The organism is Exiguobacterium sp. SH1S1 (assembly GCF_004337245.1).
GTDB classification, from domain to species: Bacteria; Bacillota; Bacilli; order Exiguobacteriales; family Exiguobacteriaceae; genus Exiguobacterium; species Exiguobacterium aurantiacum_A.
Map to the genome: position 1 here is coordinate 1 of NZ_SJUZ01000003.1, position 115,343 is coordinate 115,343.

118 protein-coding genes and 1 pseudogene (1 of these 119 running past the window's edge) are annotated in these 115,343 nt (G+C 52.3%); 8 read left to right on the forward strand and 111 right to left on the reverse strand.

Going from position 1 to position 115,343, the window contains the following annotated elements:
* The coding region (locus tag EVJ23_RS07660) for a zinc ribbon domain-containing protein (protein WP_145963265.1) at window positions 1–142 on the forward strand (142 nt) is incomplete at its 5' end.
* Between the two features lie 310 nt (window positions 143–452).
* Here the strand turns inward: EVJ23_RS07660 and EVJ23_RS07665 are convergent.
* The 13 genes and pseudogenes from EVJ23_RS07665 to EVJ23_RS07725 form a co-directional block, all read right to left on the reverse strand.
* On the reverse strand, window positions 453–809 hold the full coding sequence (locus EVJ23_RS07665; protein WP_070327393.1) for a hypothetical protein: 357 nt from the start codon (window positions 807–809) through the stop codon (window positions 453–455).
* A 199-nt stretch (window positions 810–1,008) separates the two neighbouring features.
* Window positions 1,009–1,584 carry a deoxycytidylate deaminase gene (locus tag EVJ23_RS07670; protein ID WP_131465208.1) on the reverse strand — a complete coding sequence of 192 codons (576 nt, stop codon included), beginning with the start codon at window positions 1,582–1,584 and terminating at the stop codon, window positions 1,009–1,011.
* A gap of 49 nt (window positions 1,585–1,633) precedes the next feature.
* Window positions 1,634–2,863 (reverse strand): toxic anion resistance protein, encoded by a 1,230-nt coding sequence (locus EVJ23_RS07675; protein WP_131465210.1) that lies wholly within the window; start codon window positions 2,861–2,863, stop codon window positions 1,634–1,636.
* Window positions 2,847–3,563, reverse strand: a complete 717-nt coding sequence (locus EVJ23_RS07680; protein WP_016509957.1) for a 5-bromo-4-chloroindolyl phosphate hydrolysis family protein — start codon at window positions 3,561–3,563, stop codon at window positions 2,847–2,849. The genes EVJ23_RS07675 and EVJ23_RS07680 overlap by 17 nt, the downstream gene beginning before the upstream one ends.
* Before the next feature lie 146 nt (window positions 3,564–3,709).
* A complete protein-coding gene (locus EVJ23_RS07685; protein WP_070327396.1) occupies window positions 3,710–5,062 on the reverse strand; it encodes a sodium-dependent transporter in 1,353 nt (450 codons plus the stop codon).
* Between the two features lie 125 nt (window positions 5,063–5,187).
* On the reverse strand, window positions 5,188–6,060 hold the full coding sequence (locus EVJ23_RS07690; protein ID WP_131440138.1) for a diacylglycerol/lipid kinase family protein: 873 nt from the start codon (window positions 6,058–6,060) through the stop codon (window positions 5,188–5,190).
* A complete protein-coding gene (locus EVJ23_RS07695) occupies window positions 6,057–7,562 on the reverse strand; it encodes an ABC transporter permease/substrate-binding protein (protein ID WP_070327398.1) in 1,506 nt (501 codons plus the stop codon). The genes EVJ23_RS07690 and EVJ23_RS07695 overlap by 4 nt, the downstream gene beginning before the upstream one ends.
* A 58-nt stretch (window positions 7,563–7,620) precedes the next feature.
* Window positions 7,621–8,289, reverse strand: a pseudogene (locus EVJ23_RS07700) (ABC transporter ATP-binding protein); the annotation flags it as partial.
* Window positions 8,290–8,396: 107 nt separating this feature from the next.
* Window positions 8,397–9,119, reverse strand: coding sequence for a 3D domain-containing protein (locus EVJ23_RS07705; RefSeq protein WP_131465212.1), 723 nt, complete (start codon window positions 9,117–9,119; stop codon window positions 8,397–8,399).
* 225 nt (window positions 9,120–9,344) lie between these two features.
* Window positions 9,345–9,809 carry a GDYXXLXY domain-containing protein gene (locus EVJ23_RS07710; RefSeq protein ID WP_016509950.1) on the reverse strand — a complete coding sequence of 155 codons (465 nt, stop codon included), beginning with the start codon at window positions 9,807–9,809 and terminating at the stop codon, window positions 9,345–9,347.
* Window positions 9,806–10,990: a DUF2157 domain-containing protein gene (locus EVJ23_RS07715; protein WP_070327402.1), complete on the reverse strand. Its 1,185-nt coding sequence runs from the start codon at window positions 10,988–10,990 to the stop codon at window positions 9,806–9,808. Before EVJ23_RS07715 ends, EVJ23_RS07710 begins: the two co-directional genes overlap by 4 nt.
* Window positions 10,991–11,007: 17 nt before the next feature.
* Complete coding sequence (locus EVJ23_RS07720; RefSeq protein ID WP_035386447.1) at window positions 11,008–11,208, reverse strand: DUF2187 family protein; 201 nt, start codon at window positions 11,206–11,208, stop codon at window positions 11,008–11,010.
* Between the two features lie 41 nt (window positions 11,209–11,249).
* Entirely contained in the window at window positions 11,250–11,876 is a 627-nt protein-coding gene (locus EVJ23_RS07725; protein WP_083274014.1) for an NUDIX hydrolase, read from the reverse strand.
* Window positions 11,877–11,971: 95 nt separating this feature from the next.
* On the opposite strand from EVJ23_RS07725, the gene EVJ23_RS07730 reads away from it, so the two are divergent.
* Window positions 11,972–13,510 (forward strand): FAD-dependent monooxygenase, encoded by a 1,539-nt coding sequence (locus EVJ23_RS07730; protein WP_131465214.1) that lies wholly within the window; start codon window positions 11,972–11,974, stop codon window positions 13,508–13,510.
* A gap of 34 nt (window positions 13,511–13,544) precedes the next feature.
* Here EVJ23_RS07730 and EVJ23_RS07735 read toward each other — a convergent pair whose 3' ends face one another.
* Window positions 13,545–13,796, reverse strand: coding sequence for a hypothetical protein (locus EVJ23_RS07735; protein WP_236633386.1), 252 nt, complete (start codon window positions 13,794–13,796; stop codon window positions 13,545–13,547).
* A gap of 91 nt (window positions 13,797–13,887) precedes the next feature.
* Here EVJ23_RS07735 and EVJ23_RS07740 point away from each other — a divergent pair, with 91 nt between their 5' ends.
* Entirely contained in the window at window positions 13,888–14,178 is a 291-nt protein-coding gene (locus tag EVJ23_RS07740) for a hypothetical protein (protein WP_236633730.1), read from the forward strand.
* A 22-nt stretch (window positions 14,179–14,200) separates the two neighbouring features.
* Here EVJ23_RS07740 and EVJ23_RS07745 read toward each other — a convergent pair whose 3' ends face one another.
* The 8 genes from EVJ23_RS07745 to recU all read right to left on the reverse strand — a co-directional run bounded on the left by EVJ23_RS07745 (window position 14,201) and on the right by recU (window position 22,928).
* The gene (locus EVJ23_RS07745) at window positions 14,201–14,776 is read right to left on the reverse strand and encodes a nuclease-related domain-containing protein (RefSeq protein WP_070327404.1); all 576 of its coding nucleotides are present in this window, start codon (window positions 14,774–14,776) and stop codon (window positions 14,201–14,203) included.
* Between the two features lie 18 nt (window positions 14,777–14,794).
* Window positions 14,795–15,091, reverse strand: coding sequence for a cell division regulator GpsB (gpsB, locus tag EVJ23_RS07750; RefSeq protein WP_051121542.1), 297 nt, complete (start codon window positions 15,089–15,091; stop codon window positions 14,795–14,797).
* 5 nt (window positions 15,092–15,096) lie between these two features.
* Window positions 15,097–15,642: an SLOG family protein gene (locus tag EVJ23_RS07755; protein WP_016509942.1), complete on the reverse strand. Its 546-nt coding sequence runs from the start codon at window positions 15,640–15,642 to the stop codon at window positions 15,097–15,099.
* The gene (locus EVJ23_RS07760; protein WP_070327405.1) at window positions 15,639–16,796 is read right to left on the reverse strand and encodes a ribonuclease H-like domain-containing protein; all 1,158 of its coding nucleotides are present in this window, start codon (window positions 16,794–16,796) and stop codon (window positions 15,639–15,641) included. The genes EVJ23_RS07755 and EVJ23_RS07760 overlap by 4 nt, the downstream gene beginning before the upstream one ends.
* Entirely contained in the window at window positions 16,793–19,042 is a 2,250-nt protein-coding gene (locus EVJ23_RS07765) for a DEAD/DEAH box helicase (protein WP_070327406.1), read from the reverse strand. Before EVJ23_RS07765 ends, EVJ23_RS07760 begins: the two co-directional genes overlap by 4 nt.
* An 18-nt stretch (window positions 19,043–19,060) precedes the next feature.
* Window positions 19,061–19,621: a hypothetical protein gene (locus tag EVJ23_RS07770; RefSeq protein WP_233589592.1), complete on the reverse strand. Its 561-nt coding sequence runs from the start codon at window positions 19,619–19,621 to the stop codon at window positions 19,061–19,063.
* 89 nt (window positions 19,622–19,710) lie between these two features.
* Entirely contained in the window at window positions 19,711–22,311 is a 2,601-nt protein-coding gene (locus tag EVJ23_RS07775) for a transglycosylase domain-containing protein (protein ID WP_131465216.1), read from the reverse strand.
* 20 nt (window positions 22,312–22,331) lie between these two features.
* Window positions 22,332–22,928, reverse strand: coding sequence for a Holliday junction resolvase RecU (recU, locus tag EVJ23_RS07780; protein ID WP_083273961.1), 597 nt, complete (start codon window positions 22,926–22,928; stop codon window positions 22,332–22,334).
* A 351-nt stretch (window positions 22,929–23,279) separates the two neighbouring features.
* On the opposite strand from recU, the gene EVJ23_RS07785 reads away from it, so the two are divergent.
* Window positions 23,280–24,131, forward strand: coding sequence for a DUF3800 domain-containing protein (locus tag EVJ23_RS07785; protein ID WP_083273962.1), 852 nt, complete (start codon window positions 23,280–23,282; stop codon window positions 24,129–24,131).
* 34 nt (window positions 24,132–24,165) lie between these two features.
* Here the strand turns inward: EVJ23_RS07785 and nth are convergent, their stop codons facing one another.
* The 14 genes from nth to bshB1 form a co-directional block, all read right to left on the reverse strand.
* Complete coding sequence (gene nth, locus EVJ23_RS07790; protein WP_131465218.1) at window positions 24,166–24,828, reverse strand: endonuclease III; 663 nt, start codon at window positions 24,826–24,828, stop codon at window positions 24,166–24,168.
* Window positions 24,828–25,415, reverse strand: a complete 588-nt coding sequence (locus tag EVJ23_RS07795) for a DnaD domain-containing protein (protein ID WP_070327409.1) — start codon at window positions 25,413–25,415, stop codon at window positions 24,828–24,830. The genes nth and EVJ23_RS07795 overlap by 1 nt, the downstream gene beginning before the upstream one ends.
* Before the next feature lie 61 nt (window positions 25,416–25,476).
* Window positions 25,477–26,778 (reverse strand): asparagine--tRNA ligase, encoded by a 1,302-nt coding sequence (gene asnS / locus EVJ23_RS07800; RefSeq protein ID WP_070327410.1) that lies wholly within the window; start codon window positions 26,776–26,778, stop codon window positions 25,477–25,479.
* A 20-nt stretch (window positions 26,779–26,798) separates the two neighbouring features.
* The gene (locus EVJ23_RS07805) at window positions 26,799–27,986 is read right to left on the reverse strand and encodes a pyridoxal phosphate-dependent aminotransferase (RefSeq protein ID WP_070327411.1); all 1,188 of its coding nucleotides are present in this window, start codon (window positions 27,984–27,986) and stop codon (window positions 26,799–26,801) included.
* A 22-nt stretch (window positions 27,987–28,008) separates the two neighbouring features.
* A complete protein-coding gene (locus EVJ23_RS07810) occupies window positions 28,009–28,488 on the reverse strand; it encodes a hypothetical protein (RefSeq protein ID WP_070327412.1) in 480 nt (159 codons plus the stop codon).
* On the reverse strand, window positions 28,485–28,670 hold the full coding sequence (locus EVJ23_RS07815; RefSeq protein ID WP_016509977.1) for a YpmA family protein: 186 nt from the start codon (window positions 28,668–28,670) through the stop codon (window positions 28,485–28,487). Before EVJ23_RS07815 ends, EVJ23_RS07810 begins: the two co-directional genes overlap by 4 nt.
* 64 nt (window positions 28,671–28,734) lie before the next feature.
* Entirely contained in the window at window positions 28,735–31,545 is a 2,811-nt protein-coding gene (dinG, locus tag EVJ23_RS07820) for an ATP-dependent DNA helicase DinG (RefSeq protein WP_131465363.1), read from the reverse strand.
* Between the two features lie 116 nt (window positions 31,546–31,661).
* A complete protein-coding gene (gene panD, locus EVJ23_RS07825) occupies window positions 31,662–32,045 on the reverse strand; it encodes an aspartate 1-decarboxylase (RefSeq protein WP_070327414.1) in 384 nt (127 codons plus the stop codon).
* Between the two features lie 5 nt (window positions 32,046–32,050).
* Window positions 32,051–32,881 carry a pantoate--beta-alanine ligase gene (gene panC / locus EVJ23_RS07830; protein ID WP_070327415.1) on the reverse strand — a complete coding sequence of 277 codons (831 nt, stop codon included), beginning with the start codon at window positions 32,879–32,881 and terminating at the stop codon, window positions 32,051–32,053.
* Window positions 32,878–33,714, reverse strand: a complete 837-nt coding sequence (gene panB, locus EVJ23_RS07835; protein WP_070327416.1) for a 3-methyl-2-oxobutanoate hydroxymethyltransferase — start codon at window positions 33,712–33,714, stop codon at window positions 32,878–32,880. Before panB ends, panC begins: the two co-directional genes overlap by 4 nt.
* Before the next feature lie 214 nt (window positions 33,715–33,928).
* Window positions 33,929–34,891, reverse strand: a complete 963-nt coding sequence (locus EVJ23_RS07840; protein ID WP_131465220.1) for a biotin--[acetyl-CoA-carboxylase] ligase — start codon at window positions 34,889–34,891, stop codon at window positions 33,929–33,931.
* On the reverse strand, window positions 34,864–36,003 hold the full coding sequence (locus EVJ23_RS07845) for a CCA tRNA nucleotidyltransferase (protein ID WP_131465222.1): 1,140 nt from the start codon (window positions 36,001–36,003) through the stop codon (window positions 34,864–34,866). Before EVJ23_RS07845 ends, EVJ23_RS07840 begins: the two co-directional genes overlap by 28 nt.
* Window positions 36,000–37,121 carry an N-acetyl-alpha-D-glucosaminyl L-malate synthase BshA gene (gene bshA, locus EVJ23_RS07850; protein WP_131465224.1) on the reverse strand — a complete coding sequence of 374 codons (1,122 nt, stop codon included), beginning with the start codon at window positions 37,119–37,121 and terminating at the stop codon, window positions 36,000–36,002. Before bshA ends, EVJ23_RS07845 begins: the two co-directional genes overlap by 4 nt.
* Window positions 37,118–37,801: a bacillithiol biosynthesis deacetylase BshB1 gene (gene bshB1, locus EVJ23_RS07855; protein ID WP_131465226.1), complete on the reverse strand. Its 684-nt coding sequence runs from the start codon at window positions 37,799–37,801 to the stop codon at window positions 37,118–37,120. The genes bshA and bshB1 overlap by 4 nt, the downstream gene beginning before the upstream one ends.
* Before the next feature lie 113 nt (window positions 37,802–37,914).
* Between bshB1 and EVJ23_RS07860 the strand changes: the two genes are divergently transcribed.
* Window positions 37,915–38,790, forward strand: a complete 876-nt coding sequence (locus EVJ23_RS07860; protein WP_016509982.1) for a YitT family protein — start codon at window positions 37,915–37,917, stop codon at window positions 38,788–38,790.
* A gap of 60 nt (window positions 38,791–38,850) precedes the next feature.
* Here the strand turns inward: EVJ23_RS07860 and EVJ23_RS07865 are convergent, their stop codons facing one another.
* The 27 genes from EVJ23_RS07865 to prsW all read right to left on the reverse strand — a co-directional run bounded on the left by EVJ23_RS07865 (window position 38,851) and on the right by prsW (window position 60,537).
* Window positions 38,851–39,315, reverse strand: a complete 465-nt coding sequence (locus EVJ23_RS07865; RefSeq protein WP_131465228.1) for a GreA/GreB family elongation factor — start codon at window positions 39,313–39,315, stop codon at window positions 38,851–38,853.
* 50 nt (window positions 39,316–39,365) lie between these two features.
* Window positions 39,366–40,049 carry a zinc metallopeptidase gene (locus EVJ23_RS07870; RefSeq protein WP_070327422.1) on the reverse strand — a complete coding sequence of 228 codons (684 nt, stop codon included), beginning with the start codon at window positions 40,047–40,049 and terminating at the stop codon, window positions 39,366–39,368.
* 38 nt (window positions 40,050–40,087) lie between these two features.
* Window positions 40,088–40,705 carry a DUF1405 domain-containing protein gene (locus tag EVJ23_RS07875; RefSeq protein ID WP_131465230.1) on the reverse strand — a complete coding sequence of 206 codons (618 nt, stop codon included), beginning with the start codon at window positions 40,703–40,705 and terminating at the stop codon, window positions 40,088–40,090.
* An 88-nt stretch (window positions 40,706–40,793) separates the two neighbouring features.
* Window positions 40,794–41,588 carry a menaquinol-cytochrome c reductase cytochrome b/c subunit gene (locus EVJ23_RS07880; RefSeq protein WP_070327424.1) on the reverse strand — a complete coding sequence of 265 codons (795 nt, stop codon included), beginning with the start codon at window positions 41,586–41,588 and terminating at the stop codon, window positions 40,794–40,796.
* A 33-nt stretch (window positions 41,589–41,621) separates the two neighbouring features.
* Window positions 41,622–42,293 (reverse strand): menaquinol-cytochrome c reductase cytochrome b subunit, encoded by a 672-nt coding sequence (qcrB, locus tag EVJ23_RS07885; RefSeq protein ID WP_016509980.1) that lies wholly within the window; start codon window positions 42,291–42,293, stop codon window positions 41,622–41,624.
* Between the two features lie 16 nt (window positions 42,294–42,309).
* Entirely contained in the window at window positions 42,310–42,813 is a 504-nt protein-coding gene (locus tag EVJ23_RS07890; protein ID WP_131465232.1) for a QcrA and Rieske domain-containing protein, read from the reverse strand.
* A gap of 110 nt (window positions 42,814–42,923) precedes the next feature.
* Complete coding sequence (locus EVJ23_RS07895) at window positions 42,924–43,364, reverse strand: DUF2487 family protein (protein WP_236633388.1); 441 nt, start codon at window positions 43,362–43,364, stop codon at window positions 42,924–42,926.
* A 166-nt stretch (window positions 43,365–43,530) separates the two neighbouring features.
* Window positions 43,531–44,064, reverse strand: coding sequence for a ReoY family proteolytic degradation factor (locus EVJ23_RS07900; RefSeq protein WP_016509965.1), 534 nt, complete (start codon window positions 44,062–44,064; stop codon window positions 43,531–43,533).
* Between the two features lie 24 nt (window positions 44,065–44,088).
* Complete coding sequence (locus tag EVJ23_RS07905; protein WP_070327427.1) at window positions 44,089–45,360, reverse strand: tetratricopeptide repeat protein; 1,272 nt, start codon at window positions 45,358–45,360, stop codon at window positions 44,089–44,091.
* Window positions 45,361–45,395: 35 nt separating this feature from the next.
* Window positions 45,396–46,646 (reverse strand): 3-phosphoshikimate 1-carboxyvinyltransferase, encoded by a 1,251-nt coding sequence (gene aroA, locus EVJ23_RS07910; RefSeq protein WP_131465234.1) that lies wholly within the window; start codon window positions 46,644–46,646, stop codon window positions 45,396–45,398.
* Window positions 46,646–47,695 (reverse strand): 3-dehydroquinate synthase, encoded by a 1,050-nt coding sequence (locus tag EVJ23_RS07915; RefSeq protein WP_131465236.1) that lies wholly within the window; start codon window positions 47,693–47,695, stop codon window positions 46,646–46,648. The genes aroA and EVJ23_RS07915 overlap by 1 nt, the downstream gene beginning before the upstream one ends.
* Window positions 47,689–48,852: a chorismate synthase gene (gene aroC, locus EVJ23_RS07920; RefSeq protein WP_131465238.1), complete on the reverse strand. Its 1,164-nt coding sequence runs from the start codon at window positions 48,850–48,852 to the stop codon at window positions 47,689–47,691. Before aroC ends, EVJ23_RS07915 begins: the two co-directional genes overlap by 7 nt.
* 10 nt (window positions 48,853–48,862) lie before the next feature.
* Window positions 48,863–49,642: a CheR family methyltransferase gene (locus tag EVJ23_RS07925; protein ID WP_070327943.1), complete on the reverse strand. Its 780-nt coding sequence runs from the start codon at window positions 49,640–49,642 to the stop codon at window positions 48,863–48,865.
* Between the two features lie 116 nt (window positions 49,643–49,758).
* On the reverse strand, window positions 49,759–50,175 hold the full coding sequence (gene ndk, locus EVJ23_RS07930) for a nucleoside-diphosphate kinase (protein WP_070327431.1): 417 nt from the start codon (window positions 50,173–50,175) through the stop codon (window positions 49,759–49,761).
* A gap of 91 nt (window positions 50,176–50,266) precedes the next feature.
* Window positions 50,267–51,202, reverse strand: coding sequence for a polyprenyl synthetase family protein (locus EVJ23_RS07935; protein WP_233589593.1), 936 nt, complete (start codon window positions 51,200–51,202; stop codon window positions 50,267–50,269).
* 30 nt (window positions 51,203–51,232) lie between these two features.
* Window positions 51,233–51,934, reverse strand: a complete 702-nt coding sequence (locus tag EVJ23_RS07940) for a demethylmenaquinone methyltransferase (protein ID WP_035386712.1) — start codon at window positions 51,932–51,934, stop codon at window positions 51,233–51,235.
* Window positions 51,935–51,954: 20 nt separating this feature from the next.
* Window positions 51,955–52,527: a heptaprenyl diphosphate synthase component 1 gene (locus EVJ23_RS07945; protein WP_071399652.1), complete on the reverse strand. Its 573-nt coding sequence runs from the start codon at window positions 52,525–52,527 to the stop codon at window positions 51,955–51,957.
* A 127-nt stretch (window positions 52,528–52,654) separates the two neighbouring features.
* Window positions 52,655–52,930 carry an HU family DNA-binding protein gene (locus EVJ23_RS07950; protein WP_198010937.1) on the reverse strand — a complete coding sequence of 92 codons (276 nt, stop codon included), beginning with the start codon at window positions 52,928–52,930 and terminating at the stop codon, window positions 52,655–52,657.
* 107 nt (window positions 52,931–53,037) lie between these two features.
* A complete protein-coding gene (locus EVJ23_RS07955) occupies window positions 53,038–53,739 on the reverse strand; it encodes a hypothetical protein (RefSeq protein ID WP_131465367.1) in 702 nt (233 codons plus the stop codon).
* Window positions 53,740–53,751: 12 nt separating this feature from the next.
* Window positions 53,752–53,931, reverse strand: a complete 180-nt coding sequence (locus tag EVJ23_RS07960) for a DUF2768 domain-containing protein (protein WP_233589594.1) — start codon at window positions 53,929–53,931, stop codon at window positions 53,752–53,754.
* 116 nt (window positions 53,932–54,047) lie between these two features.
* The gene (locus EVJ23_RS07965) at window positions 54,048–55,076 is read right to left on the reverse strand and encodes an NAD(P)H-dependent glycerol-3-phosphate dehydrogenase (protein ID WP_131465240.1); all 1,029 of its coding nucleotides are present in this window, start codon (window positions 55,074–55,076) and stop codon (window positions 54,048–54,050) included.
* Window positions 55,077–55,093: 17 nt separating this feature from the next.
* Window positions 55,094–56,404 (reverse strand): ribosome biogenesis GTPase Der, encoded by a 1,311-nt coding sequence (gene der, locus EVJ23_RS07970; RefSeq protein WP_035386714.1) that lies wholly within the window; start codon window positions 56,402–56,404, stop codon window positions 55,094–55,096.
* 129 nt (window positions 56,405–56,533) lie between these two features.
* The gene (gene rpsA / locus EVJ23_RS07975) at window positions 56,534–57,682 is read right to left on the reverse strand and encodes a 30S ribosomal protein S1 (protein ID WP_070327437.1); all 1,149 of its coding nucleotides are present in this window, start codon (window positions 57,680–57,682) and stop codon (window positions 56,534–56,536) included.
* Between the two features lie 141 nt (window positions 57,683–57,823).
* A complete protein-coding gene (locus tag EVJ23_RS07980; protein ID WP_131443335.1) occupies window positions 57,824–58,447 on the reverse strand; it encodes a lysophospholipid acyltransferase family protein in 624 nt (207 codons plus the stop codon).
* On the reverse strand, window positions 58,444–59,121 hold the full coding sequence (cmk, locus tag EVJ23_RS07985) for a (d)CMP kinase (protein WP_070327439.1): 678 nt from the start codon (window positions 59,119–59,121) through the stop codon (window positions 58,444–58,446). The genes EVJ23_RS07980 and cmk overlap by 4 nt, the downstream gene beginning before the upstream one ends.
* A gap of 74 nt (window positions 59,122–59,195) precedes the next feature.
* Window positions 59,196–59,861 carry a flagellar brake protein gene (locus EVJ23_RS07990; protein WP_131465242.1) on the reverse strand — a complete coding sequence of 222 codons (666 nt, stop codon included), beginning with the start codon at window positions 59,859–59,861 and terminating at the stop codon, window positions 59,196–59,198.
* Between the two features lie 19 nt (window positions 59,862–59,880).
* Window positions 59,881–60,537 (reverse strand): glutamic-type intramembrane protease PrsW, encoded by a 657-nt coding sequence (gene prsW, locus EVJ23_RS07995; RefSeq protein WP_070327441.1) that lies wholly within the window; start codon window positions 60,535–60,537, stop codon window positions 59,881–59,883.
* A 108-nt stretch (window positions 60,538–60,645) separates the two neighbouring features.
* Between prsW and EVJ23_RS08000 the strand changes: the two genes are divergently transcribed.
* Together EVJ23_RS08000 and EVJ23_RS08005 are read left to right on the forward strand one after the other, a co-directional pair.
* On the forward strand, window positions 60,646–61,617 hold the full coding sequence (locus tag EVJ23_RS08000) for an asparaginase (protein ID WP_070327442.1): 972 nt from the start codon (window positions 60,646–60,648) through the stop codon (window positions 61,615–61,617).
* Between the two features lie 28 nt (window positions 61,618–61,645).
* The gene (locus tag EVJ23_RS08005) at window positions 61,646–62,656 is read left to right on the forward strand and encodes a YpdA family putative bacillithiol disulfide reductase (RefSeq protein WP_131465244.1); all 1,011 of its coding nucleotides are present in this window, start codon (window positions 61,646–61,648) and stop codon (window positions 62,654–62,656) included.
* 76 nt (window positions 62,657–62,732) lie between these two features.
* On the opposite strand, the gene EVJ23_RS08010 is transcribed toward EVJ23_RS08005, so the two are convergent.
* From EVJ23_RS08010 to EVJ23_RS08040, 7 genes are all read right to left on the reverse strand, one after another.
* A complete protein-coding gene (locus tag EVJ23_RS08010) occupies window positions 62,733–64,001 on the reverse strand; it encodes a Glu/Leu/Phe/Val family dehydrogenase (protein ID WP_070327444.1) in 1,269 nt (422 codons plus the stop codon).
* A 147-nt stretch (window positions 64,002–64,148) separates the two neighbouring features.
* Complete coding sequence (locus EVJ23_RS08015) at window positions 64,149–65,066, reverse strand: D-alanine--D-alanine ligase (protein ID WP_070327445.1); 918 nt, start codon at window positions 65,064–65,066, stop codon at window positions 64,149–64,151.
* A gap of 96 nt (window positions 65,067–65,162) precedes the next feature.
* Complete coding sequence (locus EVJ23_RS08020) at window positions 65,163–65,744, reverse strand: adaptor protein MecA (RefSeq protein ID WP_071399645.1); 582 nt, start codon at window positions 65,742–65,744, stop codon at window positions 65,163–65,165.
* A gap of 60 nt (window positions 65,745–65,804) precedes the next feature.
* Window positions 65,805–66,662: a MerR family transcriptional regulator gene (locus EVJ23_RS08025; protein ID WP_071399644.1), complete on the reverse strand. Its 858-nt coding sequence runs from the start codon at window positions 66,660–66,662 to the stop codon at window positions 65,805–65,807.
* A 170-nt stretch (window positions 66,663–66,832) separates the two neighbouring features.
* The gene (locus tag EVJ23_RS08030) at window positions 66,833–67,036 is read right to left on the reverse strand and encodes a hypothetical protein (protein WP_070327448.1); all 204 of its coding nucleotides are present in this window, start codon (window positions 67,034–67,036) and stop codon (window positions 66,833–66,835) included.
* A 41-nt stretch (window positions 67,037–67,077) separates the two neighbouring features.
* Window positions 67,078–68,505, reverse strand: a complete 1,428-nt coding sequence (locus EVJ23_RS08035; protein ID WP_131440210.1) for a RecQ family ATP-dependent DNA helicase — start codon at window positions 68,503–68,505, stop codon at window positions 67,078–67,080.
* Window positions 68,489–69,511 (reverse strand): YpbB family protein, encoded by a 1,023-nt coding sequence (locus tag EVJ23_RS08040; protein ID WP_070327450.1) that lies wholly within the window; start codon window positions 69,509–69,511, stop codon window positions 68,489–68,491. Before EVJ23_RS08040 ends, EVJ23_RS08035 begins: the two co-directional genes overlap by 17 nt.
* 144 nt (window positions 69,512–69,655) lie before the next feature.
* Between EVJ23_RS08040 and EVJ23_RS08045 the strand changes: the two genes are divergently transcribed.
* Window positions 69,656–69,904 carry a ferredoxin gene (locus tag EVJ23_RS08045; protein ID WP_016510114.1) on the forward strand — a complete coding sequence of 83 codons (249 nt, stop codon included), beginning with the start codon at window positions 69,656–69,658 and terminating at the stop codon, window positions 69,902–69,904.
* Between the two features lie 38 nt (window positions 69,905–69,942).
* Here the strand turns inward: EVJ23_RS08045 and EVJ23_RS08050 are convergent, their stop codons facing one another.
* The 41 genes from EVJ23_RS08050 to flhA form a co-directional block, all read right to left on the reverse strand.
* Window positions 69,943–70,752, reverse strand: coding sequence for a thermonuclease family protein (locus tag EVJ23_RS08050; RefSeq protein ID WP_131465246.1), 810 nt, complete (start codon window positions 70,750–70,752; stop codon window positions 69,943–69,945).
* 83 nt (window positions 70,753–70,835) lie between these two features.
* Window positions 70,836–71,795, reverse strand: coding sequence for an ABC transporter permease (locus EVJ23_RS08055; protein WP_071399634.1), 960 nt, complete (start codon window positions 71,793–71,795; stop codon window positions 70,836–70,838).
* The gene (locus tag EVJ23_RS08060) at window positions 71,792–72,856 is read right to left on the reverse strand and encodes an ABC transporter permease (protein ID WP_131465249.1); all 1,065 of its coding nucleotides are present in this window, start codon (window positions 72,854–72,856) and stop codon (window positions 71,792–71,794) included. Before EVJ23_RS08060 ends, EVJ23_RS08055 begins: the two co-directional genes overlap by 4 nt.
* Window positions 72,853–74,379, reverse strand: a complete 1,527-nt coding sequence (locus EVJ23_RS08065) for an ABC transporter ATP-binding protein (RefSeq protein ID WP_131456156.1) — start codon at window positions 74,377–74,379, stop codon at window positions 72,853–72,855. The genes EVJ23_RS08060 and EVJ23_RS08065 overlap by 4 nt, the downstream gene beginning before the upstream one ends.
* Window positions 74,380–74,440: 61 nt before the next feature.
* Window positions 74,441–75,526 carry a BMP family lipoprotein gene (locus tag EVJ23_RS08070; protein WP_131465251.1) on the reverse strand — a complete coding sequence of 362 codons (1,086 nt, stop codon included), beginning with the start codon at window positions 75,524–75,526 and terminating at the stop codon, window positions 74,441–74,443.
* A 131-nt stretch (window positions 75,527–75,657) separates the two neighbouring features.
* Window positions 75,658–76,377, reverse strand: coding sequence for a GntR family transcriptional regulator (locus EVJ23_RS08075; RefSeq protein WP_016510124.1), 720 nt, complete (start codon window positions 76,375–76,377; stop codon window positions 75,658–75,660).
* A 404-nt stretch (window positions 76,378–76,781) separates the two neighbouring features.
* Window positions 76,782–78,971, reverse strand: coding sequence for an FtsK/SpoIIIE family DNA translocase (locus EVJ23_RS08080; protein WP_131465253.1), 2,190 nt, complete (start codon window positions 78,969–78,971; stop codon window positions 76,782–76,784).
* 61 nt (window positions 78,972–79,032) lie between these two features.
* Window positions 79,033–80,700: a ribonuclease J gene (locus tag EVJ23_RS08085; protein WP_070327456.1), complete on the reverse strand. Its 1,668-nt coding sequence runs from the start codon at window positions 80,698–80,700 to the stop codon at window positions 79,033–79,035.
* A gap of 96 nt (window positions 80,701–80,796) precedes the next feature.
* Window positions 80,797–81,450, reverse strand: coding sequence for a M15 family metallopeptidase (locus EVJ23_RS08090; protein WP_071399630.1), 654 nt, complete (start codon window positions 81,448–81,450; stop codon window positions 80,797–80,799).
* A complete protein-coding gene (locus EVJ23_RS08095) occupies window positions 81,447–82,700 on the reverse strand; it encodes a lipid II:glycine glycyltransferase FemX (RefSeq protein WP_131465255.1) in 1,254 nt (417 codons plus the stop codon). Before EVJ23_RS08095 ends, EVJ23_RS08090 begins: the two co-directional genes overlap by 4 nt.
* A 3-nt stretch (window positions 82,701–82,703) precedes the next feature.
* Window positions 82,704–84,182 carry a UDP-N-acetylmuramoyl-L-alanyl-D-glutamate--2,6-diaminopimelate ligase gene (locus EVJ23_RS08100; protein WP_131440226.1) on the reverse strand — a complete coding sequence of 493 codons (1,479 nt, stop codon included), beginning with the start codon at window positions 84,180–84,182 and terminating at the stop codon, window positions 82,704–82,706.
* 66 nt (window positions 84,183–84,248) lie between these two features.
* Window positions 84,249–85,466: a M16 family metallopeptidase gene (locus EVJ23_RS08105; protein WP_131465257.1), complete on the reverse strand. Its 1,218-nt coding sequence runs from the start codon at window positions 85,464–85,466 to the stop codon at window positions 84,249–84,251.
* A 50-nt stretch (window positions 85,467–85,516) separates the two neighbouring features.
* Window positions 85,517–87,733 carry a polyribonucleotide nucleotidyltransferase gene (pnp, locus tag EVJ23_RS08110; RefSeq protein ID WP_131465259.1) on the reverse strand — a complete coding sequence of 739 codons (2,217 nt, stop codon included), beginning with the start codon at window positions 87,731–87,733 and terminating at the stop codon, window positions 85,517–85,519.
* Between the two features lie 132 nt (window positions 87,734–87,865).
* Window positions 87,866–88,135, reverse strand: a complete 270-nt coding sequence (gene rpsO / locus EVJ23_RS08115; protein ID WP_015881433.1) for a 30S ribosomal protein S15 — start codon at window positions 88,133–88,135, stop codon at window positions 87,866–87,868.
* A gap of 124 nt (window positions 88,136–88,259) precedes the next feature.
* Complete coding sequence (locus EVJ23_RS08120) at window positions 88,260–89,186, reverse strand: bifunctional riboflavin kinase/FAD synthetase (RefSeq protein ID WP_131465261.1); 927 nt, start codon at window positions 89,184–89,186, stop codon at window positions 88,260–88,262.
* A 15-nt stretch (window positions 89,187–89,201) separates the two neighbouring features.
* Window positions 89,202–90,116, reverse strand: coding sequence for a tRNA pseudouridine(55) synthase TruB (gene truB / locus EVJ23_RS08125; protein WP_201739229.1), 915 nt, complete (start codon window positions 90,114–90,116; stop codon window positions 89,202–89,204).
* A gap of 46 nt (window positions 90,117–90,162) precedes the next feature.
* Window positions 90,163–90,507: a 30S ribosome-binding factor RbfA gene (gene rbfA, locus EVJ23_RS08130; protein ID WP_016508272.1), complete on the reverse strand. Its 345-nt coding sequence runs from the start codon at window positions 90,505–90,507 to the stop codon at window positions 90,163–90,165.
* Between the two features lie 18 nt (window positions 90,508–90,525).
* A complete protein-coding gene (infB, locus tag EVJ23_RS08135) occupies window positions 90,526–92,745 on the reverse strand; it encodes a translation initiation factor IF-2 (RefSeq protein WP_070327463.1) in 2,220 nt (739 codons plus the stop codon).
* A 21-nt stretch (window positions 92,746–92,766) separates the two neighbouring features.
* The gene (locus EVJ23_RS08140) at window positions 92,767–93,063 is read right to left on the reverse strand and encodes a YlxQ family RNA-binding protein (RefSeq protein ID WP_131465265.1); all 297 of its coding nucleotides are present in this window, start codon (window positions 93,061–93,063) and stop codon (window positions 92,767–92,769) included.
* The gene (rnpM, locus tag EVJ23_RS08145; protein ID WP_233589595.1) at window positions 93,060–93,338 is read right to left on the reverse strand and encodes an RNase P modulator RnpM; all 279 of its coding nucleotides are present in this window, start codon (window positions 93,336–93,338) and stop codon (window positions 93,060–93,062) included. The genes EVJ23_RS08140 and rnpM overlap by 4 nt, the downstream gene beginning before the upstream one ends.
* Entirely contained in the window at window positions 93,335–94,501 is a 1,167-nt protein-coding gene (gene nusA / locus EVJ23_RS08150; RefSeq protein WP_070327466.1) for a transcription termination factor NusA, read from the reverse strand. The genes rnpM and nusA overlap by 4 nt, the downstream gene beginning before the upstream one ends.
* A 12-nt stretch (window positions 94,502–94,513) precedes the next feature.
* Window positions 94,514–94,984 (reverse strand): ribosome maturation factor RimP, encoded by a 471-nt coding sequence (rimP, locus tag EVJ23_RS08155; protein ID WP_070327467.1) that lies wholly within the window; start codon window positions 94,982–94,984, stop codon window positions 94,514–94,516.
* Between the two features lie 119 nt (window positions 94,985–95,103).
* Window positions 95,104–99,396 carry a PolC-type DNA polymerase III gene (locus tag EVJ23_RS08160; RefSeq protein ID WP_131465267.1) on the reverse strand — a complete coding sequence of 1,431 codons (4,293 nt, stop codon included), beginning with the start codon at window positions 99,394–99,396 and terminating at the stop codon, window positions 95,104–95,106.
* 76 nt (window positions 99,397–99,472) lie between these two features.
* Window positions 99,473–101,173, reverse strand: a complete 1,701-nt coding sequence (locus EVJ23_RS08165) for a proline--tRNA ligase (RefSeq protein WP_131465269.1) — start codon at window positions 101,171–101,173, stop codon at window positions 99,473–99,475.
* A gap of 31 nt (window positions 101,174–101,204) precedes the next feature.
* On the reverse strand, window positions 101,205–102,455 hold the full coding sequence (rseP, locus tag EVJ23_RS08170) for an RIP metalloprotease RseP (protein WP_131440240.1): 1,251 nt from the start codon (window positions 102,453–102,455) through the stop codon (window positions 101,205–101,207).
* A gap of 16 nt (window positions 102,456–102,471) precedes the next feature.
* Entirely contained in the window at window positions 102,472–103,617 is a 1,146-nt protein-coding gene (locus EVJ23_RS08175) for a 1-deoxy-D-xylulose-5-phosphate reductoisomerase (RefSeq protein ID WP_131440242.1), read from the reverse strand.
* A gap of 13 nt (window positions 103,618–103,630) precedes the next feature.
* Window positions 103,631–104,428 carry a phosphatidate cytidylyltransferase gene (locus EVJ23_RS08180; RefSeq protein ID WP_070327472.1) on the reverse strand — a complete coding sequence of 266 codons (798 nt, stop codon included), beginning with the start codon at window positions 104,426–104,428 and terminating at the stop codon, window positions 103,631–103,633.
* 1 nt (window position 104,429) lies between these two features.
* Complete coding sequence (locus EVJ23_RS08185; RefSeq protein WP_070327473.1) at window positions 104,430–105,167, reverse strand: undecaprenyl pyrophosphate synthase; 738 nt, start codon at window positions 105,165–105,167, stop codon at window positions 104,430–104,432.
* 83 nt (window positions 105,168–105,250) lie between these two features.
* Complete coding sequence (gene frr / locus EVJ23_RS08190) at window positions 105,251–105,811, reverse strand: ribosome recycling factor (protein WP_035385902.1); 561 nt, start codon at window positions 105,809–105,811, stop codon at window positions 105,251–105,253.
* Complete coding sequence (gene pyrH, locus EVJ23_RS08195; protein WP_071399619.1) at window positions 105,808–106,533, reverse strand: UMP kinase; 726 nt, start codon at window positions 106,531–106,533, stop codon at window positions 105,808–105,810. The genes frr and pyrH overlap by 4 nt, the downstream gene beginning before the upstream one ends.
* A gap of 109 nt (window positions 106,534–106,642) precedes the next feature.
* Window positions 106,643–107,524: a translation elongation factor Ts gene (gene tsf / locus EVJ23_RS08200; protein ID WP_070327475.1), complete on the reverse strand. Its 882-nt coding sequence runs from the start codon at window positions 107,522–107,524 to the stop codon at window positions 106,643–106,645.
* 120 nt (window positions 107,525–107,644) lie between these two features.
* Window positions 107,645–108,385, reverse strand: a complete 741-nt coding sequence (gene rpsB / locus EVJ23_RS08205) for a 30S ribosomal protein S2 (RefSeq protein WP_021067146.1) — start codon at window positions 108,383–108,385, stop codon at window positions 107,645–107,647.
* A 152-nt stretch (window positions 108,386–108,537) separates the two neighbouring features.
* On the reverse strand, window positions 108,538–108,897 hold the full coding sequence (locus EVJ23_RS08210; RefSeq protein ID WP_070327476.1) for a hypothetical protein: 360 nt from the start codon (window positions 108,895–108,897) through the stop codon (window positions 108,538–108,540).
* Between the two features lie 12 nt (window positions 108,898–108,909).
* Window positions 108,910–109,680, reverse strand: a complete 771-nt coding sequence (locus tag EVJ23_RS08215) for a FliA/WhiG family RNA polymerase sigma factor (protein ID WP_035385905.1) — start codon at window positions 109,678–109,680, stop codon at window positions 108,910–108,912.
* 12 nt (window positions 109,681–109,692) lie between these two features.
* The gene (locus tag EVJ23_RS08220; protein WP_131440252.1) at window positions 109,693–110,178 is read right to left on the reverse strand and encodes a chemotaxis protein CheD; all 486 of its coding nucleotides are present in this window, start codon (window positions 110,176–110,178) and stop codon (window positions 109,693–109,695) included.
* On the reverse strand, window positions 110,171–110,770 hold the full coding sequence (locus tag EVJ23_RS08225; RefSeq protein ID WP_131465271.1) for a chemotaxis protein CheC: 600 nt from the start codon (window positions 110,768–110,770) through the stop codon (window positions 110,171–110,173). The genes EVJ23_RS08220 and EVJ23_RS08225 overlap by 8 nt, the downstream gene beginning before the upstream one ends.
* The gene (locus tag EVJ23_RS08230; protein ID WP_016508282.1) at window positions 110,760–111,191 is read right to left on the reverse strand and encodes a chemotaxis protein CheW; all 432 of its coding nucleotides are present in this window, start codon (window positions 111,189–111,191) and stop codon (window positions 110,760–110,762) included. The genes EVJ23_RS08225 and EVJ23_RS08230 overlap by 11 nt, the downstream gene beginning before the upstream one ends.
* 12 nt (window positions 111,192–111,203) lie before the next feature.
* Window positions 111,204–113,180 carry a chemotaxis protein CheA gene (locus tag EVJ23_RS08235; RefSeq protein WP_131465273.1) on the reverse strand — a complete coding sequence of 659 codons (1,977 nt, stop codon included), beginning with the start codon at window positions 113,178–113,180 and terminating at the stop codon, window positions 111,204–111,206.
* A gap of 19 nt (window positions 113,181–113,199) precedes the next feature.
* Window positions 113,200–114,039, reverse strand: coding sequence for a MinD/ParA family protein (locus tag EVJ23_RS08240; protein ID WP_070327481.1), 840 nt, complete (start codon window positions 114,037–114,039; stop codon window positions 113,200–113,202).
* Entirely contained in the window at window positions 114,018–115,088 is a 1,071-nt protein-coding gene (locus EVJ23_RS08245) for a flagellar biosynthesis protein FlhF (RefSeq protein ID WP_131465275.1), read from the reverse strand. The genes EVJ23_RS08240 and EVJ23_RS08245 overlap by 22 nt, the downstream gene beginning before the upstream one ends.
* Window position 115,089: 1 nt before the next feature.
* Window positions 115,090–115,343: the end of a flagellar biosynthesis protein FlhA gene (gene flhA / locus EVJ23_RS08250; RefSeq protein ID WP_070327483.1), read on the reverse strand. It continues 1,765 nt past the right edge of the window; only the last 254 of its 2,019 coding nucleotides appear in the window; its start codon lies beyond the right edge, outside the window; the stop codon is at window positions 115,090–115,092.

A 115,343-nucleotide genomic window follows, 5' to 3' on the forward strand; every position in this document is an offset into this window, starting at 1 on the left:
CTCGACCCAGGTCTGTTCGGCCTGTGGCGAGAACGGCGGCAAGAAGGACCTGCACGTCCGCGAGTGGACATGCGCCGTATGCGGCACGCACCATGACCGCGACGTCAACGCGAGCCTCAACCTGTTGGGTCTCGCCGACTGAAACACTCCAGGGCAGGGACTGCCCGACGAGCTTGGTCCACAACCGTGGCTGGTCAAAGCACGGTCTTCCCAAGAAGCTCCCACTTCAAGTTGCGAAGCAAATAAGTGGTGAGTAGTTCACAAATATGCAAAAAAAAGCCACGTTCCTATGAACGTGGCTCCTTAACAGCGATCTAGCTATCTAGATCCCCATGTTTGGTTTGTCGACAACGATATGGCGTTCCATTTCTTCATCTACTATCTATATTACCACACTCGTCACGAGTTTCAAGACAAAATTAAAAAGGATGACCCGAAAGTCATCCTAACGTTTAAACTGCGATTTCGGCATACATGTCTTTTAACTGTTTCGTCGCGGCTTCATCCATTTGAAGGGCGACGAGCTCGACGAAGCGCAGGGCTGGATCGGTATCACCTGACAAGGCGACGATTTCAGCAGCCGCACCGTCAAGTGCGAGTAGAATTCCTGAAACACCTAGCGTCGGGTAGTAACGGAGCAACGCCCGAACATGCTTCATCTCGGAGACGTCATTCCCATTAATTTTAAGTGATTTTACAGCCAGCTCTTTGTGCGTGCCAATTGCAAATTTATCTTCCCATACCTCTTCAAGTGTGATCAACGCTTCCACATCATAGGCACCATCTGTGAAACGAACTAGTTTTTCCATGTGACATATCCCCTCTCGTTTATCTACTCTTATTATAAAAAAGATTCGGCGGAATAGTTTGTGAAATATTGAACATTATGTGTAAACTTTGTCTCACTTCATGATTTGATAAAAAAAGGCCCTTCCGAGGAAGGGCGAATAATGGAAGAGTAAAACACCATTGGCAGTACATTAATAATATAACATCGAATGTAAACGTTTACAATGTGTTTTTGAAACTTTTTTCAAGCGGCATATGTAAGACGTCAATCCCGCTTTCCCGCATCAAATCAAGGCCATCCCCGTGCTCATAACCGACAGCGTACACGACTCGGGCCACGCGCGCCGCGATGAGCGCGAGCGAACAAGAATGGCATGGTGAATGGGTCACATAAGCCGTAGCACCGAACGCGTTCGTCGAATCAGCGGCCAATTTCCCGATCGCATTGATCTCGGCATGGATCTCATGTTGTTTTGACCAATTGTGATGTTCGAACGGGTCGCTACATTTAACAAATGTCACACCTTGCTCGATGATGCGCACAGACGGCTCGGTCAAGTCGACCGTATCATCCGTCACATATTCGGCTCGTTGGTAAAACCCGTCATCACGTTTTAGAAAGATTTCATTACAGTTCGTATGTCCCGGCGGTGTCCCATTCAATCCGATCGAGATCGGTTTCTCATCTTTGACGATGACACAGGCGACACTCTTCGAGGCACATTTCGAGTGCCGTTCCGCCATCATATCGGCGAACTGCAACCACGTCTCGTCCCACAATCGTTGTTTCTCCATCCTGATCCTCCTCATGGAAAAAGAAAGTCTGAATGCTCAGACTTTCTTTTTAGTATCCAGTCTCTTTTGGCAACTCTTTATTCTTTGAGGCAATTTCGATGACTTTTTCTTTCAGTTCGTGCTCCATCCGATCGAGCTCACGTTCAGCCTCACGACGCTTCTGCTTGCCTTCCTGTTGGATACGCAGCGTTTCGTCGAGCGTTGACAATAGATTCTCGTGCGCGACTTTGAGCGATTCGACCGAAACGATCCCTTTTTCGTTCTCGGTTGCGATCTCGATCGACGAGTCTTTTAACATTTTCGAGTTTTGTTCGAGCAGTTGGTTCGTCGTCTTCGTGACGTCTTGCTGCATCCGGAGTGCCGTTTTCTGGCGCGTCAAGCTGAGAGCGAGGACGACTTGGTTTTTCCAAAGCGGAATCGTGTTGACGACAGCCGACTCGATTTTCTCGGCTAAGATTTGGTTATTTTGTTGGATGACACGGATTTGTGGTGCCATCTGCAGACTGATCGTCCGACTCAACTTCAAATCATGCAACTTCTTCTCGAACCGGTCTGTCAGTTGAATCATATCGTTTAGCTGTTGCAGCTTCACTTGATCTCTCGTCGTTTCGACTTCTTGACGGAGCGGCGTGATCTCGTGATCGCGAACGTGGTCGAGCTTCGTCTCACCGGCTGCGATATAGACGTTCAATTCTTCGAAGTAGCGCTTGTTCTTGTCATACATTTGATCGAGCATCGTAATGTCCTTCATCAGACCGAACTTGGCTCGGTCGAGATTGTGAATGACTTCTTCCAAATAGACGTTCATTTTTTCAAATTGAAGCTTATAATTTTCAGCTTTCTTTTTCGCTCGTCCGATGAGCGGCAAGTTGTCCATAAAACTCTTCTTCTCCGGTTGAAGCATATCCGGGTCCATCTTCCGAACGTTTTGCATCAAATCGGACAGTAACTTACCTGCGTCACCACCGTCTTTCATGCGGACCTCGGTCAAAATCTGGTCAGAGAATTGAGATAGTTCCCGTTGGACGTTCGATCCGAATAACATGACGGAGTCTGTTTTTTTAATATCGATCGACTCGGCGATCCGGGTGATTCGTTCCCGGTGTTGTTGCGGCACGTCGGCTTTCGGTTGGATGGCCGGCACCTCATGTTTTTCTGTCATCGCGGACCAATCCACAGACGGGTCAGAGATTTCCTCTGTCTCGGTCTTTGTTTTTGTCTGTGAAGTGAGCTCTTCTTCTGGCCATGACTGCCAGTTCGTTTCATTCGATGAAGTCATGTTTTTTTCTCCCTTCCGGTTGATCTGCCAATACCCGTTCCATCATGATCAATTCGCGTTCGAAGTCGACAGCGTCGTCTTCGAGCAGACGGCTCCGTTGCTCTTTGAACTTATCGACGATGAGCCGCATATTGGTGATCAGTTGCTCTCGTGTCTCTTCTTGAATGACGACACGTTTTCCTTCTAGTTCTTTAAATTTCAAGACGACGGACACGAGCGAGTCCAAATAAAACGTGAACAGATCTCTGACGTGCTTCGCGTCTTGAGGGTTCTCGAACAATTCGGCAAACAGTTCGTGGGCCTCTCTCGAGACCGCCTTCATTTCACGACGAACTTCGACATCTTTTATTTCAGGCAAGATACGATCGATCTGCTGGAGTTTCTCGTACCCTTGCTCGATCGTCCGTTGTAAAAATTGTAGTTCCAAGTCGTCTGTCGCTTCGAACTGACGGACCGGTGCCACATCTTCCATCGGCTTAAGGATGCGAGAACCGACGAACGGTTCTTCTTCATCGAGCAGCAGTTTTTTCTTCGCCCGTTTCGCTACCGGTGCGGGTGCCCGCTTACGCCGTTTGTTACTCGACCACACCTCGTTCAATACGAGCGCCCCGACGATGATAAACAGCCAGGAGAAATCAAACACACTTATGGCAAAATACAGGATCGCCCCAGTCAGGGCCCATTTCATCCATGTCTTCATCCTTGTCACCTCGTCTCATGATACTTCTATTGTACCTTACGTGAACCGTCAACAAAAGTTTCGTCATCTTTATAAGCTTAGCATAATGACGACGTTCACTCTCTCGGTCGCAAGTACGAAAAAAAGCAAGGGGAAGTTCCCCTTGCTTAGCTGATTACCCATGTCGAGACCATAACGATTGCGACCGTCACCGGGATGACGTAACGAATGAGGAAACGCCATACCGGATACAGTTTAGCGCCTGTCCCGGACGTTTTAATCTCGTCTTGCAAAATACGCTCATCGACGACATGTCCGACAAAGATCGACGTGAGTAACGCACCTGTCGGCATGAGGATGTAACTGACGACATAGTCCATCGAGTCAAAGAACGTACGGCCGTTCAAGAACTGCAACTCACTCATCAGTCCGAACGATAAGGCCGAGGGGATCCCGACAGCGAACACGATGGCCGCCGAGAGGAGTGTGACGTTACGCTTCGACATCGTTTGTTTCTTCTCGTTCAATTTATCCGTCACACCGGCGACGACGACTTCGAGCATCGCGATCGAAGACGTAATCGAGGCGAACGTGAACAATAAGAAGAACAATACCATGAAGAAGCCGCCGAGTGGGACTTGGTTAAATACGGCCGGCAACACGACGAACAGGAGCGCCGGGCCTTCTGCCGGATCGAGCCCCGAGGCGAAGACGGCCGGGAAGATGGCGAGCCCCGCTAAAATTGAAACGGTGACGTTCAACAAGACGATCATATTTGCCGAGCGGTTAAGCGTCCCTTTCGTTTGAATGTACGAGGCGTATGTGAGCATCGCCGCCACCCCGAGCGACAGCGAGAAGAACGCTTGCCCGAGCGCGAACAAGACCGACTCGCCGGTCAGTGCCGAGAAGTCAGGCTGCAAGAAGAAACGGACCCCTTCCATGGCACCGTCAAGTGTCAACGAGCGGATGACGAGCACGATGAAACTGACGAACAGGAGCGGCATTAAAATCTTGCTCATCCGCTCGATTCCGCCTTCTACCCCTTTCAAGACGATGAGTAGCGTGATCAATAAGAACAAAAATTGTCCGAAGACGGCAATCCCAGGAGATGCGACGACGTCCGCGAACACGGTCCCGAACTCGTCAGGTGACCGGCCGCTGAGCGTCCCGCTCAAGCCGAGCCCGACGTAGATCAACACCCATCCACCGATGACACTGTAGAATGATAGCAGTAAGAAGCAAGCGATTACGCCGAGGTAACCGACCAATGTCCAACGGCGATGGCCAAGTTTTTTAAAGGCAAGGAGCGCCGTCTTTTGCGTCGAACGCCCGACGATGAACTCACCAATGAGAAGCGGCAGACCGAGTAAGAATGTGAATGCTAAAAACATGAGTAAAAAGGCGCCGCCCCCACTTGTTCCCGTGACATATGGAAATTTCCAGATGGCACCGAGACCGATTGCGGACCCTGCGGCCGCTAAAATGAATCCAATTTTTGAGGCGAACGAATTTTGCGCCATTACTATCCCTACTTCCTAATTTCATTTCATTTTCATAATAATAGTGAAATACTAACACGGTTCAGAAACGAGAACAACAAAAAACAGAGAAAAGTCTGAATTCTTTCCTCTGCCTTCGTAAACGATTATGGGACGAGAAATGTCAGCTCATTCGGCAACACTTCAATCTGTAAATGATCCGTCTCAAAGTGTTCACCGTCCACATCGATGACTTGTGGCTCACGTAAAAACACATCAAGTTGCTCCATTTGGAGATGGACCCATTCTGGCGACGACTGTTCGAGTCCGAGCTGTTGCGTCAATAGCTGACGAATCATCGGGAAGCCGATGGCCGAGCTATGGACGACTTCGACGAGACCGTCCGTGAACGATTGCGTCGCGAGCTTCGTCGGGACCGTTCCGAGATAGGCACCGTTGCCGACGTATAGAAAACTGACGGCCCCATCGTGGATGACCTCGCCCGCCCGCTCGATACGGACCTTGAACGGATCGAGTTCGCGGAACTGACGGATCGTCGCTAAAAAGTATCCGATCGAGCCGAGCGTTTCTTTTTGGAGCGGATCGATCTGTCGGGAAGCGTCCGCGATCAATCCGACCCCGACAAAGTTGAGACCGAACCGGTCGTTGACACGCATCACATCGACCGATTGCTGCTCGCTCATTTTAAACAGGCGAGCCGCCTCAATCGGTTCGACAGGCAGATCAATCGCCCTCGCGAAGTCGTTGCACGTCCCCGCCGGTACGAGACCGACGCTCGGACGTTCGTCACGAGGCAACGCCATCAATCCGTTGACGACTTCATGAAGCGTCCCATCCCCACCGATGACGATCAAATGATCGAACCCACTGCTCGTTCGAGCAAGGTGCGCTGCATCCCCTTCAGCTAGCGTCTTTCGGATGAGAATCTCTTGATACATCGACTCGATTGTCCCGACCACTTCGCCGAGCATCGTCTCGCTCGCACCTGACTTCGGGTTCGAAATGATCATCGCCTTCATAGTAGACCCGCTTGTTCCAAGAAGTCTTCGGCCACGTCGTAGGCCCGTTCTTTCCCGTAAGCGACCCGACGGTTCAATTCAGACATCTCTTCGTCAGTGATGAGTCCGCCCAACTGGTTGAGCGCGTCCTCGATTTCCGGATGTTCTTCAAGCGTTTCTGCTTTCAAGAGTGGAGCACCTTGATAAGGCGGGAAGAACTGTTGATCGTCTTCTAACACGAGCAGGTCGTTTTCGGCGATATCCGGGTCGGTCGCATACGCATCGACAAGATTGACGTCGCCCCGTGCGATGGCGCGGTAACGAAGTTTCTGCTCCATCGAAACGACAGAAGGGAAGTCAAGTCCGTACGCTTGCTGAAGTCCTGGATATCCGTCTTCACGGTCCGTGAACTCGAGCGTGAACCCGGCCTGGATGTCATTTTGCACGCTACGTAAATCAGAAATCGTCGTGACGCCTTCAGTTTCCGCATAGTCACGCGGGATCGCGATGGCGTACGTGTTATTGAACTGCATCGGTTCAAGTAAAGCGAAGCCGTCGTCTGCTAGCGCATCCCGTGCTTGTTCGTACACTTCACGGGCATCGTTTGAATTCGGTGTTTCTTTCACTAAACTCGCGAGTACCGTCCCGGTGAATTCAGGATAAATATCGACATCACCGGATTTCAACGCTCCCCATACGAACGTCGTCTCTCCGAAGTTCGGACGGACCGATACGGTCAGATCCGTCTCTTCTTCGATCAACAGTTTGTACATGTTCATCAAGATCTCCGGCTCGGGACCGAGCTTCCCGGCGACGACGAGGTCGGTCTGTTGGGTGCGTCCCAATGCGAGCGGTGCTGCGATAATTAACGCCAAGACGGTCGATACGGCGATCAGCTTCGTCTTGTTGCGGGTCGCCGTCGCACCTTCCATTTGACGGAGCAAGAAGTCGAACAGTAATGCGAGAATGGCTGCTGGAATCGCTCCGAGCAAAATCAAATAGTTGTCGTTTCGGTTAATTCCAAGCAGGATCAACGTCCCGAGTCCGCCTGCTCCGACGAGTGCCGCCAGCGTGGCTGTACCGACAATTAACACCATCGCCGTTCGAATCCCGGCCATGATGACCGGTAGTGCGAGCGGTAGTTCGACTCTCATCAAACTTTGGTTCGGTTTCATGCCGCAACCTTGCGCGGCTTCGATCAGTGACTTATCGACTTCGTTCAACCCTGTGAACGTATTGCGAAGGATTGGCAACAACGCGTACAGAACGAGCGCAATCGTGGCAGGAAGTGCACCGATCCCAACGAGCGGAATCATAAGACCGAGTAGAGCCAAAGAAGGAATCGTTTGGATGATGGCGGTGAAGCCGATTGCCGTTTCAGCCACTTTTTTACGCCGCGTCAGCCAGATACCTAGCGGGACCGCAATCAACACCGCAATCAAAAGGGAGACGACAGAAAGTTGTAAATGCTCGATTAGCGCTTCGACCAATTCCCCGCGTCGGTTTTGGAACGTTTCAAGCATCTACCTCACCTCTTCCGTGTTGTGTAAAGTCGAGCACGAACGGATCATCACTCGCTCGAATCTCGTCAGGCGTGCCGACGATGACCAGTTTCCCGTCACGCATGAGAGCGATCCGGTCCCCGAGTTTCATCGCCTCCTCAATGTCATGAGTGACGAACAGAATCGTCTTCCCTAACTCATCGTTCAACCGTTTGATGTCATCTTGGAGCTGGGCCCGACTGATCGGATCGAGCGCCGAGAACGGTTCATCCATTAAAATGACTTCCGGGTCGGCCGCGAGCGCTCGCAGGACGCCGACTCGTTGTTGTTGACCACCCGACAGTTCAGGCGGTTTTTTAGAACGGAGGACAGGGTCGAGACCGGCGATTTTCATCAGTTCGGTCACACGGTCTTTCGTCTTCGTCTTCGGCCATTTCAATAGGTCCGGAACGACGGCGATGTTCTCTTCGACCGTCAAATGCGGGAACAATGCGATTTGTTGGAGCACATAGCCGATGTTGCGTCGCAGTTCATAAATATCGAACTGATAGATTTCGCGCTCATCAATCAGGATTTTCCCGTCAGTGTGGTCAATCAGACGATTCACCATCTTCATCGTCGTCGTCTTGCCACAACCTGATGGCCCAATCAATACGAAAATCTCTCCTTTTCGTACCGTCAAACTCAAGTTTTCGACGGCCAATGTCCCATCATCATAACGCTTGGAAACATTTTGAAATTCAATCAACACAATCCCTCCTCGGCTTTTCACATTATATGAAAGTCAAATATTAGTTTGCCCGTTTCCAACGATTGTTAAACAACAAAAGGTTCTCCCGCGGGAGAACCTTTTCGTTATGGAAGTGTGATGGTAACGTGGCGACGACCCCAATTGATCGCCTCGCTCTTCGTATCGACGAGTAGATCGACGATGTTGCCTTTAATGCGTCCCCCTGTATCGAGAGCGATCGCTTGACCGATGCCTTCGATCTGTACGACCGTACCGAGCGGGATGACGCCCGGATCGACGGCGATGATGCGCATGCCGTTATAAAAAATCGAATCCGTCACGTCGTGTCCCGTCGCCGTCAACACCCGGCCCCCGTATGAGCCATTGTCTGCCGCATCATTCGTGTAAGCTGTCGACTCGGCTTGAATGACGCGCCCGCTGCTTGTCGAGACAGGTGTCGCCACAGCGTTTGTCGTGGCTTGCTCTGCTTTCGCTTGCTTTGCTGTCGCTTCTGCCTGGCGTTTCGCTGCTTCTGCAAGCCGCGCTTCCTCAGCCGCGATTCGCTTGGCTTCCGCCAACCGTTTCGCTTCCCGCTCTGCCTGCTGCTTCGCTTGTTCTTCTGCCACTCGTTTCTCTTCAGCGAGGCGCTTCTCTTCCGCGAGTCGCTTTTCACGCTCGATTTTTTGTTGGCGTTCAAGCTCGATCGCAATCCGTTCCAATTCAAGCGGGTTTTGTACGATTTTCTGTTCTGTTCCGATTCCAATTTGAGCGGCGTGGGCAGTCGTAGATACCACGAACGTACCGGCTAGGACAAACAGAAGCGTCATCATATATTTTAAGAATGTCATTGAAATTAGGTCATCCCTTTCTCGTCTTCTAACGAACAGGAGTAAATTTACCATGCCGTCTCGAACCCGAGAAGTGGTTTTGACGAAGTGAAATATTGCTGACATATGGGCGAACGCTTAGTTACAGATTGTAACAATTGCCGAAAACGTTGCTATACAAGCGACCTAACAAAAAAATTACAGATCGGTTACAAACGTTCTCGTAACAAATCTGTAATCTTTTTGTCATTCTGTTTCAGCTTCGATTGGACGTAAATCATGAGCCCGGACCATCCCCCAAGGCGCCACATCGACTTCAACTTCGAACGTTTTCGCACCTTCGATCACAGCTTTCTCGTCCTCGGCGACACGGTATGAACTCATGTCGGTGATGAAGACTTGGCGATCGTAATATTCAGCCCGCGTCCCACCAAAGAACGGTCGGGAGCTGACCCGGTCGATTGTGGCAAAACCAGCGTCATCCGTTTTGAATGAGACGTAGACCGTCCCGGAATCGACATCTTGTCGCCCTTGCAACGAATCGAACTCGAGATAGACGTAATCCCCAAAAAATGGGTCATACGGCTCGTACGACGTCGCTTTGAACGTATACGACTGGCCGAACCAAGACACCGCATAAACGAGCAAGATAAAACCGATGGCAATCAATACTTGTACGATCGGTACAAGCCAAGGAGTGATTCGTTTCATGTCCGAGCATCCCCTCTCGTACGGCTACGCCACCACAACGCGAGCGACAACGCGAATACGATCAACGCCCCGATCAAGAAGAAGAGCGAGATGTCGAGCCGGTCCCAAACATAAATGAAGTAGATCGTCATTTGGACAAGCAAGAAATAGATGAACGCCAAAACGATCGGTTTCCGCTCATGGTCTTGCATGATCAAGTAAGCGAGCGCCACCACTTCAAGCAAGATCGCGAGTAAGATACCTGAATCTTCGAATAGCGAGAACGGGATGACCGCGAGTAGGCTCACCCACAGCAAATCGGGGCGACGATGTGTCAAGTACACAGCCACGAGGACGACGGAAAGCAGCGTGGCCTCGATGACGGACGGCTGACGTTGAGACAACCAACCCTCGGTCGCATTGACCAAGTAACCGATGGACAAGATGGCAGCGACGAACAAGTAGAGATACTGCCACTGAGCCCGCTCCCGGTAGACGAGGAACAGGATATGCAGTGCTGCGAGTGCCCAAAGCGGCCAAAACCGTCCCTCGTAATCGATATACTGACCGATCGTGAGCAACAGTCCGTAAAAGCTGAACCAGGCGAAAATCCGGTCGAGCTCGTTATCACCGTAATGGAACCAAACCCACGTCACGAGCAGGCCGAACAGGATGAGTGTGATCCCGATTCCTTGAAAACTGTTCGTGACCGCTAAAAAAGCGGCTAGCGCTGCGATGAACGTGAAGATCGGGTGCTTATAGATCAGTTTGTGCAGGACGGCGACAGCAAAGAATAGCCAGAACAGAAGCGGTAGTTGCGAGGAAAGATTATACGTTGTGAAGATGACAATCATCGTGGCGACGAAGAAAACGACGCCGAGGACGCGGAACAACGTCACATACCGAGGGGCTTTCACTTGAAGCCGCTCCGCTGCTACGTACATCCCGAGCATGAAGACAAGGAATATGGATACTTTGACGAGGTCTGGGATCGCTTGCCAGTTGGCGGCGACAAAACTGAATAGACTAAGGGCGAGCAGGATTGATCCGATAATGACAAGAATTGGCGGTTTGTGCTCACGTTTGTCACTAACCGCCAATTTCTTATATTCAAAATCAATCAACCGTTGACCGGTCGTTTCATCTAGCAAACCCGCCTCTTTCCATTCACGAACTTTTTTGTCAATGGACACCTGAATCATCCCTTTCGGTTAAAAGGTCAGCTGGCGCGTTCGATCAATTCCAATTCTTTTTTCAACAAAACTTGTTTCTCAAACTCGAGGCCGAGCTGTTGATATTCCTCCATGATGGAAACGTCCCCGATGACCGTATTCGTTAATACGGCAGTCACTTCTGCGACCCATCCTTCACGAGTTGACTTGACGATATCACCCACAGCGAATTCTAAAGACACACCCATTCACTTCCAATCTTAAATTTGTTTTTATCATTATAACTAAATTATATAGGTTTGAATACGTTTTCTTTTGTACATTTGATGAATTGTGACAAAATTTTTCCAGTCAATCCCCAAATAATGTAGTCTTCATGTTCGTAAAAAGGTTCTCTCATTTTAATTACCCGTTTTTCATACGCTTTAGCGTTCGCCATTCGGTCAAACGGAATATTTTGATCCGGATTCATCGTCCATTCCATCTCGCCGTGAAACGGATCAATTAACAGTAACGTTTCGACGGGAACGGTGAACAAATGATCGACTTCATCCGTTTGACGTACGTCCGGAACTGTCGGAATCATCCCGACAAACGGATAGATGAGTTGACGGTGCGGCGTGGCGAGCGGCTGTAAGCGACCGATGACCTCGATCGTCTCGAGCGGTACCTCGAGTTCTTCACTCGTCTCTCGGACCGCGGCCTCGACAGGTGTCTCCCCTCGCTCGAGCCGACCTCCCGGGAACGAGATCTCTCCAGGTTGGCGCCGCATCGTATGGGCCCGGACTTCAAAGACGACGTGCCAGACGTCATCGATTCGCGTCAACGGGATCAAGACGGCGGCGGTCTGTTCATAATTCTCTTCCATCGAGAAACTTTCTCGTAATTTCGCTTCAGTAACCCATGATTGTTTCATGATTTTCAACCTCGCTCTCTCTGTTTTACAGTTCCACCAGCGTCTCCTCGTTTAAACGTGGCAAATGTCGGAAATATCATTATTAATGATAGGAGATGGTGGAATTGGTTCAACAAGTTGATATATTGATCGTCGGGGCGGGGCCGACAGGACTCACACTCGCTTTGACATTAGCCAGATATGGAATCTCTTTTGAAATCATCGATCGAAAAACGACGCCTTCGAACAACTCACGGGCCATCGGGATTCAGCCGCGAACAATCGAAGTGTTTTCACGCCTTGATGTCGCCAAAGAAGTACTCAGTCGCGCCAGAACAATCGAAAAAGGAAACTTATACTTTTCTGGGCAGTGGACGGCCAAACTCGAGTTCTCACGTCTCGTCACGCCTTACCCGTTCGTCACGCTATTGCGACAAAACGAGACCGAGGCCATCTTAGAACAGGCGTTGAACGACCACGGGCACTACGTCAAGCGCGGCGAGTCACTCGTCTCGTTGACCCACTATCCGACACGTGTGCTCGCCCATCTCGAATCCGACTCGAACCGCACGATCGAAGCCAAGTATATCGTTGCGGCCGATGGCGCCAACAGTTCGATTCGCCGTATGCTCGCGCTCCCGTTCAGCGGGAAGTCGTTCAAAGAGTCTTGGGTGTTGGCCGATATGAAGGCAAAATGGAACATCTCCCGTGAAGAAGTACACATCTTTTTCTCGGACCGTGGCGTGTTAGAAGTATTCCCGCTGACGGATGACACGATCCGGATTACCGGTAATCTCGCGAGCGACGAATCATTCAGCGAGGCCGAGTTGCACGAATTGGTCGAGCAACGGAGCCACATGCCGGTAGAAATCGACGAGGTCGAATGGTTTTCGCTGTTTAGGGTGCACAATCGCATGGTCGACTCGTTCATCCATAACCGTGTCATCTTAATGGGCGACGCGGCGCATATCAATTCGCCCGTCGGCGGCCAAGGGATGAATACGGGCATCGCCGACTCGTTCAACCTCGGCTGGAAGCTTTGGCTTCATCTGAAAGCAGGAGCGCCGTTCAGTGTCGTCGACACATACCGGGACGAGCGTGAACACGTCGCCAGAAACGTCTTGCAGACGACGAACGTCGCGACCGAAGTGCTCCAAACGACGCTACCGATTTTATTGCCGTTTCAAGCAGTCGGAGCGGACGTGTTCACCCGCGTCAATTTGATTAATGAAAAGATCACCGAACGAATCGCCCAGCTCCACTTGTCTTACCCTGGGCACTCACGTATACCGTTCATCCGGGTCGCCGAAGGAAAGATCTTTCCCGAGATCGAGATGATCCGATCCGATGATGGCCTTCGTCAAAAGATCTCAGAAGTCGCCGATGGCCGCTTCCAAGTACTTGTCCTCGATGACGGCAAACGTGACCCAAGTGAGTTATATGAATACTTGAACGCTCATCAATCATTCTTCCAAATCATCACGTTGTCTAAAACAAGCCGTCCTTTCTTTGACCAAGGCAACGAACTTGCGAAATCCTTGTTCATGCGCCGGGGTGTCCTCGTCATTCGACCGGACGGATACTTGCTGCATAAACAGCGTCATATGCGACCTGAACCGCTACGTGACAAACTGTCGGTCTGGTTACCGTCTTAAGTCAAAAGCTCCACTCGTGAGAGTGGAGCTTTTGTCAGGATGGTGCATTGTAATAAAGTGTCCCCGGTTTCGATAGGGTCAAGTCATAAAACGCCTCGAACGCTTCCACGTCCTCTAATTTCCGAAAATCGACTTTGTCCGTCTGTTCGTTCGGAATCGCAACGATGATGCCATCGACCGTCGATTTGATCATGCCCGTCTGTCCGTTATGGATTCGAATGTAGAGCACGTGCTCACTTTGCAGTAATTTTACGGCTTCACGCCGTGATTGTATCGTCGTTTTCACAGTCATCCCTCTCTTCTTTTCGAGTATACGGTCCGCCGCTGTTGCTTTCAACCGTTTCCCCCTTTAAAATTGTGTAAAGAAGGGGTTGAATGTGTTGGAAACTATATTGATTATCGCGCTTGGCGCGCTGTTCGTCATCCTCGTGACAATCCGGACGATTCGTAACTTGCAATGGGTCCGCTTTGGTGAGGCGTTCGGGAAGCAAGGTGAGGAGTTACTCGAGGATTATACCTACTTGACAGAAAAAGGCGTCACGTGCCGAATCGAACAAGGCTTGCCGACCGGGCGCTTGTTTAAACCGCTCGCCAAAAACCTGGATGACCGGGTCGCCTTGTTCGTGCACCGAAATGATGAAAAAAAAGCAAAAGAGCTACTAAAGTAAAAAAGGTGCCGCGGCACCTTTTTTACTTATGTAACTGGCGCTCTGAACAATAATAAGCGATTTGCTTGATTGTCGCCTCGGATAGGAGCTCGAGTTTCGTCTTGGCGATGACTTTGTCGATCGCTTCGAACGAGTCTTCGCAGTTCGCTTTAACACGTTCGACTTTAAGACGTGACGCTTCTGGAAAAATTAAAAATGACGTGACCGGTACGGCCTTGCCGCATTCTTTTTTTAATAGGCTCCGAACTTGTTTCGTCATCTGCTCGAGCCCTTCGACTGGATGCGGATAGATGTTTTTCCACCCGAGTGAGGTTTCTAACCGACACTCTCGGTTCGTCACATGGACGGCCGTCGTCGTCCGATTGATTTGGACTAAAAAGACGCCTTTCGGTCCGACGAGCACGTAGTCGAGCACGTTGTCACCGATTTCGACCCGTTCAATCATCATCCAATCGAAGCGACACGTGTGCCGAATGATTTCTACAATCTCATCCGTATACGATTTCGGCGGCAAGATGACCTCTTCTTTCGTTCGGAACAATCCTTTCGTCTGTCGTTTCACCGGCTCTTTCTTGACGGCCGTCAACACTTGTAACATCTATTCCACCTCCTCTCGTTATTCGCTAGGTCCGACTTGTTTTCCGAAGACGGCCTTTTCTAAGTTTGAAATCCGACGCAACATATCGTAGTTCGAGGCGACAGGTTGGGCCGGTTTCACCGGCTCGGTCGGTTCGCTTGAACCACGGCGCAACGATTCGTTCTCTTGTCGCAAACGTTCGATCTCTTTCGCCATCTTCTCATAGTCCCGGATGACGACGTCTAAAAATTGGTCGACTTCTTCTTGCGAGTAGCCGCGGAGGGCCGTCTTGAATTCTTGTTTATAGATTGCTTCGGCTGTTAATTCGGTTTGCATAGTCTTCACTCCCACTGTTGTTCCCACTGTTTTTCTTCCTCGATCACACGCAGGTCGTCTTGTGTGATCATGAATAGTTCCATCTGGTGTTTTCGTTTAGCCCCTTCAACGAGGAAACGGGGGCTTCCTCCCGTCTCTTCGTCATACAACGTAATTAATCCTGCTGCCTTGTCTAAAAAGAACGCTGTTTTTGCGCGCAGCTGACTCGGGTCTTCATAAGGACGTTGCGTGAGCGGTTCAAAAAAATCGGCTTCGAGCCGCAACTGGCTGAATAACTCTTGTTCATACGGCTTATACCGTTCTTCCATCTCTAAAAATGGCGGAAACACCGCGATTTTAATCGGGTGTGTTTCTCTTAACTCTAACAATACTTGTCCTGCCCACAATTCACAACCGTTCGTTCCACTGAAGATGAACCATTCGGCCCCGAGTTCGATTGCTTCTGTGATCTTTCGGCGGTACGCTTCTTGGATGATCTCGATGCCAGGATGGTCAGCTTTGAAGATCCCAAGCTCATGGGGCCGATACCCGGTAATCGCAACAACTTTCATAACCTCTTCCTTTCTAACCGAGCTAGACGATGGTTGAGCGCGTGTTGCTGTTTTTGGACGGTCTGTTTCAAGACCGTCTTTTGCTGTTCCACGATCGCAATCGCCTGCTCGGTATATCGAATGGCTGACACGACATCTTTTTGCTGATGTTCTGCATACTTGGCTAGCTCGACCAACGCCTCGGTCGTCCCGACTTCTTTGAAAAGAGGAAGCGCTTCGACGATGCGGCCGGTCCGCTTTAACAGCAGCGCTTGACGCATTTTCGCTCGTTTTGTCGGTTGCTCGATCCGTTCATACTGTTTGAGTGCCTCGTCCGTACTCCCTAGATCGTTCAACCAATGGGCCCGCTCTTCTCCAAACGTCGGCTCGTCTGCTTCGACGAGGTGACAGAGCCGCTTATAAAGCGACACGAGGCTCAAGCAATCGGCGTGATGGTGCTCGATGACCGGTTGTAAAATATCAGGGTCCCGCTCTTTGACGTATTGAAAGTAATGCATCGGGGCGAGAAAACCTGGCAGATCGTCCGTTCGGGCATGTCCAAAATGGGCCTCGACCGCTTTTAACGAGACCGACTCGAGTGTCGGCTTCAACAGACGCCTTGACGCATGCAACAGATCGACATGACCGACGGCGGGCAACGCCTTCACTTTCGTCCGGACGAACGTATGACGCGTCTTGATTTGCGGCCAATCGAACGATTTTCCATTGTACGTCACGAACCGGATCTCGTCGCCGATGTCATTGAGAAAGTGATAGTAGAACGCCGTCTCAAACGCCGGGTGCGGCAATACGTACTGAATCATCTCGAGATGGTCTGGCTTGAAGCGGGCGAACCCGATCAAAAAGATGGACGTCCCGGCACCACGGAGCCCGGTCGTCTCCGTATCCATGAACAACACTTGGTCATACGGCACGTCGACCGTGAAGAACGGATGGTCTGCCGTCCCGAGGGCACGTTTCGCCGCGTCGAACGTAAAGTCGTGATACGTCGCTTCAAGCGGATAAATCTCTTTCAAGCGCACGCACCACTCGCTTTCAAACGTCAAGATCTCGCCACCTCGCGCGATCCACTTGGCTTGCTCCGCGTCATCTGGTGTGACCGTCGCTTGTTTCGGTTCATTTGTTTTGATGAGTCGTGATAGCTTCGCTTTCATATCGTCCCTTTCAATGCGGTCAACTGATTGACAACTTGGTCTTTAAAGTCACCGTAGCCGATCATCCCGACGCAACGTGGGCATCCGCTCACACACGGACAATCCTCGACCGTGCGGATTGCTGCGTCTAAAATTTCAGCGGCGTCTCGGAAGAGCGCTTCGCTCAAGCCGATACCGCCCGGATAGCGGTCGTACAAGTAGACGGTCGGTTTATTCGTATGGGTCGCTTTCATTTGAATCGTCGTGAACAAGTCGAGCGTGTCGCACATCAAGTAGAGCGGGGCGAGCCGGCGCAACAAGTCACTGACGGCCTCGAGCTGATCTTCCATATCGGCTTCCGAGTAAGCGAACCGGTCATCGAGCGTGAACCAGGTCGACGTCGTATGCAACTCCCGTTCCGGCAAGTGGATCGGACCAGATCCGATATTCTCATGCGTCCCGAACTTGATTTTCTTGAACAGCGTCGCCATTGCGATGACCGACACTTCACCGAACGTCTTGGCACCGCTCGTCTTGTTTTCTTCTAGCACTTTTAACTCCACAGCCAAGTTTGCGTCTGTGTAGTAATCGACATCGACGCGCCGCACGTACGCTTTCTTCTCTTCAAAATCGAGTTTCTCGACTTGATATTGCTCGGCCCCATGCAAATAGATCGCCTCGTCGTGAAGCAGCGTCATCGCACTGAACGTGTCCATCTCGCCGATGACTTGATGTTTCGCCGTCTGGTCGACGATGACGACGTTCTCTTGATCGCTCGTCCGCAGCGAGATGTCGTGGGCCGGGAAGGCGTCCGTCATCCAATAGTATTTATTGGCACGCTCATGCAAGATTTGCGCGTCCGTCAAGAAATCAAGGATATCCTCGGTCTCGACCGTACCGAAACGCTCCCCTTTTTGGAACGGGAGCTCGAAGGCGGCGCACTTCATATGATCGACTAAAATGATCAAGTTGTTCGGGTCAAGACGGGCCGCCTCAGGCGAACGCTCTAAAATCAGGTCTGGTTGCTCGACGACGAGTTGGTCGAGTGATGACGACGAGGCGACGAAGATGACGAGTGATTCCGACTGGCGACGGCCGGCTCTTCCTGCTTGCTGCCAGAGCGAGGCGACGGTGCCGGGATATCCGTTCAATACGCACGCCTCGAGTTGACCGATGTCAACACCGAGTTCGAGCGCGTTCGTCGAAACGACGGCTTTGATTTCACCGTTCCGGAGCCTGCGTTCAATCTCACGCCGCTCTGACGGAAGATAACCGCCCCGATAACCGACGATCGACTTCGGTCCAAGTTCACGTCTCGTCAATTCTTGCAAATACGTCAATAGCACCTCGACACGGACCCGTGACCGAGCGAAGACGATCGTTTGAATATCGGCCTCGACAAGTTTTGATGCGATCCGCTTCGTTTCGAGCGTGGCACTCCGACGAATCCCGAGCGCTTCATTGACGACCGGAGGGTTATAGAAAATAAGGTGTTTTCTCCCTTGCGGAGCTCCATTATTGTTGACGAGCGTCACTTCTTCCTCGGTCAACAGCTCGGCCAGCTCGACCGGGTTCGCGATTGTCGCGGACGTCATGATCCATTTCGGATAACTTCCATAGTAAGCACAGATTCGTTTGAGCCGCCGAAAGACGTTGGCGACATGGCTCCCGAATACGCCGCGATACGTATGCAGTTCATCGACAACGATATATTCGAGGTTTTCAAACAACCGGATCCATTTCGTGTGATGCGGCAAAATTCCTGAGTGAAGCATATCCGGGTTCGTGATAACGATGTTGCCGGCGTCCCGTACTTTCGTCCGCGCTGCCGGCGACGTGTCCCCATCATACGTGAAGCATCGGAGGTCGCCTTCGAGCGCCTCGACCATCTCCATCAAATCGCTGTTCTGGTCTTGCGCGAGCGCTTTCGTCGGATACAGATAGAGGGCTCGTGCCGTCGGTTTCTCAATCATTCTAGACAGCACGGGCAAATTATAGCAGAGCGTTTTACCAGAAGCTGTCGGCGTCACGATGACAGTCGAGTTCCCACGTGACGTCTGTTCGACCGCTTCGGCCTGATGCGTGTACAATTGCTCGATGCCGCGACTGTTTAACACCCGGACAAGATCGTCTGGGACGCTCGACGGGATGGCCGCGTATCTTGCAGGTTGTGCCTCGACCGTATGCCAGTGTGTGACATTGGCGGAAAAACTCGGGTCGGTCTTTAATGTCTTAATCATCTCTTCGACGGAACGTTTTTTCCGCATAGTGCTCACCAACTTATTTCATGATTTTGAAGGTGCAAGTCGCTCCACGATCGTCTTCACTTGACTGATTCGTTCGTCACGCAAGAGACGATGAACCGCAGGCAAGTGTAGCACCTCCATCGCTTTGAACGCCTCGGCGACATGCTCATTTTCTTCTTCAAGCCGCTCCATCGCATCATTGTATAACAGGTGCGTCGAACGGCCGAACAAGACGATGGTATGTAACTTCGTGCATTTCGAATGGACTGCTTGCAAATGTTTCGTGTAACGTTGCACCGCTTTATGATAATCCTCGTGCGTCGTCAGCGCTTGGCGCTTACCGCGAAGAAGTTCTGGATAAAAAGATTCATCGCCGAGAAACATCGTCTCGACGCCGATCCGTTTCAAATAAGGATGGCCGATCGCCTCTGCCACGGCCGAATCATCGATTAATCGTCCGAACGGGATTGATTCTTCTAACAGAATACGTCCCATCTTCAGTCCGTTGACGCCGTGAAGGGGCAGGCCAAGATCATCGTCTTGCAGTCGATCGATTACAAACAACACTTTCATCTTTCGCTTAAGAGAGAGTTGAACCATATGTCACCATCCTATTCGCTTTCTTTTCATTATAACAAACCACAAAGAAAAACAGGGCGTTGATGTCGCCCTGTTTAAAGTAAGTCAATTTATTCGCGATTGTCATTTTCACGGTCTTGGTTTGATTCAGACGTGTCTGAGTTAGACTGTGATTCGAGCTCGGTCGAAGATTCTTCTTCCGGAGGGGTCTCCTCCGTCGCCGGCTCTTCAGTCGTCTCTCCTTCACCGCCTTCATTGTTCCCATTTCCATTTCCGTTGTTACCATTCCCGTTATTGTTGTCAGTCTCATTCGGTGGTGTTTCTTCAGCCGGCTCTTCTTCTGGAGGCGTCTCTTCCGTTGCCGGTTCTTCCTCTTCTTCAGCCGGTTCTTGACTGCGTTCGACCGTGTATTGCGTTTGGGCCGGGCTCGACTGTTGCTCCCCTACGAGCTGGTTCGAAGCAGTCGCGACGATCGTGAACGTCGTCGTCCCGTTCCGGAGACCCGAAATAGCAATGCTCGTGTCTTCCGTCGTTCCGACGACACGTTCGCTGCCGTCCGGACGTTTCTCCGTCACGGTGAACGAGAGACCTTGATAACCGTCCGCTTCGACCGCTTGACGATTATATGACCACGTCAACGTCCCGCTGTCGGACGGAATGTCATAATTGATCGACGCGCCGGTCGGTGCCGGAAGATTTTTTGGTTCTAAGTCTTTTGGTTTCGTCCCTTTGACGTATAGTTCATTGCCGAGCGATAGCACCGAATCTGGTTGCTGGAAGCGATCCGGACTTCCCGTCGCCTTCGTCACTTCTTGCATCATATAGTCGAAGTAGTACTGGGCGTGGTCCTCAGCAAGCGCATCCTTATCAGCTCCGGGTGCTTTCCCGGTCCAAACCGAGATCGAGTAGTCGGTCGTATAACCCGTGAACCACTTATCGTTTGGATTTTTATCTTTATCGTTCGTCGTCCCGGTCTTCCCGGCGACGTCGTATTGGAAGGGATCAGGCGCATACGTACCAGTTGGTGTGTTGACCACGTCACGGAGCATATCGGTCAACATATAGGCCGTGTAGTCTTCCATCGCCTGCTTCGCTTTGATCGGCGAGTTGATCGTCGATCCGTCGTTGAACTCAATCTTTTGAATCAAGTGCGGCTTCGTGTACATCCCGTTCGCACCGAGCGCCGCATAAGCGGCCGCCATTTGCGTCGTGCTCGCCTCGGCTGTACCGAGAGTGTTCGAAAGCAACAACTCGTCACCCGAGCGGGCCGGCTCGATGCCGACGTTCTCGACGAACGACTCGATCGCCTCTGGACCGAACTCGTCCTGTACTTCCTGGAAAGCGCGGACGGCCGGCGTGTTCCCGGAAATCGTCAAGTAGTAACGCATCGTGTTGGCGCCGCGATACCCCGTGTAATAGTTCTTCGGATTGAATTCGCCTTCATCAAACGGCGCATCCATCAAGATTTTTCCAGTCGACCATTGGGCTTTCTCGATCCCTGGACCGTAATCGAAGAACGGCTTCGCCGTCGACCCGATTTGGCGTTTCTCCCGCGAATAGTCGCGGTAGTTCTTGTCGCCTTGTTCCGCCTGTTGGCTGTCGACGACGGCGACGATTTCACCCGTCTTCGTGTTTAACACGGTCGCTCCCATGCGGAGATCTTTCGGGAACTCACCGTTTGGAATGTTCACGTTATCTGTCTTAATATCTTTATTGAATTTCGCGTGCAGCTCTTTATTGATCGACGTATATACTTTCAAACCCGTCCCGTAAATATCAGACTGCTCTAAGCCGTAGTCTTCTTCGAGCTCCGCTTGCACACGAGCGTAAATCGAACGGGTGTAAGACTCTTCTTCTGTCTGCGCACCCGGCGAGATGACGTCGGCAATCTCGACGTCGAGCGCCTCGTTATACTGTTGTTCTGTGATATGACCGTCCCGCTTCATTGCCGACAGCACTTGCTCTTGACGGTAACGCGTGAGTTCTTGGTCGCCAGCGATCGGATCATAAGCGCTCGGTCGTTGCGGGAGTCCCGCTAAGATAGCCGCTTCTTGATAGTTCACTTCTGACACCGGCTTGTTGAAGTACGTCTTCGAGGCCGCTTGCACACCCCACGCCCCTGAACCGTAGTAGTTCTTGTTCAAGTACATCTCAAGAATCTGTTCTTTCGTGTACTCGCGCTCGAGTTTCACGGCGAGCCACTGCTCTTGCAATTTACGTTTTAATTTCTTGTCGGTCGACAAGAACGACTGTTTGACAAGTTGTTGCGTGATCGTCGAGCCACCTTCAGACCCGAAACCGTCGGTCACGTTCGCGAGCACGGCACCGCCGATGCGGCGCACGTCGATTCCGTTATGCTCATAGAAGCGACGGTCCTCGATCGAGATGACCGCTTGCTGCATCACTTCTGAAATATCGTCGATGGACACGTACTCACGGATCTGGCCGCTTTCTTCAAGCGGTTCACCTTCAGCCGACAGTAGCTGAATCGGATACGTATCGACTAATTTCTCCTCATCGAGCGGCGGTGCGGTCGCAATCGCGTAGGCTGTATAAGCTCCTCCGACGACCACTCCGACGATCAACAACAATCCTATAATAAGTAGGATGCGTCTCCACATCGGTTTCTTTGTTTGTTGTTTTGGTTTTTTCGTTTGTTGCTTTGGCTTTTTCGTCGTATCTTGTCGACGCGCCATCCGACTTCGTTCCATTCACGCTTCACTCCTTCTATTCAATCGAGCCACGCTTCAATCGCCGTCAAATAATCGATGGCTGGAAGGGCTCGTGTTGGAACTTCGATTGCCTCTTGTTCAATATATGCGAGCGGGATCGACTTCCGTCCCGTCTCTCGCTGCTCCCACCAGTGTAATAATTGCTCCGTTGATAACACATATTGCGTATTATAGCGGCTAAACCGGATGATGACAAAACAAATCCCTCCGTGACGCTCACACTCGCGCATGTGATTGATTTGATGGTCATGAAAGTTTCCGAGCGGGAACGACGTTTTATTGTTCGTCTCTTTCGCTTCAAAATCAATGTATTTCCCGCGATAGACCCCGTTGTAGTCGGTCGTCGAGGCTTGCTTAAAATACGCCTCGGTCACTTTGGCCGCGCTCCGTTTCGGGTAATCGACTTTGACGATTTGAAGTGGAGTCGGTTTTTTATGAATGACCGCTTTTCCGTGGAGTCGATAAAACTCGTTCGTATCGTTCAGAAGCGTCTCTAAATTCATGCCTCGATTCGCATACGTTGGCGGACTGGACTTTGCCGGCATCTCGGCCGCTCTCGGTTTCTTCCCGTTTGGATAATGGAACAATGTCGTCACCCCTAATTACTAGTTTAACAGGTTGATCCACTCGTTCCTTCCGTCTGAAGTCTGATTGTCGAGTTATGTCGCTCGACTCCTCCGTGGATTTTCCGCAATCCATATCGTACCAAACTCCCGTATGTTAAACTAGTGTGTAGTGCATTGTGTATTCAAATTGACACGACCTTGTTATTGTGTCATTGAATACTTTTCTACAATAGGTCCTCTACTTATTAACCGAAATGTGAACAGGCTAAACGCTGATTGACGAGACTTTAAAAAAGTAAGCGATCGAGAGCGTTTCGCGAGGACTGGAAATAAACTAGGCGGCTTAGAATCCATATCCCTAAGCCCTGTTGGAGGAGTAAGATGGAGACACAAAAGAAGTATGTCATGTTCGTCGACGAGACAGGTACACCAAAAGGCAACACCCAGTTCAACTTGACCGGGGTATTGATGGAATACAAGTATGCGATTGACGCCGATGAGGCCGGAATGCCGTGCGAATTGAAGCGACGCTTACAAGCGTTCAAGCGAGATGTCTTCAAAACGGAAAATATCCCACTGCATTTAAAAGAAATTTTAAAGGCCGAGCACCCATATGGAAAAGACGATGGGATCACAATCGATATGCTCCGTGATTTTTGGAACAAACTCCCAGACTTCTTGCGCGATATCAATTGCACGATCGTCAGTGTCGAGGTCGATAAACAGAAGCTTCACGATTTCTACTCGACGCCGAAAGACCCTTATGTCGTCGCTTTCGCCCATTTGATGAAATCGTTTTATGCATTTTTGGAAGAGACGGAAGCTGTCAGCGCCCGTGTCGTCCTCGAGTCGCGCGACGATTATCAGAACCTGCTCATTCAAAAAGCATTTTTCGATATCTTCAATTCCGGGACGGTCCATCTCGACGTCGAGAAGAGCCGACAAAAAATCAAAGGGTTCATCTTCTCAGAGAAACAAAGCACGATCTATCAATCTGGTCTTGAAATCGCTGACCTCGTCTGCCTGCCGCTCTCGCGCGTGCGCCGCGGCGTGATCGAAGTGAAACCACGGTTCGTCCATTATGGGGATGAAAACCGAATCTTCAAAGCCATCAAGGACAAGATTTACATTCGTAAAGACAGTCCAGACCAAGATTTCCGCAACTGGGGCTTCAAAAAAGTCCCGATCACGAAAAAACGTCGCGAATGGAGCGACCATCCCTGGAACCATTAAAAATCGCCTCGTAGCCATCTACGAGGCGATTTTTTTATGAATTCGTCGCTTGTTGCGACTTCATCCTCTTCTTGCCTTCGCGGCACATATGCAAGAGCGGGCACGTCTCGCAGCCGGGCCGTTGTGCCTTGCAGTGATACCGTCCGAAAAAGATGAACTGGTGGTGGAGCTGCGACCAGTCTTCACGGGGAAACTTCTTCATGAGCGTGTCTTCGACTTGACGGACGTTGTCTTTCCAACGGCAGATGCCGAGCCGTTTGGACACACGCTCGACGTGGGTATCGACCGCGAACGCCGGTTCATGAAAGGCGACCGACAACACGACGTTCGCCGTCTTGCGCCCGACTCCAGGCAGCGCCTCGAGTGATTCCCGGTCGTCCGGGACGATCCCTCCGTGCAGATCAAGAATTCGCATCGACAGCGCTTTGACGTTTTTGGCCTTGTTTCGAAACAGACCGATTCGTTTAATGAGCGACTCGATTTCCGCTACGTCAGCCGCAGCCATCGCCTCGACCGTCGGGAACGCCTCGAACAGTCCAGGCGTCACTTGGTTGACGAGCGCGTCCGTCGCCTGCGCGGACAGCGCCACGGCGACGACGAGTTCGAACGGGTTGCGGTGGGTCAGCTCACAATGGGCGTCCGGGAACATTTGCCGCATCGTCTCCGAGATTTCGTTCAATTGAGCTCTCGTCAACATCACTTTTTCCTCCGTTGATACTCGACCAAGTCTTCAAGTGACTCGACTTTATGGTCTTGCCAGACGCTCAAGATTTTATCCATGTACTTGAAGTTCCGGACGTTACGCAGTTTCGCCTCGCGGAGCGCGGCCAAGATGAGTTCTTCACTGAAACCGTCTTCGGTCAACCAGCCGACGATTTGCTCGATCTCAAACGGCGTGATTGTCCCGAACTCCCGCTCGAACGTATGGATAAGGTTCTCGTTTAGCGACTGCGTATTTTTTTCAGGGGCGCCGTCTTCTTCGAGTGCTTGGAAAAGAGGGAGCAGACTGTAACGCTCCACTTCCGCCGACGCATCGATGGCGACGAGCTCTTTTTGCAGCAGCCCGAGCAGAACAGAGCGTGCCTCGCTCTCGGGAACGTTCATCCGGTCGCCGAGCTCGCTCGGAAGCGGCATCTCGATGCCTTCTCCCGTCAACTCCAACAAGTGGACGACGAGACAAAACTCGACCGGGTTGAGATTGAGACGACGTGCATCGGTGAACAGCTTCCTCGGAACGACGACCGGACTTTGTTCAAACAGCTTGATCAGATTATGTGCATCCATGTCGCACATCCTTTCTAGACAAATCAATCGGGGAAGACAATTAGTCATCCCCGATTGGCGATTATGGGTGAATTCGGTTCAATAGACGTGGGAACGGAATCGCTTCACGGATGTGTTCGATTCCGCTGATCCAAGCGACGGTCCGCTCAAGACCGAGCCCGAAGCCCGAGTGTGGGACCGAGCCGTACTTACGCAACTCAAGATACCAGTCATACGCATCGGTCTCATCCAGTCCTTCTTTGACGATCTCTTCTTTCAAGCGGTCGTAGTCGTCTTCACGCTGCGAACCGCCGATGATCTCGCCGTAACCTTCAGGTGCGATCAAATCGGCACAAAGGACGAGTTCAGGGTTCTCTGGATCGACTTTCATGTAGAACGGCTTGATTTCTTTCGGCCAATGGGTGATGAACACCGGCAAATCATGCGCGTTGGCGATCGCCGTCTCGTGCGGCGCCCCGAAGTCATCCCCGTACTCGATGTCATCGAAGCCTTCTTCTTTCAAGAACTTGATCGCGTCCGTATAACGAATACGTGGGAACGGCGCTTGAACTTTTTCAAGTTTCTCCAAGTCGCGTCCGAGCAACTCAAGCTCGTTCCGGCAATGGTCAAGCGCTGACTTCGCGATGTACGATACGTAACGCTCTTGCAGATCAAGACTCATATCATGGTCGAAGAATGCCATCTCCGGCTCGATCATCCAAAACTCGATCAAGTGGCGACGTGTCTTCGATTTTTCAGCGCGGAACGTCGGACCGAACGAGAACACTTTTCCGAGCGCCATCGCTGCGGCTTCCATATATAACTGACCTGTTTGCGACAAGTAGGCCGGCTGACCGAAGTAGTCCGTCTCGAACAACTCCGTCGTTCCTTCCGGCGCGCTCGACGTGATGATCGGCGGATCGATCTTGACGAATCCTTCTTGGTTATAGAACTCGTATGTGGCCCGGATCAATTCGTTCCGGACTTTCATGATCGCGTGCTGGCGACGCGACCGGAGCCAGAGGTGACGGTTGTCCATCAAGAACTCCGTCCCGTGTTCTTTCGGCGTGATCGGATAGTCGATCGATTCCGAGATGACTTCCATCGCTGTCACTTCGAGTTCGAAGCCGAGCGGCGTCCGGCCGCCATCCGATTTGACGTTACCCGTCACCCAGACTGACGTCTCTTGCGTCACGCCTTTTGCGAGGGCGAACAGTTCTTCCGCGACTTCTGCTTTGACGACGACGGCTTGGGCGAACCCGCTCCCGTCCCGGAGTTGAAGGAAGGCGATTTTACCACTCGAACGTTTGTTGGCGATCCAGGCACCGACCCGGACCGATTGTCCTTCATAATCTTTAAATTGGCTAATTGAAATAGTTGTCATGTTCATATCCATCCTTTCGCTTATCGAGCGCTACTCTTGATAAAGTTTTCCACTCGATCGAGCGCTTCTAGTACTCGCTTCAATTCTGTTGCATAAGACAAGCGGACGTAATCATCCTGCCCAAAGCCCGATCCCGGCACGAGCGCGACGAATGCTTCACCGAGCACTGCTTCGCACCATGCGTCGACCGAGTCGTAGCCGCTCATCGACGCGGCTTGTTTGGCGTTGGCGTATAAGTAGAATGCCCCTTGCGGTTTCAGGCACGTGATGCCTGGTATGTTGATCAATCTCTCATAGACGATCTCAAGACGCTCTTCAAATGAGACCCGCATCATCTCGACATCATCTTGCGAGCCGTTGTACGCCTCGACGGCCGCCGCTTGGGCGATCGACGTCGGATTCGACGTCGAGTGCGATGCGAGGTTCGTCATCGCTTCGATGATCGTCTTGTCTCCGATCGCGTACCCGATGCGCCACCCGGTCATCGCATGTGACTTCGAGACCCCGTTGATGATGATCGTCCGCTCACGCATGTCAGGAAGCGTGGCAATCGAGACGAACTCGCTATCACCATAGATGAGCTTCTCATAGATTTCGTCACTGACGACGAGCAGGTCGTGGCGCTTGACGACTTCGGCGAGTGCGACCAACTCTGACTCCGTATAGATCATACCGGTCGGGTTGGACGGGCTGTTCAAGATGACCGCTTTCGTCCGGTCTGTGATGGCGGCTTCAAGTGACTCTGGCGTCAGTTTGAACGTCGTCGCCTCGGTCGTCTCCACATAGACCGGGACACCGTCGGCAAGTTTCACTTGTTCCGGATAACTCACCCAATACGGGACCGGGATGATGACTTCATCACCTTCGTCGAGAATCGCTTGGAACAAGGCGTATAACGCATGTTTCGCCCCTGAGGCGACCATGACCTCGTTACGCTCGAACGTGAGGTCGCTGTCGCGTTTCGTCTTCTCGATGATGGCATCTTTTAAAGCGACCGTTCCGCCTGAAGGCGTATACTTCGTATCGCCGTCACGTGCAGCCTTGCATGCGGCCTCAATAATTCGTTCAGGCGTATTGAAGTCCGGCTCACCGGCCCCGAGTCCGATGACGTCTTGTCCCGAAGCTTTCAATGCTTTCGCTTTCGCCGTGATCGCGAGCGTCGTCGAAGGTGTTAACTGTTTTACACGTCTTGCCAATAGATGTTCCATCGATATCCTCCTCTAATCTCGTTCAGTTCGAATCCGCCAGTTGGACCCGTCTTATAAAGTCTCCGGTTTGAAGCGTGTAATAGGAATACGTATACGTCGCCCCTGATTTCGTCACGACTTCGATGAGCGCCCGCTCGTCAAACCCGTACTTACAACTGACGAGCGTACCACCGGTCTCCTCGAGCGAATCGGCACAGACTTTATCTAAGTCGACCGACTCGATCTCACGCGTCTCGATCGGTTGCTTACTGTCGACCGGCACGAACAGGACGCGGTCCGTCTCCTCGAAGACGACGTACGGTTCCGTCCCGTTAAAGAGCTCAGCCCGTTCGATCCGGACCGTCGGCTGTTCGGCCTCAAGACGATCGCGCGCTTCCGCGATCATGTTTTGTTTTGTCCGTTCCGTATGACCGACCGTGAACCAATAAATCCCACTAAACACGATGACGACACCGATGAGTGCCGTCATAAGAGCAACCACTACTTTTGTCTTCCGCGTCATTCTGTCCGATAGATGGTGAACACCATCTCTTCTTTCTTCGGATCATTCACTTTTTTCTCTAGTGCAAGACCGAACATCAAATCTTGGCTCTTCAGTGTACGATTCAATAGGTCGACGATTTTGTACACGTCTGCCGTCGGCTCGATCCGAACGGTCGCGAGCGTCTCAATATTCGAATTCATGTTTACTCCTCCTTCAAAACACTATACCCATCATTATAAAGCGATAATTTCACGCTGCCTAGCGTTATCTCTGATTTCCTAGAGTCGTCTCTTCTTTCTCATCTAAAAACAGTTCGAGCTCGGCCAGTGACGTCTCGAGCGATCCTTCGATCCGGTCGACAGCCGGTAGACTATTGAGAAACTGTTTCCCGTAACGCGTCGTCTCGACACGGCGGTCGAAGACGAAGATGGCGCCGTAATCCTCTTTCGAGCGAATGAGGCGACCGACGCCTTGTTTGAAGCGGATGACCGCTTGCGGAAGTGACAGTTCGAAAAACGACGACTTCCCGGTCGCTTCAATTTTTTCGGACCGCGCCTGAATGACCGGTTGGTCGGGCGGGGCGAACGGGAGACGCACGATGACGAGGCAGGTGAGCGCTTCGCCCGGGATATCGACCCCTTCCCAGAAGCTGGCCGTCCCGAACAAAATCGACTGATCGATTCGTTTGAACTGCTTCGTCAAACGGCTGCGCGAGCCGCCGCTGACGCCTTGGGCAAGCAACGTATACGCGTCGTCTAGCTGATGTCTCACCGCCTCGTGCGTCAAACGTAACAGCTCGTTCGACGTGAACAAGACGAGCATGCGTCCTTTCGTCACGTTGGCAATCCGGGCAATCGAAGCGGCGATTTGATCGACGAAATGCGGTAACGGCACTTCGTTGATCAACGGGATGTCTGACGGGACGAACAATTTCGCCTGTTTCTTGAAGTCAAACGGCGAAGCGAGGACGACCCGTCTCACGTCCTGCCCGTCGAGACCGAGCCTGCGCTCGATAAAGCCGAACCGACCGGACACGGTCATCGTCGCCGACGTCAAAATCGTCGGCCGTTTCGCAAACAAGCGCTCATGGAGCAACGGTCCGATTTCGACCGGTTGCGTATAGACCGAGGTCAATTTGCGGTTGGCCAAGTTCAACTCGACCCAACTGACAGCGTCATCGTCGCGGGTGAGCATCGTTTCATACAGCACGCTCTCAATCTCTCGCACGTCACCGATGAACGCCTTCAAGTCACCGATCACGGCGCGTTGCTTGAACGTCATATGCTCTTTATGCTCATCGAGAAGACGAAGCATCTGCCGGAGCGACATCCGAAGCGTCCGTAAACGGTTCTCAAGCCGCTTCGCCACTTCACGGATCGGTCGGAACACGTCACCTTCCCGTTCGAAGCGAACGGTTTGCCGTTGATCTTTTTTCTTGCCGAGCGACTGGAGCGCCGTCAACAGGTCGTCTAGTTCGACATCGACTTGGGCTAACGCCTGGTCGGTCTCTTTACTGAACGCTTCCGTCTCTTCGGACACGGACGTCAAGTCGGCAAGTTGCAGCAGCCGGGAATGGAACTTTCCGTCGGCCCCGTAGCCGAACCATTTGAATAAGCGATCGAACTGGATCGCGTCGAACGTGACGCCGAAATGATACGAGGCGACCTCTTCGACTTGGTGCGCCTCGTCCAAGATGAGCGGCGTGTCGGTCGGGAGAATCCCGGCCTGATGCTGCAGATCCGAGAAGAGCAACGCGTGATTCGTGACGATAATGTCCGCCTCTTTCGAACGCAGGACGGCCCGCGTGAAGAAGTCACGGCTATACCAAGGATCGAAGCGGCCGAAGTCCGTTGCCGCGTCGGCTTGAATGAGCCGTTTGAACGAAGCCGGTCCTTGTGTCGCTGCTCCAGGGAGTGACAACTCTTCCAAGTCCCCTGTCTCCGTCTCGGTCAACCAGACGAGCACCATCGCCTTGCACATCGCCGAGAGCATCCCGTCATTCGTCTCCTCGAGCACCATCTCAAACTTCCGGAGATCGATATAGTTGCGTCTTCCTTTCAAAAGCGTGAACTCGATTTCCGGGAAAATAGCTTTTAAGATCGGCAAGTCCCGGTTGAGCAGCTGTTCTTGTAATTGGATCGTATGCGTGCTGACGACGACCGGGCGTTTCGTCTCAAGGGCGTGATGCGCGCTCGGGATCAAGTAGGCTAACGTCTTGCCTGTGCCGGTCCCGGCCTCGATGAGAAGCGTCGCCTCATCGTCGAGCGCCTTATAGACGTGCCGCATCATCTCGAATTGACTTTGTCTCGGTTCGAATTGGTCGAACAGTGACGGAAGCGTCTCTTCGATCGTCCGATGAAGAAACGGTTCGAACGGTTCGCGCTCGATCGCCGGCTCAAACGAATCAGTCAGGCGACGGAGTGCGATTTTCCGGTGGATATCGTACGTCGTCTCGTCATCTGGCCGAATACCGATCTCGACGATGAGATCATCGAGCAACGGCTCGATGTTGCTCGTCCACGACTCGGACAGACGGCGCAACTGTTTTAGTGTCACGACCGGTAGCGTCCGCAGACGATCGAGTTGTTGAATAAACAACTCCGCGGTCGCCTCGGCGTCGCTGAGGGCGCGGTGCGCGTCCGTGTGCACCAAGTCGAACGTGTCGGCGAGTGACTCGAGCGCGTGGCTTTCAAGTGTCGGATACAAGATGCGCGCGAGTTCGACCGTATCGATGGCCCGCCCTTGGAAAGGTAAATATCCTGCCAGTTCTAAACTCTCATTTAAAAAATTCAAATCAAACGAAACGTTGTGGGCAACGAACACTCGCCCATCTAACATCTTCCAAATATCAGGGATAACGTCTTCAAACGCCGGAGCAGACGCCACATCCTGATCTGTTATCGTCGTCAACTGCGTGATAAAAGGAGGGATTGGACGACTCGGTCGAATCAACGTACTGTAGCGCTCAATCACTTCACTACCTTGTACGACCACCGCCGCGAATTCAATCAGTTCATCGCCGGATTTGACGGAATGACCGGTCGTCTCTAAATCCACTATCACATAAGTGTCCATAACATCCATCCCATCTTCGGCACGCTCGTGCTTTCTGTCTCTTTCTGTCTGTCTCATCTTACCATAGAACGATGCACGAAAAAACGGGGTTGCCTCTAAGGGCATCCCCGCTCTGTTCATAGAATCGTATGTGCGATTTCTTCGTACAACAGTTGATCGACTTCGTTGCGATCGTTCAACACCGCAACTTTCGGACGATGCGATCTCGCCTCTTCAGCCGTCATCTGACCGTAGGCCATGATGATGACGACATCGCCGACTTGGAAATGGCGGGCCGCTGCCCCGTTTAGGCAGATGACGCCTGAACCGCGCTCACCCTTGATGACGTATGTCTCAATGCGGGCGCCGTTATGGTTGTTCGTGATGTGGACGTGCTCATTTTCCATAATCCCGACCGCGTCCATCAAATCCTCATCGATCGTAATCGAGCCGACGTAGTGTAAATTCGCCTCGGTCACGGTCGCCTTGTGTAGCTTGGCGTGCATAAATGTTCGAATCATTTGATTCACCCTCTCTTCCAAATCGTATTATCAATCAAGCGGGCGCGTTCAAACTGCACCGCCACTGCAATCAACAGTTCTGTCGACGAGTCTGTCACTTGCGAAAGCGTCGGATAGTCGACTAGTTCGACATAGTCGATCGTACTGTTCGGGATTGCCGACAGCCGTTCGACGAGTCGTTCTTGTACCGACGTGATCGCGTCCCCTTCAGTCAACGCGTCACGCGCCTCGATGAGTGCTCGATTGATGTCGCTCGCGTCAATCCGTTCCGTTTCAGACAAGTAGACGTTACGCGACGACTTGGCGAGTCCCGAGTCCTCACGAATGATCGGACAGCGGATAATCTCGACCGGCACGAAATAGTCCCGGACGTATCCCTCGATCAGTGCGACTTGTTGGGCGTCCTTCAAGCCGAAGTAAGCACGCGTCGGCCGCACCAAGTTGAACAGTTTTGAGACGACCGTCAACACACCGTCAAAATGACCGGGCCGGCTGGCGCCGCATAAGACGTCGGCTCCGGTACGCACCGTCACGCGCGCCATATCGAGCGGATACATCGTCGCGGTATCCGGATAAAATAGTACGTCTACCCCCGCTTCTCGCGCCAACTGTTCGTCCCGTTCAAAATCTCTCGGATAACGATCGAGGTCTTCATTCGGCCCAAATTGGGTCGGATTGACGAAGATGCTCATGACGACGCGATCATTCTCGCGTTTGGCCGCCTCGACGAGACTCAAGTGTCCTTCATGCAGGTAACCCATCGTCGGCACAAAGCCGACGGTCAACCCGTCGGACAGAGTTTCACGTAACGACATCGGATCGGTGACGATCCTCATGCTTTGCCACCGTACAACGTGTCGAGCAGCGTCTCGTCCATCGTGAACGTGTGGCGTTCGAGCGGGAACGAGCCGTCTTTCGTCGCTTGGACGTAAGAGCCGATGGCACTCGTCGCGACCGCGTTCACGTCGGCGTACGCCTCGACAAATTTCGGGAGACGGTCGACGCCATACTTCAAGACGTCGTGATAGACGAGCACCTGCCCATCGACGTCGGCACCGGCACCAATCCCGATGACCGGGATGTGAAGCGCTTCGGCGATTTTTTTAGCGAGTTGATGCGGCACACACTCGAGAACGAGCATTTTCGCCCCGACCCGTTCGGCCTCGAGGCTGTCGTTGATCAGTTGCTCGGCATCCTCAAGCGACTTCCCTTGGACTTTATAGCCTTCGAGCACGCCGACCGATTGTGGCGTGAGCCCTAGATGGGCGACACACGGCATGCCGACTTTCGTCAATCGTTCGATCGTCTCGAGCACTTCGCCCGCCCCTTCAAGTTTGATGGCGTCGGCATGTCCGTCTTGGAACAATGTCGCCGCCGCTTGAAGCGTTCGGTCGAAATCACCGTGATACGTCGCGAACGGCATATCGACGACGACGAACGTGTCCTTCGCCCCGCGGCGCACCGCTTTGGCATGGTGGACCATATCATGAATCGTCACCGGGATCGTCGAGTCGTAACCGAGCACGACCATTCCTAGTGAGTCTCCGACAAGAATGATGTCCACTCCCGCCGCTTCGGCCAGTTTCGCCGACGGATAATCGTAAGCGGTCAACATGACCAACTTCTCTTCTTGCTTCATCTTTTTCAATAATGAAGTCATCGTATGCATATGTTCTCCTCCTAAATGTGGAGACAGGAAAGGAAAAACGCCTTCTTACACGATTGGCAAGAAGGCGCACGAAAACGAACTCAAGGTTGAGTGTCCTTCTGTCCCTGTCAAAATGATCAAGGCAGACAATTAACTAAAACGACGGTCTGCAATTCCGGTACACTTCTTGCGATAGCGTCCGACACGTTCATTATAGACCACGAATACGTTTCCATCAATCATTCCAGACTGCGATTTCAGCGGAATAGATGGCTTCGACGGCACCATGACGCTCGAGCAGGAGCGCCCCCTGTTCTGAGATGCCGCGCATGATACCGCGTTTAGACTCCCCCGAGGCGGTCAACGTCACTTCTTCATTCAAATAAGCGGCGTGCTCTAGCCAGTTGTCGCGGACCGGGCCGAACCCGGATTCGAGCAACGCGTCATATTCGGTCTCGAGCTCGGCCAATAGATCGGCGAGCACTTCACTGCGTCGTAATGCGACGCCCGTCTCCAATTTGATCGACGTCGCCCGGTGAACCAGGTCAGTCGGGATCGACTCCGTATTGACGTTCAATCCGAAGCCGAGGATGACGGCTTGGATGCGGTCGCCTTCAGTTTGCATCTCGGTCAAAATCCCGCCGATCTTCTTCCCGTTCACGAGAAGGTCGTTCGGCCATTTGATAAATGCCGGGACGCCTTGTTGCCTTAGCGACCGGGCGAAAGCGCTCGCCGCCATGAGCGTCAGCTTCGACGCTTCCCGAATCGGCAGCGCCGGACGAAGGATGATACTAGCCGCGATATTGACGTGGCTCGGGTTGTGCCAACTGCGCCCAAGTTGGCCGCGCCCTGCCGTCTGTTCTTCGCTGATGACGAGCGTCCCCTCAAGCGCCCCTTTTTGGGCGAGTTCGTGGGCGATGCGCTGCGTCGTGTCGACTTGGTCGTAGGCGTAGACGTGTTGCCCGAACCGGCCGTGCCGGAACGAGACGAACGCCGGTTCATCGAGCCGGTCCGTCCGTCCGAACAGTTGATACCCTTTACGCGGGATCGTTTCGATGTCGTAACCGTCTTGTTTTAACGTCTCGATGTGTTTCCAAATGGCGGTACGTGAAATATTTAATTGGCGGGCCAATTCCTGTCCGCTCCACACCGCCCCGTCTTGGAGCAAGTTTAAGACCTTTCCTCTCGTTGAAGCCACATGACCGCCTCCTCTCGTAACGTTTGTTCCTCGTTAGCTAACTCGCCGAGGACGACGCGCCGTTCGAGGTCGGCGAGCAAGTGCTTGATCCGTGCGCCGCTCGCCCCGACCTGTAGCGCATCGCGACCGTCGAACCGGAGCTCCCGCCGTGACTGGATCGGGAGCACACGTTTTAAGGCGTCGGACGATTCCGTGCTCCCGGTCATCCGCAAATACGTCTCGAGCGTCGCTTGAGACGTCTCATATACAGTGAGCGTATCGAGCCCGGAGTCGAACAGGTTGGCTAATACGCCCGCCTCCCGCTTCAAGGCGTTCGAACGCTTCCATGGCGAGAGCCAACGGATGTCTCCGGCGTGATAGACGAATAGCGCCCAGCCTCCGACCGCGTTGATCGGTGCCCGTCTGTCGGCGACGACACGATGGACGAGCTGTTTGGACACGTCCGGTAAGTACTGATGGATGCCGAGCTCGACAAGGTCGGTCAGCGCCCGGCGGTAAGCAGGGCCCGTCATCAACTTCTCGAACTCGATGGCGATGCGTTCCATCGCGATGTCTTGTAATTTGTGGCCGAGCGTCCGCGCCGCGTTCCGCACATCATCAGCGAGCGTGAAGTCGAGCTGGGACATGAACCGAAACGCACGCATGATCCGGAGCGCGTCTTCGTTGAAGCGTTCATACGGGCTCCCGACGGTACGGATGATCCGCGCCTCGAGGTCAAGCCGGCCGCCGAACAAGTCGACGACGTTGCCGTCATGGAACGCCATCGCGTTCATCGTGAAGTCGCGGCGCAACATGTCCTCTTCGAGCGTGACGCCGAGCGAGACGTGGTCGGGGCGTCGCGAGTCCGAATACGTCCCTTCCGAACGGAACGTCGTCACCTCGAACGGATGATGATCGAGGATGACCGTGACCGTCCCATGATCGATTCCGGTCGGGACCGATTTCGGGAACAGTTTCATGACGTCTTCCGGGAACAACGACGTCGCGATATCGATGTCGTCGGGAAGCGTGCCGCGCACGTAGTCACGAACGGCACCGCCGACGATGTACGCCTCGCCCCCGTGGTCGTTGATTTTTTTTATGATTTGTTTCGCATACTCCCATTCTGTCATCGGCGCACCACCTGTTCGTATAGTCGTTCATATTGCGTGACGATGTCTTTAGACGCGAACTGTCTCGCTTTCACGAGACCGCCGGCACGCAGTTTCGCATGGAGCGCATCGTCGAGCAAGATCGCTTCGAGCGCGGTCGTGGCCGCTGTGACGTCGCCGCGCGCGACGACAAAACCGTCCACTCCGTCCGTGATCACTTCCGGCAAGCCCCCGGCATCGCTGACGACCGATGGGACGCCTGTCGCTAACGCCTCGAGAGCGACGAGACCGAACGCCTCTTTGTCCGACAACAGAAGATGGACGTCGCTGATCGACAACAACGCCGCGACTTGCTCTTGTTTCCCGGCGAAGATGACACTGTCTTCGAGCGCCATCTCGCTCACAAGTCGACGCATCGCCCCCATGAGCGGTCCGTCACCGACGAGGAGCAACTTCTTGCCCGGGACGCTCATCCGCTGGAACGCCTCGAGCACGAGGTCGATCCGCTTCACTTGTCGGAAGTTCGAGATATGGATGACGACGCGGTCGGCTGCTGACAAGCCGTAACGTTCACGGAGCGACGGCTCGGCTTGCGGCTGATAAACCGATTCGTCGATAAAGTTATGGATGACATCGATCTCAAGGCCTGCATCGATCCGCTCAAGCGTCTCGCGCTTCAAACTGTCGGACACGGCCGTGATCGCGTCCGACTGACGTAAACCGTACAGGATCGCCGGTTTCAACTCTTCATCTTCCCCGAGCACCGTAATATCGGTGCCGTGGAGCGTCGAGACGATCGGCGTCTTACTCTCGGCCATCTCGCGTCCGAGCGCGGCACAAACCGCATGGGGCACCGCATAGTGCGCGTGGATGACGTCGAGGCCGAACGCACGGATGACGCTCGCGATCTTCGAGGCGAGCGTCATATCGTACGGCGGATAGCGGAACACCGAGTACTGGTTGATCTCGACTTGGTGGAACGTGATGTTCGGATGATACGCATTCAACCGGAACGGGATGCTCGACGTGATGAAATGGACGTCGTGCCCCCGGTCGGCGAGTTTCATCCCGAGCTCGGTCGCGAGGATGCCTGAACCTCCGACCGACGGATAACAGAGGACTCCGATACGTAGCTTCATGCGAGCTCACCCGCCTGCGTGACGACGTATGGTTTGACGGTCATGAGCCCTTCGGCGTAGTCCGTGCCGATCAAGCTACCGAAGTGACGGTCGCGCGCGACGACGCGGTCGACGTACGCATCGGTCAATGGTGTGTCGACGCCGTCAACTGGTGTGAATTGACTTGCGTATGACGTCAACGCGTCCACTTTTTTATCGAGCGTCGCCGTGATGTCGATGCAGACGTCCGGTCGCACGTGGGCGTTGATCATGTATTGATAGACGCTGTCCGGACGGTAAGCCGGGACGTCGGACATATATTTGCGAATCCCGGCGTTGAACAGCGCCTCTTCGACGAGACGGGCGCACGCCCCGTGGTCGGGATGGCGGTCGACGCCGTACGGATAGAGCAGATGCGTCGGTCGTTCGGTCCGGATCAAGCGGACGAGCGTTTCAATTTGGTCGGCTGTCCCGAGCAGGCCACGGTCAGGGAAACCGAGATTGATGCGACGGACGCCGAGAATTCTATCGGCTGTTGCCGCTTCCTGTGCCCGCGTGACGACATCGCCGTTCGACGACAGTTCGGCCCGCGTCAAATCGACGTACAGGACTGGGATGCGATCACCCGTCCACTGGGCCGTCATGCCGGCGATGCCGATTTCGATATCGTCCGGATGGGCCCCGATTGCTACTATTTTCATAAAAAATCACCTCTTCTGTGAAAAGTATATCGGACTCACTGGCGAATGTCATATGTTCAGGGTAGGCAATCCACAGGTTTTTCGAGTACGCTTATGGATGGGAGGTGAACCACATGACGGTACAATTACCGATTCGGTTTCGCAATATATTCTTTATTCTCATCGGTTCATTCATTTTTGCATTCGGCGTGTTTCATTTTAACGTCCAAAACAACTTGGCCGAAGGCGGTTTCACCGGGATCACGTTGATTCTGCGCGGCTTGTTCGGTTGGTCGCCATCGATCACGAACTTGGCGCTCAATCTGCCGCTCTTCTTCGTCAGCTACAAGCTGCTCGGGCGGACGACGTTCATCTATACGCTCGTCGGGACGTTCAGCTTTTCGCTCTGGTATGGGCTGATCGCCAAGTACTCGAACCTCGTCATCGATTTGACCGATGACATGGTGCTCGCGAGTTTATTCGCCGGTCTGTTCATCGGCGTCGGTCTCGGCATCATTTTCAACAACGGCGGGACGACCGGGGGCATCGATATTATCGCTCGCCTCGTCCAACGTTACGTCGGTTGGTCGATCGGCAAGACGTTCCTCGTGTTCGACTTTTTCGTCATCGTCCTCAGTTTGACGTATCTCGACATCCGCGAGGCGATGTATACGCTCCTTGCCGTCTATATCGGCGCCCGCGTCATCGATTCGATGCAGGAAGGCACATATGCCGGTAAGGCCGCGATGATTATCAGCGACCACCGGACCGCCATCGCCGACGGCATCCACGCGACGATGAACCGCGGGACGACCCGTCTGCTCGCGAAAGGCGGCTATTCGAATAAAGAGCTCGAAGTGATTTACGTCGTCGTCGGACGCAACGAGGTCAACCGCCTCAAGACGATCGTCAAACAGATCGACCCGCACGCTTTCGTCACGTTCCATCACGTATACGAAGTCGGCGGCGAAGGATTCACGTTCGACGAGAATCGCGTCCCGCTCAAATAAAAAAGACGAACACATCCCTAATTTGGAGATGTGTTCGTCTTTTTTGTGCGGACGCCCTCTCTATCGTTCGATCCGTTTAATTTCAAAGTAAAGGGCACCGCCCGGCGAATCGATACTAGCCGTCTCCCCGACTCGTTTTCCGATCAAGCCGCTTCCGAGCGGGGACGAGACCGAGATCGTCCCGTTCGCCAAATCAGCCTCGAGCTCACCGACGATCCGATACGTCTCGTCCTCACCGTCCGGCAGTTCCCGGATCCATACCTCCACTCCGAAACCGACGCGATCCGTTGGCGCATCATCCTCGATCATCGCGTCGGCAAGCACGCGCTCGAGTTCAACAATTTTCGCCTCGATGCGCTCTTGTTCCCGGATCGCCTCAAAGTACGTCACGTCTTCTCTAAAGTCACAAAATTTGCGCGCCATCTTCACTCGTTCGAGCGCCTCGCTCCGACCGCTTCCGCGGAGCGACTCGAGCTGTTCGATGAGACGAAGACGGCCTGACTTCGTCAACTGTGGTTTTGCCATACAATTCCCCTCCTCATACAAAAAAATCCCGTCAGTCGACGGGATCGATTCTATTCATCGCGTGGCATAAAGACGATCAGTGCGAGACGGATCAGTTCGGCAACCGCGACAAGTGTCGCTGCGACATAAGTCCAAGCAGCCGCGTTCAACACTTTACGGGCACCTGACTCTTCCGTCGCGGTCACGATCCCGTGGCTCGTCAGTTCGGCCATGGCGCGTTTCGAGGCGTCAAATTCGACCGGGAGCGTGACGAGTTGGAACAAGACCGCCCCGAGCATCATGACGACACCGAGCTGGGCAAGTCCCATCGCACCTAAGAGGAAACCTCCTATGAGCAGCGGGAACGACAAGTTTGACGTGATGTTCACGACCGGCACGAGCCGATGGCGGACACGCATCATCTTATAGTCCGTCGCGTCTTGGACGACGTGACCGATCTCATGGGCCGCAATCGCTGCCGACGAAATCGTTGATCCTTGATACACTTCGCGCGACAAGCGGACGACTTTATGTGTCGGGTCGTAATGGTCACTCATCAAACCGTCGACCATCTCGATGCGGACATCGTGCACACCGTTTTGTTTCATGATGAAGTCAGCGACTTGAGCGCCGGTGACACCGCTTTGAAGTGGTTGTTGTAAAAACTTTTTGTACGTACTTTTCACTCGCATCTGGGCCCATAACGGGATGAGCATGATCAGCGCGAGATAGAAAATATAGCCACCTAATGACATTTTCTATATCACCTCTGCGTATATTTGATATCTCGATTTTACATTCTTATGAACTTATTATCAAGCGAAGCGCGCAGGATGAGTCGGTATCCCACAAAAAAACATATTCCCGTCAACCAGAACGACCCGTAGCCGATCCACATAATATGCTCGGCGAGCGACGGATAACGCGGCCATTGTCCGAGCACGTAGTCGACGACGTCGTTATGGATGACCCAGATGAGCGTCAAGACGAACGATGACACGGTCCAACGCATGAACGGGGCGTATAGAAACGCCTGGACCGCCATCGCACCGTGAGACAGCATGAGCATGACGGCCATGAGCACGATGAACGTGTCCGCGTCGTCTCCTAGCTTCATGAGGAACAAGACGTTCATGACGACGGCCCAGACCCCGTATTTGACGAGTGTGATGAAGGCGAGTGTCTCGATGAGCGGTGAGCTTTTCTTGAGCAGCCACAGCGCCAGGACGATTGTGAAAAATAGTGACGCCGTCGGGCTGTCCGGTACGAACGGCCAATAGATGAGCGGCGTGTCGCGAAGCTGTGGTTCATACCAGACGTATCCGTAAATCGTGCCGAGCAGATTGACGATGAAGAGGAATGTTAAAACGGCTTTATGTTTTAGAAAGGGAAGCCACAGCGTATAGTTCATGAAATCATTCCGTCCTTTTTTTCTTTATTGTAGCTTGCGTGACCGATAAGTAAAAGAGTGTAGCCCATAGGGGACTACACTCGATTGCTTACTGGTTATTTTCGCCGCCTTCACCGTATGAGGCGAGGAACTCGGACATGGCTTGGAGGTCTTCATCCGAACCGTCCCACTGACCGGCCGGCATCGTGCCGACACCGTTGACCGCGATCTCCGCGATCTCTTCAGCCGTGTAGGCCGTTCCGATGAGTCCTGGAGCTGCCGCCCCGCCCTCGAGGTTTTGACCGTGGCAGTTCACACAAGACTGGGCTGCATAAATCTCATAGCCAGGTGCGGCTGTATCGATTTCCGGACCTTCACCCGGTACGACTAAGATTCCTTGCTCATGAACTTGATCCCAATGCGTCGTTTGAACAGATTCCCACGTCAAGTACATGATCGAGAGAATCCCGAGCAGCATGAAGCTGATCGCGACCGGTCGTTTGGCCGGCCTGCGCTCGATTCCTTGGTCGAGCCACGGTGCGATCAAGAGCGCCGTGAACGCGACCCCAGGCAAGATGACCGTTCCAAGAAGGATCCAGTCCCCCGCCGCGAATTGATACTTGAGCAATTGATACAAGAACAAGAAATACCAGTCCGGTAACGGAATGTATGACGTGTTCGTTGGATCGGCGATGTTTTGGAGCGGTGCTGCCTCGACGATCGTCAAGGCGATGAATCCGATCAAGAAGACCGAACCGACCATCCACTCTTTAAGCAAGAAGTTCGGCCAGAACGCTTCTGTGCGTCCTGGATATTCAGAATAGTCTTTTGCAATATTTTGTTTCCGATTCCCGATTCCTACTCGAGAGTCGGTTACAAATTTCATCCCTTTACCGCGATGCATATCGTTTCTCCTCCTTTTTGTCTTCGAATCGGCTTATAGCGGTCCAGATATTCCTTGTTTACGAATCATCAGGAAGTGGGCTCCGAGGAGTCCGAACAAGGCCGCCGGTAAGAAGAAGACGTGAATGGCGAAGAAGTTCGTGAGCGTCCGTGCCCCGACGATCTCACCACCGGCGAGAAGGGTCTTGGCGATTCCACCAATGACAGGAACACTTTCGGCAATTTGAAGCGTAACTTTCGTTGCGAACAACGCTTTCATATCCCAAGGTAACAAGTAACCTGTAAGACCGAGCGCCAAGACGACGAAGAACAAGAGGACTCCGACGACCCAGTTGAGTTCGCGTGGTTTCTTATACGACCCGGTGAAGAACACGCGGAGCGTGTGTAAGAACAACATGACGATCGCGACCGATGCGCCCCAATGGTGCATCCCACGAACGATTTGTCCGTGTGCGATTTCGTTCTGTAAGTAATACACCGATGCGTGGGCATTGATGATATCTGGAACGTAGTACATCGTCAAGAACATCCCTGACAGAATTTGAATCACGACCGTGAAAAATGTCAGACCGCCGAAGCAATAAACAAATGCTGAAAAGTGATGGGCAGGGTTGACGTGTTCCGGTACTTCATGGTCAGCGATGTCGCGCCATAACGGCGTGATGTCGACGCGTTCATCGACCCAATCATAAATTTTTTGTAACATCGACTATTTCCCCCTCTCACAACTGTGCGACTGGACTGCCCAAGTATAGGAAGCCGTCTTTTTCTTCTTTTTCATAGCGTGCCAGCGGTGATGTCGGAGGTGTACCCGGAATGTTCGTTCCGTCTTTTTCGTAACGCCCGAAGTGACACGGACAGAAAAATTCTGACGGTCTTGTCGGATCTCCACCATAACCTACTTGACAGCCAAGATGCGTACAGATAGGAGAGAGTGCGATTACTTCACCGTTCTCGTCTTTGAACACCCATGCTGAAAGTGTTTCTTCAAATTCATACCAAGCGTCTTGCGTTTGTTTTTTAAAGTCGACACGTTGCGGCTCAGTCGTGATGTCGTCAAGACTCATGACCTTCACTTTGTCGCCCGCACCCGATTTTTTCAAGACCGGATCGATCGCAAAGTTGACCATCGGACTGATCAATGTTGCCGCCATAAAGCCACCTACACCAGTTAACGTATACGTTAAGAACTGACGGCGCGTGACTTTTGACCCATTTTGAGCCATTTGGTTCCCCCCTCATTCGTGTGCATAACCCCATAATTCTTTATGCATTCTTCACAAAAATTTCTCACTCACCAAAATAGTATATCAATAAAACCTCTACGTCAACCGCTTCATGTCGCCATCCAACGGCCCGAAAGCTCTGTAATGACTTGCGTCGCAAAATTTTGGACCATCGTGTGCGACTGCTCCCCCGACATGCCTTTCAAGGCAAGCGGCGGAACGAATATGACCGGTAACTCGAACGCTTTGAAGCGAACGTCTGAAGAGATGAACAACACGTGGGCAAACCCGGCCGTCGTTGCTTTTGTCATGACTGCGCATGCAAATTCGTACCCGGCCTCGACATCGAGATAGCTAAGCGTCGGATTCAGCATCGTCCGTCCAGACAGCTGTCGTTCGGTTTCAAGCGCCACCGCTTGGACGACCTCGTAGCTTTCGGCTTTACGCACCATCTCCTCATCAAACGCCAGTTCGACGAGTGGGACGATGAGCGTATCGACGTATTGGCGTTCGGTCAGCGATTTCAACGCATCCATGCCATCGAACCTCATCTTCCTCCTCCTCTCTTTAGAAGACATACATCATCATGTCCATTGTAGCGTACCTACATTCGCTTCCTCTCGAAAGTTATGAACGAAATGTGAAATTATTGTGTATTCCTACGTCATTAATATACCAAAAAACAAGCGCTTTCCATAACGGAAGCGCTTGTTTTTCCTAAAATAATTTCGATGCTCTCACTTGATGAAGTTTGCTCGTCAAATTACGAAACAGCTTCTCGTCCCGGCGATCAAGCGCCTCGTCGATCTCGACGAGCAGACGCTCTTCCTCGAACTGGGCGACCGATGCTCGAATGACCGTCTGGGCCGAGTTCGTCACTTCGTCTTTAATCTCGGCGACAGGCTCAAACGGATTGAGCTCGACGATGTCGATCCAACTCTCATCAATCATCATCCCTTGAAAGTTTAGTTCGACATAAATCGTCCCGTCGTGGAGCCGAATGTCATGGTACGCCTTTTCCGGATTGACCGTGATGAGGTCACCTCGTCGGTAACGGAACGGTTCCCCTTCGAAGCCGTACGCCGTCATGACGAGGCTGCGCGGTGAAACCGAGGCGTTCGTCACGAAATGAACGTTCCCAAGTTTTTCAGGATGTCTAAGCCAATAATCAATGATCCATTTGGCCTCTCGCTTACGAAGCGTATGATGAGCGAGGAATCGCTTTAAAAAATTCTTTTTCCGCTCGACCATATGACCCCATCTCCTTTATATTGATTAATCGCGATCCGTCAACAAGTCGATCCGCTCTTCGAGAATTTGGCGGTCGATCATATCCACGGTGAGCGCAAGCGTTTGCTCGAGCACACGCTGCGCCTTGTCACGCTGTCCTTCTTCTACCAATAGTGTAGCCCATTCAGTCGAAAATGACACGTCCTCTTTATAAACTTGTTCGATCGATGTGTATAGATTGACGGCCTGCTCATAGTCCTCGAGTTCATAGGCGGCTTTCGCCTTGTACCACGTCATGAGCGTCGACGTCGAGTGCTCCTCGAGCGCATCGATCGTCTCGAGCACGGCTTCCATGTCTCCCGCTTCGAACAAGATTGACAACAGCAGTTCGGTCGCTTGAAGCGATTCCGGGTTCAAGGCGAGCGCTTCGCGGAGTTCATTGACCGCTTCGTCTGTGCGCCCTTGCTTCAAGAACAGCTTCGCTTTGACAGTGCGCAGCTCATCGTTATAGTCGTCACGGTCGATCCCTTGATCGATCACTTCGAGCGCTTCATCGATGCGACCGAGTTCCTCGAGTGCTTCCGTATACGGCAAGTAAAGCGATGTAAAGTCAGGGTCCATCAAGCGGAGCTCTTCGAACTGTTTGATGGCGACCTCATCACGTCCGATGCGGTGGGCCGTCATCGCATGTCCGAACACGGTGTTCAGATTGCGGTTCTCTGTCTTCTCGAATTCATCGAGCGCTTCTTCAAACGAGCCGATCATCGTCAGTGCTTCAGCGTAATCGGCTTGATAATCGAGTTCTTCGGGTAATCGCAAGTGCGGTAAGCGCGCATAGAGCGGTACCGCCTGTTCAAACGAACCGATCGAGGCGTATAGTTCGGCCAGCCCATAGACGAGCAGCGGCTCGTCCGGATTCGCCTGTAACGCTTCCATCAATTTCTTGACCGCGACTTCGTCAAGTCCTTGCGATTGATACAAATCAGCTAATAAGACGAGACTTCTCATGTGCGCCTCTTTGTCGCTCGCATCGATCGTTTCAAGGACGGCGATCGCTTCTTCTTCCCGGTCGCTGTCGAGATACGCTTCAGCGAGCGACAGCGCCACGTGCGGGTTGCCCGCGTAGTCGACATACAGTGCTGCTAGTAAATTCACAGCCCGGTCGGCGAGGCCCAGTTCGAGATATAGGTCGGCAATCGCCAACCGATCTTCGTCCGAACCTTCTGTCTCAAGCGCTTCAAGGTGCGCCAAGGCGTGCTCGGTCTCACCTTTTTCGAGCATCTCGATTATATGGTTTAATACTGATTCGTCTAACATAATTAATTTCCTCCTACCACTTTCAGGTATTGCCGTTATTCTATCTCACGACCGAGCCGTTGTAAATCGTCACGAAAATGAGGGTAACTGATTTCAGAGGCTTCGATCCCGTCGATGACGACGGGTTCGTCGATCAGTAAAGCTGCCACTTGTAGCATCATCGATAGACGATGGTCCGCATGCGAGGACACATGACCAGCCTGAAGCCGGCTCGGGAAAACGCTGAACCCGTCTTCGGTCTCGCGGATATCGACACCGAGCGCCGCGAGCTCGCTCGCGACCGTCTTGATCCGATCGGTCTCTTTCACACGCAGTTCACCCGCATCCTTTACGACTGACGGGCTCGACGCCTGCGACGCGACGAGAGCGAAGAGTGGGAGTTCATCGATTTGTCGTGGGATGGCCTCGCCTTCGAGCGTCACCCCTTGAAGTTCGCTCGTCGTCACCGTCACATCTCCGACCGTCTCTTCCCCGAGTGGTCGCAGCCGAGTGATCTCGACGTTCGCTCCCATACGCTCAAGTGTTCGTAAAAAGCCGATTCTCGTCTCGTTCAAACAGACGTCGGTCGTCGTCACGCGGCTGTTTGGGACGATGGCGGCCCCGGCCCAGAAGAAAGCAGCCGACGACGGGTCGGCTGGCACGTCGACCGTCGCCCCGTCGAGGTGACTTGACGATAGCCGGATCGTCCGCACGCCATCTTCGTTCGTGATCTCGACGCGTCCACCAAACAGCGGCAGCATCCGTTCCGTATGGTCGCGTGACAGCATCGGTTCACGGACAATCGTCGGCCCGTCAGCGCGAAGACCGGCCAATAGGATAGCCGACTTCACTTGCGCGCTCGCGACCGGTAACGTGTAATCGATCCCGCTCAAGCGCCGCCCCTTGATCCGAACAGGGGCGAATTCGCCGTCGATGTCGGCCCCCATCTGTCGAAGCGGTTCGGTGATGCGACGCATCGGCCGTTTCGAGAGCGAGTCGTCTCCGACGAGCGTGAACTCACCCGAATATCCGGAGACGAGACCCGAGAGCAGGCGCATCGTCGTCCCCGAATTCCCGCAGTCAAGCGTGGCCGGAACGACTGACGCGACACCTTCGATCCGGAGCCGCTCGTCGAGTTCTTCGACGCTTGCCCCGAGACTACGGACCGCATCGATCGTCGAACGGCAATCTGCCCCAAGGAGCGGATTCATGACGACCGTCTCCCCGCTCGCTATCGCACCGAATAAGATCGCGCGGTGCGTGATCGACTTATCACTCGGTACGCGAATCAATCCATTCAACCCCATCAGAACCACCCTTTCAACTGTATGTATGCTTCAGCAAGCCGCTCGGACGGCACCGCCTCAACGGTAGCCGCTTCACCGAGCAACACGAAACGGACTTGTCCATCCCGATTTTTCTTATCGAGCCCCATCACCGTCAAATACGTCTCGAACGGTTTCCATTCAACCGGGCTGACGCGGCGCGCCCGCATCCAAGCGGCGAGCTTACTGGCCCGATCCGTGTCTCCTCCGACGAGAAAGGCGTATACCATGCCGTACAGCACCGCCTCCCCGTGTGACAGTCGATACCGTTCGACCGACTCTAAAGCGTGCCCGAACGTATGACCAAAATTGAGCCACGCCCGGACACCGCGTTCCCGTTCGTCTGCCTCGACGACGACACGTTTCACTTCAATCCCGCGCGCAAGCCACATTTCCCAGTCTAGCGTACCAACTGACAACGCCTGAAACAGTTCGTCCTCGAATGAAGCAGCGAGGACGTAACGTGACAAGTAAGCATGTTTAATCAACTCACCGAGGCCGCTCAAGACGTCACGATTGCTCAGCGTCTCGAGACGGGACACGTTATAATGCACACCGATCGGTTGATAAAACGCACCGATCGCATTTTTAGACAGCGGGTGGTTGACGGCGACTTTGCCACCGATCGCTGAATCATGGGCGAGCACCGTCGTCGGTACTTGGATGTAACGGACCCCTCGCATATACACACTCGCAAGAAAACCGGCCAAGTCCCCGATCATGCCCCCGCCAAAAGCGACGACGAGCGTGTCGCGGTCACAACGTGCGGTCAACCCATCTGTCACGAGTTTTTCAACGGTCTCGAGTGATTTCGAGCCGTCACCCGGCGTGACGACCGACCAAACGATCTGCGGATGGATGCCGGCTAGACGTTGTTTGAACACCTTACCGTGTAGCGCATCCACCGTCCGGTCTGTAATGACCCATACCGTCGAGCAGGCCGGGAAATAATCCACGCGGTCCAACCAGGCGTCGCTGTGTTCAATCGACACGTCATAAGGGACTGATGCGTCAACATGAATCGTCACCACGACCGGATTTCCTCACGATACGACTCGACCCGCGACTGAATTCGTTTGACGGTGTCGTGTCCGAACGTCTCACACAACTCACGCGCGAGTTCGAACGCGACGACCGCCTCGACGACAAGTGACGCAGCCGGGACAGCACAAGCGTCACTTCGTTCGATTTGAGCGAGGAACGGCTGTTTCGTATCGATATCGACCGATTGCAACGGTTTGTAGAGCGTCGGAATCGGCTTCATCACGGCACTGCAGACGATCGGCATCCCGGTCGTCATCCCTCCTTCAAAACCGCCTAGATGGTTGCTCAGTCTCGTATACCCGGACTCGTCATAGGCGATCGGGTCCATCACTTCCGATCCTGGACGGTACGCCATGTCAAATCCATCGCCAAAGGCAACCCCTTTGATGGCGTTGACGCTCATGACGGCGCGAGCGATGGCCGCATCGAGCTTGCGATCATATTGAACGTAAGAACCCAACCCTGGGATGACGCCATGCACTTCGGTGCAGACGACGCCGCCAAGTGAATCTCCGGCCGCTTTCGCTTCATCAATCAAACGCATCATCGCTTCACCGGACGTTTCGTCAGTCGTGCGTACGGGTGACGCCTCGATGACGGTCCGTAGTTCTTCGAGTGCTGCGTAGTGCTTCGGCGCGGACTCGATGCCGCCGATCACTTTCACATAGCTGACGAGCGACATGCCGACTGCGTCGAGCAACTGTTTGCTGAGCGCACCGACAGCGACGCGGGCCGCCGTCTCGCGTGCACTCGAACGTTCGAGCACGTCCCGAAGGTCTCGGTGGTCATACTTAAGACCGCCGACAAGGTCAGCATGTCCCGGACGAGGCCGAACGACCCGGCGCTTGATTTCAAACTCGTCGTCGACCGGCTCTGCCTGCATGACGTTCCGCCAATGCGCATGGTCTTTGTTTTCAATCCAAAACGAAACAGGGGCTCCGGTCGTCATCCCATGACGAACCCCAGCCCTCACCTCGATTTTGTCTGATTCAATTTGCATTCGGCGTCCACGGCCATAGCCCGACTGACGTTTCGCCAACTCGCCGTTGATTGCCTCGACGTCGACGCTTAAGCCGGCCGGGACTCCTTCGATGATGACGGTCAATCCCGGTCCGTGTGACTCTCCCGCTGTCAAATAACGCATATGCGCCACCTCACTCCTCAAATTTTTCGTAGAAGAAACTTTGTTTCATCTTGTATCCGTAACGCTTCGGCTGGAAGATTTGTTCAGTCCCTCCGACGAAGAGGACCCCGCCCGGACGAAGCGAGCGGTGGAACGACTTGTACACTTTCTCTTTCGCCTCTTCCGTAAAGTAAATCAAAACGTTTCTACAGACGATCAAGTCAAAGTTACGTTCGTAGACGTCAGCGAGCAAGTTGTGCTTTTTGAACGTCACGAGTTTTTTAATCTCGTCCGAGACAAAATAGTCGTCATCTCGACGGGTGAAATAACGATCTCGAAACTCAGGCGGCAAATCGACGAGCGCCCGTTCATGATACTTGCCTTGTTTCGCTTTTTCGATCACCAAGTCATCTAGGTCAGTCGCTGTGATCGTGAACTGGGCGGGTGACAAATGCTTCGACAATAACATCGCAAGTGAATACGGTTCTTCTCCCGTCGAACAAGCCGCGCTCCAGACCCGGAGTTTCCCTTGGCTTCTACGAATGAGCTCAGGCAAAACGTCCGTCTCGAGCTGTTGCCAGCGGACCGGGTTTCGATAAAACTCACTGACGTTGATCGTCATCCGGTCTAAAAATTCGTCGTACAAACCTCGGTCTGACTCCATCGCTTTAAAATACTCGATAAATGTGGCGTAGCCCTTCTTCTCGCGGAGCGCGACCATTCGTCTTTTCATTTGTGCCTCTTTGTATAAATTCAAGTCGATTCCAGACTTTAAATAAAACTTTTTTACGAAGATCGCATAATCATTTATCACCAGTTCTAACCTCAATTCTTTCTCTTATCCTAGATCATGTCGTGTCCGAACATACGAAAGCGCTTTAATGCAAATAGAAAAAGGGACAGGAGGCCCCGTCCCTTTTATCGTCATCAAACGTGTGATGTTTCAGTGGCGAACCAGAGCGATAATTCTCTCTCGGCACTTTCCACACTGTCTGAACCATGGATGACGTTTTGTGACATTGTCGAGGCCAAGTCGCCACGAATCGTTCCCGGCTGCGCGTCGAGTGGGTTCGTCTTGCCAATCATCAACCGAGACACGGCGACGACGTTCTCGCCTTCCCACTCCATCGCGACGACCGGACCTGACGTCAAGAATGCGACGAGTTCTCCAAAGAACGGTTTTTCCTTATGTTCCGCATAGTGCGATTCTGCAACCTCAACTGACGGCGTCAGCATTTCGAGACGGTTCAACGTGTACCCTTTGTTCTCGAAACGTGTGATGATTTCCCCAATCAAACCACGCTTCACCCCGTCAGGTTTTACCATTAAAAATGTCTTTTCCATACCCCTAGTCCCCCTAAATCAATATGTGTACCATGTACTTTATCAGTTTACACGGTCATCTTCATTTTTGAAAGGGTTTACAAGGTGTGAACTACCATTTTCGTTTGCCGATATATTCGGCAATCTCAATCAACGACCGTTTGTCTTGAATATCCGGCAGTGAATCGAGTCGCTGAATCGCTCGGTTCACGTAACGGTCGATCGTGCGTTGACTTCGTTCAAGCGTTCCGTTCCGTTGCACTTCGCGGACGAGCGTCCGGGTCATCTCATCGTTCGAGGCGTTCGTGACTTGCTGCAACCGCTCATAAAACACAGGATCTTCTGATGAATAGAAGAGCGGCAATGTTTTATGCCCATGCTTCAAATCTTCACCGACGGGCTTACCGAGTTGAAAACTCTTCGCCGTGAAATCGAGCAAATCATCCGTCATCTGAAACGCCATCCCGATATCGTAGCCGAACAACCGAAGTTGTTTGACGACGTCAGGTGACGCCCCGGAGACGACGGCCCCGGCCGCGCAACTCGTCTCGATCAAGAGTGCCGTCTTCCGGGCGATCCGGTCCAAGTACCGCTTCGGGGATTGCGCCCAGTCATATTGGTCTTGAATTTGATTGATCTCGCCGATACAGATCAGTTCCATCGTCTCCGCCATGATTTGCATCACTTCCGGGGAATCGACTTCGGACACGAGCCGAATCGCTTCCCCGAACAACGTATTACCGGTATACATGGCGACGCTCTCGTCATATCGTTCCATCACGGTCGGTTTTCCGCGGCGCAGTGTCGCGTCATCGATCACATCATCGTGAACGAGTGACGCCATATGAATCAGCTCGAGGCTCGCCGCAACTTTCGTCAGACGAATATCATTCCCAGTCCCAAATCCGGCACTGAGCAATACGAACGCCGGACGGATCCGCTTCCCCCCGGCATCTAGCAATTGTTTCGATGCGGCTTCGATCACCGGATGTTCCGTGTGGACCCGCGTCGACAAAAACCGATCAATCTGTTCGATTTCTCGGTTCATGTGGCGATAAAGTCGCTTTAAAGACATCGTTCACCACTTCTTTCCTAGGTGCATGGCGCACGCACCACCGGAAAACGCCTTGACTTCGACTTGCTCGAACCCGGCTTCTTCAAACATGCGCTTTAACGTCAACCGGTCAGGGAACTGATCCGTCGATTCTTGCAGCCACTTGTATTGATCATACGACCCGGCAAACACTTTGCCGAATAGCGGCATGACTGATCCAAAGTAAAATTTATAGAGCCCGCTGAATAGTGGTGCCGTCGGTTGGCTCGTCTCGAGACAGACCACGGTCCCGCCCGGTTTTAAGACGCGGTGCATCTCCCGGAGGACCGTCATATAATCCGGTACGTTCCGAAGGCCAAATCCGATCGTCACATAGTCGAATGAATGATCTCCGAACGGCAACTCCATCGCGTTCCCGTGAATGAGTTCGATCATCGGATAATCAGCCACTTTCTCGTGTCCGACAGCGAGCATATTTTCAGAAAAATCGAGTCCTTTGACGACCCCGGTGTTTCCGGCCGCCTCGGCGAGTTGAATCGTCCAATCGGCCGTCCCGCAGCAAACGTCCAAACATTTTGCGCCGGGGAACACTTGCATGCGCCGCATTGTCGCTCTGCGCCACCATTTATGCAGACGGAAACTGATGATCGAGTTCATCGTATCGTAGCTTGGCGAGATCGTTTGAAATACTTCATATACTTTTTGCTCTTTCTCTTTCGGTTGCAACACGTAACACCCTTTCCGTTCTAAGCGACAGCATGCGCGAGTAGTGTCGATAGCTGTTCTCTTTTTTCTTGGCGCAGTTCTGTTGCCTTCTGTTCGATGATTTCTTTCCCGTACGATGTCAAATAAGATTGACCTAGCAGTTCGGAAAACGTTTTGATTAATCCGAAGTTCGCTTCCATCCACGTCACAACAGCGACGTCCGTCCCCAAGGCGAGTGTGCACTTCGCGCCGTTCACAAGCTGCACGGTTCGACCGAAACGGTTGCTATAGTCCGCTGGAAACATCGCCAATATTTTATAAAATTGAGCCGAGGCGTAATCTCCGGCGAGCACTTTAAGTTGCCGTTCAAGGGACCCGTTCGGGCACTCCTTCACTTGATCGTGCAGCTCGAGTGCTTGATGGGCAAAATAAGTCGCGAGCACGAGCTGTCGATGTTGATGCGATTCGAGTTCAATCATGTCGATCATCCAACGAAGTAAAGGCATGTCGACTGCGGGTACAATCTCGTGTCTCGTCAAATACGGATGAGTCATACGTTGTTCGATTTGACGAGCAAGGTCGGTGACAACGCTTTCGTTTGTCAACTGTTCCATGCTATCCCCCCTCGTCCTCTTCGTTGTCATTCTGACATAGTATAGCACATTTTTGTCACATTCACGCCATGTGAACTTGCTTTCAACTACAAAAAAAGCCGCCTCTCGGCGACTTATGTATTGCTCATTATTTGACCGCATCTTTAAGCGCTTTACCTGCTTTGAAGGCAGGAACTTTGCTTGCAGGGATTTCGATATCTTCTTTCGTACGTGGGTTGCGACCTTTACGGGCAGCACGTTCACGAACTTCAAAAGTACCAAAACCGATCAATTGAATTTTCTCACCGCTTTGGAGTGCTTCAGTGATTGATTCAAACGTTGCTTCTACGATTTTCGTTGCGTCTTTTTTAGACACATCTGCTTTCTCGACAACTGCGTTGATCAATTCAGTTTTGTTCATCACGATTCACCTCCTCTCACAGAGAGTTTACGGGATTAATCATATCGTACAAACGTTGATATGACAACATTTTTTAAGCGAAAAGGTCATAAGCGGACACCTTGCTCGACTCAATTGTTTAAAAACTCGACCTCACCTTGGTCATTAATCGTATACCCTTGCGAATAAGCCGGGGCGAACGGTGCGTCATCGTAGAGCAAATAACGAATATCCTCTCCTACTTTCGGCTCGGCATCCGTGTTCTCGAGCACGGCTTCGATGTCAGCCCGGTAATCGACGAACAATTGACCAGTCCCATCCACATAGATCGGCAACTCGTTTTCCGTGTATGGGCTCGGGATGAACGGTTCTTCAGAGACGAAAACGAGGTCGTAATCGATCGTAAACTGATTTTTTCCGAGCGATCCTTTGAACGGATATTTCCCTTCTTTGACTCGGAACGAATTGATATTCGTCTGCAGTTGTTGGAGGCGCTCGGTCACCCTCAAGTCAATCAGTTTGACCGTCGGCTCTGTCTCGGCGTCGACAAGGACGTATAAGAACAAGCCGCCCCCTTCGAAACTGTTTGCCGGCGGATCTGCCAAATAACCAGGAACGAGGCGGCTAAACTCGATCGGGTAACGTTCCATCAGCGGCGTCTCGGCCGGCTTTGTTTTGATCGGTAAGACACCGGTCGTCTCTTTGAACGAGTCGACCGCCGTCTGGACCGATTGCAACTGGTCCTCATAAGGCACGTTGTCGACCCGATTTGTTTCCGGGAACATACATCCGGCGAGCAGCGTCGCCGTCGCCAAACTGACGGCTAAAAACATTCGTTTCACGGTTTACCCTCCTGTCGGTCCAGAAGCGACCACATAAATCATAATGATCGTTCCGAATAGAAAAATCACGAATGCGACGACTCGAATGAGCACCGCAAACCAGCCTGAAAGTTTCGTGTGGCTGACTGCCACCATGAGCGCAGCGACGGCAAACGCCCCAATCCCCGCAAATGAAATCCACATCTTGATGAGTGACGGTGTCACGTCTATCCCCTCGACTTTCTCTATAAATCTTACTCCGTAATTTAGTGTAGCAAAAAAAACAAAGGAACTGAACGAAAACGTCAGTTCCTTTGCTGTTATTCGCCCTCGAAATGGAAAACTTCTTCCATTTCATGTTTTTGCGGGCGTCTCATCAACTTTTTCACTTCATCATGCGGACTTTTTCCTTCGAACAGCACGTTGTAGAGCGCTTCCGTGATCGGCATGTCGACGCCGGCTTCGCGGGCAAGTGTATGCGCTGCTTCACAGGCACGCACACCTTCGACGACCATACCCATCTGATCGAGTACGTCTTCAAGCTTCTCCCCACGTCCGATGGCGTTACCAGCTCGCCAGTTTCGGCTGTGCTGTGACGTCGCGGTCACGATTAGATCACCGATCCCGGTCAAGCCCGAGAACGAGGCCGGGTTGGCGCCGAGTTTGACACCGAGCCGAGCGATCTCGACGATGCCGCGCGTCATGAGGGCAGCTTTCGCATTGTCGCCGTATCCGAGCCCGTCGGTCATCCCGGCGGCAAGGGCGATAATGTTTTTAAGCGCGCCCCCGTATTCCGCTCCGATGACGTCAGAGTTCAAATAGACTCGGAACTGATCGTTTGTGAGCAGTTCTTGAATCTCATCAGCGACAAATAAATCCTCACACGCGATGGTGATCGTCGTCGGTTTGCGGACGGCCACTTCCTCGGCGTGGGTCGGACCCGTCAATACACCGATGGCTCGACGTTTTGACGGATCGATCTCTTCAGCGATGATCTCAGACAACCGCTTATGCGTCTTCGGTTCGATCCCTTTTGCGGCATGAACGATCGTGACCGGTTCCGTGAGCAGATCGTTCACTTCACGGGAAACCGGACGAATCGCCGAGCTCGGGACGACGAGGAAAATGATCGAGCAATCTAGAACCGCCTCTTTCAAATCGGTCGTTGCCCGGATCGACGCCGGAAGCGGCACATCTTTCAAGTAAGTCGAATTCGTATGCGACGTGTTGATCTCATGGACGTGATCTTCCTCACGTCCGTAGAGCACGACGTCGTGTCCATTGTCAGCGAGGACGAGCGATAATGCCGTTCCCCAGCTTCCTGCACCAATGACAGCTACTTTTGCCATGTGAGGCACCCCCATTACTAGTTTTTCTGACGAGCCACGATGTGAATCGGTGTACCAGTAAAGTCAAACGCGCGGCGAATCTGGTTATCTAGATAACGTTTGTACGAGAAGTGAAGCAACTCGGGATCGTTGACGAACAACACGAACGTCGGTGGCTCGATCGCCACTTGCGTCGCATAGTTGATCTTGAGTCGTTGTCCTTTGTCCGTTGGTGTCGGGTTCATCGCGACCGCGTCGACGATGACATCGTTCAACACGCTCGTCGAAATACGCTGACGGTGTGATTCGGCAACTTGATTGATGACAGGAAGAAGCGTTTGCAACCGCTTCGACGTGAGTGCCGATAAGAATACGATTGGCGCGTAGTCGAGGAATAGGAATTCCTTGCGGATCTTCTCTTCCATCTTCTTCATCGTCTTGTCGTCTTTCTCGACAGCGTCCCATTTGTTGACGACGAGCACGATCGCTTTCCCTGCTTCGTGGGCAAGTCCTGCGACGCGTTTGTCTTGCTCGATGATGCCTTCTTCACCGTCGATGACGACGAGGACGACGTTCGAGCGTTCAATCGCCTTTTGGGCACGCATGACACTATAACGTTCTGTCGATTCGTACACTTTGCCGCGCTTACGCATACCGGCCGTATCGATGATGACGTACTCTTGTCCGTCACGAGTGAACGGTGTATCGATCGCATCGCGCGTCGTTCCGGCGATCGCCGAGACGATAACACGTTCTTCACCGAGAATCGCGTTCGTCAAACTCGATTTCCCGACGTTCGGGCGTCCGATGAGCGAGAACTGAATGACATCTTCGTTGTATTCGTAATCGTCTTTGTCCGGCGCGAGTTCGAGGACACGATCTAACAGATCACCAAGACCGAGTCCGTGTGTTCCCGAGATCGGGAACGGGTCGCCAAACCCGAGCGAGTAGAACTCATACATGAGTTCACGCATCTCGAAGTTATCGACTTTGTTGACGGCAAGCACGATCGGCTTGTTCGAACGGAACAACAAGTTCGCGACTTCTTCATCCGCTGCCGTGATCCCTTCACGACCGTTTACCATGAAGACGATGACGTCCGCCTCATCGATCGCGAGTTCGGCTTGATGACGCATCTGAACGAGAAGCGGCTCATCGCCGACCTCGATCCCGCCTGTGTCGATCAAATGAAACTTTCGGTTCAACCACTCACCCGTACCGTAAATACGGTCGCGTGTAACTCCCGGTTTGTCATCGACGATCGATACGCGATCACCGATGATCCGGTTGAAAATCGTGGATTTCCCAATATTCGGGCGGCCTACGATGGCCACTGCTGGAATTCCCATATAAACACCTCTTTAACTTTCATTCAAAAAATTATCGTTCTTATTTGCAACTGTACAATTATAGCACAGTCGAATATTAGTGACCATACAAAAAGAAGCGGGAGTATGACTCCCGCTTGAACGACCGTCTTATTTAGAATCGTCCGAGGCGTTCTCACCTGTCAGTTCAGATACAGAGAATCCGCCTTGATCGCTATATTCGTCAAGCAGCGACTGCTCTTCATCATCGCGTGAACCGTCTTCTGATTCGAGTGCACGCATCGACAATGAGATTTTCTTCTCATCGAGATGGACGTCGAGCACTTTCACTTTCACTTCTTGTCCTTCAGACAAGACTTCAGATGGCGTCGCGATGTGTCGGTTCGCAATCTGAGAAATGTGGAGCAACCCTTCGACTTGCGGCGCGACTTCGACGAACGCACCAAACGTGACGATACGTTTGACTTTCCCCGCGATCACGTCCCCAGGTTGAATCTTGCCTTCAACCGATTCCCACGGTCCCGGTTGCGTCTCTTTGATCGACAATTTCACTTTTTCATTGTCGAGGTCAAGACCAAGTACTTTCACTTTCACTTTGTCACCTTCTGTGACGACATCACTCGGTTTTTCAACACGACTATGAGCCATCTCAGAAATATGGACGAGACCGTCGACGCCGCCGATATCGACGAACGCACCAAAGTCAGTCAGACGTTGGACGGTTCCTTCGATAATTTGACCGACCTCGAGCGATTCAAGCGTTTCCGCCTTCTTCGCACTCATCTCTGCCTCTGCCACCGCTTTATGCGACAAGATGACGCGATTTTTTTCGCGGTCCATCTCGACGACTTTAACCGTAATCGGCTTATGCAAGTATGATGAGAAATCTTCGACGAAGTGGTTTTCTACGAGTGAAGCCGGGATAAAGCCGCGGATGCCGATATCGACAACAAGACCGCCTTTGACCTTATCTTTCACCATGACTTCAAATACTTCGCCCGATTCGAATTTTTCAACGATTTGATCCCAAGCTGCCTCGGCATCTACGTCTTTCTTCGATACGACAACCTCTTCATCCGTGACCTTTTTCACTTTGACACGGATTTCGTCGTTGACATGGAGTGATTCGTTTAAATCGTCTAAATGCATGCTTGATACTTCGCTGATTGGCAAAATCGCCTCGGTTTTGTAACCGATATCAATTAACGCTTGCTTGTCCTCGATTTTGACGACGATACCGGTCACGATTTGACCTCGATTAATTTCAAAATCAGGCATATCTTTCATTTCTTCGACCATTCCAACACTACCCCCTCACGATGAGTACAAAAAGGAGCGCCCTAAGGCGCTTAACACCTAGTATAAACTTCTTATAATTCGACAGATTTGTCAAGGTGTTATCAGGTTTGTTCCTCTGATTGCAACAGATTAAACCTGAAATTAGCGAACGTTCTGTGAATGGGTCATGTACAGTTCGGCGATTGTCGCCATGATCAAATCGGCGGCGTCTTGGGCACTCGCTTTGTCCGCTTTCAGTTGCGAGAAGTCGATCGGCTCGCCGATGACGACCTTCAACTTCGAACGGAACTTGTATTTACCGATGATCGCGATCGGAAGGACGGCAGCGTTTGAACGGAGGGCGAAAAAACCGACACCCGCCTGCGCCTTACCGAGCGATCCGTCTTTCGAACGGGTCCCTTCCGGAAAGATCGAGATGACCTCGTCCTCTTTCAACTTCTGAAGAACAGTACGTAGCGCTTGACGGTCCCCTTCCCCGCGTGACACCGGGATTTGCCCGGAGCGTGTCAAAATCCGTTTTAAAACCGGGACATCGAACAGCTCTTTTTTTGCAAAAAAACGAATTGGCCGTTGCTTCGGCATGGCACTGGCCAACAAGACCGGGTCCCAGTTCGACTGGTGGTTCGAACAGACGATGATCGAGCCGTCCTCAGGTACATTCTCACGACCGACATACTCGACGCGGAAGCTGAGCAGACGCATGATTCGAACGACGCCGACCGTTAACCGATACATCCCGAACGGGCCGTTGTTGAGCGGCTTCATCGTCCGACCACCTGTTCCATGAGCTGTTCAACAGCCGTGACGACACCATCGATCGACAAATGGGTCGTGTCGAGGAAGTGGGCGTCATCCGCTTGACGGAGTGGAGCGACGACGCGCTCCGAGTCCCGTTTATCACGCAAGGCGATCTCTTGTTTCAATTGTTCGAAATCGCTCGGGAGACCCTTTGACACGTTCTCCTCGTGGCGACGACGGGCACGTTCTTCGACGGTCGCGGTCATGAACACTTTCAAGTCTGCCTCAGGCAATACGTGCGTCCCGATGTCACGACCGTCCATGACGATGCCGCCGTCCCGAGCCAAGTCCCGTTGTAAATCCATAAGTGCGTCCCGGACCTCAGGCTGTCTTGCGACAAAACTGACGTTGTTCGTCACTTCACTCGTCCGAATGACTTCGGTCACTTCCTCGTCACCGTCAAACACGCGTTGCCCGCTCTCGCTCGGGACGAGACGTAACTCCATCTTGCCGATCATCTCAGCGAGGGCGGGGCCGTCTTCTAATCCGACGTGTTGCTCGAGCGCGCGATATGTGACAGCCCGGTAGATTGCCCCGGTATCGATGTACACGTAACCTAACTTTTTAGCGAGCGTTTTAGCGATCGTGCTCTTGCCGGCTCCTGCCGGCCCATCTAATGCGATTTGTAGCGGTTTAGTCATAAAAATTGGGTATCGGCTCATTCCGATACCCACCTCCTCTCGGTCGTTTGTTCCGAGAACATCATACCAGTTTTTTAACGTGAAGAAAATACGGAGCCGGTCCGTTTTCTGGCTTCGAGCTGGGCCCGGAAACAATAACGTAAAATCGTCTCCTGATCACGAGGCGTCAAATCCTCAAAACAAAGTGACAGCTCGTGCTTTACGGCCTGCTCTTGAACCCGGACGAGACGGCTCTTGACGCGGAACGTCTGGGGTATCCCTCGCTCGTCCTCGATCCGGAATACGACGATGACCGACTCATCGACGTCGACCGGCGAACGGTTCGCCACGACACGCATCCCGCCGGCCGACACGTCTAGTGACGTCGTCTCGAATGACGGAAACGCTTCGCCGTCTGCCGCGAGCACCGTCACGTTGATCATCTCCGGCACGCGCAAGTACTCGCGACGTTGGACGCGCTTGATTTTTTTCTCATCCGGCAAGTTAAACGCATAGCGAAGCGTCAGCTGGGCGTCACTGATCCGTTTCGTGACGACTGAATCGAAAGCGTACAGTTGATCTTCGCCTTTGAAAAAGTACAAACGCATCGGTTCATCCTCATGCAAAAAAAACGTCTTTAGCGTCGCAATCTCGCTCGGAGATTCGATCCAGACGACACCGCCGTTAATGGCAGCGATTTTCGTCTTCCCTTCGTTTCTCCCTTCAACTTCAACTCGTAACTCTTGACCAACTTTTAACATGAACCCGTTCCCCTTTTATCTATTTGTATTGACGACGATTTGATCGATTTGCAGTGCGGACGAGCAAGAGCGCGACCATCCATAAAATGACGATATAGAGCACGGCCGGCACCTTGTTCGTCGATTCAACGAGTAAGATATAGTCAAACATTCCGTGTAGCAACGTTGCCGACATGACAGCGGTGAACAGCCAAAACCGTTCATGCGCGGAGTGTTTGGCCCGACCGAGACAAAAGCCCATTGCCACGGCGAAGAGCGCATGGCCGCTCACCGGTAAGACGGCTCGCCAAATCGCAATCTCGAGCGAGTCATAAACCCACAAGTATAGAAAATTCTCCAACGTGGCAAAGCCGAGTGAACAGGCGACCGCATAGAGAATCCCGTCGTAGTAATCATCAAAAACTTTATGTATGTATATTGTATAATAGATCATGAACCATTTAAAAAATTCTTCTAATAGAGCGGTGGCGACGAACGCTTGCCAAAACGGGCCGACAAGGACCCCTTCTTCCACAAACGCATATTGGACGAACATGATCGGAAAGACAAGAATGGCACCGGCGACAAACGAACGAATCACATAGCCGAGCGGTTCCGCTTCCAACTCATGCCGTAAATAGAAGTAGGAAAGAAGGGCGAATCCTGGCGCAACCGCAGACAAGGCGATTGCAATCATGATGCATCTCTCCTTTCTATCGTTAAGCATACACTGAATAAGCCGAAAGAAAAAGTAGCTAACGCCTAGAAAATGGAAGAAAAGGACAAAAAAAGTTGGAGGTCGACTATGAATCATCTATTACTCATCCATACCGGCGGCACGATCGCGATGTCGCAGACCGGTTCGGGCCACGTCTCACCAAGTGAGGTCAATCCGATTGACGCGACGTTGCCAAAAGCGACCGACATCGCAAAAATTACGACGAAGCACTTCTCAAACATTCCGTCTCCTCATATGACGCCCGAGAAGATGCTCGAGCTCGCCCAGTTCATCGCACAGCAGTTGACGCAAGACACGTATGACGGCGTCGTCATCACCCACGGGACCGACACGCTCGAGGAGACGGCGTACTTCCTGCAGATCACGCTCGGTGCCCCCGTGCCGATCGTCTTGACAGGAGCGATGCGCTCGTCGAACGAGATCGGGTCGGACGGCGAGTTCAATCTCATCACGGCGCTCCGGGTCGCAAGGAGCGAAGCCGCACGGGGCAAAGGGGTGCTCGTCGTCTTCAACGGCGAAATCCACTCGGCGTTCAACGTCACGAAGACGCACACCTCTTCCGTCGACACGTTCAAATCGGTCCACTTCGGAAACGTCGGGATGGTGACGAAGGACCACGTCCTCATCTACAGCCAACCAACAACGAGACAGCCGAAGATGATTCCAGCGATCACGAAACGAGTCGCCGTGTTGAAAGTTGTCGCCGGCATGGAACCTGACTTGCTAGAAGCCGTGCTCGACCTCGGCTACGACGGGCTCGTTCTCGAAGTGCTCGGTCAAGGAAACGTTCCACCGTCGATCGTCCCGGCACTCGAACGACTCGTCGACCACATCCCGGTCGTCATCGTCAGCCGCTGTTTTAACGGTATCGTTCAAGACGTGTACGGGTATGAGGGTGGCGGTAAACAACTGAAAGAGATGGGCATCATCTTCTCGAACGGTCTCAATTCGCAAAAAGCACGGCTCCGTCTTCTCGTCGAGCTCGAATCAGGCTCGTCGCAACCGGTCATGGAACACAGCTTCAGCTTCCAGCAGTGACTTGCCATCTCAGCCTTCGTTCCATACAATGAGGGATGAGGTGATTTCATTGGACAAACACGCGATCATTGTCGGCGCCGGCCCGTGCGGCCTGTCGGCGGCAATCGAATTAGAACGGGTCGGTATCTCGTGCACGATCATCGAACGAGGCAACATCGTCGATGCGATTTACCGCTATCCGACCCATCAGACGTTTTTCTCATCAGCCACTTTGCTTGAAATCGGGGATATCCCGTTCATCTGTAAAGACTTAAAACCACATCGCCAAGACGCGCTCGTCTATTATCGTGAAGTCGTGAGCCGGACCGGGCTTGTCGTCAAACCGTTCGAGACGGTCGAATCGATCGACCGTCGTGCCGACAAATTCATCGTCCGGTCCCGTCACGACCGCCACGGCGTCACAGAACGCCTTGCCGACTTCGTCGTTCTCGCGACCGGGTACTACGGACGGCCCCGCAAGTTAGACGTCCCGGGAGAAGAACTCCCGCACGTGACCCATTATTTCAAAGAAGCACATCCGTTTTATCGGCAACACGTCACCGTCATCGGCGGAAAGAACTCGGCGGTCGATGCGGCCATCGAACTCGAGAAAGCCGGGGCATACGTCACGGTGCTCTACCGCGGTGACGGCTATAGCCCATCGGTCAAACCATGGGTACTACCCGCTTTCGACTCCCTCGTTCGTCATGAAAAAGTACGTCTTGAGCTCGAGGCCGAGATCATTCGCATCGAACAGGACCATGTCGTCTATCGACAACATGGCGAAGAGAAACGGGTCGCAACGGACCACGTCCTCGCCATGACCGGTTACTTGCCTGACCATGGGCTGTTCTCGGCAGCCGGTGTACTCGTCGACGACGAGACCGGCATCCCGCAGTTTGATGAGGCGACGTATGAGACAAACGTCGATAACCTGTTCATCGCCGGCGTCGTCGCGGCCGGGAACGATGCCAACAAAATCTTCATCGAAAACGGCCGTTTTCACGGCCAAGCGATCGCCGAAGCGCTTCGGGAGCGCATCGGTGTGACATCGTCATAAACTTGTTCAACTAAAATGAGGAAGGACCCGACTGCGGGTCCTTCCTCATTTTGCGATGTTCATCGGCAAGTCGCCATCACACCCAGCCACGGAAGCGTGAGGCCTCCGCCATTTTACGGACACCGACCATATAGGCAGCGAGACGCATGTCGACTTTCCGGGCTGATGATGTGTTGTATACCGTATTGAACGAATGGACGAGCACTTTTTCAAGCTTCGTTTCGACTTCTTCTTCCGTCCAGTAATAACCTTGATTGTTTTGGACCCATTCGAAGTAAGAGACTGTCACGCCACCGCTTGAAGCGAGGACGTCAGGGACGAGCAAGATGCCGCGTTCTGTCAAAATACGCGTCGCTTCGTTCGTCGTCGGTCCGTTCGCCGCCTCGACGATGATCGATGCTTTGATGTTATCGGCGTTATCTTCAGTGATCTGGTTCTCGATCGCGGCCGGGACTAAAATGTCACAGTCGAGCTCGAGCATCTCTTTGTTCGAAATCGTGTTTTTGAACAGTGTCGAGATCGTCCCGAACGAGTCGCGTCGATCGAGCAAATACGGGATGTCAAGTCCGTTCTCATCATAGATCGCGCCATACGCGTCACTGACAGCGATGACTTTCGCTCCCACGTCGTGCATGAACTTCGATAAGAAGCTGCCGGCGTTACCAAATCCTTGGACGACGACGCGCGCGCCTTTCAACTCGATCCCACGGCGAAGCGACGCCTCCCGGATCATGATGGCGACACCTTTTGCCGTCGCCGTCTCGCGACCGTGTGAACCACCGAGCACGAGCGGCTTACCGGTGATGAAGCCCGGTGAGTTGAATTCATCGATACGGCTGTACTCATCCATCATCCATGCCATGATCTGCGAGTTCGTAAACACATCAGGCGCCGGGATATCTTTGGTCGGACCTACGATTTGGCTGATCGCTCGAACGTAGCCGCGGCTCAACCGTTCGATTTCACGGAAACTCATCTCACGCGGATCGCAAACGATGCCCCCTTTACCGCCACCGTAAGGAAGGTCGACGATACCGGCCTTCAGGCTCATCCATATCGACAGCGCCTTGACTTCTACTTCCGTCACGCTCGGGTGGAAGCGAATCCCACCTTTCGTCGGGCCGACAGCATCGTTATGTTGCGCCCGATAGCCAGTGAAGATCTTCGTCGAACCGTCGTCCATGCGGACAGGGATACGCACGGTCAACATCCGAAGCGGCTCTTTCAACAGCTCGTACATCTCTTCTGGATAACCGAGTTTCTCGAGCGCCTCGTGGACAACTTCCTGTGTCGATTCAAGGATGTTTTTTCGTTTTTGATGACCTTTTTCTTGATCCGTAATCATGAAGGTTTCCTCCCCTAAATTGTCAATTCTCCCCCAAGAATCAACCTCGTATTCGTTTAAAAGTATAGCCGATAAGCAAGCATTTTGAAAGGGTTTTACAAAAATAATGAAAGCGTTTTCTAAAAAGCGGAGAAGGGGAATCCCTTCTTATTTTTCTAAGGCGAGCGCGATGAAACGCTCTAGCAATTCACCGTAAGAAATACCGGCGACGTTCGCACTGTCCGGGAACAGACTGAGCGGTGTCATCCCCGGGAGCGTGTTCGTCTCGAGGATGTAGGCCAATCCTTGCTCCGACACTAAGAAATCAGAACGTGAATAGCCGCTGCAGCCGAGGGCACGGTGCGCCTCAATCGCGGCCGCTTGCACTTCTTTCGTCAACGCCTCCGGCAACTCCGCCGGACAGACGTGAATCGACCCGCCTTCCGAATACTTAGACTCGTAGTCGTAAAATTCATTCTTCGGGATGATCTCGATGACCGGGAGGGCGTGCTCGTTCCCACGGTTGCCGAGCACCGGAACGGTCAGCTCACGACCTTTGATGTACTGTTCGACCAACACGGCCGTATCACATTGGAACGCCTTGGCGATGCCCGCGCGTAGCATCGACTCGTCGGTCGCGATCGTCAACCCGTTCGAAGAGCCTTCTTGCGCCGGTTTGACGACACAAGGAAACTCACCGCCCCACTCGGCCACTTTCAAATCGAGGTCATCCCCTGCTTGGACGAGGACGTCACGGGCGACACGAATACCTGAAGCGGCGAAAATGATTTTCGCGCGCGCCTTGTCCATCGCGAGAGCCGAAGCCAAGACGCCCGACCCTGTATAAGGGAGCTGCGCCATCTCGAGGAGCGACTGGACGCGACCGTCTTCTCCATACTTGCCGTGCAGGGCACTGACGACGACGTCTGCTTGAAGCGTCAATAACTCTTCAGCCCGATCCGGGTGAAAATCAATGGCCACGACTTCATGACCCCGTGCCTCTAACGCTTCGATCATACCTTTACCACTCGTAAGCGACACTTCACGCTCACCCGATACTCCACCATATAAAACAGCGACTTTCATCATATCTCTCCTTCAGCTAACTTCTCAAAAATTCAAGTTTTATCATACCATGTGTCAGCTGAAAACAATAGAAACAGAATAGTAAAAAAGCCGTACTTACGCGAACGTATCGTACAGCTGTTTCACTGCTTGTTCAGTTTGGATGGTCTTCCCGTACTCCATCATGAGATACGGGCTGACGGTCGTCGTCTTGCCATATTCAGACAGGATGGCGGCGAGCCGTTCCTCGACTTGCGGTTTGAGAACTTCCACAAAATGTAAGTAGTAGCGGCCGTCATAATGATAGAGTGCCCCACCTTGGTCGGTATCTTGCATATGCGGAAACGCACGAATCGACGCATTGATCACGTCTTCAATATCGTCAAACTGATAAATCAAATGGTGGATCACATCGATCGTCAAGCGAATCTCGACTTGTTCTTGATCCGACTCCGCGACGACCGCATCGACTTTTTGAACATCGATGACGAGTCCATCGCGTGGAAACATCGTCACATTCAAGTCGACAGCACCTTGCGGCATGAACCCATATTCGGCCTCGGCCGTTTCAAGCAATTCCCGCCATAGTTCTTGACCGCTCTCTCCGACAATCGTATCGATGGCGATCCCTCGAATCGATAAGTCGCTCGCAGTCAAGTATACCCTCAAATGTTCTTTTGTCTGTTTTTCAAATCTCAAACGAAAACCTCCAAAGAAAAATCATTCTACTTAATAAGCTACTCCCGTTTTGTCGACCTGTCAAATGGTTGACAACCACTCGTTCCAAGCTTCGGGCGTATCTCCAAGAAACGCTCCTTCAAATTGCGACGCTTGTTGACTGACGGCGTATCCACCCGCACCGATGACGAGGTCTGGATGCTCCGCTTGAATGTAACGCATCGCTTCTTGAAGATTGGCAATGTGCTCAGTCAACGTACATGAAAAGATTAAACATTTCGCGTCGATATCATGGAGCGCTATGCTCAAATCCTCTTTCGGGAACCCCGCTCCGAGGAAAATGACGTCAAAGCCGTATTGTCTTAAATAGAGTGTCACGAACAAAAGGCCGATTTCATGCATCTCACCCGGGGCGCAGACGCAAATGATCCGGGGCAAAAATGGATTCATCGGCATTTGAAGAGACAACGTCGACAAGCGGGCTCGGAAAAAGGACGTCGCAAAGTGTTCGTGCGCGATCGTGACCTTCCCATTTTCCCAGCGTGTGCCGATATCCATCAGCAACGGGCTAATGATATCTTTCGTCACTTTTTCAAAACTGAACGTGTTGAAGGCACGGTTCATCAAATCGTGCGCTTTCCGTTCATCAAATTTGAGCAGCGCGTCCATTAATCCATCCTTCAATTCTTCGTCGTAGAGACGAGCAGGCTTCGGCTTCGGTGCCTCGTGAAGTTGCTGAATCGCTTGCGAGACGGTCAACCCTTCCCGTTGTTTTTCAACGACCCATTTGATTTTTTCGACGTCTTGGTCGGAATACAACCGGTGACCCGAATCGGTCCGACTCGGCTCGATAAACTGATAACGACGCTCCCAAGCCCGAATCGTCGTCGGGTTCACACCGGTCAGTGACGCGACCGTCTTGATGGAGTACTTCGGCATAGCAGCCCTCCTCTCCTACAGGTTCTTCCCTTTAAGTATAGACCCATCATTTCAGCTTTACCTGTTTTATTGTGCAAATTTGTGAGAAACAGGTGTGACTTTTCCAATTCAAGTAAACATCGCGAGGATGTTGAAACAAAATAAAAAAATACGGCGTCTCCACCGTATCATCAGAAAAATAATGTATGACGTCCTATATATAAAAATGCGAGGATAATCGCAAACATCGTCAAAGTCAGCATCATAGCCAGCGGTCGTTTCAACCAATTATCATTCAATTTTTCTTTCCGCTCGTGCTCTTGCCGTTCCGACCGAGACGGCAACGTGTCCACGACTTTTTCACGAAGAGAATCTGCTTGGTTTCGATGTCGCAACGTGTGCCCTCCTTTACCTTTTTTATCATTTTACTATGATATCAATCAAAGGAAAAGATGCGCGCCAACCGATGTTTCCAATCTGTCACATTTTTAGACACAACTTGAACCGACGGCGGGAATGAAATCTCACCACAGACGTCACAGCAATCGGCTTGTTTGACCGGTTGCTCCGAAAAGTAATTCAGCAAGTAGTCGCGCCGGCACTTCTTGATGAGCGCGTAGTCGATCATTTGACCGAGCTGGCGGTACCGGGCCCGCTTTCTCTCTTTTACCCAATCGACCGCATCGGCAAGCGTGCGTTCGGCGAGCATTTGGTTTAGCAAGCCCCATACCGGGTCTTCCTCGTTCATCTTCAACAGCCGCGGTAATTGCGACAAGCTCGTGCCGTTGTCCCGTTCTAAATAAGCTATGCGGATGTCTTTATCTTTCGGGTACTGTTGATCGATTAAAAACTGTTGGATCCGTTCATCCCCTTCGGCATACAGTAAGACGGCAAACGCCGGTTCGCCGTCCCGGCCGGCCCGACCGATCTCTTGCATATACGCCTCGAGCGTCGCCGGCAGTTGGAAATGGATGACAGAGCGCACGTTATCTTTGTTGACGCCCATCCCGAACGCACTCGTACATACCATGATCGCGACTTCATCGCGTAAAAACTGCGATTGAACGAGGCGCCGGTCCTCGGTCGACATCCCGCCGTGATAAAACAAGGCGTCATCGAGTTGAAGCGCGAGCGCTTCAGCTTCCCGTCGTGTCGCCGTATAGATGACGGCCGGTGTCGGCACTTCTCGAACGAGTTCGATCAGTCGCGGCATCTTTCGTTCCGTCTCGAGCCGTTCGACGATGAGACGGATCTCAGGTCGATTGGCCGAATGGACGAACTGGGACGGCGAGAATAAAGCTAATTTTTCAATAATGTCCCGTTTCACGTTTTCCGGGGCCGTCGCCGTGACGGCCATGCATTGCGGGCTTCCGAGTTGTTTACGGAGCTCCCCGAGCCGTGCGTATTCCGGCCTGAACTCATGACCCCATTGCGAGATACAGTGCGCTTCATCGATGACGAGCATTTGAATCGGAGTCCTTGCGAGCGCCCGGGTCACGTGCGGCACGGCAAGCTGTTCGGGAGATAGGTATAAGAACCGATAGCGCTTCAAATGATTCAGTATGTCTTGTTTCTCTTCTAAAGTCTCCATCGACGTCAGCCTCGCCACGCCACGCTCGCCGCGCTCCCGGATATGGAGCATTTGGTCTTCGATCAACGACAAGAGCGGCGAGACGATAATCGTCAAGCCTTCGTTCTTTAAATACGACGGGAGTTGGAACGTCAATGATTTCCCGGCACCCGTCGGCATGATCGCCAACACGTCCTGCCCTTCGGCGACCGCTTCGATGACGTCACGCTGTCCGGGACGAAACGTCTCGTGACCGAACACACGCTTCAACGTTTTTTCATACAAATGTCTCACCTCGTTTCAATCTCGCGAACACTAACCGAATTTGGAAGTAACTGAGATTGTCGGTTTTCTCGAAGATCGGCTTTAGCGCCCAGCTGTCTTCTTCCCGTAACCGTTCGACTTCGGCAATCGCGTCGGCTGGCACGAATTGATCGAGCGGGAAGTCGTCCAAATACATCGCCATCTCGACGACGTGGTCTTCGATCGTGCTCGTGCGCAGGCGCCTGATCGATTGTACTTGCGCGAACGTGCGGCCGGCCGAAAACAAATCGAACGATTCGCGCGCCGATAACGTCATCCGCTCATCCGACAACCCGTGGGCAAACCCTAGTATTTTGGCGTCTCGCGGCACAGTCCGTAACAGCGCGTTCCATCCGGCCAAGAAATAAAGCCGTGCCGTCCGAGCATCGACGTCAAGGAGCGTCGCGATCTGTTCATACGTGTATCCCGTCTCGAACGCTCCGGTGAAGCGATAGACGACTGCCGTCGCATATGGATCACCGACCGTTTCAAGCGCTGTTTCGAGTTCTTGATGAAACGAGGCGATCAGTTCTTTCCACTCTCGTTCCGTTCGCACGATTTGCTTGACCCACCGCTCGGCCATCCGATCGGCTTGGACCGGATAAAACGTGCGCTCGTGTTCGAGTGACATGAACGTCTGGATAAATAAACTGAGACGTTTCCATGTCATCGTCGTATAGTCCCGGTACTCGCCACCGAGCCGGTCAAACAACTGGCTGACCGCGTCCGGACTAGCGAGCATACTTCCGGCTTCGGTTAACGTGAACGTCGCCCGATTGAGCCAGCCTCTTTTCTCAAACGAGACTAACAGCTTCTCATAATCATATTTCGTATAAGGGAACAGTCCGAAAATCGGTTCAAGGTCATAAAAAAAAGCATCTTGGAGCGTCGTCGCCGAACGTTTTCCGTTTAAAACGTGAAACAGGCTGCGTTCGCTGCGCTCCCCTTTTAAGCGTTGAATCGATAGGAGCAACACTCCGTCGGCTAAATGAACCATCCTTCCACCCTCTCTCATTATTACTATCCCTCCAAAACGTTATTCGTTTCCTCATTGAAATATTAGGGTATGTAGACTACAATTACTCATAGTCAGTAGAAAGTCATTTCTATGCAGAGAGACGAAACGTTTGGAGGGTTACAAATGGCAAAATTTACTATCGTTGACAAAGATACATGTATCGCATGTGGTGCTTGTGGAGCAGCTGCTCCCGACATCTTCGACTATGATGACGAAGGTCTCGCCTTCAACTTGATGGACGACAACACAGGCACAGTCGAAGTACCTGACGAACTGTCGGAAGATTTGATGGACGCGTTCGAAGGATGTCCGACCGACTCAATCAAAGTCGCTGACGAATCGTTCGATGGCGACGCACTCAAATACGAATAAGAGAGACATGTGTGTCAACTTGACACACATGTCTTTTTTTAACGGGCCGCTCTTCTAAACCCTGCCGCCTCGGCCTCTCCTTCCGTACAGAACATTTCCTCCGGGTTCGTGCGTTCATAGCTCGCACCGCCCGGCACGTGATAAATTTTCTCGCCTTCCCGATTAATGTTCCCTTTAATGTCACACGCTTCGCTCGGCTCCGATCGAGGTTTCGCCGGTCGCGCCGCTTCATGGTCGAAACCGTTGCCGGTCACGTAGTCCTCGATGCTCCAAATCCCGAGCAGCTCGCGCCGGGCCGCGCGTTCGACATCGCGGAACGCATCGACGTGCTGGGTGTTCGGGGCGTAAACGTACGCGACACGTGCGAGACCGCGACGCAGCAGCTCTTCATTGAGCATCGCATCATCATACCATACGTAAGCGAGCGTCCGCTGATAGCGGTCGTACCGCCCGACGTCGTACTCGAGGACGATCGTCTCACCTTCCGGTAACCAACGCGCGACGAACGCCTTCGCGTCCTCACCGAACGGTTGGACCGGCAACGTCGGATGACTCGTCTCAGGCGTGTCGACGAGCAGGAGTCGAATCGACTCGGTCGCACCGCTCTCAAACTCGACTTTAAGCGTATCGCCATCGATGACGCGGTCTAACGTGACCGTCTCCGTCTTGCCGATCGGCGCTCGGACTTTTGTCCCGGCGTCCGCTGCCGGGTAATCCGACTCGAGTTCGACGAGCGATTCCGGCGGCTCGACTTGCTCGGCGAACCAGTCATCGACCGAGCAACCTGCTAACGAAACGCTCAGCACGAGAACGAGCAGTAGTTGCCACCATTGTTTCAATTGTCTCACCTCTACACCAGTATAACAAAAAAGGTTGTTTGACTTAAGCGTCAAACAACCTTGGCAAAACGAGACATATGTCCTTTCCCTCGTCAGCGCTTCCCTTTAATATACGGGATACCAACTGATTTCGGAGCGTCCGCTCGTCCGACGACACCTGCTAGGGCGAGGATCGTCAACGCGTACGGCGCGATCAAGAGCAATACTTGCGGTACGTTATTGATGACCGGCAAGTTACTGCCGATGATCGACAGCGCTTGGGCGAACCCGAAGAATAAACCAGCGCCTAGGGCACCGAGCGGGTTCCATTTCCCGAAGATCATCGCGGCAATGGCGAGGAAGCCTTGTCCGACGATCGTCGTCCCACTGAAGTTGGTCGTAACCGTGACGGCATAGACCGCACCAGCCAAACCACCGAACGCACCTGAGAGCATGACGCCCATGAAGCGCATCTTCGTGACGTTGATTCCCATCGTGTCCGCCGCCATCGGATGTTCACCGACTGAACGAAGGCGAAGACCGAACGGCGTCTTGAAGATGACGAACCAGACGACGAACGCGAGGATGATCGCGATGAACGACGTGTATTGGACGTTGATAAAGAACATGCGGAGCACCGGGATGTCTGACAGAATCGGCACGTTCTCTTTGGCGATCCGATACTCGATGAAATCGGTCTGGCCTTTGTTGTAAAGAACCCGAACGACGAAGATGGCGAGCCCGACAGCGAGCATGTTGATCGCGACACCGAGAACGGTTTGGTCAGCCCGCCAGAGGATGGCAGGAACGGCCAAGAATAGCGAGAACAGCGCGCCGACGACCATGGCGATCAACAGTGAGAGCCACGGGCTGAGCCCGCCAAATCCCATATCGGTCAATGTGAGCGTGACGATGATTCCCGTCGCCGCCCCGATGACCATGATGCCTTCTAGAGCGATGTTGACGACACCCGAACGTTCACTGAAAATGCCGCCGAGCGCCGCGATGATGAGTGGAGTCGCATAGGCTAACGCAACCGGAACGACGATGTAGAGTACTTCTAAGAAGCTCATTTTTTCTCCACTCCTTTCTTACGGTTTCCTTTAAGTTTTTCAATCACATAGTTCAAGGCGTATCCTGACGCCACGAAGATGACGATGGCGGCAATGATGACTTTGACGAGTTCAGACGGGATGTTGGCCCCGAGTTGCATCGCAAGTCCGCCGATGTTGAGACCTGCGAACAAAATTGCTGCCAGGAAGACACCGACCGCCGTGTTCGCACCGAGCAGGGCGACAGCGATCCCGTCGAATCCGACGCCGGTGAACGACGCGCTAAGCGTCATTCCGTTGAACGTCCCGAGACCTTCCATCGCGCCGGCAAGTCCGGCGAACATTCCAGAGATGACGAACGAGAGAATGATGTTCCGGTTAACGCTCATCCCCGCATACTGCGAGGCGTGTTTGTTAAATCCGACGGCACGAAGCTCATACCCGAGCGTCGTCCGTTGTAAGATGTAGTAATAGACGATCGCTGCGAGCACAGCGATGAGAATACCCCAGTGCAGACGCGAGAACGTCGTCAATTCTTGTAGCAACGGTGAGGCGAGCGAGGCCGAGTCTTTAATATCTTCGGTCCGTTCGTTCGTCACACCGATGACGCTACGCAAAATCGCGTTCGTCGTGTAGAGGGCGATATAGTTCATCATGATTGACGTGATAACTTCATGGACGTGGAACTTGGCTTTCAAGAAACCAGGAACGAACGCCCATAGCGCTGCCGCGAACATGGACGCGAGAAGCGCGAGCGGCAAGTGAATGAACATCGGCAAGTCAAAATTGATCCCGACATAAACCGCTGCCACCCACCCGATCAAGACTTGACCTTCGACCCCGATGTTGAACAGTCCGGTCCGAAACGCGAACGCGACGGCCAAACCTGAGAAAATGAGCGGTGCTGCCGCACGGAGCGTCTCACCGATCGCATACGGGCTGCCGACCATGCCGCTGAAAAGTGATGAGAACCCTTGGACCGGGTTGTAACCACCGATGAGCATGACGATCGCACCGACAAGTAGTCCCATCAAGATCGACAAAAGCGGGATGAGAAGTCGATTATATGCTAGCTTGTTCATACTGTTTCTTCCCCTCTCTTACCGCCGGCCATCAAGAAGCCAAGCTCTTGCTCGGTCGTTTCTTTCGGATCGCGAATCCCGACGATTTTTCCTTCGTATAAGACGGCGATCCGGTCGGAGACGTGAAGGATTTCTTCAAGCTCGAACGAGATGAGCAGGACGGCGCGTCCTTTCTCCCGTTCTTTAATGAGTTGCTCGTGAATGAATTCGATGGCTCCGACATCGAGCCCCCGCGTCGGTTGCGCGGCGATCAACAAGTCTGGTGACCGGTCGACTTCCCGGGCGATGATCGCTTTCTGTTGGTTACCGCCAGATAGAGCACGGGCTGGCACGTCGATCGACGGAGTTCGGACGTCAAACTTCTCAATTAACGCTTTCGCTTTCTCAGCGACGGCTTTATAGTTCATCAAACCACGCTTTGAGAACGGCTCTTTATAGTACGTTTGGAGCACCATATTGTCACGGATCGAGTAGTCGAGGACGAGTCCGTGCTTGTGACGGTCTTGTGGGATGTGCCCGACACCGGACTCTGTCACTTTACGCGGCGTGAATCCGGTCACGTCTTTCCCGTTCAATAAGATTTTACCTGCTTCAGGCTTTTTCAGACCTGAAAGCGCTTCAATTAATTCGGTCTGACCGTTCCCGTCGATCCCGGCGATACCGAGAATCTCTCCAGAACGAATTTGTAAATCCAAGCCCTCGACGACTTTCAGTCCGCGGCTGTCTTTGACGACGAGCTGTTGAACGTCGAGTACGACTTGCTGTGGATCTGCCTTGGAATATTCCGCATCAAAGTTTACCTCACGCCCGACCATCATCTCGGCTAAGCTATCTTCATTCACGGTCTCGTCGACTTCGACGGTACCGATATAGCGTCCGCGACGAATGACCGTACAGCGGTCGGCGACTTGCATGATTTCTTTTAATTTATGCGTGATCAAGATGATCGATTTGCCTTCTTCAATGAGACGCTTCATGATTTGAATGAGTTCTTGGATTTCTTGCGGCGTCAAAACAGCGGTCGGCTCATCAAAAATCAAGATTTCAGCCCCGCGGTAAAGCGTTTTTAAAATTTCGACACGTTGTTGCATCCCGACCGAAATATCCTCGATTTTGGCATCAGGATCGATGCGAAGACCGTATTGCTCCGAGATGTCCATTACTTTTTTACGAGCCGTCGCCCGGTCGACCGTCAATCCACTTCTCGGTTCAGACCCGAGGATGATGTTCTCGGTCACCGTGAACTTCTCGACGAGCATGAAGTGTTGGTGTACCATGCCGATTCCAAGTTCGTTGGCGATGTTCGGATTTTCAATATTCACTTTCTCCCCGCGCACTCGAATCTCTCCACCTTCTGGTTGGTAGAGACCGAACAAGACGTTCATAAGCGTTGATTTCCCGGCACCGTTCTCGCCGAGCAGCGCATGAATCTCGCCTTTGCGAAGTTGGAGGGTGATGTTGTCGTTGGCTACGAACGTTCCGAACTCTTTGCGAATATTGAGCATTTCAATTACATATTCCAAGAAAGTCCACCCCTAACTTTAAGTAAAGGGAGACCGCATGGGTCCCCCCTAACTCAATGAATTATTTTACTGTCTTCATGAACTCTTCGAACTCAGCGTCAGTCGCTGGCGCCGTAAGTTCTCCGTCGATCAACTGTTGACGGTACTCTTCTACTTTGTCAAGAATCTCAGCAGATACGTGCTTGTCAGATGTTTCAGCGATACCGACGCCGTCATCTTTCAAACCGAATTCGATGATATCGCCACCTGGGAAGTTTCCATCCATCGTCTGTTTCGATACTTCGTAAGTCGCCGTATCAACACGTTTGACCATTGAAGTAAGGGTTACATCTTCAGGAAGTCCTTCTTCGTACTGGTCACGGTCAACACCGATGACCCATACGTCTTCGCCGTTCTTCTTACGGTTTTTCGCTTCTGTGAAGACACCGACACCCGTTCCGCCTGCTGCGTGATAGATGATGTCAGAGCCTGCTCCATACATACCTGAAGAGATCGCCGTTCCTTTTTCAGCTGAGTTGAAGTCTTCAGCGTACTTGACGTCAATTGTCGCGTCTGGGTTGACGGCCATGACGCCCGCTTTATATCCATTTTCGAACTTTTTGATCAAGTCTGACTCGACGCCGCCGATGAAACCGACTTTGTCTGTTTTCGTCGTGAGACCTGCGACGACACCGACGAGGAACGAACCTTCTTGTTCTTTAAACGTGATCGACGCGACGTTCGGTGCGTCAACGACCATGTCGACGAGCGCGAAGTTGTTGTCCGGGAACTGCTCGGCCACTTTCTGGATGTCTTCACCCATCAAGAAACCGATACCGTAGATCAAGTTGAAGTTATCGCGTGCCAATTGCTGCAAGTTTGGCTGATAGTCCGCTTGTTTCGAAGATTGAAGATATTTGTAGCCTTCGTTTTCAGTCAAGTTGTTGTCTTCCCCGAACTTTTTAAGACCTTCCCAAGCTGATTGGTTGAACGATTTGTCGTCAACGCCACCAGTATCGGTTACCATCGCGACTTTGAAGTCGCTGCCTTCTCCGCCTTCGCCGTTTGAAGTAGTACCTTCGTTGTCATCCCCACCGCATGCTGCAAGTACTGTTGAGAGCGTGAGACCTGCTGCTAAAGCTGAAAGAATCGTTTTTTTCTTGTTCATCATCGTCGTGTTTCCCCTTTCGGATCATAACAATTAAGGTTGTCATGTCATCAGTCGTCTTTACACCGGTATAAGAAAGCGCTTTCACGCCATTACCCAAAAATAACCGTTTCCGCCTTACAAGAACTTGCTTAGACGCGTTTACGAACGACGTGGAAGTCGAAGCGGTCCGCTCGGAAAAAGTTTGCCGAATCGAGCAACGGTAAATCGCTCTCATCGTAATGCAGTTGTTTTAAAGCGAGTAACGGTTGGTCCGTTTGAAGTTGGGTCGAGATTTCTGAACTCACACTCGGTTCGATGTGCGTGATCGCATATGCGACCCGACGTCCTACCTCTTTTTCAAGCGCATCGAATAACGACTTTCCTTCTGTCAACGCTTCAGGATTAGAGACGAGATGGGCTGGAATTTTATCCACACAGTAAACGACCGGTGTTTCATCTGCATAACGAATCCGGACAATCCGATAAATCGGTGAGTTCGGTTCAATTTTCAGACGCTCGGCTTCTCTCTCTGTCGCTAACACTTTTTCGGCCACCAATACTTTTGTTCCTGGTGTCATCTTGGCGCGCATGATCATGTCCGTGACACTGAACAGTTCCTCGATCCCAGAAGTGAATGGGGGTTTTGAACTGATGAATGTCCCGACACCATGTTTCCGCACGACAAATTTCTCGTCTTCGAGAATGCGAAGCGCTTCTCGGAGCGTCGCTCGACTGACTCCTAGTTGCTTCGACAACTCGAATTCTGAAGGAAGTTTCTCTCCTTCACGATAGACACCATCGTCGATATCCTGCTTGATTTTCTCAATCACGCGAAGATAGAGCAAGCGATGATCGAGCTTGATCGACATGGGCCTCACCACCTTTACCTATTTCTTACCAGTGCTCAGACATCTGACGTATGAATGTCCTTGCCAATTCTAAGTATAGGGATTCCGCAAAAAGAACGCAATACTTTTTTGTTCGGAATCAAGGAAATGTTTTAAAGCCAAGGGATTATGTATACCACTTAGTCTATATTACCTGTTCTACGAGTGTTTGAAAAGAAATCGTAAAATGAAAACGGTATTAAAAAATGAAAGCGTTTCAACGTTTTCAGTAGTATGTCTCAATAGGTCATATAGTCCAGATGTGCTATATAACTTCTACTGTACATGTTTATCCGACGCGAGGTAACTGAATTGACGATACTTTTAAAAACAAACAAAAAACGAACTATTTCGAACACGTTTGTCCTTATAGTTCGTTTTTTGTATTATGCATCTTGTTGGTTAACGAGTACTTTCCGTGGCTTCGATCCTTCCGAAGGACCGACGTACCCTGCTTGTTCGAGCGAATCAATCAAGCGGGCCGCCCGGTTATAACCGATTCGGAATCTTCGTTGAATCATCGAAGTCGACGCCGTTTCTTGCGTCAAGATGAATTGGACGACTTCTTCGAACAACGAGTCGTCCGAGTCGATCGTCGTCACTTCTTCTTCTTTTGGCATCATCGCCTCGACGTACTGGGCCCGCTGCTGGGCGATGACATGGTTGACGACCGTCTCGACTTCCTGATCGGATACGAACGCCCCTTGGACGCGTACCGGCTTGTTCATTCCGTTCGCAAGCATGAGCATATCACCTCGACCGAGCAGCTTCTCAGCCCCCCCGCCGTCGAGGATCGTTCTTGAATCGGTCGCTGACGAGACCGCGAACGCGATCCGTGATGGGATGTTCGCTTTAATGACACCCGTGATGACGTCGACGGATGGACGTTGCGTGGCGAGCACCATATGGATACCGGCCGCTCGTGCCATCTGGGCGAGCCGCATAATCGCGTCCTCGACGTCGTTTGAGGCGACCATCATCAAGTCGGCCAACTCATCCACGATGACGACGATGAACGGGAGCCGTTTAGCGTCTTCGTCCTCTGACTTGTCGACGAGGTCGTTGTAGCCCTCGATGTTACGGACACCGTAGCGGCTAAACAGCTCGTAGCGGCGCTCCATCTCGGCAACGACTTGCTTGAGCGCTTGAGCCGCTTTTTTCGGATCCGTCACGACCGGCGTCAATAAATGCGGGACGCCGTTGTAGACGTTCAACTCGACCATCTTCGGGTCGATCATCATGAGGCGGACTTGATCTGGCCGCGTCCGCATCAAAATAGACACGATCATCCCATTGATACAGACCGACTTCCCGGAGCCGGTCGACCCTGCGACGAGTAGATGAGGCATCTTGTTCAACGCGATCGTGACCGTCTCACCGCTAATACTGCGACCGAGCGCGACGAGGAGCGGTGCCTCATCGCGTTTGACAGGCTCCGCTTCTAACACCTCACGCAGACAGACCGGCGCGACTTCTTGGTTCGGGACTTCGATGCCGATGGCCGCCTTCCCTGGGATCGGTGCTTCGATGCGAATGTCTTTGGCGGCAAGTGCGAGTGCGAGATCATCACTCAATGAGGTGATCCGGCTCACTTTGACGCCGATGTCCGGTTGCAGCTCGTACTTCGTGACAGTCGGACCGAGATGGATTTTGAGCACTTTCACCCCGACGCCGAACGACTTGAGCGTTTGGACGAGTTTCGTTGCGTTCGCCTTCAATCGTGCGTTCTCTCCTGACAAGTCGGTCACGACCGGTTCACTTAAAATCGTGAACTTCGGCAATTCGTATGTCGCAGACACGTCCTGAGCCGCTGTCATCATCATGTCCTCGGTCGGGATATCTGATACGACCTCGCTCTTCACTGTCTCGTCAGACACTTTCTGACGCTTCTCGGCGTCGATGGTCTCACTAAACCCGACAATCGGAATATCATGCATGACGACGGCGTCCGCCTCGGCCTCCACTTCTTGAGGCTTGGGTGTTGATTCGGACGCGCGTGCGTCGACCCGCTTCTTCTCAGTCGGTTTCGGTTTGGCGGGTGTACGTTCTCGGTCACGCCATTCTTGTTTAATCGCAACGAAACTTTCGAGCAACCGGTTCCCGATTGTCCGCCAAATCGCCGGAGACAGAAGCGAGACACCGACGACGACGCTGATGATGCCAAGGAAGATAATCCCGAAGTCCGATAGCAAGTATTGGTTCAATCCGTAGAGCGCCCCGTTCACCACTCCCCGTTCCGTTCCCCACACCATGTCCCCGAACAATAGGAAGGACACGAACAGCAGGAAGATACCGGCTCGTTGGATCGGACGGAAATCGTTCAAGAATACGAGCAAAATGAATGCGACGATCAAATATGTGAGTGCACCCCAGCCCCCAAACAGCGTCGTCGCAAACGTCGCTGTCTGAGTCCCGACCCAGCCGAACTCGAACAGCGAAAAGATGAACGCGATCATCGACAAGATAAAGCCGGCCCAACCATATGTACGAAGTGGGATTGGCTGTTTCCGCTTACGATTCCTCGTCGTCGGTCGCGGCTTACGCTTCACCGGGGTCTTTCTCGTTTTTTGTGCCAACTTCTATTCCTCCTAAAAAAAGAGGCAAAAGTCAGATGACTTTTGCCTCGATCTCAATTCTTTAAATTTCCATGATGATCGGCAAGATCATCGGACGACGTTTCGTCTGTTCAAACAAGAAGACGCTGAGCCGCTCGCGGATATTTGATTTCAATTCGGTCCAATCACTTCCAGCTTCGAGACTCTTCTCAATCTGTTTCGTGACAATCCGGTTCGCTTCTGAGATCATCACTTCTGATTCGCGCATATAGACAAATCCACGCGAGATGAGTTCAGGGCCTGAAATCAACTTCTTCTGTTTACGGTTCAACGTGACGACACAGAGGACGACACCGTCTTGCGACAAGAGGCGACGGTCGCGGAGAACGATATTCCCGACGTCCCCGACACCGATTCCATCGATCAAGACGTTGCCGGCAGGAACTTTACGGCTCATCCGGGCTTTACGGCCCGTGAACTCGACGACGTCACCTTTCTCGACGATAAAGATGTTACTTGAATTGATCCCGACCTGTTGGGCGAGTTTCGAGTGGGCCATCTGCATCCGGTACTCCCCGTGAATCGGGAGGAAGTATTTCGGCTTGACGAGGTTGAGCATGAGCTTGAGCTCTTCAGCCGAACCGTGACCGGATACGTGCACTTTACGCTGGTTATAGATGACGTTCGCACCAGAACGGAATAAGAGATCGATCGTTTTCGAGACTGATTTTTCGTTACCCGGAATTGGCGTCGCCGCGATCACCACGGTATCATTCAAGCGAATATTCACTTGTTTGTGGGCGTTACGCGCCATGCGCGTCAAAGCCGCCATCGGCTCACCTTGTGAACCGGTCGTCAAGATGACGACTTTATCGTCCGGCAAACGGTTCACTTGCGAGAGCTCGACGAGCGTCTTCGGCTTGAAACGAAGGTAGTTCAAACGTTGTGCGACTTCGACGATGTTGACCATGCTGCGTCCAACGACTGCGACTTTACGGTCGTTCGCCTCGGCTGCAGCAAATACTTGTTGCAAACGATGGACGTTCGAAGCGAACGACGCGACGATCACACGCCCCTCGGCTTGATAGATCACATCGTTTAATTCAGCACCGACTAACGATTCAGACCCTGTTTGGCCTGGTCGTTCCGCGTTTGTTGAATCTGACAATAAACAGAGCACACCGCGCTGACCGATGGCTGCTAACTTGTTAAAGTCAGACTGCTTCCCATCGACCGGCGTGTAGTCGAATTTAAAGTCGCCGGTATGAACGATCGCGCCTTGTGACGTTTGAATGCAGACACCGACACAGTCAGGGATTGAATGGTTGACGCGGAAGAAAGTGATGAAATGATCAGCGATAGTCAATTTCGTTTTAGCGTCAATCAATCTAAGGTCGACTTCTTTCAGTAAGCCCGCCTCTTTTAACTTGAGCTCGATTAAACCGAGCGTCAATTTCGTCCCGTAGACCGGGACATGCTTCAAGTCACGGAGTACGTAGCTGAGTCCACCGATATGGTCTTCGTGACCATGGGTGATGAAAATAGCGCGTACCCGATCTTTGTTTTCTTTTAAATACGTAATGTCCGGGATGACGATATCAATCCCGAGCATCTCATCGCCTGGAAACATAAGGCCGGCATCGATGACGAAGATGTCATCGTCTAGTTCCACGACGTACATGTTCTTCCCGATTTCGCCTACGCCACCAAGCGCAAAGACGCTAACGTTCTCTGTCTTCTTCTTTGACACTAACAAAAACCTCCTAGATGATTCATATTCTGTTTCGTCCACTTATCGCTACTGAATATTGTATCGGAAAAAACGCTTATATGCCACCATTTCCGTTCAATCGACTAGAGGTTTCATCACATCCGCGAGCGGCATCGTCGCTTTAGTGTCCGGCCGCTTGCCAGCTGCGAGCTGTCGAACCGATAAGCCGAAGTCCATCTGCAAGTGAGGATAGTCCGGAAAACTCCTCCAATCCCCACCCCATTCGAAGCCGAGTGCTTTTCCGAGTTCACCGAGTTCTTGCCAGTCGGGTTCCCCCGACTTATTGTGATCTGCGTTCAAATCGTAGTCGGCCCGGTTATCGTGGATGATGACAAAATCGACCGCGAGTCCATAGTTATGATAACTTTGTCCCGCCTTGGCGTTCGTCACGACTTGCCCTGGTTTTGAGCGTCCTTGCGCGTAGAGCGCATTCTGTTCATCGGCCGAACGATAGCCTGACGTCAAGCGGACTTCAAGCCCGAGACATGAATACGCCAGTCTTACGAACGATTCGCCACGATCTCGCACATGAGGATGCAAGTTGGCAAACGCCTTGTCGCTACGGTCGACAATCGTTTGTTCCGAGCGCGGGCTCCGTTCGCACATCCCGGCTTCAAACGTCGGTTCATCGACCCAAGGCATTGGCCCGGGCCGTGAAAACGTATACGCCAAGAAGATCCCAATCAAAAACGCCGTCATCGCAAACGTCAAGACGCCTGACCATTTCATCTTCTTAACCGTTTACGGAGTCCTTTGACGAGCGGTAATCCTGTCTCGAGGGCAAAGTAGAGCGGCCGGTTCAAGACGAGGTCGAACTCGCCGACTTTCTCGATTTGATCGCTGCCCCAGCCCGATTTAAACGCATACAGGCCCGCATATTCATCGTCCGGCTCCGTGCTGCCCGATACACCACCGAAATCATAGCGCTCGGCACCGCTTGCCTTGGCAAATTGCATCATCGTCCATTGCATCAGGTGGTTCGGCATAAACTCCCGAAACTCGTTCGAGGAAGCACCGTATAAGTAATACGAGCGGCGGCCGGCGAGCGTCAACAAGCCGCCCGATAACACGAGACCGTCCGGATAGCTGGCATGAAGCTGTTCGAGTTCCGGCAAGGCCGCTTCAGCTTTCACGAGTTGATCGCGCGTCTGTTTCTGACGATTAGACAAACTGATCCGTTTTTTCTCGACCGTTTCTTTTTCCAAAGACCGTTCGATCTTGTCAAGATCCCGTTTTGCCTTCTCGAGCATCGCCACTTGCTGATCGAGCGCGAGTTTCGGTTCAAGTTTCGTCAAAAACAAACGAGCGTCATTCGGCTGCAGGCAATCGTATAAGTTCTCGAAGTAATCGAGCCCGCGAATGGCGAAGCCGTCACGCTCACCCGTGACTTTCATCAGTTCGGCGAACGTTTTCAAGCCGTCCCGACCGACTTCGGTACAGACAATCCCTTTACGCTCGGCAAGACGGACGTTATAGCGAAACTTGTGATGGAACTTGGCGAAAATATCTTTCTCGCTCGGACGGAGGTCCGTCTCCATCGTGAAACGGGGTTGGGCATAGTCAAAGCCGCCGCCGTACCCTTTATGTGTAAAACCGAGGCTAGACATTTCCGTAAGTAAGCCCGGTACTTCGTCCCGGTCGATGTTCGGATCGATTTTGATGACGATCGCCTTTTTCAGTTTGGCGACGCGTTTCGCTTCCTCGGTCAAGGCACGCAATGATGCCACGTCATCGTAATCGACGACGAAACCGCGCGGTGCGTAACAAAGCGTGAACGGTAGCTTTGGCACTTGTTTGAATAAAAGAAGCGCCACTCCTGTCGTCTCACTATTTGTAGCGACGGCAATCCGCTCAGCGGACCAACCGTTTTGTTTTTTGACGTCTGCCCAACTCGAAAGTTGGAGCAAGTCGCCGCGGTCGTGTGCTTTGACGAAATCGTCATGCTCTGTCTCTGTCAAGGTAATCGGTTGTACTGCCATAAATCAAGATTCCTCCGTATTTAAAATTGTCGCCCGGACGATCGCTTCCTCATCGAGCGGGATTTTCTCGTTACCGATGATTTGGTACTTCTCATGTCCTTTACCGGCCAACACGACGATATTGTCCGCTTTGGCTAGACGTGCGGCGTAAGACACCGCTTCTTCGCGGTCGCCGATTTCAACAAAGTTGTCATGGGTCATCCCGGCGGCAATGCCGCTCGTGATCGAATCATACGCCTCAAAACGTGGATCATCCGTCGTGATGATGACGGTACCGGCATACTTCGACGCCATCTCGCCCATTGTCGGGCGTTTCGTCACATCGCGATTCCCGCCCGTCCCAATCAAGAAGACGATGTTCTCTTTAGGGACACCGACAAGCGACTTCAAGCATTGCTCAATCCCGTCCGGTGTATGGGCATAGTCCGCATAGACGTTATACCCAGGCACGTCGAGTCGTTGCATCCGTCCCTTGGCCGGATGAATCGATTCGAGCGCTTGGATGATCTCAGGTAAACTGTACCCAGCCGCGAGCAGGCAACCCGTCGCGAGCAACAGGTTGTATACGTTGAAACGTCCGATGAACTGGACCGTCACCGGCAGACTGACTCCTTGATAGTTGAGACGGAAACTCGTGTCTGACAGTGTCTGAACGATGTCTGACGCTGTCACATCCGCCATTTCGTCGATGGCGTATGTGATGACACGAGCACCCGTCATCGTCTCGTAAAGCTTGCTATACGGATCGTCCGCATTCAAGACGGCAACTTTGTCGCGCGACGCCATCTGTCCGAGTTGGGCGAACAGCAAACCTTTGGCCCGCGCATAGTTTTCAAACGTCCCGTGAAAATCGAGATGGTCGTGCGTCAAGTTCGTGAAACCGACGATGTCGAAGTCCGTTCCGATGACACGACCTAGTTCAAGTCCGTGTGATGACACTTCCATCATCACATCGGTCACCCCTTCACCGCGCATGCGAGCGAGCAGCTGCTGAAGCTCAGAACTTTGCGGCGTCGTGTTCTTGCTCGGGACGACCGTATCGTTAATCCGGACCTCGACCGTACCGATCAATCCGGTGCTATGTCCAAGCTTTGATAAAACGTCACGTAAAATCGTCGTCGTCGTCGTTTTTCCGTTCGTCCCCGTGATGCCGAACAGACGCATCTGTTCAGACGGATAGTTATAAAATGCCGACGCTAATAAGCCGACCGTACGCGAACTATCGCGCACGAGCAGGTTTGGGACGCTGATGTCGAGCGGACGCTCACTGACGACCGCGACCGCTCCTTTACTCACCGCTAAATCAGCATAGTCGTGACCGTCGACGGTGTAGCCTTTAATCGCGACAAACAGCGTTCCGGGTACGACTTCCCGTGAATCGGTCGTGACATGGGTCACGTTAATGCCCTCTATAGTTGGTTGATTAATCAATTGTATCTTGGTTACTAAATCCGTTAAGTTCAAGTCTTTCCCTTCTTTCACCTGTATCCTGTCCAATGTAAAGAATACCTCTTAATCAGTGTAGAGAACTTACAATCTGGTTTCAAGTCAGTCTTCGGACGGAAGAACATATGATTTTGCCGGGACGTGCCCGAGCAGCTCCCGAATCAAGGCGTTGACTTCATCGGTTTCGATGCGGTCGATTTTATTGAGGACTTCGTCCAAATCCTCGACTTCGTCGAGTAAGACGAGGTTACGCCCGTTCCGGTTCATTCGGGCGCTCGTGCTCTCGTTGCCGAGGACGAGTGAACCTTTCAACTGGCGTTTGCCTTTAGCGACTTCTTCTTCCGTTAACCCCTGCGCTTTGAGCGCTTCAAGTTCACGCTCCATGATCGTCTCGACTTGAGTGAGCGTTTCCGGTGACGTCCCGATATAAATCGTGAACGTGCCATGGTCAACGAACGTCGTATAGTACGAATAAATCGAGTAAGCTAACCCTTGTTCTTCACGAATCGATTGAAACAGCCGTGACGACATCGTCGCACCGATCGCGTTGTTTGCCAGCGCCAGGTGCGGGAGCCGGTCGTTCGTTGCCGAAATCGCCTCGAAATTCCAACAAAGGTGCGCCTGCTCCGTCTCTTTATGCTTTTTCAACACATCGCTGCATAGAACCGGAATCGTCGATTCTTTCGGTGATTCCCCTGATGGGAGTTCCGCAAACCTCGACGTGACCGCTTCGACCAGCTCGTCGGTCACGTGACCGGCGATCGAGACGACGACACGGTTGCCTGTATACATTGATTCGACATAACGCAGCAATTGATCGCGAGAGAAGCTGAGCACGCTAGCTTCCGTCCCGAGAATCGGCTTCGCTAATATATCGTCACGGTAGACGGCATAGGCGAGCAACTCATGCACGAGGTCTTCCGGCGTGTCTTCGTACATTTTAATCTCTTCTAACACGACCCGCTTCTCTTTTTCAAGCTCAGTCTCATCAAAGACTGAATGGAACAACATGTCGGCCAGTGCGTCGAAGGCGATGACAGCATGTTCATCGAGCGTCTTGACGTAGTAGCATGTATGGTCTTTTGAAGTGAAGGCGTTCACACTGCCGCCAAGCTCATCAAAAAATGAAGCGATTTCTTTCGCCGTTTTTGTTGTTGTGCCCTTGAACAACATATGTTCGATCAAGTGGCTGATCCCGATCTCATTGTCTTCCTCGGTCCGTGTCCCGGCTTTGATGAATACACCGGTCGATGTACTGCGGACGTCTGCCATCGGTTCGACCACGATGCGGACGCCATTCTTTAAGGTAATCCATTCCATTTTATCACTCCTATGAAAAAGGCCATCGCACCAGACGATGGCCAAAATAATTAGTTTGTTGGTCTTGACGGACGACGGTCTCCGTCACGACGCGGAGGACGACTGTCACGTGGCGGACGGCTCTCGCGTTGTGCTTTACGTTTCGCTTCATACGCTTCTCGCTCTTCAGGAGATAATCCTTCGACAATCAACGTTTTATGCGAGGCGTTGACGCGACCTTTGTCGTCAATTTCTGTGACTTTGACTTTGATCGTGTCACCAAGTTTGACGACGTCTTCCACGTTGGCGACGCGGTCGAGGCTGAACTCAGAGACGTGGACGAGCGCGTCTTTGCCTTTGAACAACTCGACGAACGCGCCGAACTTCTCGATCCGACGCACTGTCGCGTCGAACACTTCGCCGACTTCGACTTCACGGACGATGTCACCGATGAGTGCCATCGCCATATCGATGCCATCTTGATCGGTCGAGGCGATGAACACCGTACCGTCTTGCTCGATATCAACCTTGACACCGGTTTGGTCGATGATGCTGTTGATCATCTTACCACCAGGCCCGATGACATCGCGAATCTTATCTGGATTGATTTTCATCGTGACGATCTTCGGCGCATACTTCGACAACTGTGGACGCGATGAGTCAAGCGTTTCGAGCATATGGTTGAGAATGTGGAGGCGGCCTGAACGAGCTTGTTCGAGCGCTTCTTCCAAAATCTCACGCGTGATGCCAGCGATTTTAATGTCCATCTGCAACGCTGTGATCCCGTCTTTCGTTCCAGCGACTTTGAAGTCCATGTCGCCGAGATGGTCTTCGAGACCTTGGATGTCAGTGAGTACTGTATAGTGTTCGCCTTCCATGATGAGACCCATCGCGATTCCCGCGACCGGTGCCTTGATCGGAACTCCGGCGTCCATGAGGGCGAGTGTCGAGCCACAGATTGAAGCCTGTGAACTCGAACCGTTCGACTCGAGCACTTCTGAGACGAGACGGATCGTATACGGGAAGTCTGCTTCTTTCGGGATGACCGGGAGAAGCGCACGTTCACCGAGCGCACCGTGACCGATCTCGCGGCGACCTGGCGCGCGAACCGGACGAGCTTCACCGACCGAGAACGGCGGGAAGTTATAATGGTGCATGAAACGTTTGTTATCTTCTAGACCGATGCCGTCGATGATTTGAGCGTCACCGATGACACCGAGTGTCGCGATCGACATGACTTGCGTCTGCCCCCGTGTGAACAAACCGACACCGTGCGCACGCGGCAGCACGCCGACTTCTGACGCGAGTGGACGGATGACTTCCGGGCGACGGCCGTCTGGACGAACTTTATCGACCGTGATTAAACGGCGGACCTCGTCTTTGACGAACTTGTTCAAAATACCAGATACTTCTTTCAACTTGGCCGGCTCGTCAGCGAGACGCGCTTCATACGACGTGACATACTTCGCGATGACTTCGTTGATCGCTTCATCACGCGCATGTTTCTCTTCAACTTGGACGGCAGCGTTAATTTCTGGACGAGCCGCTTCAAGCTCTTGTGACAACGCGTCGTCAAATTTAGAGACCGTGTATTCAAACTTCGGTTTCCCGACCGCTTCGACGATTTCCATTTGGAACGCGACAAGCTTTTTGATCTCTTCGTGACCGAACAAGATCGACTCGAGCATGACGTCTTCCGGTACTTCGTTCGCGCCTGCTTCGACCATGTTGATCGCAGTTGCCGTTCCGGCGACTTGAAGTTCAAGCTCTGTCTTCTCGAGTTGTGCGACTGTCGGGTTGACGACGAACTGTCCGTCCACACGTCCGACCGTCGCTCCAGCGATCGGTCCGTCAAACGGGATGTCCGAGATCGACAAGGCGATCGACGTTCCGAGCATACCGGCCATCTCAGCCGAGCAGTCCGGATCATTCGACATGACGTAAATCATGACTTGGATGTCGTGACGGAATCCGTCTGGGAATAATGGACGGATTGGACGGTCGATGAGACGTGACGTTAAAATCGCATTCTCACCAGGACGACCTTCCCGACGAAGGAAACCTCCTGGGATTTTACCGACCGAGTATAATTTTTCTTCATAGTTGACCGTAAGCGGGAAGAAATCTAAATCCTTTGGTCCTTTTGAAGCTGTGACCGCGGCGAGCACGACCGTGTCCCCGTACCGGACGAGCGCAGAACCGTTCGCTTGCTTCGCGAGTTGACCTACTTCTACAGACAGCGGACGACCGCCCCATTCTGTAGAAAAAACTTGTTTCGTACCTAACATGTACATTCTCCTCTCAAACCTTATCTAGTTTATTATGTAACTCATTCATATGTTTGTCTAATGATTTTCCTCCAAAAAAAGAAGAAACGGACTAGGAACGAGTGTCCCAGTCCGTCATTTGGCCCGTTCGGATTAACGACGGAGACCAAGGCGTTGAATCAATTCACGGTAACGTGTTACGTCCTTGTTACGAAGGTACGTGAGCAAGTTACGGCGACGTCCAACCATTTTCAAAAGACCGCGACGTGAGTGGTGGTCTTTCTTATGTGTGCGAAGATGATCGTTCAAAGTGTTGATTTGTTCAGTCAAAACAGCAACTTGAACTTCCGGTGAACCAGTGTCACCTTGTTTTGTCGCGTATTCCGCGATGATTTCGTTTTTACGTTCTTTTGAGAGTGCCATTGCCTCTCCACCTCCATTTAATAGAAAATTGCCGCGTTGCCGAGCCGTCGTTGGTGAATCGTCCAGCCAAGCGAAGCGGTGTACTTTGCGTACCAAATTAGAATACATGACCCCTGCTCCAAAGTCAAGATAGGATTGCCCGAGCCGCCGTCTCGTCTCGTTTCAACTGCGCGATCAGCGAATCGAGTCCGTCGAACGCCCGTTCATCGCGCAAATAGTGAACCCATTCGATTTCGAGCAACTGTCCGTACAAGTCCTCCGAAAAATCAAATAAATGACTTTCAATCGAGACGTCTCCGGTGTCATAAAACGTCGGCCGACGACCGACGTTCGTCATCGCATCAAACGTCCGGCCGTCTTCTAGGCGGACGCGGGTCGCATAAACGCCGAGCCGTGGCATGACATAAGACGCATCCATCACCATGTTCGCGGTCGGATAGCCGATCGTCCGCCCTCTGGCGTCACCATGGATGACTTCGCCACAGATGACGTAAGGCGCCCCTAACAGCTCACTCGCCAGGTCGACACTGCCTGCGCCAAGAAGTTTGCGGATCCGGGTCGAAGAGACTTTGTCACCGTCACTCGTCTGTTCGGCGACGACGGACGTCGTGAAGCGTCCTCGGGCGTGGTAGGGCATCGTCTCCATCGTCCCTTCCCCGAACTTCCCGTACGAATAGTCAAATCCGGCCGTCACGTGCACGGCGCCCGCGCCGATCAAATAATCGTCGACGAACTGTTGCGGTGACAGTGATGCCAATTGCTTTGTGAACGTCAAGACGAGACAACGTTCGACACCGAGCGCGGCGATCCGCTGTAATTTTCGTTTGAGCGGCGTGATATAACGGACAGCATCCGCATTGTTCGACAGCACTTGTTTCGGGTGCGGATCGAACGTGACGACGGTCACGGGCACGTCAAGCTGCTCCGCGCGCTGTTTGGCGTGCTCGATCACGGCTTGATGGCCGATGTGAACGCCGTCGAAGAATCCGAGTACCATGACCGAAGGGACAAACTCTGGCGTCTCGGGATGTGTGAGATGTATCGTTTCCATACTTCAAATTCCCCCTTAGTCGATTGTCAACATGACCTCGACTGTTGCGTCTGTCGTTCCGTCAAGCCGTCTATAGAGGGCGAGCGGAATTCCTTCTTCATTATAGACAGTAAACAGTTCAAATTCGAGTGAGACGTCGTTTAAGCGCCCACCGTTGCGAATATACCGTTCCCGGTTGGCTGGAATGGTGATGGAAGGCCAACGTTTGATCACGTCCTCGAGCGGGATGAGCCGTTCAGCGCGTGCCTCGACCGTCTCTAACGCCGCGAGCTCCGCGAGCGTCACGGCGTCCCTTTCATCGAACGTGCCTGACCGTGTGCGACGCAGGTCGCTCATATGGGCCGGGTAACCGAGCCCTTCCCCGATTTGGACGGCAAGTGTCCGAATAAACGTGCCTTTTCCGCACTCGACATCAATGCGAAACCGGCAGACGCCGTCCTCGAAGACAGGTTCGTTCGTCCGTTCTAACCGGTGAATCTCGACGATGCGGCGCGGCCGTTCGACCGTCTGTCCTTTGCGGGCGTATTCGTATAGCTTCTTCCCGTTCACTTTGACGGCCGAGAAGTAAGGAGGCACCTGCTCGATGCTTCCGGTCAACGTGCCGAGAACGCGGTCGACGTCTTCACCCGTGAACGCATCCGGCGCGACATCTGTTTGCGCGACGACTTCGCCGTGTGCGTCTTCCGTCATCGTCGCCGTCCCAATCGTGACTTCGGCGACGTAGCGCTTGCCCTCATCGGTCAAAAACCGAGACAGTTTCGTCGCACGGCCGAAACAGATTGGCAACACGCCGGTCACTTCCGGGTCGAGCGTGCCGGTATGGCCAACTTTTTTCGTTTGAAACAGTTTGCGCAGCTTGAAGACGCAATCGTGGCTCGTCATCCCGCTGTCTTTATCTAGTATTAAAATCCCTGTCGGTTCCACGTTCATTCCTCCATATCAAAAAAGGGGAGACACAAGTCCCCCCTTCAATTTATTAGTCTTTATTCAAATCACGGATCAACGAATCGATATGACTACCATATGCGACCGAAGAATCGTATTCGAACGACAATTCCGGCGTCTTGCGGAGACGGATCCGGCTGCCGATTTCACGGCGGATGAAGGCGCTCGCCTTATCAAGACCTGCCTGCGTCTCAGCCTTCACGTCGGCGTCGTCTCCGAGCACCGTGTAATAGGCCGTCGCTTGTTGCAAATCTCCCGTCACGTCTACGCTCGTGATGGTCGCGTTCTTTGTACGTGGGTCGTTGACTTCGCGTAAAAGGATATCTGTGATCTCTTTACGCATCTGTTCAGCAACACGTTGGGCACGAATGTTCATACGTGTTCCCTCCTCACTTTATTTACGTTCGACTTCTTTCATGACGAACGCTTCGATGACGTCCTCCACTTTGATGTCGTCGTACTTCTCTACTTTGATCCCACACTCGTAGCCTGTCGCAACTTCTTTGACATCGTCTTTGAAGCGGCGGAGCGTATCGAGTTTACCTTCGTACACGACAATCCCGTTACGGATGACGCGTACGCCGGCATCACGTGAGATTTTACCTTCAGTGACGTAACAGCCGGCAATCGCACCGACTTTTGAAACTTTGAAGACGTCACGGACTTCGACTTGTCCGATCACTTCTTCAACGAACTCAGGGTCAAGCATCCCTTTCATCGCGCTTTCGATTTCATCGATCGCGTTATAGATGATCCGGTGCAGACGCATTTCAACGTGTTCTTGTTCGGCCATTGATCGGGCGTTACCGTCTGGACGGACGTTGAATCCGATGATGATCGCGTTCGCTGCTGAAGCGAGGATGACGTCACCTTCTGTGATCGCACCGACACCTTGATGCACGATGTTGATCTTGACGCCTGCGACGTCGATTTTGCGGAGTGATCCAGCGAGCGCTTCAGCCGATCCTTGAACGTCTGCTTTGATGATGACGTTCAAGTCTTTGACTTCGCCTTCTTGAATCCGGCTGAACAAGTCTTCAAGACTGACTTTAGCCGATTCACGGCGCTGCGACTCGAGGTAACGTTGGTAACGTTTCTCTCCGATTGCACGTGCCTTTTTCTCGTCTTCGAAGACGATGAACTGGTCACCAGCTTGTGGGACATCGTTCAATCCTGTAATTTCGATTGGCGTCGATGGGCCAACTTCTTTCACACGACGACCGATATCGTTGACCATGGCCCGGACGCGTCCGAACGTGCTGCCGACGACGATCGAGTCACCGATACGAAGTGTCCCGTGTTGAACGAGAAGCGTGGCGACAGGACCGCGACCTTTATCGAGCTTCGCTTCGATGACCGAACCGCGAGCTGGCATTTCAGGCGTCGACTTGTACTCTTCGACTTCTGAAACGAGCAAGATCATCTCGAGCAACTCATCGATTCCCTCATCTTTCAAAGCAGAGATCGGTACGAAAATTGTTTCGCCGCCCCACTCTTCCGGTACGAGTCCGAATTCAGTCAACTCTTGTTTGACGCGGTCAGGGTTAGCCCCTTCTTTGTCCATTTTGTTGACGGCAACGATGATTGGGACGTTTGCCGCCTTCGCGTGAGAAATCGCTTCTTCTGTCTGTGGCATGACACCATCATCTGCTGCGACAACGATAATCGCGATATCCGTCACTTCAGCTCCACGGGCACGCATCGTCGTAAAGGCGGCGTGACCTGGTGTGTCGAGGAATGTGATTTTTTTACCGTTGATATCAACTTGGTACGCACCGATATGCTGCGTGATCCCACCAGCTTCGCCAGCGACGACTTTCGTGTTCCGGATCGAGTCAAGCAACGTCGTTTTACCATGGTCGACGTGACCCATGATTGTGACGACGGCAGGACGCTCAATGAGGTCGTACTCAGAGAAGTCGATTTCTACTTCTTCGAAGTCCGTCTCATCGATGATGACTTCTTTTTCGACTTCGAAACCGAATTCAGTTGCGAGCAATTCGATCGTCTCGTCATCGAGTGTTTGGTTGATCGTCGCCATGACGCCAAGACCCATCAATTTCATGATGATCTCGTTTGGCTTTTTATCCATCTTCGCCGCGAGATCCGATACGCTGAGGACGTCCTCGTACTTGATGACGTTGCCCATTTCAGACTCTTGCGCTAAACGAGATGCTTTACGCTGGCTCGTTTTTGAATTAGGATCTGCTTCTAACGGGATTGCCGCTTTTGCAGGCTTCCCTTTAAATTTACCGCCGCGCTTTTTGTTGCGGTTATCGTTACGGTTGTTGCCGAAACGGTTGCCACCACGGTTGCCCGCTTGATTGCTCGGGGCGCTAGAAGTTTGTGGACGGGCTTTCGGTGCTTCTTTTTTCTCTGCTTCTTGTTTCGCAGCAGGCTTCGCTTCAGCCGGCTTCGACTCAGCAGGTTTTTCTTGCTTCTCAGCCGAACGATATTTCTCAGGGTTGAAGACACGGTCGAGTTGCTTGACCGACTCATCATCCAATACAGCCATGTGATTTTTCACTGACTTGTTCATCTTCTCGAGCTGAGTAATGACTTGTTTACTTGTTACATTCTGTTCTTTTGCAAATTCATAGACGCGTTTTCCCAAAGCATCCACCTCCGTTAATAGTTAAGAGAGAAGTTGCTTAAGCTTGTTCGCAAATCCGGATTCTGTCACAGACACGACGACTCGCATGTCTTTACCTAAAGCAGCTCCGATTGTATGTCGGTCGCTCACTTCGATTAATGGAACACCATACGATGCACATTTGTCGGTAATCCGTTTTCTCGTCGACGCTCCCGCGTCTCCGGCAAGAATGACGAGCTTGGCTCGGCCAGCCCGTACATCCTTCAAGACAAACTCTTCTCCCATCGTTACCTTCCTCGCACGTGAGGCGAGGCCTAACAATGATTCCCACTGACTCATGATTCGGCACCTGTGACAGCTTGTTCTAGCTGTTCATAAAGTGTCTCGCTCGTCTTCACTTTCAGATGATGATCAAGCGTTCGTTTTTTCTCTGCTAAACGAATCACATCGACATCTCTTGACAAATACGCGCCACGACCGTTCAGTTTGCCGGTCGTGTCGATGACGACGTCGCCTTCCGGCGTCCGTACGACACGAATCAAATCGTTCTTTGGTAACATCTCTTGAGTGATCACACATTTACGCAAAGGAAGTTTCTTTTGCTTCATGGTCATTCCTCTTCTTTTACCGCGGTTGGTTCGAGCGTCACATCAACCGAGTCAGTCTGTTCAACTTCATTGTGAACAATTTCTGGCGTTGATTCAACTTTTTCGGCATACGTATCGAACAAGTTCATGCTCTCTGCATCCGTCTCACTCTTAATATCAATTTTCCAACCTGTCAACTTGGCGGCGAGGCGCGCGTTTTGACCGCGTTTCCCGATCGCGAGCGACAATTGATAGTCCGGCACGACGACTGTCGTCGACTTGTTCGGTTCATTGACATATACGTCAACGACTTGAGCCGGGCTGAGTGCGTTTTTAACGAACTCTTTTGGATCGTTCGACCAACGGACGATGTCGATCTTCTCACCGTTCAATTCATCGACGATCGTCTGGACACGTTGCCCTTTTGGACCGACACATGCGCCGACCGGATCGACGATGTCTGAGTGGACCGCGATTTTCGAACGGTCTCCCGCTTCACGCGACACCGACATGACGTCGACCGTCCCGCTCGCGATTTCTGGAACTTCGAGTTCGAACAAACGACGAAGTAGGCCAGGATGTGTCCGCGACACTTGAATCGCCGCGCCAGAACCTTTCGTCGTCGAGTCAACTTTCGTCACGTATACTTTGATGCGTTCATGAATCTTATACGACTCGTTCGGCATCTGTTCGTTCGGCGTCAACACTGCCTCGATGTTGTTCTCTAAACCGATGTACAAGTTGCGCGGGTCAAACCGCTCGACGATCCCTGTCATGATCTCGTCTTCTTTATCGACGAAGTGGTTGTAGATGCGTTCGCGCTCGGCTTCACGCATCTTTTGCGTGACGACTTGTTTGGCCGTCATCGCTGCGACACGACCGAAGTCGCTCGGTGTCACTTCTTCTTTATGGAAGTCCCCTAACTCAAAGTTCGGGTCGATTTCGTGCGCTTCTTCAAGCGAAAGCTGTTGGTCCGGATGCGTCAGGCGTTCAACGACTTCGAGAAGCGCGAACACGCGAATGTCACCTGTCACTTGGTCAAACTCAACTTTGACGTGCTCGTTCGGGTTGGCGACGTTTCGGCGATATGCCGAAATGAGCGCCTGTTCAAGCGCGTCGATGATGATTTCTTTCTCGATCCCTTTTTCTTGTGCAATCTGTTCGATTGTTGTGAGTAATTGTGGCCCCATCTTTACCTCTCCTTAACTAAACGTGACCGCTAGGCGGGCTTGTGCAATTTTATCAACCGGTAGCGATATCGCTTTTTTTCTAGTCTTGATGCGCGTTTCGACAACTGCGGTCTCGCCGTCGTACTCCGTCAAAATGCCCTCGAACTCTTTGGCACCTTCAATCGGGGCAAACGTTTTAATGTAGACGTTTTTCCCAATCGCCCGCTCAAAGTCAGTCGGCTTTTTAAGTGGTCGTTCGGCACCGGGACTCGAGACGTCAAGATAATAGGCTTGTTCGATTGGGTCGGTAGCGTTTAATTTCTCCGAGAGTTGCTCGTTGATGTTGACGCAATCATCTAAATCGACGCCCCCCGGTTTATCGATATAGACGCGCAAGAACCAGTCTGGCCCTTCTTTCACGAATTCAACATCGACCAATTCCATGTTCGCTTGCTCGACAATCGGCAACGCGATTGTTTCGACGACTTCTGTTATTTTGGACACTCTCATCCCTCCTTCTGGCTTTTACATACAAGAAAGGAGTAGGGTTCCCTACTCCTTTCCGTCGTAGTATCCAACATTGTTCGATACCAATATATCATATTTTCCCGCTTTTTCGCAACTTACACCCCAAAATCAAAGAACGAAAGTTGGTTCTCGTCAGGCAGGCCTTCGAGACATTTCATCGTATCGAGCGTCTCGATAATCGTCTTCGACAATTTCGCCCGTTTCCGGAGATCCTCTTTTGACAAGAACTGACCTTCGGCACGCGCCTCGACAATCGCTTTCGCCGCGTTCGTCCCGAGTCCATCGACAGCGTTGAACGGTGGAATGAGCGTGTTGCCTTCAATCAAGAACTCGGTCGCATTCGAACGGTAAAGATCGATGTTTTGGAATTTCATGCCGCGTTCGAGCATCTCAAGTGCGAGTTCGAGCACGGTGTGAAGCCCTTTATCTTTCGCCGTGGCGTCGAAGCCTTTCTCCCGGATATCAGACATCGCCTTGCGGACGGCCTGAGACCCTTTGATCATCGCCGACAAATCAAAATCGCCGGCGCGGACCGTAAAGTATGTCGCGTAATACAGAATCGGGTGGTGCACTTTGAAGTAAGCGATCCGGACGGCCATGAGCACGTACGCGGTCGCATGTGCTTTCGGGAACATGTATTTGATCTTCTTACAAGAAGAGATATACCATTCCGGGACGCTGTTCTCCCGCATCTCTGACTCCATGTCGTCAGACAAACCTTTCCCTTTACGGACCGACTCCATGATCTTAAAGGCGAACGATGGCTCAAGTCCGGCGTAGATCAAGTAGACCATAATGTCGTCACGACACCCGATGACGTCTTTCAGTTCACACGTCCCGTTATAGATCAACTCGTTCGCATTCCCAATCCAAACGTCCGTCCCGTGAGACAGACCTGAAATTTGGACGAGCTCTGAGAACGTGGACGGTTTCGTCTCTTCAAGCATTTGGCGAACGAACTTCGTCCCAAACTCAGGAATACCGAGCGTCCCTGTTTTTGACTCGATTTGCTCCGGTGTGACACCGAGCACTTCCGGTGACGAAAAGATTTTCATGACGGTCGGATCATCCGTCGGGATCGTCAACGGGTCGATGCCTGATAAGTCTTGGAGCATCCGGATGACGGTCGGGTCATCGTGTCCGAGAATGTCGAGCTTGAGCAAGTTGTCGTGAATCGAATGGAAGTCGAAGTGTGTCGTCTTCCATTCAGACGTTCGATCGTCGGCTGGATACTGGATCGGCGAGATTTCGGCGATGTCCATGTAGTCCGGGACGACGATAATCCCGCCTGGATGCTGCCCGGTCGTCCGTTTGACACCGGTGACACCCGAGACGAGACGATCGACTTCGGCGTTCCGGTAAATCTTGTCGTTTTCGGTCGCATAGCCTTTCACATATCCGTACGCCGTCTTGTCGGCAATCGTCCCGATCGTCCCGGCACGATAGACGTACTCTTCTCCGAACAACACTTTCGTGTAGGCGTGAGCGTGAGGCTGGTACTCACCTGAGAAGTTCAAATCGATATCTGGTACTTTGTCCCCTTTAAAGCCAAGGAACGTCTCGAACGGGATATCGTGTCCGTCTTTCGTATACCACGTCCCACACTCCGGACATTGCTTGTCCGGAAGATCGTACCCGGAACCGATCGACCCGTCATTAAAGAAGTGAGAGTGTTGACACTTCGGACAGACATAATGCGGTGGTAGTGGATTGACCTCGGTGATCTCGGTCATCGTCGCGACGAGACTCGACCCGACCGATCCCCGTGAACCGACGAGGTAACCGTCGTCGAGTGACTTCTTGACGAGTTTATGTGAGATCAAATAAATGACGGCGAAACCGTGGCCGATGATTGATTTCAGTTCCTTCTCGAGCCGGGCCTCGACGATCTCCGGAAGCTCGTCCCCGTAAATCGAGCGGGCCATGTCATAACTCATATTGCGGACCTCGTCATCCGCCCCTTCGATTTTCGGCGTATACAGTTCATCCGGGATAATTTGAATCGCTTCGATCTGATCGGCGATTGCGTTCGGATTCGTGATGACAATCTCCCGTGCGAGCTCGTCACCTAAAAATTTAAACTCTTCCATCATTTCTTTCGTCGTCCGGAAATGGGCATGAGGCAACTCTTTTCTCGTGTTAATGAAGTTGGCCCCACCTTGCGTCCGGATCAGGATTTCGCGATACGACCGATCCGTCCGGTCCAAGTAATGGACGTTCCCGGTCGCACAGACCGGAAGTCCCGCTTGACCTGCCACGCGAATGATCCGTTTGATAATATCACGAAGTTCAAGCTCGTTCGCGACGATCTCTTTATCGATCAGATGCATATAAAGTGCCGGCGGATGAATCTCGATGAAGTCATAAAATGCCATCATCTTCTCGAGCTCTTCGTCCGACTTGTTCAAGGCGGCGTCAAAGATCTCGCCGTTGTCGCACGCCGAGCCGATGAGCAGCCCTTCTCGGCGCTTCTCGATCTCTGAGCGCGGCATCCGAGCCATCCGGAACAAATAGTCGATGTGCGACAACGAGATCAACTCATACAAGTGGCGCAATCCTGGCTTTTTCGTCTTCGCGTAAACCGTCGCATGAAACGGACGGATCTTCGAGACGTCACTGCCGACTTTCGCGTTCAGTGACCGATGCGTCTGCATCTCGAACATCTGTTTCGCCAAATCGAGCAACTTCATGAGCAGGTACGCCGTCGCCTCGGCGTCATAGATGGCCCGGTGATGCTGCGTCAATTCGATATCAAACCGCTTGGCGAGCGTGTTGAGACGGTGGTTTTTGAGCGTCGGTAAAATCGTCCGGGCCAGTTCAAGCGTATCGATGACCGGATAATCGTCCGGCTCATGTCCTCCGCTTCGGAGCGTCGCCTCGAGAAAGCCCATATCGAACGAGGCGTTATGAGCGACGAGAATCCCGTCGCCGCACCAGTCGACGAACTGTTTCGCGATCACTTCTGGGTCGGGCTGTCCGTGGACCATGTCATCGGTGATCCCGGTCAGTTCGATCGTCGTCGCCGAGAGTTGATGCTTCGGGTCGGCGAACGCTTCGAACCGGTCGATGATCTCACCGTCTTTAATCTTGACGCCGGCGAGTTCGATGATTTTGTTGTAGACGGCCGACAGACCGGTCGTCTCGACGTCGAACACGACGTACGTCGCCTCGTCGAGCGAGACGTCGGTCGGATGATACGCGACAGGCACGCCGTCATTGACGACGTTCGCCTCGACACCGTACAAGATTTTAATGTCGTTCTTTTTCCCGGCATAATAGGCTTCCGGGAACGATTGCACACCGGCATGGTCGGTGATGGCGATGGCGCGATGACCCCACTTGGCAGCCCGGGCGACGAGCGCCGACACGTTCGTGACCGCATCCATTTGGCTCATCTGCGTATGGGCGTGCAGTTCGACACGTTTCTCCCCGGCCCATTCGTCACGCTTCGGTTCGACTTTCACTTCTTGGAGCTGCGACGCCATCATGCACAGTTCGCGCATGAAGCTATCGTCTTCGACCCGTCCGGCCGCTTGGATCCACATGCCTTTTTTGACGGCACTGAGCATACGGTCGTCATCATCGTCACGTGCGAACACTTTGACGATGAGCGAATCGGTATAATCGGTCATCTTGATCGTGAATAGCTTCTTCCCGCTCTTCAACTCTTTCCGTTCGGCTGAAAACACGAGTCCACGGATGGCGACACGGCGTTCTTCTTCGATGATCGTCTTGATCGGGACGATCTCGTCTTTGATCAAGGCGCCCATCCGCACTTCCGTGATCGGCTCATCGTTCGTCTCGGTCGCTTTGGCGAACTGGGCCGCGAGTGCGAGTTTCGCCTGTTCGATATCTTCTTGGACGACTTGTTCACGCAACGCCTGATTCGCTTCCGCGTCTTCTGAGAAACTCGCTTGGCACGGCTTTTTCATAAACCCGTAAGCACTGTAGAGCGCTTGAACTTCTTGGCACAGCTCTTTATCGACATAGCTCGCCTCAGGTGCGGAGCGGACGGGAATGAGCAACTTGTTTTGCTCGAAGCGCGGTTTGACAGTTGCGAAATAGCTTCGCATCGCCCCCGACACTTGACTGAGCTCACTGACGATGCGCGGCCAGTAGTCGATATAATCCTGCTCGCTTCCACCCGTCTCTGTCGTAAAACGAGCGTACACTTCATCGGCAAACGTCGCGTACCGATTCTCGACCCGACTCATGAACAATTGATAAACCTCATATGGTAACACTTGGCGGATCTTGAAGTAAAACGTCCACGTCCGTCGTTGCTTATTGACGACAAGACGCGATAGTTCCGCTCCGTCGAACTGATCACTCTCTGTCGTGATCCCGAGATCCGTCAACAGTAATTGCATCTTTTGATTTGCTTCCACGGGTAAGTCGTCCCCCCCTTTTATATGACAATGTCGAAAAATGAAGGTGACGGCAAGAAACCGTCACCTTCATCGATCAATGCGTCTCGTTGAGCTGCGCGACAATTACTTGCGGCAACTCTTCTACCGTCGTTTCAATCACTTCGCCCGTAGCACGGACTTTCACTTCGACGATGCCTTCACCGGCTTTCTTCCCGACGTTGATACGAATCGGCAAGCCGATCAAGTCAGCGTCGGCAAATTTAACGCCGGCCCGTTCTTTGCGGTCGTCGTACAATACATCATACTTCGACGATAGTTCATCGTAAAGTCGATTCGAAAGTTCGAGTTGCGTCTCGTCTTTCGCGTTGATCGCGATCAAGTGCAGATCAAACGGTGCGACACTCTTCGGCCAAACGATGCCGCGGTCGTCGTGGTGCTGTTCGACGATCGCCGAAAGCGTCCGCGAGACACCGATGCCGTAACAACCCATGATGAGTGGTTCCGCCCGGCCTTCTTCGTTCAAGAACGTCGCGCCCATCGCTTCTGAGTAACGCGTGCCGAGTTTGAACACTTGACCGACCTCGATCCCACGTGCGAACCGGACTGGACCAGATTCGTCTGGTGCCAAGTCGCCTTCGACGACGAAGCGGAGGTCATGATACGTCAAGTGCGACAAGTCGCGTTCTGCATTGACGTGCATGAAGTGCGTGTTCGCAACGTTGGCGCCACATACCGCATCGACTAAATATTTAACGGCGTAATCGGCGACGACTTTGACCGGTGCGTTGATCGGTCCGAGCGTCCCTGGTTCACAGCCGAACAATTCAATGATCTTCGACTCGTCTTCCATTTGGATATCGAGTCCGCCGAGGGCGTTCTTCACTTTGACATCGTTCGCTTCGTGATCACCGCGAACGATCGCCATGACCGTCTCGCCGTCGACGTTGAACAACACCGACTTGATCGTCGTGTTCGTCTCCACGCCCAAGAATCGCGCCACGTCTTCGATCGTCTTATGCTCTTTCGTATCGACTTTATCGAGCTCGAGCACAACACCCGCTTGCATGTCGTAACGGTCAAGCGTTTCTGCCATCTCGATGTTCGCCGCGTATGACGACGAGTCCGTGTAGACGATCGTATCCTCACCGATTTCGGCGAGCGCCTGGAATTCGTGCGTGTCTTTCCCGCCAATCGCGCCTGAATCGGCCACGACCGGACGATACTTCAAACCGGTGCGGTCAAAGATGCGTGAATAAGCGTTATACATGTTGTCGTACTCTTCGTCCAAATCAGCCTGTGTGGCGTGGAACGAGTAGGCATCTTTCATCAAAAACTCACGTCCGCGTAATAATCCGAACCGCGGACGACGCTCATCGCGATACTTCGTCTGAATCTGGTACAAGTTGACCGGTAACTTCTTATACGAGTTCAACTCGTCACGGACGATCGACGTGATCAACTCTTCGTGAGTCGCTCCAAGTGCGAAACGGCGGTCATGACGGTCCGTCAAACGCATCAGTTCAGGTCCGTAGATGTCCCAACGTCCCGTCTCTTCCCATAGCTCCGCTGGTTGGATCGCCGGCATGAGCAGTTCTTGCGCCCCGGCCCGGTTCATCTCTTCACGGATGATCGTTTGAATATTTTGTAACACACGATGACCGAGTGGTAAATAAGAGTAGATCCCCGCTGCATTTTGTCGAATAAATCCACCGCGCACGAGAAGTTGATGGCTGACAGCTTCAGCGTCAGCAGGAACCTCTCTCAAAGTAGGCATAAGCAATCTCGATTGTTTCATAAATATCAACGTTTCCCTTCTCTAACACAGTCTATTTGAAAAATGATTGGATATCGTTCCAAGTGACGATGAGCATGAGCAGCATAAGCAGGGCAAATCCGATAAAGTGGACGAACCCTTCTTTTTTTGGATCGATCGGTCGACCACGCACTGCCTCGAACAACAAGAAGATGAGTCGTCCCCCGTCAAGCGCCGGAAGCGGCAACAAGTTGAAGATCGCCAAGTTGACGGATAAAAGTGCCGTCCAGTTGAGCAACATGATGAAACCGCTCGCCGCCACTTCGTCGGTCATGCGGACAATCCCGACCGGACCTGCGAGTTGATCGACTCCGACTTGGCCGGTCACTAAATCACCGACCGCAGAGAAAATCAATGTCGACATCGTCCACGTCGTCTCAGCTCCTGTTGTGAACGCTTTTGTCGGTGATCGCTCGAGCGCATTTGTCACGCCAAGGATACCGACCGTCTCACCATTTTGTTCGACTGCTTGAGGTGTGAGCGTTACCGTTTGTTCCTCACCCGCCCGAATATAGGTCACCTCGGTCGGTGTATCGGCACGATCGGCCAAAACCGTTCTCAGGTCGAGCCAGTTATCAATCGTCTCACCCTCGATCGAGACGATTTCGTCTCCGGTGACAAGCCCGGCTTGATCAGCCGCTGAATCCGGTTGTACCGTCCCGATTTGACCATCGTCTGTCGGTGTGCCTTGCACGAGACCGACAATGACGAGCAAGACGAAAGCAAGGACGAAGTTCATGGCCGGGCCGGCTGCGATCGCGAGCACTCGCTTCCAAACTGATTGCGCTCCGAACGTGCGGTCGTACGGTGCGATTTGAATCTCCATACCTTGATCGACGAGGAGTGTGTCGCGCTCGAGTGTGTACACCCGCACTTCTTCGTCGACGAGCAATTGAATCTTCAATTCACGGATTGAATCAAACTTGTCGACCGTGCCGACGACGTGTACATCCGTCGCTTGGTCCGGTTGGAAATAGACGCGGTCGACTGTGCCAGCGCTCGTTAACCGGAGCCCGACTTGTTGACCGGCCTTCACTTCGATCGGCTCGAAATCCTCACCTGCCATCTTGACGTAACCACCGATCGGCAATAAGCGAATCGTATAGAGCGTCTCATTCTTTCTGAACGAAAAGATTTTCGGCCCAAACCCGATTGCAAATTCATGACAGAGAATCCCTGCCCGTTTCGCCATGACGAGGTGTCCCCATTCATGAACTGAAATGAGCACCCCAAACATCAAAACGATGGCGATAAAAGTTTGCATGATCTATTTCCCACCTTCACTTTCGTTGCTGAATTTGTTCACGAACCGATTGATCGACTTGAAGGATCTGCTCAAGCGTCGGTTCTACAATGACTGTATGTGCATCCATCGCTTGCGCGACGATCGATTCAATCTCGACGAACGCAATCTTTCCGTTCAAGAACAAATCGACAGCCGTTTCGTTAGCCGCATTCAACACAGTTGGCATTGAACCACCTTGACGACCTGCTTCATACGCTAGTCGAAGAGCCGGATAGCGATCTAAATCGGCTTCCGCAAAATGGAGCGTCCCGATTTCTCTCAAGTTTAACCGCTTGTTCCCTTCGATTTCAAGCCGTTTCGGGGTAGAGAGCGCATAGAGGATCGGTCCCCGCATATCGGGGTTTCCGAGTTGCGCCATGACTGCGGCGTCTTTAAACTCGACCATCGAGTGAATGATCGACTCCCGATGGAGCACCACTTCAATATCATTATAATCGATATCGAACAACCAGTGCGCTTCGATGACTTCGAGCCCTTTGTTGAACATCGTCGCCGAATCGATTGTGATTTTTGCACCCATCGACCAGTTCGGATGATTGAGCGCTTCTTCGACGGTCACGCTCGCTAATTCAGCGCGTGTCTGATCACGGAAACTTCCGCCCGAGGCCGTCAAAATGATTTTTGAAACGTCCTCGCGACGTTCTCCGTTCAGGCATTGATAGATGGCCGAGTGTTCACTGTCGACTGGAAGCAAACTGACGCCGTGCTCTTTGACGGCGGCCATGACGAGATGTCCGGCTGTGACGAGCGTTTCTTTGTTCGCCAAGGCGATATCTTTACCGGCTTTAATGGCGGCAAGCGTCGGCTCTAAGCCGACTGCCCCGACGACGGCCGTGACGACCACATCGGCCCGCTCAGCGGTCGCACATTCGATCAACCCTTCGAGTCCGATAAAAAAGAGTGGTTCGTATGTAAGGCGTGGCTTGAGCTGTTCGAGTACCTCGATCGTTTTGGCTGATACGTATTTCGGGCGAAGGCGATTGATCCATTCCTCGGCTACCTCGACGTTCGTTCCGAACGCGTACGCCTCAAGTTCAAACAAGTCGGGGTGCTGCTCGATCACGTCGCACGTCTGTACGCCGATCGAACCAGTCGCCCCGATTAAGCTGATTCGCTTCATCTTGACACTCCTTTTACAACAAATTGAAAATCCAAATGACGGTGAATACCGCGATCATACTATCAAATCGGTCTAAAATGCCACCATGTCCCGGTAATAGATGTCCAGAATCTTTTACGCCAAACTGACGTTTGTACGCTGATTGTACCAAATCACCGAGCTGGCCGACGACAGAAACGACAACCGCTAAGACGAGCACTTCGACGAGCGGTAGGACCGGTTCAATCAAGACATAGACGACACCGACGACCACAGCTGAAACAATACCGCCGACAGCTCCTTCGATCGTCTTGTTCGGGCTGATCGAGGGCCACAGTTTCGTCTTGCCGATTGCTTTCCCCGTGAAATACGCACCCGAGTCGGTCGCCCAAATGATAAATAAGACGAGCAATACTTTCGCCAGCCCGTCTTCAGACAGACGGACGAGGGCAAAGCTTGAAAACCCGATGACGAGATAAACAGCCGAGACGAAATAAAAACTCGCATCTTCATATGTGAAACGGTTTTTCGTGACGACCGTCCAAAAGAGAAGCAGCATTAACCCGAGCACCATCCATTGACTCGTCGAAATCGGAAGTTCACTCGTCAACAACTGCCGTTCTAAGAGCATCATGACGAACGGGAACGCTACGAGCAACGATGTCACGAGGAACGGGAACGCTGTCAGCTTATGTTCACGCATCATCGTAAACTCGCTCAAACCGATCAAAGCGAGCACGCCCATCAAGATGACGAACGGGCTGCCGCCAAGGGCGATCAAGCTGACAAAGATGGCGCCGGCCCAAAGTCCGGTAATAATTCGTGTTTTCATATTACACTCCACCAAACCGACGCGTACGTGTATTGTACGCTTCGATTGCTTCGACGAAGTGCTCACGTTTGAACTCGGGCCACAATACGTCTGTGAAGTGGAGTTCGGCATACGCCCCTTGCCAGAGCAGGAAGTTCGATAACCGTTGTTCACCGCTCGTCCGAATGATCAAATCGACATCTTGCATATTCGTCATGAGCCGCTCTCCGATCATCGACTCGTCGATCTCATCTGGATTGATGTGTCCGGCCGACACGTCGCGCGCAATGTCACGCATTGCTTGGATGAGTTCGTCACGGCCGCCATAGTTCAACGCGAAGACGAGATCTAAACCCGTGTTCGTCGCGGTACGCGTGCGCGCTTCCTCGACCGCCTCGCGTGTTCCACGCGGTAGTTTCGACACGTCACCGGCAACGAGCACTCTGACGTTTTGTTCGTCGAGTTCTTTTAAGTCGGTCTCTAAAAATTGCTTCGGCAACTTCATCAAAAAATTGACTTCTTCTTCTGGACGCGTCCAGTTTTCAGTCGAGAACGCGTAAAGCGTCAGCGACTTGATACCGAGCTCTTGAGCCGTCCGGACTGATTCACGGACCGATTTCATCCCTTCCCGGTGACCCATGATGCGCGGGAGCCCACGTTTCTTCGCCCAACGGCCGTTTCCGTCCATGATGATGGCGACGTGCTCTGGGATGCTCAATTCCGCCTCAGTCTTCGTTTTAGGATTCACCCATTTAAACATAGTCTATCCTCCTGATTGTATGAAAGAGGGACCCTTTCAGTAAAAGGGTCCCCACACAGCTTTTTGGTATACCACTTCCGTGATTATACTTCCATGATCTCTTTTTCTTTGACCGCTGCAGACTCATCAATCTTTTTGATGTAAGAATCCGTTAACGTTTGAACGTCGTCCGCGTAACCGCGGAGGTCGTCTTCTGTCAAATCACCATCTTTTTCAAGCTTCTTCAAGTTCTCGTTCGCGTCACGACGAACGTTACGAACCGCAACTTTCGCTTCTTCCGCATACTTCTTCGTGATTTTAACGAGTTCTTTCCGGCGCTCTTCCGTCAAGGCGGGGATTGCTAAACGGATGACTGTCCCGTCCGAAGATGGCGACAGACCGAGATCCGCTCTTTGAATCGCTTTCTCGACTTCCGTTACGAGCGACTTGTCCCAAGGTTGGATCAACAAAAGACGAGCTTCCGGCGTGTTGATGTTCGCTACTTGGTTGAGCGGCGTTGGCACACCGTAGTAGTCGACTTGGACCGGGTCCAAAATCGATGCACTGGCGCGTCCGGTGCGGAGCGTCCCAAAATCACGTTTTAATGATGTATGGGCTTTAACCATCTTTTCTTCAGCCGTTTTCATAACTTCGTTTGCACTCATGAATTGATTCCTCCCACTACCGTCCCGATATGTTCCCCGAGAACGACACGTTTGATATTTCCTTCTTCAAGCAATGAGAATACAATCAGCGGAATATGGTTGTCCATGCATAGTGACGTCGCTGTCGAGTCCATGACTTGGAGACCGTCTTTTAAGACGTCCAAGTATGTGAGTGACTCGTATTTGACCGCATCCGGGACAAGTTTCGGGTCTGCCGAGTAGACGCCATCGACGTTGTTTTTCCCCATTAAGATGACGTCAGCTTCGATCTCGGCTGCCCGGAGCGCTGCTGTCGTATCTGTCGAGAAGTATGGGTTACCCGTCCCTGCTGCAAAGATGACGACCCGGCCTTTTTCAAGGTGGCGCATCGCCCGGCGACGGATATACGGTTCAGCAACTTGACGCATTTCGATTGATGTTTGGACGCGGGTTTGGACACCGTGTGTTTCGAGGCTGTCTTGAAGTGCAAGCGAGTTAAGTACAGTTGCGAGCATGCCCATATAATCGGCATTGGCCCGGTCCATACCGAGTTCGCTTCCCGTCTTTCCGCGCCAGATGTTTCCGGCACCTACGACGACCGCTACTTCGACGCCCATGGCGACTAACTCTTTAATCTGTCCAGAAATCGAGTTGACGATTGCCGGATCGATTCCGTATCCTTGATCTCCTGCGAGCGCTTCTCCACTCAATTTTAACACAATTCTCTTATATTTCGGTTCCATACTTTGCCTCCTCATGCTTGAAAAAAGGGAACACGCTCCCTTAACGAACTAACTCAAGGTTATACAGACGTGTTCCCAATTTTAATTGCATCATCATACATGACGCAGATTATTTTTTAAGTTGGTTCATTACTTCTTCAGCAAAGTTTTCTTCGCGTTTTTCCATACCTTCTCCAACTTCGAAACGTACGAACGAGTTGATACGGCCGCCTTTAGACTCTACGTATTTTCCAACTTTGAAGTCAGCGTCTTTGACGAACGTTTGGTCGACGAGGCAGATTTCTTCGAAGTACTTGTTCATGCGTCCCGCGATCATCTTCTCGACGATGTTAGCAGGTTTGCCTTCGTTGATTGCTTGTTCAGTCAAGACTTTCTTCTCGCGCTCTGCTTCTTCAGCCGAGACTTCGTCACGTGTCGCGTAAAGTGGGTTAGCTGCTGCTACGTGCATAGCTACATCTTTCGCTACTGACTCATCTGTCGTGCCGTCGATGACGACGACCGAACCGATGCGTCCGCCCATGTGAAGGTAAGTGCCGAATACAGCGTCGTCCGCTTTTTCAAGAACAGCGATGCGACGGAGCGAGATTTTCTCTCCGATTGTCGATGCTTCTTCTTGAATGTGAATCTCAAGCGTTTTACCAGCCACGAATTCAGCAGAAAGTGCTGCTTCAACTGTTGTCGCACCTGAAGCGAGAACCGCTTTCGCTACATCGCTTACGAGTGTTTGGAACTTCTCGTTTTTAGAAACGAAGTCCGTCTCTGAGTTGACTTCGACGAGAGCAGCTTTGTTGCCTTCAACCGCTACTGCTGTCAAGCCTTCAGCTGCGATACGATCGCCTTTAGCTGCTGCTTTAGCAATCCCTTTTTCACGAAGGAAGTCGATTGCCGCTTGCATGTCACCGTCTGTTTCCACGAGTGCTTTTTTGCAATCGAGCATACCTGCTCCTGTTTTTTCACGAAGTTCTTTTACCATTGCTGCTGTAACTGCCATCGGAAATTCCTCCTTGTAAAACTTACATTTTTTTAAAATAAAAGCACTAGGCTTCGAATAGACTATTTCCTAAAAAAAGGTGATAAAAGGCTTTCCCTTTATCACCTGTTGTCTAACTGATTACTCAGCTTCTGTAGCTTCAGCTTCTGGAGCTACAGCTTCTTCAGCAACTTCTTCTTCGCCTTGCTTCGCTTCGATGATCGCATCAGCCATCTTAGAAGTGAGCAATTTAACCGCACGAATTGCATCGTCGTTCGCTGGGATAACGTAGTCGATTTCATCTGGGTCACAGTTTGTATCGACAATCGCAACGATTGGGATGTTCAATTTGTGAGCTTCTGCAATCGCGATCCGCTCTTTGCGTGGGTCAACGATGAAGAGAGCGTCAGGAACGCCTGGCATATCTTTGATTCCGCCGAGGAACTTCTCAAGACGTGTCATTTCTTTTTTCAAGATGATGACTTCTTTTTTAGGAAGTACTTCGAACGTGCCGTCAGCTTCCATTTTCTCAAGTTGCTTCAAGCGGTTAATACGCTTTTTGATTGTTGAGAAGTTTGTGAGTGTTCCACCCAACCAACGCTCATTGATGAAGTACATACCTGAACGGAGTGCTTCTTCTTTGATTGTATCTTGAGCTTGTTTTTTCGTACCTACGAAGAGGACGTTTCCGCCTTCTGCCGCGAGTTCACGAACGAAGTTGTAAGCTTCGTCTACTTTTTTAACCGTCTTTTGAAGGTCGATGATGTAGATTCCGTTACGCTCCGTGAAGATGTATTTCGCCATTTTTGGGTTCCAACGACGTGTCTGGTGACCGAAGTGTACACCAGCTTCGAGCAATTGCTTCATTGAGATTACTGCCATGATAAATTTCCTCCTTGTGGTTTAAAAAAGTCCTCCGCCTCGTTCATCGTTGTACTCCGACCTTTCGGCACCGAGGAATACCATCCCGAGACGTGTGTGATGTGTTTAACACCGAAAATTACTATAGCACATGTCGCCGAATCCGGCAACTCTCACTTTTGTCGAAGTTTCGCATAAAGCGCCACTTCGCCTTCCCCTTTTCCGAGGAGACGTGCCGTGTCGCGGACTGAATGACGGAGCAACACCTCTTCGACGCTCGGGTTAACCGCGCCGTCTTCAGACGTTTCAGTTTCTGTCTCGGCGATTTCGACCGAGGTCGGTTTTGACGATTCAGGCGCGTCGTTTTTCACAACATCGCTCATCGATTCCATGAATGACAAGAGCAACGCCTCTGTCTCGCGTTTCTCGCTTTCGAGCCGATTGACGCGTTCGTTCAATGTTTGGATCTGCCGGAACCCGATCAATAGACCATAGGCAATCACGATCCCCGCGATCATCAACACAAAAGTCATCCCTTCACCTCCTCACGATGTCTTCTCTTCTAGATACGAGCGGCCTAGCGCCTGTTTGAGTGTCTTTAACGCCTTCGAATGAATCTGTGAGATGCGGGAAGTCGATAATTCTAACACTTCCCCAATCTCCGTCAATGTCAACTCGTCAAAATAAAATAACGAGACGACAAGACGTTCTTTTTCAGACAGATGATCAATCTCGGTCGTCAGCACGTCGACTAACTCGCGTTGCAACAACGTGTCTTCCGGTTTTTCCGAATCGGGGTCAAAGTACGTGACCGACATGACTTTTCCTTCTTCTTGGAGCGTCACCGCCTCGTCAATCGACAACATGTTCGCGAAATACCCTTCCGCCATCGCCTTTTCGATATCAGCGATCGGAAGCGCGCACGCGTCGGCCAATTCTTCTTTCGTCGGGGCACGGTGCAGCTTTTGCTCGAGTTGTTCGGCGACATGGTCAATCTTCTTCACGCGCTCTCGTACCGAGCGCGGCAGCCAATCGATTTTTCGAAGTCCGTCGATAATGGCACCCCGAATCCGAAAAGCTGCATACGTATCGAATTTATTATTATGTTCCGGATCATATTTCATGAGGGCATCGTACAATCCCATGTAACCCAAACTTTTCAATTCGTCGCGTTCGACGCTCTTTGGGAGCGTCACGATCATTCGTTGCACGTGATAATGGATCAGAAATTCATAATGTGATAATAATTCATTTGCCGTATCCATATCGCGGTCAGTATTCCAACGATCCCACAACTGGGTAAGCTGAGTCGTCATGTCGATCCCCCCTTATAGTTCTTTTGTTCCGATACTCACTGTCCGAATCGATAAGACGCATGTTGCCACGTCAAATTCAATCGTTCGTCCGTTATGCCCACCACAATCCTCGGCGATTAGCGGGATGTGATGTGCTTTTAAAGCGATGCGGATTGCTTCGGCATTTCGTTCCCCGATTCGCATCGCCGCGTTCTCATATTTGAATTGAAACATTTGGGCCCCACCGGCCATCTTGGCTTGCAGGCGTCCTGCCCCGGCCCGTTTGAGTGACTCGACGAGAGCATCGATGGCCGTATCCGCATATTTCCCGACTTCGATCGTCTGGTGTTTCCTTGCGATCGCCGAATCTGGAAGCATGACGTGTGCCATCGCCGCCACTTGCATCCGGGCATCATACAAGATGACACCGACGCATGAGCCGAGTCCCGCCGTGCGGAGCCGGTTCGGTGCTGTCGTTTGCTTCCACTCGGCAATCCCGATTTTAAGAACTTCAGCCATGGCCAAGCAACCTTCGTTGAATCCGATCTAGCGAGCCGTGCGTCGGTAAGAAGAGCACATGCCCGGCACTCACCTTCTCGTCAATCATGAACGTCGTGTCGATATAGAGCGCGGCATCTTCTTCCGGTTGAACGGACGTGACGACAAACTCGACGATCGATCCGGCCATATCAATCGCGGTCGCCGGCACTTGAATCATAATCGGCGTATTGAGCCAGTCGCCTAACGCTCGCGCGTAAGCCCCGCTCATAATGTTACCGATCTCTTCCCACGCCGATTTACCGAGCTCGTTGTTCGATTGGAACGTGAACGGTGAGCCGATCAGCGAAGCCACCATACTCTCCGCATCATCCACCGGGAACATGATCAGGATCATGCCACTGATCTCGCCCCCAAGCTCTAACAGGACAGAGGCCACATGGCGCTCCGGACCACCGACGCGGTCCGGTAAATATGTGATCGGTTCCATTTCAGCAGACGATACCGTGATGTTGACCGGCTTGGCGAGCAGTGTCGAGAGCGCGGTCGCCGCATGTCCAGAACCGATGTTCCCAAGTTCTTTTAACAAATCTTGTTCAAATTCACTCAGCATGTTGGTCCTCGAACAACGCGTTCGCATCGAGAAGCGAGAACAGCTTGTCCTCACCTTTAGCGATCGCCGTCAAGTGTGCCGAGTGCATCTCGTGGCTCGAATCCGGAATCGGTTCGATCCGGACTTCATCGCTCTCGACGACTTCGTTGGCACGATCGACGATAAAACCAGCATCGCCTTGATTCAAAGAAGCGATCAAAATCCGTGTCTCGTCTGTCGGTGCGATTTCTTCATAACCGAGGCGAAGCCTGAGGTCGATGACCGGTGTGACCACACCACGGAGGTTGATGACACCCTTCACGTGTGTTGGTGCGTTCGGCACCCGGGTGACAGGTTGTAACCGTTCAATCGAACGGACTGATTGGACATCGATTCCGTACGTGTTCGATGCGAGTGAAAACACTACCCATTTTTGTTCCATCTTTCTTCCTCCTTAAAAGAGATCGTTGCTGTCTACGATGAGAGCGACCCGTCCATCTCCGAGAATCGTTGCCCCCGAAATAGCCGGAATGCCTTCGAGATACGTCCCGAGTGGCTTCATGACAATCTCTTGTTGACCAATCAAGTCGTTCACGACGACTCCGACGAGTTTATTACCTTTACGCACGACGACGACCGGGAACTGTGATTTTGTTTCCGAATCGATCCCGAAAATTTCTTTTAAATAAACGAGCGGGACGAGTTGTCCGCGGAAATCGAAGACACGTTCGCGATGGGCCGTCAGGATGTTGGCTTCATCGAGCAATGTCGTCTCGAGAATCGATGACAACGGGATGGCATACGTCTCATCACCCGCTTGGACGAGCATCGCTGAGATGATTGATAACGTGAGCGGTAGACTGACTTGGAACTTGGTTCCTTGTCCGACCACGGTCTCGAGCGTGACGACACCACCGAGCGATTCGATTTTATTTTTGACGACGTCGAGTCCGACGCCACGACCTGATAAGTCTGTGACAACGTCTGCCGTTGAGAAGCCCGGTGCAAAGATGAGCATCGCGAGCTCGTTGTCTGTCATCGACGCCGCTTCTTCGGTCGTGATGACACCACGTTCGAGCGCTTTCGACCGAACTTTATCGACATTGATTCCCGCTCCATCATCTTCGATCTCGATGAAGACACGGTTACCGCCATGGTAAGCACGGAGGGCGAGTCGCCCTTGTTCCGGTTTGCCGGCTTGGACGCGTTTGTCAGGAAGCTCGATGCCATGATCGATCGCGTTGCGAATCAAGTGAACGAGCGGATCACCGATCTCATCGATTACGGTCCGGTCGAGTTCCGTGTCAGCTCCTGAGATATCGAGTTGAACTTTTTTATGAATGTCTTTCGCGACCGAGCGGACCATCCGTGGGAACCGGTTGAACACTTGCTCGATTGGCATCATCCGTAACGTCAACACGAGTGATTGCAGTTCGTTCGTGCCACGTTTGATTTTCTCGACCGTCTCGTTGAGTTCAGGCTGTCCGACCTCGTCGGCAAGGCGTTCGAGTCGGCCGCGGTCGATGATGAATTCTTCAAACAAGTTCATGAGACGATCGATCCGTTCTAAATTGACACGAATCGTCTTCGCTTGAGCGACAGCTTGTTCTTTCGGTTCTTCTGCTTCTTGCGCTTTCGGTTTTATTTCTTGCACTGCTACCGCTTCTGCACTCACAGCAATTTCCGGCTCGCTCTCGCTCACGCTCGTAAATACCGAGACGTGGACTGTTTCAACTTCCGACACTTGCGAGACGGCGTGTTCGATGACTGCAGCCGTCTCTTGTGACAAGAACAAGACGTCAAACGACAAGTCGAACTGTTCTTGCTCAATCGCTTCCGTTTCAGGGTGGGTCCGGACGACTTCACCGAGCTCTTGGAGCCGATCAAACACCATGTAAGCCCGGGCTGCTTTTAAGACGACGGCATCCGATAACTTAACATGAAGTTGGAACGCCTCAAAACCGGTCTGTTTCGCTTGTTCGATGACCGAATCCGCATACAAGTCGACAGTAAACACCGACGACTCTTCCGCCGCAGCGATTGTTTGTTCCTTACCTCCGATAAACGACTGGAATGCCGAAACCGTCGCTTTGACGTCGACGTTCGTACCAGTTCCACCCGTCTCGATGTCGGCAATCATCGCTTCAATCTGTTCCATCGCGATAAACATCGTATCAAGCAACAATTGGTTGCTCTCTTTTTTGCCTGACCGGACAAGGTCAAGGGCACTCTCCATCTCGTGTGTCAAATTGGCCACGCTTTCGTAACCCATCGTCGCCGACATCCCTTTGAGCGTATGGGCCGAACGGAAAATCTCTTGAACCGCTTCAGCGCTAGCCGTCTGCTCAAATTTCATCAACTGTGTGTTGACCGATTGGATATGCTCTTGTGACTCATCCAAAAACAACCCTAAGTATTCGTTCACGTCCATCTATATTGCCTCCCTGTCGTTAGACTCGCTTCCACTGTTGCCGCAAATTCCCAATCAACCGATCCATGAAGTGCCGTGGCTTCGGTGGTGTTCCGGTAAGCGTTGTCAAAATACGCTCGAGCCGCCAGCTAATATCACTCTTTCGGTCAAATTGGTAAAACGGGACTTGGGCGATGACCGCTTTCCTTACAGAAGCGTCATCTGGTAAAAAACCAAGGAACCGAATCGGTTTATTCAAAAACTGTCGGCATGCGACTTCCATCCGTTCGTAACACTGGAGTGCTTCTTCCCCCGACTGCGCCCGATTGACAATGACCCCGATCGGTAAATCCGGACTTTGACGATGCACGAGTTTCGTATACGCGTAACCATCCATCAGCGATGTCGGTTCTGGGGTCAGGATGAGAAACATCTCGTCACATCCTTCAATGAATCGTAACGATGTGTCCGTTGCTCCTGCTCCCATGTCAAACAGTACGTAATCATAAGTCGTCAGCACTTCAAGTTCACGCATTAAAAATTGCATGTCTGCTTCTGAGAATTGAACTAATGTGTCAAGTCCACTTCCTCCATGTAATATATCGACACCGTGCACGTCTTTCTGAACCGAAGACGCAAGCGGAGTCCGAGTTTTCACAGAATCGACCATCGTTTTAGACTGCGCCGCATTCAAAAGAATGTGCACGTTCGCCATCCCGATGTCGAGATCGACGATCAAGACACGCTTTCCGAGTTCGACGAGCCCGATTGCGGTGTTCACGCAGACGTTCGTCTTGCCGACGCCGCCTTTTCCGCTCGCGAACGCGATTGTCGTTGGTGCGACATCCGTCTTCGCTCTTAAACGCCTTGCTTGGTCCATCGTGTCCACCCTTCCTTCTCAAGCATCTTTTGCGTCAAGATGTCTGGGTCGCCGGCGACCATATCGTCCGGCACTTCCTGGCCGTCTGTCAGCCAAGCGACGGGGAGTCCGCTCTCGCGCACCATCCGATACATCGCGTGGATATCACTCGTCTCATCCGCTTTCGTGAAGATGAGCGACCGGAGCGGCAACTTTTCAAACTGTCGGTAAATCAAATCCATGTCTTTCATTTTCGACGTCAGACTGAGCACGAGTGACAAGCTCGTCTCCGAGAAGTCGTGATGGTTATGAAACTGTTCGACGTACGCCTCATCGCGGAAATTGCGTCCGGCCGTATCGATCAAGACGATATCTTTTCTTGCAAACAGTTGTTTTGCCCGTTTAAAGTCGTCAAAGTCATAGGCGACCTCGACGGGGATATTTAAAATCTCGGCGTACGTCTTCAGCTGTTCGATCGCTGCGATCCGGTACGTGTCGGTCGTAATCAAACCTACAGACATCCCTTGGTCGAGCTTATAGTGGGCGGCAAGCTTCGCGAGCGTCGTCGTCTTGCCGACACCGGTCGGACCGACGAGCATGACGTAGCGCAACGCATCCGGGACCGGTAAAAAGGAACTGCGGATCTGGTCATAGACGTATTGCTCGACGACCTCTAGCGATTTAGTCGTATAGTACAGTTCGTTGATTCGCTCTTCCCACGATTCATTCGTGAACGACTCAGACGCTAAGAGCGACTCGATATGGGTCAGACCCGCTGGCAAACGTCTCTTTTCAGGAACAGGCGTCACCGGTTGTGGAGTGGGTGTAGGTGCAGGAATCGGCTTCGCCTTTGCTTGTTTCGGCTGCAGTTTCGGCTCGGTTCGAGGCTTGACCGTTAGCGGCGCTTTCTCGAGTGCGGCAATCACTTCAACTTCTTGTGAAGCGAACAACCCGAACCATCCTTTCTTGACTTGGCGAGAATTTAAGATGACAGCCTCGTCGCCGAGCTCTTGTTTCACTTTCGCCATCACTTCGGACATCGTCTTGCCTGTATATTTTTTAATTTGCATATTAAATCACCCCAATACTTTTCACTTCGAGCGAGCTGAGCAATTCGTTATACGCAAGGACCGGAACGTCAGGATAGTACCGTTCGAGCAGCTGTCTCACGAATATCCGAATCGTCGGCGAGCAAAGAATGACGGCCGAAGCCCCGTAGCGTTCAAACATCGACAGCTGTTCGCCAGAGCGCTCGATGATTTCGCGCGCTTGCTCCGGATCGAGCGCCAAATAGTTGCCGAACTCGGTTTTTTGGACAGCGTCTT

Excerpts from the sequence above, each read along its gene's own strand:
- pyrH (WP_071399619.1), bottom strand. The coding sequence starts at position 106,533 with ATGGAACCGAAATATAAGAGAATTGTGTTAAAATTGAGTGGAGAAGCG.
- rpsA (WP_070327437.1), bottom strand. The coding sequence starts at position 57,682 with ATGGTCGAAGAAATGAAAGATATGCCTGATTTTGAAATTAATCGAGGT.
- EVJ23_RS08210 (WP_070327476.1), bottom strand. The coding sequence starts at position 108,897 with ATGACTTTTGTGTTGATGATCGCGGGGATCGTGATTGCCTATGGTCTA.
- EVJ23_RS08180 (WP_070327472.1), bottom strand. The coding sequence starts at position 104,428 with ATGAAAACACGAATTATTACCGGACTTTGGGCCGGCGCCATCTTTGTC.
- prsW (WP_070327441.1), bottom strand. The coding sequence starts at position 60,537 with ATGATTGCAATCGCCTTGTCTGCGGTTGCGCCAGGATTCGCCCTTCTT.
- EVJ23_RS08075 (WP_016510124.1), bottom strand. The coding sequence starts at position 76,377 with ATGTCGATCAAGCTCGATCATCGCTTGCTCTATCTTCGCGTGATTGAG.
- EVJ23_RS08070 (WP_131465251.1), bottom strand. The coding sequence starts at position 75,526 with ATGAACAAGAAAAAAACGATTCTTTCAGCTTTAGCAGCAGGTCTCACG.
- EVJ23_RS07815 (WP_016509977.1), bottom strand. The coding sequence starts at position 28,670 with ATGAATTCGAATATTGAGACGCTCGCGACCGTTCGGATCGAGCCGACG.
- EVJ23_RS07895 (WP_236633388.1), bottom strand. The coding sequence starts at position 43,364 with ATGAGGTTCGATGGCATGGATGCGTTGAAATCGCTGACCGAACGCCAA.
- EVJ23_RS07775 (WP_131465216.1), bottom strand. The coding sequence starts at position 22,311 with ATGGAACGAAGTCGGATGGCGCGTCGACAAGATACGACGAAAAAGCCA.
- EVJ23_RS07960 (WP_233589594.1), bottom strand. The coding sequence starts at position 53,931 with ATGTGGATTTCATTTGCGGGGATTGGGGCGTTTGCCGTCGCTGCGCTC.
- EVJ23_RS07725 (WP_083274014.1), bottom strand. The coding sequence starts at position 11,876 with ATGAAACAATCATGGGTTACTGAAGCGAAATTACGAGAAAGTTTCTCG.
- EVJ23_RS07715 (WP_070327402.1), bottom strand. The coding sequence starts at position 10,990 with ATGATTCAGGTGTCCATTGACAAAAAAGTTCGTGAATGGAAAGAGGCG.
- EVJ23_RS08095 (WP_131465255.1), bottom strand. The coding sequence starts at position 82,700 with ATGGCAGTACAACCGATTACCTTGACAGAGACAGAGCATGACGATTTC.
- EVJ23_RS08175 (WP_131440242.1), bottom strand. The coding sequence starts at position 103,617 with ATGAAGCGAATCAGCTTAATCGGGGCGACTGGTTCGATCGGCGTACAG.
- EVJ23_RS08000 (WP_070327442.1), top strand. The coding sequence starts at position 60,646 with ATGAATCATCTATTACTCATCCATACCGGCGGCACGATCGCGATGTCG.
- rpsO (WP_015881433.1), bottom strand. The coding sequence starts at position 88,135 with ATGGCACTCTCAAAAGAACGTAAAAACGAAATCATCGCGGAATACGCG.
- EVJ23_RS07880 (WP_070327424.1), bottom strand. The coding sequence starts at position 41,588 with ATGCATCGCGGTAAAGGGATGAAATTTGTAACCGACTCTCGAGTAGGA.
- EVJ23_RS07980 (WP_131443335.1), bottom strand. The coding sequence starts at position 58,447 with ATGAAGCCGCTCAACAACGGCCCGTTCGGGATGTATCGGTTAACGGTC.
- EVJ23_RS07900 (WP_016509965.1), bottom strand. The coding sequence starts at position 44,064 with ATGGTCGAGCGGAAAAAGAATTTTTTAAAGCGATTCCTCGCTCATCAT.
- EVJ23_RS08235 (WP_131465273.1), bottom strand. The coding sequence starts at position 113,180 with ATGGACGTGAACGAATACTTAGGGTTGTTTTTGGATGAGTCACAAGAG.
- frr (WP_035385902.1), bottom strand. The coding sequence starts at position 105,811 with ATGAGTGCAAACGAAGTTATGAAAACGGCTGAAGAAAAGATGGTTAAA.
- EVJ23_RS08015 (WP_070327445.1), bottom strand. The coding sequence starts at position 65,066 with ATGAAAGTCGCTGTTTTATATGGTGGAGTATCGGGTGAGCGTGAAGTG.
- EVJ23_RS07685 (WP_070327396.1), bottom strand. The coding sequence starts at position 5,062 with ATGGCGCAAAATTCGTTCGCCTCAAAAATTGGATTCATTTTAGCGGCC.
- EVJ23_RS07730 (WP_131465214.1), top strand. The coding sequence starts at position 11,972 with ATGGTGGAATTGGTTCAACAAGTTGATATATTGATCGTCGGGGCGGGG.
- EVJ23_RS08045 (WP_016510114.1), top strand. The coding sequence starts at position 69,656 with ATGGCAAAATTTACTATCGTTGACAAAGATACATGTATCGCATGTGGT.
- aroC (WP_131465238.1), bottom strand. The coding sequence starts at position 48,852 with ATGCGTTATTTGACAGCGGGAGAGTCACACGGACCGGGATTGACCGTC.
- EVJ23_RS08220 (WP_131440252.1), bottom strand. The coding sequence starts at position 110,178 with ATGGCTGAAGTTCTTAAAATCGGGATTGCCGAGTGGAAGCAAACGACA.
- ndk (WP_070327431.1), bottom strand. The coding sequence starts at position 50,175 with ATGGAAAAGACATTTTTAATGGTAAAACCTGACGGGGTGAAGCGTGGT.
- tsf (WP_070327475.1), bottom strand. The coding sequence starts at position 107,524 with ATGGCAGTTACAGCAGCAATGGTAAAAGAACTTCGTGAAAAAACAGGA.
- EVJ23_RS08010 (WP_070327444.1), bottom strand. The coding sequence starts at position 64,001 with ATGATTACGGATCAAGAAAAAGGTCATCAAAAACGAAAAAACATCCTT.
- EVJ23_RS08090 (WP_071399630.1), bottom strand. The coding sequence starts at position 81,450 with ATGAAATGGTCAGGCGTCTTGACGTTTGCGATGACGGCGTTTTTGATT.
- rbfA (WP_016508272.1), bottom strand. The coding sequence starts at position 90,507 with ATGAACATTCGTGCCCAACGTGTTGCTGAACAGATGCGTAAAGAGATC.
- EVJ23_RS07755 (WP_016509942.1), bottom strand. The coding sequence starts at position 15,642 with ATGAAAGTTGTTGCGATTACCGGGTATCGGCCCCATGAGCTTGGGATC.
- EVJ23_RS07705 (WP_131465212.1), bottom strand. The coding sequence starts at position 9,119 with ATGACATTCTTAAAATATATGATGACGCTTCTGTTTGTCCTAGCCGGT.
- EVJ23_RS08060 (WP_131465249.1), bottom strand. The coding sequence starts at position 72,856 with ATGAACAAGCTAGCATATAATCGACTTCTCATCCCGCTTTTGTCGATC.
- EVJ23_RS07865 (WP_131465228.1), bottom strand. The coding sequence starts at position 39,315 with ATGGCAAAACCACAGTTGACGAAGTCAGGCCGTCTTCGTCTCATCGAA.
- EVJ23_RS08120 (WP_131465261.1), bottom strand. The coding sequence starts at position 89,186 with ATGGAAACGATACATCTCACACATCCCGAGACGCCAGAGTTTGTCCCT.
- EVJ23_RS08245 (WP_131465275.1), bottom strand. The coding sequence starts at position 115,088 with ATGCAAATTAAAAAATATACAGGCAAGACGATGTCCGAAGTGATGGCG.
- EVJ23_RS07935 (WP_233589593.1), bottom strand. The coding sequence starts at position 51,202 with ATGAACCGAGAAATCGAACAGATTGATCGGTTTTTGTCGACGCGGGTC.
- aroA (WP_131465234.1), bottom strand. The coding sequence starts at position 46,646 with ATGGGGTTGAATGGATTGATTCGCGTACCGAGTGATAAGTCGATCACG.
- bshB1 (WP_131465226.1), bottom strand. The coding sequence starts at position 37,801 with ATGAAAATAGTAGCAATCGGGGCCCATCCGGACGATATCGAAATCGGC.
- gpsB (WP_051121542.1), bottom strand. The coding sequence starts at position 15,091 with ATGCAAACCGAATTAACAGCCGAAGCAATCTATAAACAAGAATTCAAG.
- EVJ23_RS07770 (WP_233589592.1), bottom strand. The coding sequence starts at position 19,621 with ATGGTTCAACTCTCTCTTAAGCGAAAGATGAAAGTGTTGTTTGTAATC.
- EVJ23_RS08005 (WP_131465244.1), top strand. The coding sequence starts at position 61,646 with ATGAGGGATGAGGTGATTTCATTGGACAAACACGCGATCATTGTCGGC.
- EVJ23_RS07905 (WP_070327427.1), bottom strand. The coding sequence starts at position 45,360 with ATGTTAGACGAATCAGTATTAAACCATATAATCGAGATGCTCGAAAAA.
- EVJ23_RS07690 (WP_131440138.1), bottom strand. The coding sequence starts at position 6,060 with ATGAAGGCGATGATCATTTCGAACCCGAAGTCAGGTGCGAGCGAGACG.
- EVJ23_RS08140 (WP_131465265.1), bottom strand. The coding sequence starts at position 93,063 with ATGAGTCAGTGGGAATCATTGTTAGGCCTCGCCTCACGTGCGAGGAAG.
- EVJ23_RS07680 (WP_016509957.1), bottom strand. The coding sequence starts at position 3,563 with ATGAAGACATGGATGAAATGGGCCCTGACTGGGGCGATCCTGTATTTT.
- EVJ23_RS07710 (WP_016509950.1), bottom strand. The coding sequence starts at position 9,809 with ATGAAACGAATCACTCCTTGGCTTGTACCGATCGTACAAGTATTGATT.
- rnpM (WP_233589595.1), bottom strand. The coding sequence starts at position 93,338 with ATGACCATGAAGCAAAAGAAACTTCCTTTGCGTAAATGTGTGATCACT.
- cmk (WP_070327439.1), bottom strand. The coding sequence starts at position 59,121 with ATGACTAAACCGCTACAAATCGCATTAGATGGGCCGGCAGGAGCCGGC.
- pnp (WP_131465259.1), bottom strand. The coding sequence starts at position 87,733 with ATGTTAGGTACGAAACAAGTTTTTTCTACAGAATGGGGCGGTCGTCCG.
- EVJ23_RS07805 (WP_070327411.1), bottom strand. The coding sequence starts at position 27,986 with ATGGAACATCTATTGGCAAGACGTGTAAAACAGTTAACACCTTCGACG.
- EVJ23_RS07810 (WP_070327412.1), bottom strand. The coding sequence starts at position 28,488 with ATGACGCGGAAGACAAAAGTAGTGGTTGCTCTTATGACGGCACTCATC.
- asnS (WP_070327410.1), bottom strand. The coding sequence starts at position 26,778 with ATGACAACTATTTCAATTAGCCAATTTAAAGATTATGAAGGACAATCG.
- truB (WP_201739229.1), bottom strand. The coding sequence starts at position 90,116 with ATGAACGTGGAACCGACAGGGATTTTAATACTAGATAAAGACAGCGGG.
- EVJ23_RS08185 (WP_070327473.1), bottom strand. The coding sequence starts at position 105,167 with ATGTTTAAATGGGTGAATCCTAAAACGAAGACTGAGGCGGAATTGAGC.
- panD (WP_070327414.1), bottom strand. The coding sequence starts at position 32,045 with ATGATTCGAACATTTATGCACGCCAAGCTACACAAGGCGACCGTGACC.
- bshA (WP_131465224.1), bottom strand. The coding sequence starts at position 37,121 with ATGAAGCTACGTATCGGAGTCCTCTGTTATCCGTCGGTCGGAGGTTCA.
- EVJ23_RS08225 (WP_131465271.1), bottom strand. The coding sequence starts at position 110,770 with ATGCTGAGTGAATTTGAACAAGATTTGTTAAAAGAACTTGGGAACATC.
- nusA (WP_070327466.1), bottom strand. The coding sequence starts at position 94,501 with ATGGGGCCACAATTACTCACAACAATCGAACAGATTGCACAAGAAAAA.
- EVJ23_RS07745 (WP_070327404.1), bottom strand. The coding sequence starts at position 14,776 with ATGTTACAAGTGTTGACGGCCGTCAAGAAAGAGCCGGTGAAACGACAG.
- EVJ23_RS08055 (WP_071399634.1), bottom strand. The coding sequence starts at position 71,795 with ATGAGCTTCTTAGAAGTACTCTACATCGTCGTTCCGGTTGCGTTAGCC.
- panC (WP_070327415.1), bottom strand. The coding sequence starts at position 32,881 with ATGAGGATCGTCACCGATCCGATGTCGTTACGTGAAACTCTGTCCGAC.
- EVJ23_RS07875 (WP_131465230.1), bottom strand. The coding sequence starts at position 40,705 with ATGAACTATACGCTGTGGCTTCCCTTTCTAAAACATAAAGCCGTTTTA.
- panB (WP_070327416.1), bottom strand. The coding sequence starts at position 33,714 with ATGCATACGATGACTTCATTATTGAAAAAGATGAAGCAAGAAGAGAAG.
- der (WP_035386714.1), bottom strand. The coding sequence starts at position 56,404 with ATGGGAATTCCAGCAGTGGCCATCGTAGGCCGCCCGAATATTGGGAAA.
- dinG (WP_131465363.1), bottom strand. The coding sequence starts at position 31,545 with ATGGACACTTATGTGATAGTGGATTTAGAGACGACCGGTCATTCCGTC.
- rpsB (WP_021067146.1), bottom strand. The coding sequence starts at position 108,385 with ATGGCAGTAATCTCAATGAAGCAATTGCTCGAAGCTGGTGTACACTTC.
- EVJ23_RS08025 (WP_071399644.1), bottom strand. The coding sequence starts at position 66,662 with ATGCCGAAGTACTCCATCAAGACGGTCGCGTCACTGACCGGTGTGAAC.
- EVJ23_RS07695 (WP_070327398.1), bottom strand. The coding sequence starts at position 7,562 with ATGCTTGAAACGTTCCAAAACCGACGCGGGGAATTGGTCGAAGCGCTA.
- EVJ23_RS08240 (WP_070327481.1), bottom strand. The coding sequence starts at position 114,039 with ATGGACCAAGCAAGGCGTTTAAGAGCGAAGACGGATGTCGCACCAACG.
- EVJ23_RS07890 (WP_131465232.1), bottom strand. The coding sequence starts at position 42,813 with ATGGCTCAAAATGGGTCAAAAGTCACGCGCCGTCAGTTCTTAACGTAT.
- EVJ23_RS07720 (WP_035386447.1), bottom strand. The coding sequence starts at position 11,208 with ATGGGTGTGTCTTTAGAATTCGCTGTGGGTGATATCGTCAAGTCAACT.
- EVJ23_RS07870 (WP_070327422.1), bottom strand. The coding sequence starts at position 40,049 with ATGTCATTAGGTGGCTATATTTTCTATCTCGCGCTGATCATGCTCATC.
- EVJ23_RS07765 (WP_070327406.1), bottom strand. The coding sequence starts at position 19,042 with ATGCGGAAAAAACGTTCCGTCGAAGAGATGATTAAGACATTAAAGACC.
- EVJ23_RS07860 (WP_016509982.1), top strand. The coding sequence starts at position 37,915 with ATGACGGTACAATTACCGATTCGGTTTCGCAATATATTCTTTATTCTC.
- nth (WP_131465218.1), bottom strand. The coding sequence starts at position 24,828 with ATGTTGACGAGAGCTCAATTGAACGAAATCTCGGAGACGATGCGGCAA.
- EVJ23_RS07760 (WP_070327405.1), bottom strand. The coding sequence starts at position 16,796 with ATGAAAGCGAAGCTATCACGACTCATCAAAACAAATGAACCGAAACAA.
- EVJ23_RS07795 (WP_070327409.1), bottom strand. The coding sequence starts at position 25,415 with ATGGATGCACATAATCTGATCAAGCTGTTTGAACAAAGTCCGGTCGTC.
- EVJ23_RS07990 (WP_131465242.1), bottom strand. The coding sequence starts at position 59,861 with ATGTTAAAAGTTGGTCAAGAGTTACGAGTTGAAGTTGAAGGGAGAAAC.
- qcrB (WP_016509980.1), bottom strand. The coding sequence starts at position 42,293 with ATGTTACAAAAAATTTATGATTGGGTCGATGAACGCGTCGACATCACG.
- EVJ23_RS07675 (WP_131465210.1), bottom strand. The coding sequence starts at position 2,863 with ATGACTTCATCGAATGAAACGAACTGGCAGTCATGGCCAGAAGAAGAG.
- EVJ23_RS07945 (WP_071399652.1), bottom strand. The coding sequence starts at position 52,527 with ATGGAACAGTTGACAAACGAAAGCGTTGTCACCGACCTTGCTCGTCAA.
- EVJ23_RS07965 (WP_131465240.1), bottom strand. The coding sequence starts at position 55,076 with ATGGCAAAAGTAGCTGTCATTGGTGCAGGAAGCTGGGGAACGGCATTA.
- EVJ23_RS07670 (WP_131465208.1), bottom strand. The coding sequence starts at position 1,584 with ATGGAGAAACAACGATTGTGGGACGAGACGTGGTTGCAGTTCGCCGAT.
- EVJ23_RS07665 (WP_070327393.1), bottom strand. The coding sequence starts at position 809 with ATGGAAAAACTAGTTCGTTTCACAGATGGTGCCTATGATGTGGAAGCG.
- EVJ23_RS08230 (WP_016508282.1), bottom strand. The coding sequence starts at position 111,191 with ATGGAACAAAAATGGGTAGTGTTTTCACTCGCATCGAACACGTACGGA.
- EVJ23_RS07785 (WP_083273962.1), top strand. The coding sequence starts at position 23,280 with ATGGAGACACAAAAGAAGTATGTCATGTTCGTCGACGAGACAGGTACA.
- EVJ23_RS08215 (WP_035385905.1), bottom strand. The coding sequence starts at position 109,680 with ATGACGACTCAGCTTACCCAGTTGTGGGATCGTTGGAATACTGACCGC.
- EVJ23_RS07845 (WP_131465222.1), bottom strand. The coding sequence starts at position 36,003 with ATGACAGAATGGGAGTATGCGAAACAAATCATAAAAAAAATCAACGAC.
- EVJ23_RS08165 (WP_131465269.1), bottom strand. The coding sequence starts at position 101,173 with ATGAAACAATCGAGATTGCTTATGCCTACTTTGAGAGAGGTTCCTGCT.
- EVJ23_RS08105 (WP_131465257.1), bottom strand. The coding sequence starts at position 85,466 with ATGGAATGGATTACCTTAAAGAATGGCGTCCGCATCGTGGTCGAACCG.
- EVJ23_RS08040 (WP_070327450.1), bottom strand. The coding sequence starts at position 69,511 with ATGGTTCATTTAGCCGACGGAGTGTTGCTCCTATCGATTCAACGCTTA.
- rseP (WP_131440240.1), bottom strand. The coding sequence starts at position 102,455 with ATGCAAACTTTTATCGCCATCGTTTTGATGTTTGGGGTGCTCATTTCA.
- EVJ23_RS07955 (WP_131465367.1), bottom strand. The coding sequence starts at position 53,739 with ATGTTTTTAGCCGTCAGTTTGGCGACGGCGACGCTGCTCGCCGGATGT.